Annotated in this window: 103 protein-coding genes, 3 tRNA genes and 1 riboswitch (1 of these 107 only partly in view); of the genes, 49 read left to right on the forward strand and 57 right to left on the reverse strand. The window is 64.4% G+C overall.

Going from position 1 to position 114,417, the window contains the following annotated elements; all coding sequences use genetic code 11:
* Positions 1–177 precede the first annotated feature (177 nt).
* From GB927_RS14895 to GB927_RS14915, 5 genes are all read right to left on the reverse strand, one after another.
* Positions 178–1,347, reverse strand: a complete 1,170-nt coding sequence (locus GB927_RS14895) for a M20 aminoacylase family protein (protein WP_256117910.1) — start codon at positions 1,345–1,347, stop codon at positions 178–180.
* A 1-nt stretch (position 1,348) separates the two neighbouring features.
* Positions 1,349–2,167 carry an ABC transporter permease gene (locus tag GB927_RS14900; RefSeq protein ID WP_256117911.1) on the reverse strand — a complete coding sequence of 273 codons (819 nt, stop codon included), beginning with the start codon at positions 2,165–2,167 and terminating at the stop codon, positions 1,349–1,351.
* Positions 2,167–2,895 carry an ABC transporter permease gene (locus GB927_RS14905; protein ID WP_256117912.1) on the reverse strand — a complete coding sequence of 243 codons (729 nt, stop codon included), beginning with the start codon at positions 2,893–2,895 and terminating at the stop codon, positions 2,167–2,169. The genes GB927_RS14900 and GB927_RS14905 overlap by 1 nt, the downstream gene beginning before the upstream one ends.
* 70 nt (positions 2,896–2,965) lie before the next feature.
* Positions 2,966–3,745 carry a transporter substrate-binding domain-containing protein gene (locus GB927_RS14910; RefSeq protein WP_256117913.1) on the reverse strand — a complete coding sequence of 260 codons (780 nt, stop codon included), beginning with the start codon at positions 3,743–3,745 and terminating at the stop codon, positions 2,966–2,968.
* A gap of 29 nt (positions 3,746–3,774) precedes the next feature.
* Positions 3,775–4,548 carry an ABC transporter ATP-binding protein gene (locus tag GB927_RS14915; RefSeq protein ID WP_256117914.1) on the reverse strand — a complete coding sequence of 258 codons (774 nt, stop codon included), beginning with the start codon at positions 4,546–4,548 and terminating at the stop codon, positions 3,775–3,777.
* A gap of 35 nt (positions 4,549–4,583) precedes the next feature.
* On the opposite strand from GB927_RS14915, the gene GB927_RS14920 reads away from it, so the two are divergent.
* The 6 genes from GB927_RS14920 to GB927_RS14945 all read left to right on the forward strand — a co-directional run bounded on the left by GB927_RS14920 (position 4,584) and on the right by GB927_RS14945 (position 10,214).
* Entirely contained in the window at positions 4,584–4,766 is a 183-nt protein-coding gene (locus GB927_RS14920; RefSeq protein ID WP_256117915.1) for a hypothetical protein, read from the forward strand.
* The gene (locus GB927_RS14925; RefSeq protein WP_256117917.1) at positions 4,763–5,641 is read left to right on the forward strand and encodes a dimethylarginine dimethylaminohydrolase family protein; all 879 of its coding nucleotides are present in this window, start codon (positions 4,763–4,765) and stop codon (positions 5,639–5,641) included. The genes GB927_RS14920 and GB927_RS14925 overlap by 4 nt, the downstream gene beginning before the upstream one ends.
* Before the next feature lie 10 nt (positions 5,642–5,651).
* Complete coding sequence (locus tag GB927_RS14930) at positions 5,652–6,284, forward strand: TetR family transcriptional regulator C-terminal domain-containing protein (protein ID WP_256117918.1); 633 nt, start codon at positions 5,652–5,654, stop codon at positions 6,282–6,284.
* 36 nt (positions 6,285–6,320) lie between these two features.
* Entirely contained in the window at positions 6,321–7,511 is a 1,191-nt protein-coding gene (locus GB927_RS14935) for a pyridoxal phosphate-dependent aminotransferase (protein ID WP_256117919.1), read from the forward strand.
* On the forward strand, positions 7,508–9,115 hold the full coding sequence (locus tag GB927_RS14940; protein WP_256117920.1) for a 5-guanidino-2-oxopentanoate decarboxylase: 1,608 nt from the start codon (positions 7,508–7,510) through the stop codon (positions 9,113–9,115). Before GB927_RS14935 ends, GB927_RS14940 begins: the two co-directional genes overlap by 4 nt.
* A 211-nt stretch (positions 9,116–9,326) precedes the next feature.
* Positions 9,327–10,214 (forward strand): hypothetical protein, encoded by an 888-nt coding sequence (locus GB927_RS14945; protein WP_256117922.1) that lies wholly within the window; start codon positions 9,327–9,329, stop codon positions 10,212–10,214.
* Between the two features lie 48 nt (positions 10,215–10,262).
* On the opposite strand, the gene mscL is transcribed toward GB927_RS14945, so the two are convergent.
* Positions 10,263–10,703, reverse strand: coding sequence for a large conductance mechanosensitive channel protein MscL (gene mscL / locus GB927_RS14950; protein ID WP_160857655.1), 441 nt, complete (start codon positions 10,701–10,703; stop codon positions 10,263–10,265).
* A 186-nt stretch (positions 10,704–10,889) separates the two neighbouring features.
* Here mscL and GB927_RS14955 point away from each other — a divergent pair, with 186 nt between their 5' ends.
* Positions 10,890–14,390 carry a hybrid sensor histidine kinase/response regulator gene (locus tag GB927_RS14955; RefSeq protein ID WP_256117923.1) on the forward strand — a complete coding sequence of 1,167 codons (3,501 nt, stop codon included), beginning with the start codon at positions 10,890–10,892 and terminating at the stop codon, positions 14,388–14,390.
* 2 nt (positions 14,391–14,392) lie between these two features.
* Here the strand turns inward: GB927_RS14955 and GB927_RS14960 are convergent, their stop codons facing one another.
* Together GB927_RS14960 and GB927_RS14965 are read right to left on the reverse strand one after the other, a co-directional pair.
* Positions 14,393–15,046 carry a response regulator gene (locus tag GB927_RS14960; protein WP_256117925.1) on the reverse strand — a complete coding sequence of 218 codons (654 nt, stop codon included), beginning with the start codon at positions 15,044–15,046 and terminating at the stop codon, positions 14,393–14,395.
* Positions 15,047–15,127: 81 nt separating this feature from the next.
* The gene (locus GB927_RS14965) at positions 15,128–15,556 is read right to left on the reverse strand and encodes a hypothetical protein (RefSeq protein WP_256117926.1); all 429 of its coding nucleotides are present in this window, start codon (positions 15,554–15,556) and stop codon (positions 15,128–15,130) included.
* 108 nt (positions 15,557–15,664) lie between these two features.
* Here GB927_RS14965 and GB927_RS14970 point away from each other — a divergent pair, with 108 nt between their 5' ends.
* From GB927_RS14970 to GB927_RS14980, 3 genes are all read left to right on the forward strand, one after another.
* On the forward strand, positions 15,665–16,012 hold the full coding sequence (locus GB927_RS14970) for a DUF952 domain-containing protein (RefSeq protein ID WP_256117927.1): 348 nt from the start codon (positions 15,665–15,667) through the stop codon (positions 16,010–16,012).
* The gene (locus GB927_RS14975) at positions 16,012–17,097 is read left to right on the forward strand and encodes a quinone-dependent dihydroorotate dehydrogenase (protein WP_256117933.1); all 1,086 of its coding nucleotides are present in this window, start codon (positions 16,012–16,014) and stop codon (positions 17,095–17,097) included. Before GB927_RS14970 ends, GB927_RS14975 begins: the two co-directional genes overlap by 1 nt.
* Positions 17,098–17,235: 138 nt before the next feature.
* Positions 17,236–17,538, forward strand: coding sequence for a DUF2934 domain-containing protein (locus tag GB927_RS14980; protein WP_256117935.1), 303 nt, complete (start codon positions 17,236–17,238; stop codon positions 17,536–17,538).
* 114 nt (positions 17,539–17,652) lie between these two features.
* Here the strand turns inward: GB927_RS14980 and GB927_RS14985 are convergent, their stop codons facing one another.
* From GB927_RS14985 to GB927_RS14995, 3 genes are read right to left on the reverse strand one after another with little or no spacing between them, the layout of a single operon-like run.
* Positions 17,653–18,999 (reverse strand): MATE family efflux transporter, encoded by a 1,347-nt coding sequence (locus GB927_RS14985; RefSeq protein WP_256117937.1) that lies wholly within the window; start codon positions 18,997–18,999, stop codon positions 17,653–17,655.
* A gap of 26 nt (positions 19,000–19,025) precedes the next feature.
* Positions 19,026–19,514, reverse strand: a complete 489-nt coding sequence (locus tag GB927_RS14990) for a CAP domain-containing protein (RefSeq protein ID WP_256117940.1) — start codon at positions 19,512–19,514, stop codon at positions 19,026–19,028.
* 2 nt (positions 19,515–19,516) lie between these two features.
* Positions 19,517–19,783, reverse strand: a complete 267-nt coding sequence (locus tag GB927_RS14995) for a DUF6460 domain-containing protein (RefSeq protein WP_256117942.1) — start codon at positions 19,781–19,783, stop codon at positions 19,517–19,519.
* Between the two features lie 147 nt (positions 19,784–19,930).
* On the opposite strand from GB927_RS14995, the gene GB927_RS15000 reads away from it, so the two are divergent.
* From GB927_RS15000 to pdeM, 4 genes are all read left to right on the forward strand, one after another.
* On the forward strand, positions 19,931–20,872 hold the full coding sequence (locus GB927_RS15000; protein WP_256117943.1) for a class I SAM-dependent methyltransferase: 942 nt from the start codon (positions 19,931–19,933) through the stop codon (positions 20,870–20,872).
* Positions 20,873–20,927: 55 nt separating this feature from the next.
* Positions 20,928–21,563: a DUF6198 family protein gene (locus GB927_RS15005; RefSeq protein WP_256117944.1), complete on the forward strand. Its 636-nt coding sequence runs from the start codon at positions 20,928–20,930 to the stop codon at positions 21,561–21,563.
* Between the two features lie 75 nt (positions 21,564–21,638).
* The gene (locus GB927_RS15010) at positions 21,639–24,161 is read left to right on the forward strand and encodes a ligase-associated DNA damage response DEXH box helicase (protein WP_256118347.1); all 2,523 of its coding nucleotides are present in this window, start codon (positions 21,639–21,641) and stop codon (positions 24,159–24,161) included.
* A gap of 14 nt (positions 24,162–24,175) precedes the next feature.
* Complete coding sequence (gene pdeM, locus GB927_RS15015) at positions 24,176–24,901, forward strand: ligase-associated DNA damage response endonuclease PdeM (RefSeq protein ID WP_256117946.1); 726 nt, start codon at positions 24,176–24,178, stop codon at positions 24,899–24,901.
* On the opposite strand, the gene GB927_RS15020 is transcribed toward pdeM, so the two are convergent.
* Together GB927_RS15020 and GB927_RS15025 are read right to left on the reverse strand one after the other, a co-directional pair.
* Complete coding sequence (locus tag GB927_RS15020) at positions 24,898–26,109, reverse strand: PQQ-dependent sugar dehydrogenase (protein ID WP_256117947.1); 1,212 nt, start codon at positions 26,107–26,109, stop codon at positions 24,898–24,900. The genes pdeM and GB927_RS15020 overlap by 4 nt on opposite strands.
* Positions 26,110–26,236: 127 nt before the next feature.
* Positions 26,237–26,791, reverse strand: coding sequence for a dihydrofolate reductase family protein (locus GB927_RS15025; RefSeq protein WP_256117948.1), 555 nt, complete (start codon positions 26,789–26,791; stop codon positions 26,237–26,239).
* Positions 26,792–26,905: 114 nt separating this feature from the next.
* Between GB927_RS15025 and GB927_RS15030 the strand changes: the two genes are divergently transcribed.
* Positions 26,906–27,412, forward strand: coding sequence for a winged helix-turn-helix transcriptional regulator (locus tag GB927_RS15030; protein WP_256117951.1), 507 nt, complete (start codon positions 26,906–26,908; stop codon positions 27,410–27,412).
* On the opposite strand, the gene GB927_RS15035 is transcribed toward GB927_RS15030, so the two are convergent.
* The 3 genes from GB927_RS15035 to GB927_RS15045 form a co-directional block, all read right to left on the reverse strand.
* Positions 27,413–28,207: a TIGR02186 family protein gene (locus GB927_RS15035; RefSeq protein WP_256117952.1), complete on the reverse strand. Its 795-nt coding sequence runs from the start codon at positions 28,205–28,207 to the stop codon at positions 27,413–27,415. It lies immediately after the preceding gene.
* On the reverse strand, positions 28,204–29,130 hold the full coding sequence (locus tag GB927_RS15040; RefSeq protein ID WP_256117953.1) for a sulfite exporter TauE/SafE family protein: 927 nt from the start codon (positions 29,128–29,130) through the stop codon (positions 28,204–28,206). The genes GB927_RS15035 and GB927_RS15040 overlap by 4 nt, the downstream gene beginning before the upstream one ends.
* Positions 29,131–29,563: 433 nt before the next feature.
* Entirely contained in the window at positions 29,564–33,505 is a 3,942-nt protein-coding gene (locus GB927_RS15045; protein WP_256117954.1) for a peptidoglycan-binding protein, read from the reverse strand.
* 482 nt (positions 33,506–33,987) lie between these two features.
* Here GB927_RS15045 and GB927_RS15050 point away from each other — a divergent pair, with 482 nt between their 5' ends.
* The 3 genes from GB927_RS15050 (at position 33,988) to GB927_RS15060 (ending at position 39,297) form a co-directional block, all read left to right on the forward strand.
* A complete protein-coding gene (locus tag GB927_RS15050; protein ID WP_256117955.1) occupies positions 33,988–35,784 on the forward strand; it encodes an acyl-CoA dehydrogenase C-terminal domain-containing protein in 1,797 nt (598 codons plus the stop codon).
* A 66-nt stretch (positions 35,785–35,850) separates the two neighbouring features.
* Positions 35,851–37,059 carry an acetyl-CoA C-acetyltransferase gene (locus tag GB927_RS15055; protein WP_256117956.1) on the forward strand — a complete coding sequence of 403 codons (1,209 nt, stop codon included), beginning with the start codon at positions 35,851–35,853 and terminating at the stop codon, positions 37,057–37,059.
* A 15-nt stretch (positions 37,060–37,074) separates the two neighbouring features.
* Positions 37,075–39,297, forward strand: coding sequence for an FAD-dependent oxidoreductase (locus tag GB927_RS15060; RefSeq protein WP_256117958.1), 2,223 nt, complete (start codon positions 37,075–37,077; stop codon positions 39,295–39,297).
* Between the two features lie 56 nt (positions 39,298–39,353).
* Here the strand turns inward: GB927_RS15060 and GB927_RS15065 are convergent, their stop codons facing one another.
* Complete coding sequence (locus GB927_RS15065; protein WP_256117960.1) at positions 39,354–39,782, reverse strand: VOC family protein; 429 nt, start codon at positions 39,780–39,782, stop codon at positions 39,354–39,356.
* Positions 39,783–39,949: 167 nt separating this feature from the next.
* On the opposite strand from GB927_RS15065, the gene GB927_RS15070 reads away from it, so the two are divergent.
* Positions 39,950–40,126 carry a hypothetical protein gene (locus GB927_RS15070; protein ID WP_256117961.1) on the forward strand — a complete coding sequence of 59 codons (177 nt, stop codon included), beginning with the start codon at positions 39,950–39,952 and terminating at the stop codon, positions 40,124–40,126.
* Positions 40,127–40,193: 67 nt separating this feature from the next.
* Here the strand turns inward: GB927_RS15070 and GB927_RS15075 are convergent, their stop codons facing one another.
* The 4 genes from GB927_RS15075 to GB927_RS15090 form a co-directional block, all read right to left on the reverse strand.
* Positions 40,194–41,249 carry a sensor histidine kinase gene (locus GB927_RS15075; protein ID WP_256117962.1) on the reverse strand — a complete coding sequence of 352 codons (1,056 nt, stop codon included), beginning with the start codon at positions 41,247–41,249 and terminating at the stop codon, positions 40,194–40,196.
* Positions 41,250–41,696 carry a response regulator gene (locus GB927_RS15080; RefSeq protein ID WP_069060116.1) on the reverse strand — a complete coding sequence of 149 codons (447 nt, stop codon included), beginning with the start codon at positions 41,694–41,696 and terminating at the stop codon, positions 41,250–41,252.
* Positions 41,693–43,189 (reverse strand): sensor histidine kinase, encoded by a 1,497-nt coding sequence (locus GB927_RS15085; protein ID WP_256117963.1) that lies wholly within the window; start codon positions 43,187–43,189, stop codon positions 41,693–41,695. Before GB927_RS15085 ends, GB927_RS15080 begins: the two co-directional genes overlap by 4 nt.
* Positions 43,190–43,306: 117 nt before the next feature.
* Positions 43,307–44,188 (reverse strand): DMT family transporter, encoded by an 882-nt coding sequence (locus GB927_RS15090; RefSeq protein WP_256117965.1) that lies wholly within the window; start codon positions 44,186–44,188, stop codon positions 43,307–43,309.
* A gap of 198 nt (positions 44,189–44,386) precedes the next feature.
* On the opposite strand from GB927_RS15090, the gene GB927_RS15095 reads away from it, so the two are divergent.
* Complete coding sequence (locus GB927_RS15095; protein ID WP_256117967.1) at positions 44,387–45,292, forward strand: DMT family transporter; 906 nt, start codon at positions 44,387–44,389, stop codon at positions 45,290–45,292.
* Between the two features lie 94 nt (positions 45,293–45,386).
* A complete protein-coding gene (locus GB927_RS15100) occupies positions 45,387–46,049 on the forward strand; it encodes a S24 family peptidase (RefSeq protein WP_256117968.1) in 663 nt (220 codons plus the stop codon).
* A gap of 11 nt (positions 46,050–46,060) precedes the next feature.
* Here the strand turns inward: GB927_RS15100 and GB927_RS15105 are convergent, their stop codons facing one another.
* Positions 46,061–46,942, reverse strand: a complete 882-nt coding sequence (locus GB927_RS15105; RefSeq protein WP_256118348.1) for a transporter substrate-binding domain-containing protein — start codon at positions 46,940–46,942, stop codon at positions 46,061–46,063.
* Between the two features lie 56 nt (positions 46,943–46,998).
* Here GB927_RS15105 and GB927_RS15110 point away from each other — a divergent pair, with 56 nt between their 5' ends.
* Positions 46,999–48,930 carry a glycosyltransferase family 2 protein gene (locus tag GB927_RS15110; protein WP_256117969.1) on the forward strand — a complete coding sequence of 644 codons (1,932 nt, stop codon included), beginning with the start codon at positions 46,999–47,001 and terminating at the stop codon, positions 48,928–48,930.
* A 12-nt stretch (positions 48,931–48,942) separates the two neighbouring features.
* Here GB927_RS15110 and GB927_RS15115 read toward each other — a convergent pair whose 3' ends face one another.
* From GB927_RS15115 to GB927_RS15135, 5 genes are all read right to left on the reverse strand, one after another.
* Complete coding sequence (locus GB927_RS15115) at positions 48,943–50,958, reverse strand: beta-galactosidase (RefSeq protein WP_439614936.1); 2,016 nt, start codon at positions 50,956–50,958, stop codon at positions 48,943–48,945.
* Positions 50,959–51,024: 66 nt separating this feature from the next.
* Positions 51,025–51,672, reverse strand: coding sequence for an SDR family oxidoreductase (locus tag GB927_RS15120; RefSeq protein ID WP_369431671.1), 648 nt, complete (start codon positions 51,670–51,672; stop codon positions 51,025–51,027).
* 10 nt (positions 51,673–51,682) lie between these two features.
* Complete coding sequence (locus GB927_RS15125; RefSeq protein WP_256117972.1) at positions 51,683–53,338, reverse strand: amino acid ABC transporter permease; 1,656 nt, start codon at positions 53,336–53,338, stop codon at positions 51,683–51,685.
* Positions 53,339–53,404: 66 nt separating this feature from the next.
* The gene (locus GB927_RS15130) at positions 53,405–54,151 is read right to left on the reverse strand and encodes a transporter substrate-binding domain-containing protein (RefSeq protein ID WP_256117974.1); all 747 of its coding nucleotides are present in this window, start codon (positions 54,149–54,151) and stop codon (positions 53,405–53,407) included.
* A gap of 238 nt (positions 54,152–54,389) precedes the next feature.
* Positions 54,390–54,463: transfer RNA gene (locus GB927_RS15135), tRNA-Gly, on the reverse strand.
* Positions 54,464–54,586: 123 nt separating this feature from the next.
* Between GB927_RS15135 and GB927_RS34285 the strand changes: the two genes are divergently transcribed.
* A complete protein-coding gene (locus GB927_RS34285) occupies positions 54,587–56,056 on the forward strand; it encodes an MJ1477/TM1410 family putative glycoside hydrolase (RefSeq protein WP_305111553.1) in 1,470 nt (489 codons plus the stop codon).
* Positions 56,057–56,061: 5 nt separating this feature from the next.
* Here the strand turns inward: GB927_RS34285 and GB927_RS15150 are convergent, their stop codons facing one another.
* Positions 56,062–57,093 (reverse strand): LacI family DNA-binding transcriptional regulator, encoded by a 1,032-nt coding sequence (locus tag GB927_RS15150; protein ID WP_256117975.1) that lies wholly within the window; start codon positions 57,091–57,093, stop codon positions 56,062–56,064.
* Between the two features lie 104 nt (positions 57,094–57,197).
* Entirely contained in the window at positions 57,198–58,307 is a 1,110-nt protein-coding gene (locus tag GB927_RS15155) for a 2'-deoxycytidine 5'-triphosphate deaminase (RefSeq protein WP_256118350.1), read from the reverse strand.
* Between the two features lie 78 nt (positions 58,308–58,385).
* A riboswitch (SAM riboswitch) is annotated at positions 58,386–58,464 on the forward strand.
* Between the two features lie 43 nt (positions 58,465–58,507).
* Between GB927_RS15155 and GB927_RS15160 the strand changes: the two genes are divergently transcribed.
* Positions 58,508–59,692: an O-succinylhomoserine sulfhydrylase gene (locus GB927_RS15160; RefSeq protein ID WP_256117976.1), complete on the forward strand. Its 1,185-nt coding sequence runs from the start codon at positions 58,508–58,510 to the stop codon at positions 59,690–59,692.
* A 126-nt stretch (positions 59,693–59,818) separates the two neighbouring features.
* Positions 59,819–60,211, forward strand: a complete 393-nt coding sequence (gene apaG, locus GB927_RS15165; RefSeq protein WP_256117977.1) for a Co2+/Mg2+ efflux facilitator ApaG/CorD — start codon at positions 59,819–59,821, stop codon at positions 60,209–60,211.
* A 14-nt stretch (positions 60,212–60,225) separates the two neighbouring features.
* Here the strand turns inward: apaG and GB927_RS15170 are convergent, their stop codons facing one another.
* From GB927_RS15170 to GB927_RS15180, 3 genes are all read right to left on the reverse strand, one after another.
* Entirely contained in the window at positions 60,226–61,218 is a 993-nt protein-coding gene (locus tag GB927_RS15170) for an Hsp33 family molecular chaperone (RefSeq protein WP_256117978.1), read from the reverse strand.
* A gap of 196 nt (positions 61,219–61,414) precedes the next feature.
* On the reverse strand, positions 61,415–62,326 hold the full coding sequence (argF, locus tag GB927_RS15175; protein WP_256117979.1) for an ornithine carbamoyltransferase: 912 nt from the start codon (positions 62,324–62,326) through the stop codon (positions 61,415–61,417).
* Positions 62,327–62,403: 77 nt separating this feature from the next.
* Entirely contained in the window at positions 62,404–63,594 is a 1,191-nt protein-coding gene (locus GB927_RS15180) for an aspartate aminotransferase family protein (protein WP_256117980.1), read from the reverse strand.
* A 424-nt stretch (positions 63,595–64,018) separates the two neighbouring features.
* On the opposite strand from GB927_RS15180, the gene GB927_RS15185 reads away from it, so the two are divergent.
* On the forward strand, positions 64,019–64,558 hold the full coding sequence (locus GB927_RS15185; RefSeq protein ID WP_256117982.1) for a GcrA family cell cycle regulator: 540 nt from the start codon (positions 64,019–64,021) through the stop codon (positions 64,556–64,558).
* Between the two features lie 134 nt (positions 64,559–64,692).
* Here the strand turns inward: GB927_RS15185 and phoB are convergent, their stop codons facing one another.
* From phoB to phoR, 7 genes are all read right to left on the reverse strand, one after another.
* The gene (phoB, locus tag GB927_RS15190) at positions 64,693–65,376 is read right to left on the reverse strand and encodes a phosphate regulon transcriptional regulator PhoB (RefSeq protein ID WP_256117983.1); all 684 of its coding nucleotides are present in this window, start codon (positions 65,374–65,376) and stop codon (positions 64,693–64,695) included.
* 14 nt (positions 65,377–65,390) lie between these two features.
* On the reverse strand, positions 65,391–66,119 hold the full coding sequence (gene phoU / locus GB927_RS15195) for a phosphate signaling complex protein PhoU (protein ID WP_256117985.1): 729 nt from the start codon (positions 66,117–66,119) through the stop codon (positions 65,391–65,393).
* 50 nt (positions 66,120–66,169) lie between these two features.
* Positions 66,170–66,985 (reverse strand): phosphate ABC transporter ATP-binding protein PstB, encoded by an 816-nt coding sequence (pstB, locus tag GB927_RS15200; protein ID WP_256117986.1) that lies wholly within the window; start codon positions 66,983–66,985, stop codon positions 66,170–66,172.
* Positions 66,986–66,998: 13 nt separating this feature from the next.
* Positions 66,999–68,327 (reverse strand): phosphate ABC transporter permease PstA, encoded by a 1,329-nt coding sequence (gene pstA, locus GB927_RS15205; RefSeq protein ID WP_256117987.1) that lies wholly within the window; start codon positions 68,325–68,327, stop codon positions 66,999–67,001.
* The gene (pstC, locus tag GB927_RS15210; protein WP_256117988.1) at positions 68,324–69,808 is read right to left on the reverse strand and encodes a phosphate ABC transporter permease subunit PstC; all 1,485 of its coding nucleotides are present in this window, start codon (positions 69,806–69,808) and stop codon (positions 68,324–68,326) included. Before pstC ends, pstA begins: the two co-directional genes overlap by 4 nt.
* 143 nt (positions 69,809–69,951) lie before the next feature.
* On the reverse strand, positions 69,952–70,986 hold the full coding sequence (locus tag GB927_RS15215; RefSeq protein WP_256117989.1) for a substrate-binding domain-containing protein: 1,035 nt from the start codon (positions 70,984–70,986) through the stop codon (positions 69,952–69,954).
* Positions 70,987–71,175: 189 nt separating this feature from the next.
* Positions 71,176–72,471 (reverse strand): phosphate regulon sensor histidine kinase PhoR, encoded by a 1,296-nt coding sequence (gene phoR / locus GB927_RS15220; protein ID WP_256117990.1) that lies wholly within the window; start codon positions 72,469–72,471, stop codon positions 71,176–71,178.
* Between the two features lie 145 nt (positions 72,472–72,616).
* Here phoR and ppk2 point away from each other — a divergent pair, with 145 nt between their 5' ends.
* Positions 72,617–73,498, forward strand: coding sequence for a polyphosphate kinase 2 (gene ppk2, locus GB927_RS15225; protein WP_256117991.1), 882 nt, complete (start codon positions 72,617–72,619; stop codon positions 73,496–73,498).
* 3 nt (positions 73,499–73,501) lie between these two features.
* Here the strand turns inward: ppk2 and GB927_RS15230 are convergent, their stop codons facing one another.
* A complete protein-coding gene (locus GB927_RS15230; protein ID WP_256117992.1) occupies positions 73,502–74,647 on the reverse strand; it encodes a cytochrome P450 family protein in 1,146 nt (381 codons plus the stop codon).
* Between the two features lie 339 nt (positions 74,648–74,986).
* On the opposite strand from GB927_RS15230, the gene GB927_RS15235 reads away from it, so the two are divergent.
* Both GB927_RS15235 and GB927_RS15240 read left to right on the forward strand, forming a co-directional pair.
* Positions 74,987–75,949, forward strand: coding sequence for an NAD(P)H-dependent flavin oxidoreductase (locus GB927_RS15235; protein WP_256117993.1), 963 nt, complete (start codon positions 74,987–74,989; stop codon positions 75,947–75,949).
* A gap of 125 nt (positions 75,950–76,074) precedes the next feature.
* Positions 76,075–76,150, forward strand: a tRNA-Thr gene (locus tag GB927_RS15240).
* Between the two features lie 55 nt (positions 76,151–76,205).
* Here GB927_RS15240 and GB927_RS15245 read toward each other — a convergent pair.
* Entirely contained in the window at positions 76,206–77,387 is a 1,182-nt protein-coding gene (locus GB927_RS15245; protein ID WP_256117995.1) for a DUF3095 domain-containing protein, read from the reverse strand.
* Between the two features lie 240 nt (positions 77,388–77,627).
* Between GB927_RS15245 and GB927_RS15250 the strand changes: the two genes are divergently transcribed.
* The gene (locus GB927_RS15250; protein ID WP_256118000.1) at positions 77,628–78,824 is read left to right on the forward strand and encodes an acyltransferase family protein; all 1,197 of its coding nucleotides are present in this window, start codon (positions 77,628–77,630) and stop codon (positions 78,822–78,824) included.
* A 75-nt stretch (positions 78,825–78,899) separates the two neighbouring features.
* On the opposite strand, the gene GB927_RS15255 is transcribed toward GB927_RS15250, so the two are convergent.
* A complete protein-coding gene (locus GB927_RS15255) occupies positions 78,900–79,136 on the reverse strand; it encodes a DUF4189 domain-containing protein (RefSeq protein WP_256118001.1) in 237 nt (78 codons plus the stop codon).
* Positions 79,137–79,252: 116 nt separating this feature from the next.
* On the reverse strand, positions 79,253–80,374 hold the full coding sequence (locus GB927_RS15260) for an AI-2E family transporter (RefSeq protein WP_256118351.1): 1,122 nt from the start codon (positions 80,372–80,374) through the stop codon (positions 79,253–79,255).
* 382 nt (positions 80,375–80,756) lie between these two features.
* Between GB927_RS15260 and GB927_RS15265 the strand changes: the two genes are divergently transcribed.
* Entirely contained in the window at positions 80,757–82,457 is a 1,701-nt protein-coding gene (locus GB927_RS15265; RefSeq protein ID WP_256118002.1) for a long-chain fatty acid--CoA ligase, read from the forward strand.
* Positions 82,458–82,574: 117 nt separating this feature from the next.
* Positions 82,575–84,200 (forward strand): glucose-6-phosphate isomerase, encoded by a 1,626-nt coding sequence (gene pgi / locus GB927_RS15270; protein ID WP_256118003.1) that lies wholly within the window; start codon positions 82,575–82,577, stop codon positions 84,198–84,200.
* Positions 84,201–84,206: 6 nt separating this feature from the next.
* Here the strand turns inward: pgi and GB927_RS15275 are convergent, their stop codons facing one another.
* From GB927_RS15275 to GB927_RS15290, 4 genes are all read right to left on the reverse strand, one after another.
* A complete protein-coding gene (locus GB927_RS15275; protein WP_256118004.1) occupies positions 84,207–85,295 on the reverse strand; it encodes a glycosyltransferase family 4 protein in 1,089 nt (362 codons plus the stop codon).
* Between the two features lie 197 nt (positions 85,296–85,492).
* Positions 85,493–86,422 (reverse strand): carbohydrate kinase family protein, encoded by a 930-nt coding sequence (locus tag GB927_RS15280; protein WP_256118005.1) that lies wholly within the window; start codon positions 86,420–86,422, stop codon positions 85,493–85,495.
* A gap of 77 nt (positions 86,423–86,499) precedes the next feature.
* On the reverse strand, positions 86,500–87,198 hold the full coding sequence (locus tag GB927_RS15285; RefSeq protein ID WP_256118006.1) for an orotate phosphoribosyltransferase: 699 nt from the start codon (positions 87,196–87,198) through the stop codon (positions 86,500–86,502).
* Positions 87,199–87,331: 133 nt separating this feature from the next.
* Positions 87,332–87,775 carry a DoxX family protein gene (locus tag GB927_RS15290; protein WP_369431658.1) on the reverse strand — a complete coding sequence of 148 codons (444 nt, stop codon included), beginning with the start codon at positions 87,773–87,775 and terminating at the stop codon, positions 87,332–87,334.
* A gap of 201 nt (positions 87,776–87,976) precedes the next feature.
* On the opposite strand from GB927_RS15290, the gene GB927_RS15295 reads away from it, so the two are divergent.
* The 3 genes from GB927_RS15295 to GB927_RS15305 all read left to right on the forward strand — a co-directional run bounded on the left by GB927_RS15295 (position 87,977) and on the right by GB927_RS15305 (position 90,839).
* Positions 87,977–88,165, forward strand: a complete 189-nt coding sequence (locus tag GB927_RS15295; protein ID WP_256118012.1) for a hypothetical protein — start codon at positions 87,977–87,979, stop codon at positions 88,163–88,165.
* 120 nt (positions 88,166–88,285) lie between these two features.
* A complete protein-coding gene (locus GB927_RS15300; protein ID WP_256118013.1) occupies positions 88,286–88,990 on the forward strand; it encodes a Crp/Fnr family transcriptional regulator in 705 nt (234 codons plus the stop codon).
* Positions 88,991–88,997: 7 nt separating this feature from the next.
* A complete protein-coding gene (locus GB927_RS15305) occupies positions 88,998–90,839 on the forward strand; it encodes a CHASE2 domain-containing protein (RefSeq protein WP_439655504.1) in 1,842 nt (613 codons plus the stop codon).
* Here GB927_RS15305 and GB927_RS15310 read toward each other — a convergent pair.
* Entirely contained in the window at positions 90,836–91,474 is a 639-nt protein-coding gene (locus GB927_RS15310; protein ID WP_256118015.1) for a FecR family protein, read from the reverse strand. The two genes, GB927_RS15305 and GB927_RS15310, sit on opposite strands and share 4 nt — an antisense overlap.
* A 190-nt stretch (positions 91,475–91,664) precedes the next feature.
* On the opposite strand from GB927_RS15310, the gene GB927_RS15315 reads away from it, so the two are divergent.
* Positions 91,665–92,699, forward strand: a complete 1,035-nt coding sequence (locus tag GB927_RS15315) for a tetratricopeptide repeat protein (protein ID WP_256118017.1) — start codon at positions 91,665–91,667, stop codon at positions 92,697–92,699.
* A 57-nt stretch (positions 92,700–92,756) separates the two neighbouring features.
* Here GB927_RS15315 and GB927_RS15320 read toward each other — a convergent pair whose 3' ends face one another.
* Positions 92,757–93,791, reverse strand: a complete 1,035-nt coding sequence (locus GB927_RS15320; RefSeq protein ID WP_256118018.1) for a proline racemase family protein — start codon at positions 93,789–93,791, stop codon at positions 92,757–92,759.
* A 134-nt stretch (positions 93,792–93,925) separates the two neighbouring features.
* Between GB927_RS15320 and spdA the strand changes: the two genes are divergently transcribed.
* Together spdA and GB927_RS15330 are read left to right on the forward strand one after the other, a co-directional pair.
* The gene (spdA, locus tag GB927_RS15325; protein ID WP_256118019.1) at positions 93,926–94,732 is read left to right on the forward strand and encodes a 2', 3'cyclic nucleotide phosphodiesterase SpdA; all 807 of its coding nucleotides are present in this window, start codon (positions 93,926–93,928) and stop codon (positions 94,730–94,732) included.
* A gap of 125 nt (positions 94,733–94,857) precedes the next feature.
* Positions 94,858–95,493 carry a DUF1236 domain-containing protein gene (locus tag GB927_RS15330; protein ID WP_256118020.1) on the forward strand — a complete coding sequence of 212 codons (636 nt, stop codon included), beginning with the start codon at positions 94,858–94,860 and terminating at the stop codon, positions 95,491–95,493.
* A gap of 57 nt (positions 95,494–95,550) precedes the next feature.
* Here the strand turns inward: GB927_RS15330 and GB927_RS15335 are convergent, their stop codons facing one another.
* A complete protein-coding gene (locus GB927_RS15335) occupies positions 95,551–96,798 on the reverse strand; it encodes an alpha/beta hydrolase (RefSeq protein WP_256118021.1) in 1,248 nt (415 codons plus the stop codon).
* A 164-nt stretch (positions 96,799–96,962) separates the two neighbouring features.
* Complete coding sequence (locus GB927_RS15340) at positions 96,963–97,685, reverse strand: FadR/GntR family transcriptional regulator (RefSeq protein ID WP_256118353.1); 723 nt, start codon at positions 97,683–97,685, stop codon at positions 96,963–96,965.
* A gap of 235 nt (positions 97,686–97,920) precedes the next feature.
* Between GB927_RS15340 and GB927_RS15345 the strand changes: the two genes are divergently transcribed.
* Entirely contained in the window at positions 97,921–98,652 is a 732-nt protein-coding gene (locus GB927_RS15345) for an FkbM family methyltransferase (protein WP_256118022.1), read from the forward strand.
* A 167-nt stretch (positions 98,653–98,819) separates the two neighbouring features.
* Here GB927_RS15345 and GB927_RS15350 read toward each other — a convergent pair.
* From GB927_RS15350 to GB927_RS15360, 3 genes are all read right to left on the reverse strand, one after another.
* Positions 98,820–98,896 (reverse strand) — tRNA-Arg (locus GB927_RS15350).
* 135 nt (positions 98,897–99,031) lie between these two features.
* A complete protein-coding gene (locus GB927_RS15355; RefSeq protein WP_256118023.1) occupies positions 99,032–100,501 on the reverse strand; it encodes a sensor histidine kinase in 1,470 nt (489 codons plus the stop codon).
* 205 nt (positions 100,502–100,706) lie between these two features.
* Entirely contained in the window at positions 100,707–102,713 is a 2,007-nt protein-coding gene (locus tag GB927_RS15360) for a methyl-accepting chemotaxis protein (RefSeq protein ID WP_256118024.1), read from the reverse strand.
* Positions 102,714–103,139: 426 nt separating this feature from the next.
* Between GB927_RS15360 and rpmH the strand changes: the two genes are divergently transcribed.
* The 5 genes from rpmH (at position 103,140) to yihA (ending at position 107,302) form a co-directional block, all read left to right on the forward strand.
* On the forward strand, positions 103,140–103,277 hold the full coding sequence (rpmH, locus tag GB927_RS15365; protein WP_083242913.1) for a 50S ribosomal protein L34: 138 nt from the start codon (positions 103,140–103,142) through the stop codon (positions 103,275–103,277).
* A 33-nt stretch (positions 103,278–103,310) separates the two neighbouring features.
* Positions 103,311–103,703 carry a ribonuclease P protein component gene (gene rnpA / locus GB927_RS15370; protein WP_256118027.1) on the forward strand — a complete coding sequence of 131 codons (393 nt, stop codon included), beginning with the start codon at positions 103,311–103,313 and terminating at the stop codon, positions 103,701–103,703.
* Positions 103,703–105,520, forward strand: a complete 1,818-nt coding sequence (yidC, locus tag GB927_RS15375) for a membrane protein insertase YidC (protein ID WP_256118029.1) — start codon at positions 103,703–103,705, stop codon at positions 105,518–105,520. Before rnpA ends, yidC begins: the two co-directional genes overlap by 1 nt.
* A gap of 165 nt (positions 105,521–105,685) precedes the next feature.
* Positions 105,686–106,597: a DMT family transporter gene (locus GB927_RS15380; protein ID WP_256118031.1), complete on the forward strand. Its 912-nt coding sequence runs from the start codon at positions 105,686–105,688 to the stop codon at positions 106,595–106,597.
* Between the two features lie 51 nt (positions 106,598–106,648).
* Positions 106,649–107,302 (forward strand): ribosome biogenesis GTP-binding protein YihA/YsxC, encoded by a 654-nt coding sequence (yihA, locus tag GB927_RS15385; RefSeq protein WP_256118033.1) that lies wholly within the window; start codon positions 106,649–106,651, stop codon positions 107,300–107,302.
* 58 nt (positions 107,303–107,360) lie between these two features.
* Here the strand turns inward: yihA and GB927_RS15390 are convergent, their stop codons facing one another.
* A complete protein-coding gene (locus tag GB927_RS15390) occupies positions 107,361–108,095 on the reverse strand; it encodes an anti-sigma factor (RefSeq protein ID WP_256118035.1) in 735 nt (244 codons plus the stop codon).
* A 266-nt stretch (positions 108,096–108,361) separates the two neighbouring features.
* On the opposite strand from GB927_RS15390, the gene argB reads away from it, so the two are divergent.
* Positions 108,362–109,249: an acetylglutamate kinase gene (gene argB / locus GB927_RS15395; protein ID WP_256118036.1), complete on the forward strand. Its 888-nt coding sequence runs from the start codon at positions 108,362–108,364 to the stop codon at positions 109,247–109,249.
* Here the strand turns inward: argB and GB927_RS15400 are convergent, their stop codons facing one another.
* Positions 109,250–110,152 carry a DMT family transporter gene (locus GB927_RS15400; protein ID WP_256118037.1) on the reverse strand — a complete coding sequence of 301 codons (903 nt, stop codon included), beginning with the start codon at positions 110,150–110,152 and terminating at the stop codon, positions 109,250–109,252. It lies immediately after the preceding gene.
* Between the two features lie 102 nt (positions 110,153–110,254).
* On the opposite strand from GB927_RS15400, the gene GB927_RS15405 reads away from it, so the two are divergent.
* Positions 110,255–110,950 carry a pyrimidine 5'-nucleotidase gene (locus tag GB927_RS15405; RefSeq protein WP_256118038.1) on the forward strand — a complete coding sequence of 232 codons (696 nt, stop codon included), beginning with the start codon at positions 110,255–110,257 and terminating at the stop codon, positions 110,948–110,950.
* Between the two features lie 190 nt (positions 110,951–111,140).
* Entirely contained in the window at positions 111,141–112,091 is a 951-nt protein-coding gene (locus GB927_RS15410; protein ID WP_256118039.1) for an EF-hand domain-containing protein, read from the forward strand.
* A gap of 188 nt (positions 112,092–112,279) precedes the next feature.
* Here the strand turns inward: GB927_RS15410 and GB927_RS15415 are convergent, their stop codons facing one another.
* On the reverse strand, positions 112,280–113,179 hold the full coding sequence (locus GB927_RS15415) for an LOG family protein (protein ID WP_256118040.1): 900 nt from the start codon (positions 113,177–113,179) through the stop codon (positions 112,280–112,282).
* A 175-nt stretch (positions 113,180–113,354) separates the two neighbouring features.
* On the opposite strand from GB927_RS15415, the gene dapD reads away from it, so the two are divergent.
* Together dapD and GB927_RS15425 are read left to right on the forward strand one after the other, a co-directional pair.
* Positions 113,355–114,212 carry a 2,3,4,5-tetrahydropyridine-2,6-dicarboxylate N-succinyltransferase gene (dapD, locus tag GB927_RS15420; protein ID WP_256118041.1) on the forward strand — a complete coding sequence of 286 codons (858 nt, stop codon included), beginning with the start codon at positions 113,355–113,357 and terminating at the stop codon, positions 114,210–114,212.
* A 3-nt stretch (positions 114,213–114,215) separates the two neighbouring features.
* A protein-coding gene (locus tag GB927_RS15425; RefSeq protein WP_256118043.1) for a DUF805 domain-containing protein crosses the window boundary here: on the forward strand, positions 114,216–114,417 show its 5' portion. The gene runs 185 nt beyond the window's last position; 202 of the gene's 387 nt are visible here — the first part of the coding sequence; it begins with the start codon at positions 114,216–114,218; its stop codon lies beyond the right edge, outside the window.

Raw genomic sequence — 114,417 nt, forward strand, 5'->3', positions numbered from 1 at the left:
GCGCCGGGGGGGCGCCCGCTTGCGCGGTAAAAGTGTACAAGAGAGACGCATTGTTAAAGATTTATGACGGTAAAAATCCGCTAAGCTGATTTCAAGGGTTTCACGAATGTGTGAAGCCCGAAAAATCGGCGAAAAAACTCGCTCCCGCGCGTCCCAATTGTGGCAGGATTGTGTCGATCAGCCAGCCCGAAGGTAGTGTTCGGCAAGCTCCGTCCAGAATGCGGCGCCGATGGGCAGCAGGTCGTCGTTGAAATTGTAACCGGGGTGATGGAGCGACTTGTCGTTCTCGCCGCCCTTGCCGCCGAGGAAGAAATAGGTGCCCGGCCGTTCCTTCAGCATGTAGGCGAAATCTTCGCTGCCCATGAAGGGCCGCTCCAGGTCGACGACCTTGTCGGCGCCGGCAAAGCGGGTGGCGAGTTGGCGCACCAGGTCCGTCTCGGCCGTGTGGTTGACCGTCGCATCGTAGAAGCGCTGGTAATCCACCGTCGCCGTCATGCCGTAGCTTTCGGCCTGGCGCTCGGCGATGAGGCGGATGCGGCGCTCCAGCTCGTCGCGCACCGCGGGATCGAAGGAGCGGATGCCGACGACAATTTCGGCGCGGCTCGGGATGATGTTGCTGGCGGAGCCCGAATGGAAGGAGCCGACCGTCACCACCGTCGGATCGAGCGGATGGATGTTGCGCGAGACAATGGTCTGGAGCGCCATGACGATGGAGGCACCGCCGACGATCGGGTCCAGCGTCTCCTGCGGCTCCGCGCCGTGGCCGCCCACGCCATTCACAGTGATGCGCGCCTCGTCGACCGCCGCCATGATTGGGCCGTCGCGCAGCGCGAACTGGCCGAAGGGCAGGCCCGGCTCGTTATGCAGTGCGAAGACGGCGTCGCAGGGGAATTTGTCGAACAGCCCCTCCTCCACCATGATCTTGGCGCCACCGAAATTCTCTTCGGCCGGCTGAAAGATCAGGTGTACCGTGCCGTCGAAATTGCGCCGCTCGGCGATCGCCTTCGCAGCCCCCAGCAGCATGGTCGTGTGCCCGTCGTGGCCGCAGGCGTGCATCTTGCCCGGCGTCTTGCTGGCATAGGGAAGGCCGGTCTCCTCGAAGATCGGCAGGGCATCGATATCGGCGCGGATGCCGATCGACTTGCGGCTGGTGCCGTTTACCAGCGTCGCGACCAGGCCGGTCTTGGCGAAACCGCGCGTGACCTTGTAGCCGTAGCTTTCCAGATGGCGCGCGATGACATCGGAGGTGCGCACCTCCTCCAGGCCCAGTTCCGGGTGCTCGTGCAGGTCGCGGCGGATCGCCACCATTTCGGGCATGGAATTTTGCAGCGTCGTATGGATCGTCATTTCAGGCACCACGTGTGGGGATTTTGCTCTCGAAGTAGCGGAAGCCGACCACCAGGATGGCGGTCAGGCAGAGATAGATGAGCGCCAGCAGCAGCAGCGGCTCATAGGTCAAATAGGTCTTCTGCCGCACCTGGGAGATGATGGCGTAGACATCGATGACGGTGATCGTCGCGACGAGCGGCGTCGCCTTCAGTTGCAGCACGGTCTCGCCGGTTAACGTCGGCAGGGCGCGATGCACGGCGCGCGGCAGCCAGATACGGCGGAAGACGGTGAAGGGGCTCATGCCATAGGCGCGCGCTGCCTCTAGCTCGCCCGAAGGCACACCGGCAAAGGCGCCGCGCATAACCTCGCCCTCATAGGCAGCGAAGGAGAGGGTCAACGCCACCACGCCATAGGGCCAGGATTCACGCAAATAGGGCCAGAGGAAGGAATTACGGATTTCCGGGAACTGCGGAAAGAGCGAACCGAGCCCATAATAGAGCAGCCAAAGCTGGAGGAGAAGCGGCGTGCCTCGGATCACCGTGCAGAAGACCTGCGCCAGCATTTTCAGCGGCCACGGCCCCGTCACCTGTACAAGGCCGATCGGCACGGCCAGGAGAAAGCCGAGAATCGAGGTGCTGGCGAGCATTATCAGCGTCATACCAACACCGTCGGCAAGACGATCAGAATATTCCGGCACCCAGTCCCAGCGCATGAACCAGACGATGCAGAAGACAACGGCGGCAGCGATCGCCATCAGCACGATGCGATGCGGCTTGAAGATGCTTTTCTTCGTCGGCAGGTCTGTCAATGCGAGGGCGGTGATGGTCGGGTCGCTCATCAGGCGGCCCTCGCCATGCCGCGTCGGTAGTGCCGCTCGATGAAGCCGATCAGCACATTGGAGACCAGCGTGATCATCAGGTAGAGCACGCCGGCCGCGCAGAAGAACAGCAGGTAGGCCTTGGTGCTGCCCGCCGCCTGGCGGGTGACCAGCGTCAGCTCGCTGAAGCCGACCACCGCGAGAAGGGCCGTGTCCTTGGTGGCGATCAGCCAGAGATTGGAGAGGCCGGGAATGGCATGCGGCAGCATGGCCGGCAGCGTGATGCGGCGCATGACCTGGAACGGCGACATGCCGTAAGCGCGCGCCGCCTCCATCTGCCCCGCCGGCACCGCCTTGATCGCGCCGCGCAGAACCTCGGTGGAATAGGCGCCCTGCACGACGCCGATGACGAAGATGCCAGCCGCAAGGCCGCTGATATCGACAGGGCCGAAGCCGACGAGCGCCGAGAGCTGATTCAGCACGTCCGTGCCGGCATAATAGAGAATGAGGATCAGCACGAGCTCCGGCACCGCGCGCACCAGCGTGGTGTAGACCTCCAAGAGGTCCTTGGTGACCGGGCCGCCATAGAGCTTGCCCATGGCGCCGCCGGTGCCGAGGATCAGGCCGAGCGCATAACCACCGACGGCAATCTGGAGGGACTGCCAGAGCCCCGCCAGCATCACCCCGCCCCAGCCGGGCGGCTCAAGCGCAAGCAGGCTCCAGTTGATCAGCGATCCGGCATCGGCCATGGGGTCTCGTGTCCATTCGAGGAGAAAGGCCGGCGGCAAGTGCCGCCGGCATCAGGGACAGGGCAGACTATCAGCCGCCGTAGACGTCGAAGTCGAAATACTTCTTCGAGAAGGTGTCATAAGTGCCGTTGGCGCGGATCGCCTTGATGGCAGCGTTGATCTTGTCCTTCAGTTCCGTTTCGCCCTTGCGAAGGCCGACGCCGACGCCCAGCCCGAGGATTTCCGGATCGTCCTTCACCGTGCCCTTCATGTCGCAGCAGGCGCCCTGCTCGGTCTTCAGGAAGTCGGTAAGCGCAATGGAATCGGCCTGCACCGCATCGATGCGACCGGCGGCGAGGTCGTTGTTGGCCTCATCCTGCGTCTGGTATTCCTTGACCGTGGCACCCGCCTCGCCGAAATATTTGTTCGCATAGACCTGGTGGATGGTCGCAACCTGCACGCCGAGCGTCTTGCCGGCGAGGCCTTCCGGCGTCGCCTCGAACTTCACGTCCTTGGCGCCGATGATGCCCGGAGGCGAGTTGTAATATTTGTCGGAGAAGTCGATCGTCTGCAGGCGTTCCGCCGTGATCGACATGGAGCCGATGATCATGTCGATCTTGTTGGTGGTCAGCGCCGGGATGATGCCGTCCCAGGCGACCGGCGTGATGACGCAGTCGAGCTTCGCTTCGGCGCAGATCGCCTTCATGAAGTCCACTTCCCAGCCCTGCCAGTTGCCGGAAGCGTCCGGCGAGGTGAAGGGCGGATAGGGCTCGGCGGCAAAACCGACGCGGACCTGCTGGGCAGCCGCGCCCGAAATGGCCGCAAGGCCGATCGCGGCAGCAAGGGCGATTGTCTTCAAGGCACTCTTCATGATTTTCCCTCTGTTGGTTTTTTTGGTTCTCAATGGATGGAGCTGATGAATTTCTTCAGCCGCTCCGATTTCGGCGATCCGAACAGTTCGTCCGGCGGGCCTTGTTCCTCGATGACCCCATTCGCCAGGAAGACGACGTGGCTCGCGACGTTGCGCGCGAACTTCATCTCGTGGGTGACGAGGATCATCGTGCGCTTCTCCTTGGCGAGGTCGCCGATGACGGAGAGCACCTCGCCCACCAGTTCGGGATCGAGCGCGGATGTCGGTTCGTCGAAGAGCATGACATGGGGCTGGATGGCGAGTGCGCGCGCGATGGCGGCGCGCTGCTGCTGGCCGCCGGAGAGGAAGGCGGGATAGGCGTCGCGCTTCTCATAGAGCCCGACGCGGCGCAGCAGCGCCTCGGCGCGGCTGATCGCCTCGTCCTTCTTGACGCCCAGCACATGCACGGGCGCCTCGATGACGTTTTCGAGGATGGTCATGTGCTGCCAGAGATTGAAGCTCTGGAACACCATGCCGAGGCGGGAGCGCAGGCGCTGCACCTGCTTGCGGTCGGATGGCGTCATGCCGCCATGGCCGTCCTTCTTCATGGCGATCGTCTCGCCATGGATCGTCACCGATCCGGCGCTCGGCAGCTCCAGCATGTTGATACAGCGCAGGAAGGTGGACTTGCCGGAACCCGAACCGCCGATGATGGCGATGACATCGCCCTCATGCGCGGTGAGTGATACGCCCTTGAGAACTTCAAGCGGCCCGAAGCGCTTGTGCAGGTCCCTGACCGCGATAGCCTCGGCGCGTTCCGTCATCGTGGAGAGGTCTCCAGCGCACGGAAAATCGATGCATGGATCATGCCAAACTTCCCCTGTTTTTCAGCGTTCCCGCGGGCATCTTCGGCCCGTCGTGGCGTCTTGTGGAAAGCATCGTGGCACTTGTTAAGAAATTATTCAAGCGTATAATAGGTCAAACGCTGACTTTTCTGGCAGCGCCCACCCATGATCAAATTTCCAGCAGGAGCATTGAATGACCGCCTACGGTTCGCAGGAAATGTCGGCCCCCCTGATGCGCGTTCTGATGCGCCGCCCCGGCGAGAGCCTGAAGGGGGCCGACGCCGCCAAGTGGCATTACGGCCCGACCTTCGACGGCGCACGCGCCGTGCACCAGTACAAGGCCTTCGCCGAGCTGGTCGAAAAATCCGGCACCGAGATCATCTGGCTGGAGGACGAGGGCGATGGTCTTGCCGACGCCATGTTCACCCATGACCCGTCGCTGATGTCCGACCATGGCGCCATCCTGCTGCGCATGGGCAAGCCGCTGCGTGTCGCCGAGACCGCCCTGCATGAAAAGGCCTATGCCGAGCGCCAGATCCCGATCCTGGGCCGCATCCACGGCGAAGGCACCGTCGAGGGCGGCGACTGCATCTGGCTCGACGCCAAGACGCTGGTCATCGGCCGCGGCGTGCGCACCAACCAGGAAGGCATCGACCAGATTTCCTCCCTCCTCGCGCCGCACGGCATCACCGTGCTCGCCTATGACCTGCCGCTCTGGCATGGCGAGGAGGCCTGCCTGCACCTGATGAGCGTGATGAGCCCGCTTGCCGAGGACCTGGCGCTCGTCTTCGCGCCGCTGCTGCCGGCGGCCTTCTACCAGCTGCTCAAGAAGCGCGGCATCCGCCTCATCGAAGCGCCGGCCGACGAATTCCACGCCAGCAACGGCCTGTCGCTCAACGTCCTGCCGACCAAGCCGTACGAGGTCATCATGGTGGAAGGCTTCCCGGCCACCAAGGCGGCGATGGAAGCGGCCGGCTGCACCGTCGAGACCTTCGAGGCGGATGCGCTGTGCATCGCCTGCGAGGGCGGCCCGACCTGCCTGACGCGGCCGGTGCTGCGCCGCGCGGCTTAACGGAGGAAAAATGGCCCGCCGGACCTTTCATCGCGCCCCAGAAGCCGAACGCCGCCACGACCTGATCGAGGCGACGCTCGACTGCATTGCCGAATACGGCCTTGAGGGTGCGACGGTCCGGCAGATCGCCATCAAGGCGGGGGTGACGGCGGGCCTCATCCGGCACTATTTCCAGTCGAAGGAGCATATCCTTCAGGAGGCCTATCGCATCGTCATCGGCCGGCTCACCGAAAAGGCCGAGCGGGTGACGGGCGATCCGGAAACGCGGCTGCGTGACTTCATCGTCATCAACCTGACGGAGCCGGTCGCCAACAGCCGCAGCCTCTCGCTCTGGGCTTCGTTCATCAGCCGGGTCAGCGTCGATCCCGAACTCGCCGCCATCCACCGCGAAGGCTATCTGAGCTTTCGCAACGCGCTGGAAAGCCTGCTTGCCGATTTCCTGACGGAGCGCGGCCAGGATGCCTCGCCGGAGCGCTGCCGGACGCTGGCCATCGCCATCAACGGCCTGCTCGACGGACTGTGGCTGGAGGGCTGCCTCGCCGGCGAACTTTTCGGCGAGAGCGAACTGGTCGAAATCGCGCTCAACTCGATCGAAACGCTGCTGGGACTACGCCTGAGGCCGGTCGACGCGACGAGCGCCTGAACCTAAACGACATCAATTGAAATGCGGAGAACGGCCATGCGCTATGCATCCATCACAGATCGGCTTCAGAATCTCGGCTCGGAAAAATGGGCCATCCATGCCGAAGCGCGGCGCATGAAGGCCGAGGGCAAGCCGATCATCGAGCTCACCATCGGCGAGCCGGACGTGCCGCCGGATCCGATGCTGCTGGCCGAGGCCGTGCGCGCCATGCATGCCGGCCGCTACCGCTACTCCAACGGCCGCGGCGAGCCCTCCATCGTCGATGCGCTGGTGCGCAAGTACAGCAAGCGCCGCAACGACGTCACGACCGCCAACGTGCTGTGTTTCCCCGGCACTCAGACCGCCCTCTTCGCCGTCATGCTCGGCCTCGTGGAAGCGGGCGATGCCGTGCTCGTCGGCGACCCGCTCTATGCGACCTATGAAGGCGTCATCCGCTCGACGGGGGCGGAGCGCATCGCCGTGCCGCTGCGCCCGGAAAACGGTTTCCACATGAAGGCGGCCGATCTCGAAGCGGCGATTACGCCGCAATGCCGCGTGCTGCTGCTCAACACGCCGCACAACCCGACCGGCGCGGTGCTGAGCGCTGACGAGATCGCCGAAATCGGCGCGGTCTGCCGCAAGCATGACCTGTGGATCGTCTGTGACGAAGTCTACGAACAGCTCGTGTTCGGCGCGACCTTCGCCTCGCCCTTCGACAATCCGGACCTTGCCGAGCGCACCATCGTCGTCTCCTCCATCTCCAAGTCGCATGCCGCCCCGGGCTTTCGCAGCGGCTGGGCGATCGGGCCTGCGGATTTCTGCACGCGCCTGCTGTCGGTTTCGGAGACGATGCTGTTCGGCGGCCAGCCCTTCATCGCCGACATGACGGCCTATGCGCTCGACAACCCGATCGCCACCGCCGCCACGATGCGCGAGACCTATAAGGCACGCGCCGCCCGCTTCGTCGCCGCCCTTTCGCGTGCGCCCGGCCTCGTGCCGCTGCCGCCGGAGGCCGGGATGTTCATCGTCGTCGACGTTGCCGAAACCGGCATGAGCGGCGAGGATTTCGCCTGGGCGCTGCTCCGCGAAGAACTGGTCGCCGTGATGCCGGGTTCGTCCTTCGGCGACGAGGCGGAGGACTATATCCGCCTCAGTTTGACCGTACCCGATGCCCATATCGACGAGGCCTGCCGGCGCATCACCGCGCTTGCCGCCCGATCCGCAAGCCCCAAGGAGCGCCGCGCATGACCACGAAAACCGTAGGCGAAGTTCTCGTCGACCTGCTGGAGGCCAATGGCGTCGACGTCGTGTTCGGCATTCCGGGCGTGCACACGGTCGAGCTCTATCGCGGCCTCGCCGCCTCGAAGATCCGCCACATCACGCCGCGCCACGAACAGGGCGCCGGCTTCATGGCGGACGGTTATGCGCGTGTCTCCGGCAAGCCGGGCGTCGCTTTGGTCATCACCGGCCCCGGCCTCACCAACACCATCACGGCGATGGCGCAGGCGCGCCAGGATTCCGTGCCGATGCTGGTCATCTCCGGCGTCAACCGGCGCGATTCGCTCGGCCATGGCCGCGGCCTCCTGCATGAACTGCCGGACCAGCAGGGCATGATGAAGACGCTGGCGCTCTATTCGCACACGCTGCTCAATCCCGCCGACCTGCCGCTCGTCGTCGAGCGCGCCTTTGCCGTGCTGCTCTCCGGCCGTCCCGGCCCGGTGCATATCGAAATCCCGACCGACGTGATGGCCAAGCCCATCGAGACCGGCAGTTTCCCCCGTGCCGTCGCGACCCGTCCGCGTGCCGATGCGGAAACCCTGCAGCGCGCGGCGATCCTCTGCACCAATGCGACGCGGCCCGTGATCCTTGCCGGCGGCGGCGCGGTGACGGCGGAAGACGAAATCCGCGAGCTTGCGGAGCGCATCGGCGCCCCGGTCGTCACCACGGTCAATGCCCGCGGCATGCTCGCCGGCAATGCGCTCTGCGTGCCGGCAAGTCCGAGCCTCAAGGCCGTGCGCCGGCTGCTTGCCGATGCCGACCTCGTCGTCGCCTTCGGCACGGAATTCGGCCCGACCGACTACGACATCAACGTCGACGGTGGTTTTCCGCGGTTGAAAACGCTGATCCGCATCGATATCGACGCCGCGCAGCTTGCCCGCACACCGCAATCGGGCCTGTCGATCTTCTCCAGCGCCAAGACGGCGGCGGCCGGCATGCTCGGCTTCCTCGAAGGCCACAAGCCGATCGGCAACGGCGCTTCGCGCGCCGAAACCGCGCGCAAGAACGCCTGGAAGGAACTGACGCCGAAGATGCAGGTGGAAGTCGGCGTTATCGACGCGGTCTACCGTGCGCTGCCGAAGGCGATCATCGTCGGGGATTCCACCCAGGCCGTCTATGCCGGCAACTACTATTGCGATGCGCCGCGCGCGCGTAGCTGGTTCAATGCGGCGACCGGTTATGGCGCACTCGGTTACGCCCCGCCGGCGGCGATCGGCGCCGCCCTTGCCGAGCCGGATGCGCCGATCGTCTGCCTTGTTGGCGATGGCGGCCTGCAGTTCTCGCTGTCGGAAATCGGCTCGGCGGCGGATGCGGAGGCGCGCGTGATCTTCCTCGTCTGGAACAATGACGGCTACCAGGAGATCGAGAACTACATGGTGGATGCCGGCATCACGCCGGAAGGCGTAAAGCCCTCCGCGCCGGATTTCATCGCCATCGGCACCGCCTATGGCGTGCCCTCCGAACGGCTCGCGGACGTGCGCGACCTGCCGGCGGCGCTGGAGCGGGCGGGTTCGCGCAACGGCCCGAGCCTCATCGAAATCCACCAGACGAAGACGGCCGGCGCGACAGCGTGATTCGCAGGCACGGCACGCCGGGCGACAAAAAGGCATCGACCGGGGCGGGTGATCCCGTTCCGGCAAAGCCTGAAATCTCCGGGGTTTCGGTCGGGCAGACGCCTCGTTCAGCCGCCTTGCTTTGCAAAACCGTCGTTTATTTGTCATGGATGACCGCGCTGTTTGCCGCCCACCCGCGTCGACGGCTATGGGCAACGGGCTCGGGCAAAGGTTGACGGACCAGCAGAAACTTCCACGACCGGTCTATCAAAGGGTGCCGCCCGGTGCGCGGCCGCCCGCGCCGTCTTTTGTCCAGAAGGTGCTCGACTGGGTGCCGATGCGCGATTTCCTGGCGGCCCAGGCGGGCTTCACCGGACGGTTCAACCGCGCGGTGAGGCGGCTCGATCGCGAGGGCGGCCCGGCCATCCCGGCCGCGCAAAGCCACTTCCATTTCGGCGAACAGCTGGTCATCCCCGTCGCCGCAAAGAGCCTGACGACGCGGCTTCGCGACAATATTTCCGATCGCGAACGACTGCGCTGGATCGGCACGCATTTCCTCGACGGCAGCGACTGGAGCCGGATCGTCGAACCGCTGGAAAACTCCTCCTCGCACGCGGAGATCCTGGAGCTCATCAATACGCGGCAGGATTTTCGCGAGGGCAAGCGCTATCGCGGCTATGCAAAACGCATCCATGACGGCGCCGTCGTCAAGCGCAACCGCATCGTGATCGACACGATCGACAAGCTCGACAACTATTTCGAATATTACTTGGCACTGATCGCCGACATCGAGACGAACGGCATCGTGCCGCATTCCGATCTCGGCCTGCTCGGCCAGACCGGCCGGCGCCACCGCTGGACGCGCACGCTCTGGCAGGACCTCGCCGAACGCGACATCGGCGTGGCGGTCGATGCGGAAGGCCGTCTCGTCCGCCATACCAACGGCAAGCACCGCATGGCGGCGGCGCTGGCGCTCGGCATCGAGCGCATCCCGGTGGAAATCCGCCTCGTGCATGCCGGCTGGCTCCGGCAGCAGGCCGACCTGCTCGGGCTTTCCCCGGCCGATGCCCTGCTCGCGACGCTCGAACAGGCCCGCGCGACGGGCTGGCCCGCAATGTAAAAAGGCCCGGCGAACCGGGCCTTCCATTCGCACTATAGGGGCGAAACCTCAGACGGCCGGGCGGCTCTTCAGGAGGTCGCGGATTTCGGTAAGAAGCAGCACGTCTTCCGGCGGCGGCGCGGGCTCGGCAGCACCGGCGGCCTTTTCCTTCTCCAGCGATGCGCGCATGCGGTTCACGCCCTTGATCATCAGGAAGATGATCCAGGCGAGGATCAGGAAGTTGATGAGGACGGTGATGAAGCTGCCATAGGCGAAGACGGCGCCCTGCTCGCGGGCGGCGGCGAGCGACGTTGCCGTCACATTGCCGGAGAGCGCGATGAAGTAGTTGGAAAAGTCGAAACCACCCCCGGTCAAAGCACCGACGATCGGCATGACGAGGTCGTTGACGATGGATTCGACGATCTTGTTGAAGGCTGCACCAATGATGACACCCACGGCGAGGTCCATAACATTGCCGCGGGCGATGAACGCCTTGAACTCATTGAGCATGCGGGTCTCCTTTTGCTGCGACGCAAGGGCAACCTAGTGTAGTTTTTCACGGGAGGAAACTGGGGCCTGTCAATATCTAGGGGTTTACACACCGTCCATGTCCACCCCCAACCTTAGACGCAATTTCCTTCCCGGCGTCTTTGGCCTATTCTGCGCCAAGAAGGCCGAAGGACTGCGGGAGGAAGCATGCCGGGCTCGCTGATATTCGCCTTGGCGCTCGCCTATCTGCTGCTGCTCTTCGCGGTCGCAAGTTACGGAGATCGCAAGGCCAAGCACTCCGGCCGAGCATCCAAGGGCCGGCCGCTGGTCTATGCGCTGAGCCTCGCGATCTACTGCACCTCCTGGACCTATTTCGGCGGCGTCGGCCTCGCCACCACGCACGGCCTGGAATTCGCCGGCATCTATATCGGCCCGATCCTGATGTTCACGCTCGGCATGCCGCTGGTGCGCCGCATCGTGACGCTGGCGAAATCCGAGCGCCTCACCTCGATCGCCGACTTCGTCGCCGCCCGCTACGGCAAGAACCCCGGCGTCGCCGCCGTCGTCGCGCTGATCTCGCTGATCGGCTACATTCCCTATATCGCGCTCCAGCTGAAGGCGGTTTCGAGCTCCGTCTCGGCCATGGTCGATACGACAGGCTTCGGAATCGCGTCCTCGGGCGGCCTCGTCGACCTGCCGCTGGTCGTGACGCTCTTCCTCGCCTGTTTCGCCATCGTCTTCGGCACGCGGCATACGGACGCCACCGAGCACCAGGACGGCCTGATCCTCGCCATCTCTATGGAATCGCTGGTGAAGCTCGTCGCCATCGCCTCGATCGGCATCTACGTCATCTATTTCATGTTCGATGGGCCGGGCGACCTCTGGCAACAGGCATCGCAAAACGAACGCGTCATGCAGTCGCTGAGCTACGAGACGCCGGTCGCGCGCTGGATCCTGCTGATCGTGCTGTCGGCCTTCGCCATCGTCATGCTGCCGCGCCAGTTCCACGTCACCGTGGTGGAGAACCGCACGGCCGGCGAATTGCGCATGGCGGGCATCCTCTTCCCGCTCTATCTCGTCGCGATCAACCTCTTCGTCCTGCCGGTGGCGATCGGCGGCGTTTTGACCTTCAACGGCACGGGCGACGGCGACCTCTATGTGCTGACGCTGCCCATCGCGCTCGACCAGCCGGTGCTGACACTGGTGGCCTTCATCGGCGGCTTTTCCGCCGCCACCGCCATGGTCATCGTCGCCTCGGTGGCGCTCTCCATCATGGTATCGAACGACATCGTCATCCCGGTGGTGCTGCGCCGCAACCTCATCGGCGGCGTCGAGCAGCAGGACGACCTGTCGCGCATGCTGCTGCGCATCCGGAGGCTCGCGATCTTCTTCGTGCTGCTGCTCGGCTACGCCTATTACCGCGCCGCCACCGCCAATGCCGGCCTCGCCTCGATGGGCCTGCTCGCCTTTGCCGCCATATCGCAGGTGGCGCCGACGCTCCTCGGCGGCCTGTTCTGGCGCAATGCCAATGCGCGCGGCGCCATGGCCGGCATGATTTCCGGCCTCGTCGTCTGGGCCTACCTGCTGTTCCTGCCGAGCATCGGCGTCGCGGACAATGCCTATGTCGCCGAAACGGTGCTTGGCTTCCTCTTCCCCGGCTCCACTATCTTCACCGGCGACAATGCCGATCCGCTGGTCAACGCGACGCTGGTCGCGATGATGGTCAATATCGGTGCCTATGTGGTCGGCTCGCTGACGCGCAATCCGACCTCGCTGGAGCGGCTCCAGGCCGCCACCTTCATCCCCTCCAAGCCCCGCCTCGAACGCGCCTTCCGCGGCCGCCGCACCAAGGTGACGGTGAAGGACCTCAAGACGACGATCGCCAAATATCTCGGCGAGGAGCGCATGCAGCGCTCGTTCCACACCTATGAGCGCCAGGTCGGCCGGTGGCTGGAGGACAATGCGCCGGCGGACGCCGCGATCGTGCATTTCTCCGAGCAGCTGCTCGGCAGCGCCATCGGCTCGTCTTCCGCGCGCCTCGTGCTGTCCCTCGTGCTCCAGCGCATCGACGACACGCCGACGGATACCGACTGGCTGCTCGACCAGGCGAGCGAGGCGCTGCAATATAACCAGGACATGCTGCAGACCGCGCTCGGCCAGATGGACCAGGGCATCGCCGTCTTCGACAGCGCCGGCAACCTCACCGTCTGGAACCGCCGCTTCCGCCAGTTGCTCGACCTGCCGGAATATGTCGGCCAGGTCGGCTTTCCGCTGGCCGATATCGTCGACATCCTCGTGGAGCGCGGCGATATCGCGGAGGCCGACCGCGAGGCGGCGGTGACGCGCACCATGATCTATGACGAACCCTTCGCGCTGGTGCTTTCGGGCGGCGAGCGCATCATCGAAGTGCGCACCAACGCCATGCCGGAAAAGGGCTTCGTCTCCACCTATACCGACATCACCGACCGGGTGGCGGCCGACCGCGCGCTGAAACAGGTCAACGAGACGCTGGAACAGCGCGTCGTTCAGCGCACGGCCGAACTGACCCGCGTCAATACAGAGCTTGCGGAAGCCCGCGCCGCCGCGGAAGAAGCGAATATCAGCAAGACGCGCTTCTTCGCCGCCGCCGGTCACGACATCCTCCAGCCGCTCAATGCTGCGCGCCTCTATTCCTCCTCCCTCGTCGAGCGGCTCGGCGAGACGGAAAACCGGGAGATGATCCACAACATCGATTCCTCGCTGGAATCGGTGGAGGCCATCCTGGGCGCGGTGCTCGACATTTCACGCCTCGATACCGGCGCCATGAAGCCGCGCGTGCAGACGGTTCCCCTCAAGGACCTGCTCAGGCGCATCGAGACCGATTTTGCACCGATGGCGCGCGCGAAGAACCTGAAGTTCACTGTGCTCTCCTCCTCGCTCGCCATCCGCACGGACCCGAACCTGCTCCGACGCGTCGTGCAGAACCTCGTTTCGAACGCCATCAAATACACCAACTCCGGCAAGGTGCTGGTCGGCGTGCGGCGCAAGGGCGGACAGGCCATTCTCCAGGTGCTCGATTCCGGCATCGGCATTCCTGCCTCGAAATTCCGCACGGTGTTCAAGGAGTTCGCCCGCCTCGACGAGGGCGCGCGCACGGCACCGGGCCTCGGCCTCGGCCTTTCCATCGTCGACCGCATCTCGCGCGTGCTGTCCCACCCGGTCGAGCTGCAATCGACGCCGGGGCGCGGCACCAGCTTCAAGGTGCGGGTACCCGTCGATGCCGCCGCAAGCCGCCCTGTCGCCGACAAGCCGGCGATCGTGCCGGCGAGCGACGAGCCGCTGCGAGGCCTGCGCGTGCTCTGCATCGACAACGAGCCGAAGATCCTCGACGGCATGCGCCTGCTGCTCTCCGGCTGGGGCTGCGCGGTGACGCTGGCCGAATCGGTGGCGGCGGTCGAGGCGCTGGTGGCAGCCGGGCCGCCCGCCATCGACGCCGTCATTGCGGACTATCACCTCGACGATGGTACGGGGATTGCCGCGATTGCCACGCTGCGGCGCGCGGCCGGGCGCGAAGTGCCGGCGCTGCTGGTGACGGCTGATCGCACGCCGGATGTGCGCGCCGAAGCGGAACGCGACAATATCCTCGTGCAGAACAAGCCCGTGCGCCCCGCCTCCATGCGGGCCTGGCTGACGCAGTTTTCCGCGCTGGAGCGCGCGGCCGCCGAATAGGGTTAGGCCGCCGCCTGCGCGCTGCCGATCTTGCCGAGCTGGATGACGGCCTGGGTGCGGCTGTCGACGTTGAGCTTCAACAGGATCGCCGAGACATGTGCCTTGATGGTCGCCTCGGAGACGCCCAGCTCATAGGCGATCTGCTTGTTGAGCAGGCCTTCGGCGAGCATGGCGAGCACGCGCGACTGCTGCGGCGTGAGCGTGCGCAGGCGCGCGATGAGATCGGCCACCTCACTGTCCTGCTCCGGCCCGCGCACATAACCGCCCGGCGTGTAGATATTGCCGTCGAGCACCGAGCCGATGCCCTCGCGGATATCCTCGATGGAGGCGGATTTGGAGATGAAGCCGGAGGCGCCGAGATCGAGCGCGCGGCGGATCGTCGCCGGATCGTCGCTTGCCGAGACCACCACGACGGGCAGGCTCTGGAATTCGGCGCGAAGCGAGATGAGGCCGGAAAGGCCGCTGACGCCGGGCATGGCGAGGTCGAGCAGCAGCAGGTCGGCATTCGGATTGGCCGTGGCGGCCTGTCGTGCCGCCTCGAAATCGCCCGCCTCGACGATATCCGGATTGCCCGCCATTCCGGTGAGCGCCTGTTTCAAGGCGCCGCGGAACAGCGGATGGTCATCCGCGATGATGATCGTGAGTGCCGATGCCATGCGCTCCCTCCCCAGAGTACAAAGACCAGTATGGACCTCGCGACGGATGCGGCACGGTCTTCGCCGGCTAAGGATGCTCCGTCAGGTCTTTTCGGGGATCGCGTCCGTCCCGGGGGCGGTTTCCTCCTCGCCGTCCTCCAGGTTTTTCACGATGCCCATGAACCTTTGCATCATCTTTTCCATGATGCTCATGGTCCGGTCAATCTCTTCATCCGTGGGTAGTGACGGTTTTACGGCCGTTTGCCCGGTTGCGCCGCCTTTTTCCAACGCTTCGACGCGCTTGGTCAGGAGGTCCAGTTCCTTCTCGAAGGCCGCGCGCTCATCGGCCGCCATGCGGCAGACGATCTGGCCGTCCTGCTCCCGGCACAGCGAAACCTCGCCCGACACCGTGTCGAGGCGCACGAAGCCGCTGTCGGTCTTGTCCATGCGATAGCGGCCTTCGCCTTCCGCCTGGGCGGAGCCCGCCAGGAGGACGGCGACGAAGACGAGGGGCAGAGAGCGAATTCGCATGCAAAATCCTCCAAGGACCGGTTCCCGGGCGTGTCGCCGGTGGACATTCGCCGTTCTTTGCGGCAAGCGCTACCGTTGAGAACGGCAGGCAAGGGAGAAACGGGCGAGATGGCCAAAACAATCTACAAGATCGTTCCGGCAAGTCTGTGGCAAAAAGCAAAGGAAGCCGGGATTTTCGAGGGCGCCGCGATCGACCTCACCGACGGCTTCATTCATTTCTCCACCAGCGCCCAGGCAATCGAGACCGCCGCCCGCCATTTCGCCGGCCAGAGCGATCTCCTGCTGGTCGCCGTCGATGGTGATGCGCTCGGCGAAAAGCTGGTCTATGAGCCCTCGCGCGGCGGCGATCTCTTCCCCCATCTCTACGCCGCCCTGCCGCTTGCCGCCGTGCTTTGGGAAAGGCCCCTGCCGCTCGGCCCCGATGGCGCCCACCAGTTTCCGGAGATGAATGCGTGATGTCGCTGCTTTCGACGCTCGGCCGCAAGGGCCTCTTCCTGTTCGATCCCGAAACCGCGCACGGCATGTCGATCGCCGCGCTGAAGACCGGCATTGTGCCGGCCTGCCCCGCGAAGGCCGATCCGCGTCTCGCGCAGACCATCGCCGGCCTCACCTTCCCCAACCCGCTCGGCATGGCCGCCGGCTACGACAAGAACGCCGACGTGCCGGAAGCGCTGCTGCGCCTCGGCTTCGGCTTCACGGAGATCGGCACGGTGACGCCGCGCGCGCAGGAGGGCAACCCGAAGCCGCGCATCTTCCGCCTCGTCGAGGACGACGCCGTCATCAACCGCCTCGGTTTCAACAATGCCGGCCATGCCGCCGCGCTGGAACGCCTGAAGACCTGCCGGCGAGATGCGCTGATCGGCGTCAATATCGGCGCAAACAAGGACAGCGCCGACCGGGTCGCGGACTATGTGGCGGGCATCCGCACCTTCTACGACGTCGCGCGCTACTTCACCGCCAACATCTCCTCGCCCAACACGCCGGGCCTGCGCGATCTCCAGGCGAAGGACAGTCTGCACGCATTGCTCTCCGCCGTGCTTGCCGCCCGCGCGGAGGAAGCGGCGCGCAGCGGCCGGCAGGTGCCGGTCTTCCTGAAGATCGCGCCGGATTTGACGGAAGAGGGTCTCGACGACATCGCCGAGGTGGCGCTCGCGCATCCGCTCGACGGCCTCATCGTCTCCAACACGACGCTGTCGCGCGAAGGCCTGCGCGATACGCGCCAGGCCGGCGAGGCGGGCGGGCTTTCCGGCAAGCCGCTCTTCGAGAAATCGACCACCGTGCTCGCCAAGATGCGCCGGCGCGTCGGCGAAAACCTGCCGCTCATCGGCGTCGGCGGCGTCTCCTCGGCGGAGACGGCGGCGGAGAAGATTCGCGCCGGCGCAAACCTCGTCCAGCTCTATTCCTGCATGGTCTATGCCGGCCCGGGGCTGGCCGGCGAGATCATCGGCGGGCTCTCGCGCATTTGTGATCGCGAGCAGATCGCCTCGATTTCCGCGCTTCGCGATACGCGGCTTGCGCACTGGGCCGACCGGTCCCTCTGAGCGGCACGACGGAACCAAACTCGCCCGGCAGGGTTTCTCTCTTGCGGGTGGAGTGCGCGGCAGAAGCCGATAACGATCGACGGTAGCCTGCACCGATCCCGCCCAATAACGGCCAAAAAGGCAGGAAGGGACAAGACCATGGACGATCACAACGAAAGGATCCGGCAAAGGGCCCACGAAATTTGGGAAGAAGAAGGTCGCCCGGAAGGCCGCGAATATTCGCACTGGCTGCGTGCCCGGGCGGACGTGAACGAGGCTGAGACCTCAGGGGCGGAGCGGGCCAGCAAGGCCGATATCGCGCAGAGCACGCTTCCTCCCGGCACCGTGCCGGAAAATCCCACGGCGGAAAATCCCGACCGCATCGTGCGGCTGACGCCGGTGCCCGCGAAAAAGCCGCTTGATGTTCGGGACATCGACACCCAGCTCGACCAGCCATTCTGACCATCGAGCGCCCGGGCCGGGGTTGCGCTCCGGCCCGACGAGCCTGAGCATTTCCAGCCGAAGCGGCATCGCTTCGGCGTCGGATAATGCGGCAAGACAAAAACCGGAAATGCTTCAGGCGAATTGCCGCCCGGCCAGCACGGGCAGCCGCAAGGCCAGGAAAATCCCGCGAAATGCGAGAAACAGATTGAGCGACAGCCAGAGGCCGTGATTGCCGAAGAGCGGCACGAAGACGGCCAGCGCCAATAGATAACCGGCAAAGGCCGCCAGCATCATGTTGCGCATGGCCGACGACCAGGTGGCGCCGATGAACACCCCGTCCATCTGGAAGGCGAGCGCGCCGGTGATCGCCGTCAGCGCCGCCCATGGCAGGTAGGCTGCCGCCTCCGCCCGCACGCTTTCCGTCGTGGTGAGCAGGCCGATCACATCCGCCCCGAAGGCGAGGAACAGCGCCGTCGTAAAGGCGCCAAGCCCGAAGGACCAGAGCATGGTGAGCTTCACCGCGCGGTCGAAGGCCGGCCGGAAATTCGCGCCGAAGGCGCGGCCGACGAGCTGTTCGGCCGCATTGGCGATGCCATCGAGATAATAGCCGGCGACGAGGAAGATGTTCATCAGCACCGCATTGGCGGCGAGCACGAGCGGGCCGAACGAGGAGCCGATGCGCGTCATGATGGCGAAGGCGCCGATCAGCACGAAGGTGCGGATCATGATGTCGCGGTTGAGCGAGAAGAGCGCTTTCAGCCGCGTGCGCGCGAAGATTTCCGCGCGCGTCGGCCGGTTCGCCCGGTCGAAGCGCGAGACGACGATGAGGAGGCCGGCCACCATGCCGATGGTTTCACCGGCGAAGGTGGCCCAGGCGATGCCGGCAATGCCCCAGCCAAGCCCGAGGCCCAGCGTGATCGACAGCACGATGTTGATGCCGTTGATGATCGCCTGCAGCAGCAGCCCCGTCGTGCCCTGCCCGCGGCCGAGCACGAAGCCGAGCAGCGCATAATTGGCGAGCGCCATGGGGGCGGAGAGCACGCGGATCGTGAAATAGGTCGTGGTCACCGCGGCAACACCCGGGCCGGGCGCCATCAGGAAGAGGCCGGCGGAGAGCAGCAGCGGCGACAGCAGCGCGATCGCCAGCCCGCAACAGAGCGCGATGGTCAGCGAGCGCCAGTAGACCGCCTGCTCCTCGCGCCGGTCGCCGCGGCCGAAGGCCTGCGCAACGAGCCCCGTCGTGGAGGCGCGCAAAAAGTTGAAGCTGCCGAGCAGGAGATCGAAAATCACCGCGCCGACGGCCATTCCTGCCAGCGCGTCCGCGGAACCCAGCCGGCCGGCCACGGCCGTGCCGGTAAGCCCGATCAGCGGCGTCGTCAGGAAGCCGAGCGTCATGGGAATGGCGATCGCCAGCACGAGCCGGTGCGTCACCTCGAAGGGACCGGCCTCGCCGTTTTCGCCTGCTGCCGTCGCATTCATGGTCCCGCCCCGCCCTAGGCTTCAGTTCAGCTCGACAGCACCATGGCCCAATAGGGCCGGTTGCCGGTTGCGGGATTGGAGACGACCGCGACGCCGAGGCCGCGATAGCCGGCACCCAGCATGTTTTCGAGATGTTTCGGCGAGCGATACCAGGCGTCGAACGCGTCCGCGGCGCTATCCTGCCCGGCAGCGATGTTTTCCGCCGCCGGCAGGGCGACTTCCATACCCTTCATGCGCTTCAGGAAATTCGCGCCGAAGCCGATATTGTGCTCCATCTTGCCGGCGGCGGCCATGCGGCTTGCCTGGTCCATTGCCGCGCGGCTCGCCGCCTTGTCGATGGCGAGCGTCGGCAGGCCGCGATCACTGCGCAGCTTGTTGATCAGCGCGAGCGAGGGCGGCGTCTGGTCGCTGCCGGTGCCGGCGGATGGCGTCAGCACGCTGGTGGTGGAACAGCCCGCGGCCAGTGCTGCGACGGCGGCCGCGGAAGCGGCAAGAAGGGTGCGTCGGGAAACCATGGTCAGCGGCGATAGCTCAACATGCGGATGAGGATGAAGACCGGCACGACGATGACGGCGCCGAGCAGCAGGTAGTCACCGATGCGGCCGAGCGCCTTGAAGCCGGTGTTCCACAGGTCGACCACGAAATCGCGGGCGGCGAAGAGGATGTCGTCCGGGTAGAGCCCGAAGACCGACATCAGGAAGCCCACGGCCACCGACAGGATCAGGAGCTTGATAAACACGCGCAGCGGTGTGTCGCCGAGAAACCCGTTCACGCCATTGGACATGGGCTGATTCTCCAAAAATTCGTTCGCTTTCAGATAAGCTGTCACCGGTCCCGCGGCAAGCAAGCGGCTTCCCAACGAGAATTCGCTTGCCTTTTGCCGCGGCCCTGCCATGTAGCTCCGCCAGTTTCCCCGTTTCCACAGGCCCCGATGACGAGCCCGCATTTCTCCTCCGGCGACCTCATCGCCGACCGTCGCGCCGATTATGCCCGCATGTTCGCGGAATCGGGCGAGTTCGCGGAGGCGCAGGAACTCATGGAACAGGCGCTCGAGCAGGTGCCGATGTGGGCCGCCGGCTGGTTCCGGCTCGCCGAATATGCGGAAAAATCAGGCCGGAAGGAGGCGGCGACGGCAGCGCTCGAAAAAGTCGTCGCCCTCGACCCCACCGACATTTTTGGCGCCGGCCTGAAACTCGCCGTGCTCGGCGCCGCGACCGCGCCCGCGGCTCCGCCAAGCCCCTATGTCGCGCGCCTCTTCGACGACTATGCCGACCGCTTCGATACGGCGCTTGTCGAGCGGCTGGAATACACTGTGCCGCGCACGCTCGCCCGGCTCGTGCTTCAGCATGCGGGCGAGGACGCGCATTTCGGCCTCGTCTGCGATATCGGCTGCGGCACCGGCCTGTTCGGCGTGGAAATCCGCGGCCAGACCGGCCGGCTGGAAGGGTTCGACCTTTCCGCCGGCATGCTGGCCAAGGCGGCGGAAAAGGCGGTCTACGACCATCTCGCGCAGGCCGACCTGTCGCGGCCGGCGGAGACTAGCGGCCTGTTTACCGATGCGCCGGAGGGCCGCGCCGATCTCGTCAGCGCCGCGGATGTGCTGATGTATCTCGGCGATCTCGCCGAGGTGTTTCCAAGCGCCGCGCAACTTGCGAAGCCCGGCGGCCTCTTCGCCTTTTCGGTGGAGAATGGCGGCGAGGGGGATGCGCCGCTGCTGCGCCCGTCGCTGCGGTATGCCCATCCGGAAGCCTTCATCCGCCGGCGGATGGCGGAGAGCGGCTTCGATCTCATCGCCCTCGAAAGGAGCGTGATCCGGCAGGATGCCGGCCAGCCGGTGCATGGCCTGCTCTTCCTGGCGCGCCGGCAGGCATAGGCTTGCGCCGGCAGCGCTGCGCTATACAACAGCAAAAGACCATCGGAGATCAGGCATGGACGTGGACAAACGGCGTTTCGGCTTCTGGAACCCCACCCCTACCCGCCATACGCCGCTGGAAGATGCGCAGGGCCTGTTTGCGAGCAGCATGATCGCCGCCCTCGGCCTCGCGCTGATGAGCAGCGCCGGGCTGGTGGCCAGCGGCACCGCCGGCGTCGCCTTCATCCTGCACTACCTCACCGGCTACAGCTTCGGCCTGTTCTACACCGTCGTGAACATCCCCTTCTACGTGCTGGCGCTCAAACGCCTTGGCTGGGCTTTCACGATCAAGACCATCATCGCGGTCTCGCTCACCTCTTTGATCACCGAGCTGCAACCGCATTTCGTGCGCATCGAGAGCATCGATCCGATGTGGACGGCGGTGCTGGCCGGCATATTGCTCGGCTTCGGCCTGCTCGGGCTCTACCGCCACCGCGCCAGCCTCGGCGGCGTCGGCGTGCTGGCGGTCTATCTGCAGGAGCGCTTCGGCATCCGCGCCGGCCTCGTGCAGCTCGCCTTCGATCTCGTGGTGCTGGTCGCGGCCTTTCTGGTTGCACCGCCCTTCATCGTGCTCTGCTCGGTCGTCGGCGCCGTGGTGCTCAACCTGTTCCTCACCGTCAACCACCGCGCCGACCGCTATATTGCCATGTGATCCGATTTTTCGCGGGGCGCGGCTTCACATTCGATGGGCCGTCACTAGCTTAAAAGCGTGAACAGCTTCGATTCTATCTCTGGCGAAACCGCCGCCGGCCTTGCCCTGCTGCCAAAACCCTTCGCCGACTGGTTCGCGGCCAAGGGCTGGCAGCCACGCGCGCACCAGATGGAACTGCTCGCCCGCGCCACGGCCGGCGAAAGCCTGCTTCTCATCGCGCCGACCGGTGCCGGCAAGACGCTTGCTGGTTTTCTTCCCGCGCTGACCGATCTCACGCGGCGCGGGAAAATCCCGCCCGGCTCCGCCTTCACCGGCATCCACACGCTCTACATCTCGCCCTTGAAGGCGCTCGCCGTCGATATCGAGCGCAACCTGATGAAGCCGGTTTCCGAGATGGGCCTGCCGATTTTGGTCGAGACGCGCACCGGCGACACGCCGCAGGCCAAGCGCCAGCGCCAGCGGTTGAACCCGCCCGACATCCTGCTGACCACGCCCGAGCAGGTGGCGCTGCTGATCGCCAATGGCGAGGCGGAGCGCTTCTTCAAGGACCTGAAATACGTGATCTTCGACGAGCTGCATTCGCTCGTCACCTCCAAACGCGGCCACCTGCTGTCGCTCGGCCTCGCGCGGCTGCGGCGGCTGGCGCCGGGGCTTCGCACCATCGGACTTTCGGCCACCGTCGCCGAGCCGATGGACCTGCGCCGCTGGCTGGTCGAGCAGGCATCGGAGCAGCAAAACCATGCCGGCCTCGTCACGGCACCGGGCGGGGCGAAGCCGATCATCACCATCCTGAAGAGCGAGGAGCGGGTGCCGTGGTCCGGCCATTCGGCGAAATATGCCATGCCGGAGGTCTACGAGGCGATCAAGGCGCACCAGACGTCGCTGCTCTTCGTCAACACGCGCAGCCAGGCGGAAATCCTCTTCCAGGCGCTCTGGAACATCAACGAGGACACGCTGCCCATCGCGCTGCATCATGGCTCGCTCGATGTCGGCCAGCGCCGCCGGGTGGAGGCCGCGATGGCGGAGAACCGGCTGCGCGCCGTCGTCGCCACCTCGACGCTCGATCTCGGCATCGACTGGGGCGACGTCGATCTCGTCATCCATGTCGGCGCGCCGAAGGGCGCCTCGCGGCTGGCGCAGCGCATCGGCCGCGCCAACCATCGCATGGACGAGCCGAGCCGCGCCATCCTGGTGCCCGCCAACCGCTTCGAGGTGATGGAATGCCAGGCGGCCCTCGACGCCAATTATCTCGGCGCGCAGGATACGCCGCCGGTGGGGCAAGGCGCGCTCGACGTGCTCGCCCAGCATGTGCTCGGCATGGCCTGCGCCGGGCCCTTCGACGAGGACGCGCTGTTTGCCGAAGTCACCTCCGCCTCGCCCTATACCGAGCTGCCGCGGGAAAAATTCGGCCGCATCGTGCAGTTCGTCGCGACCGGCGGGTATGCGCTGAAGACCTATGAGCGGTATGCCCGCATACGCAAGACGGCGGACGGGCTGTGGCGCGTCTCCAACCCTGGGGTCGCCCAGCAATATCGCCTGAACCTCGGCACGATCGTCGAAATGCCGATGCTGAACGTTCGCATGGTCAAGCGTGGCGCAAAGGGCGTGGTCGGCCGTGGCGGCGCGTCGCTCGGCAAGGTGGAAGAGTATTTTCTGGAGATGCTGGCGCCCGGCGACACCTTCCTGTTCTCCGGCAAGGTGCTGCGCTTCGAGGGCATCCGCGAGAACGAATGTCTCGTCTCCCAGGCCTTCTCGCTCGATGCGAAGGTGCCCGCCTATGCGGGCGGGAAATTCCCGCTCTCCACCTATCTCGCCGACCAGGTGCGCAGCATGCTGGACGATCCGCAGCGCTGGGGCGCGCTTCCGGACCAGGTGCGCGACTGGCTGGCGCTGCAACGGGACGTCTCCACCCTGCCGAAGCGCGACGAGCTGTTGATCGAGACCTTTCCGCGCGGCAGCCGGCATTACATGGTCGCCTATCCCTTCGAGGGACGGCTGGCGCACCAGACGCTCGGCATGCTGCTCACCCGCCGGCTGGAGCGCGCCGGCCGGCGACCGCTCGGCTTCGTCGCCACCGACTATTCGCTCGCCATCTGGGCGCTCGACGATCTCGGCTATACGTTTGCCGTCGAACGGCCGTCGCTTTCAAGCCTGTTCGACGAGGACATGCTGGGCGACGATCTGGAGGCCTGGCTCGATGAAAGCTTCATGCTGAAGCGCACCTTCCGCAATTGCGCCGTGATTGCCGGCCTTATCGAGCAGCGCCATCCGGGCAAGGAAAAGACCGGCCGGCAGGTCACCGTTTCCGCCGACCTGATCTACGACGTCTTGAGAAGCCACGAGCCGGATCACATCCTGCTGGAAGCGACCCGCAACGATGCCGCGGCGGGGCTTTTGGATATTCAGCGATTGGGCGATATGCTGGTGCGAATCAAGGGCCACATCACCCACCGCCGGCTCGACCGCATTTCGCCGCTCGCCGTGCCGATCATGCTGGAAATCGGCAAGGAACTGGTGGCGGGCGAGGCGCAGGATTCACTGCTGGCGGAAGCGGCGGAGGACCTGATCGCCGAGGCGATGGGCGAGACACAGATTTAAGGGTTCAAGACGGCATGCAGAGGCTCGCTCTGGCATCGATGGAGATACAGGATTTCGGTGCCGTCTCGGCCCGCACCGTCGTTGCCGGCGTCGAGGCGGTGTGCGATCCGCTCGGCGCGCTTTACCTGCCGGAAACCCGCCTGCTCGTCGTCTCCGACCTGCATCTCGAAAAAGGCGCCGCCTTTGCTCGCCGCGGCATGCTGCTGCCGCCCTACGATACGCTGGCGACGCTGAAGGTGCTGGAAGCCGTGATCACCCGGCACGATCCGGCGATTGTCGTCAGCCTCGGCGACAATTTTCACGATCGCGTCGGTTCCGCCCACCTGCCGGAGATGTTCCGCACGAAGATAACGGAGCTCGCGCGCGGGCGCGACTGGATCTGGATCAACGGCAACCATGATCCGGACGGCACCGTGGACCTGCCCGGCCAATCGGCCGACGAACTGCATTATGCCGGCCTCGCCTTCCGCCACGAGCCGTCGCTGCTTTCGCCGGCCGGCGAGATCGCCGGGCACCTGCATCCGGCCGCCACCGTCATTCGCCGCGAGAAGGCGGTGCGCCGCCCCTGTTTTGCGACCGATGGCAAGCGCATGCTGATGCCCGCCTTCGGCATCATGACCGGCGGTCTCGATCTCCGCCACAAGGCGATGACCGGCCTCTTCGACCGGCCAAGCCTCGTCGCCCACATGCTCGGCCGCGACCGCATCTATTCGGTGCGTTTTGCCAACCTGATCGGCTAGCTCGCCTTCACCAGCCGGATGATCGTCGATTCGCCGCCGCGCTGCTCGGTGATGGCAAAGACCGTGCCGTCGGGTCCGACCTTGACGTCGCGGATGCGGGCGTCGAGGGCCACGCGCTCCTCGTTGCGCACCCTGTCGCCATCCATATGCAGCACGACGAGACCCTGGCTGACGAGGCCTCCGATGAGGAATGCGCCCTTCCATTCCGGAATGGCATCGCCATTGTAGAAGGCCATGCCGGAGGGGCCGATCACCGGGTCCCAGTAATAGACGGGCTGCTCGGTGCCTTGCAGCGTGGTGATGCCCTCGCCGACCGGGCCGCCGCTATATTCGATGCCGTAGGTCACCTTCGGCCAGCCGTAGTTCTTGCCTGCTTCCGGGCGATTCAGCTCGTCGCCGCCCTTCGGCCCGTGCTCGACGGTCCAGAGCCGGCCCTGGCTATCCAGCGCGGCGGATTGCAGGTTGCGGTGGCCGTAGCTCCAGATTTCCGGCAGCGCGCCGTCCGTGCCGACGAAGGGATTGTCGGCGAGCGCCTTGCCGTCCGCATCGATGCGGAAAACCTTGCCGAACCCCTTGTCGAGATCCTGCGCGCCGACGCGGGTCTCGCGGTCCGAGCGCTCGCCCACCGTCACATAAAGCTGGCCTTCCGGCCCGAAGGCGAGCCGCGAGCCAAAATGCTTGTCGCCGTCATAGGTCGGCATCTGCTGGAAGATGACCTTGACGTCCTTCAGCGCGAGCTTGCCGTCCTCCTCCGTCAGCTCAGCCGCGGCGACCGACGTGCCGTTGCCGCCGTCGCGCGGTTCGGAGAAGGAGAAGTAGATGCGGTTGGAGCTTTCGAAATCCGGCGCCAGCGCCACATCGAGCAGACCGCCCTGCCCTTCCGACATCACCGCCGGCACGCCCTCGATCGGCGGGCTCGCCTCACCGTTCTCCTGCGAGACCACATGCATGGCGCCTTCCTTCGTCGTCACCAGGATGCGGCCGTCCGGCAGGAACTCCATCGCCCAGAGCTGCGGCAGGCCTTCCGCCACGACATCGACACTGATCTGCGGCACCGCGGCGGGAAGGGCTGCGCGGGTCTGGTTTTCGAAGGCCGGGGTCTGGTCCGGCGCGTTGGCCTCCTCGGTCTCCGCCGTCTGGGCGAAGGCCGGGGCGGAAAGGAGGGTTACGGCGAGCATGGTTCCGGCAAGAAGAGAGGTCGTTCGCATGGCTGTTTCCCTTGGGTTCGATCGCAACGAGACGGCGGATCGCGCATCCGCAATCCGCCCTTAACGTCCGAAGGGGTCGGCACCATGATTTGTTTCAACACATCTCTTCAAGAAATGGTTATCGGTCTCAAGCCGCGGCCGGCGCATAGCGCGTCAGGATCGCGCCGTTGGAAAGCGTCTTGGCCTCGATCAGGTCGAAATCGCGCCGCGCACCGTCCTTGAAGAACGGCGTGCCCTTGCCGAGCTGCACCGGCACGATCGCCAGCATAACCTCGTCGACGAGCCCGGCTTTCAGGAGCGAATTCACCAGGTCGGCGCTGCCGAAGATGTAGATCGTCTTGTCGAGCGCCTGCTTGCGCTGGGTGATCTCGCCGACGATGTCGGCCGTCACCTCGGTGTTGTTCCAGTCGGAGGCCGTGATGGTGCGCGAGGCGACGAGCTTCGGCAGCGCGTTCATATAGTTTTTCACCTCGGCCTCGCCCTCCGCCGTCGTCCAGTAGGCCTTCATGCCCTCATAGGTCACGCGGCCGAAGACGAGCAGGCCGGCGCTCTCGCCGAATTCGCTGCTGAGCTTTTCCAGTTCCGGCCCCCAGGCCCTGTTGTGGAAGTCGAGGTCCCATTTCTTCTCGCCCTCGAAGAAGCCGTCGAGCGTTACGAGATTCCAGACGATTACCTTTGCCATCTTTCCGTCCTCCCTTGCGGCATGAGCCGCGTGAAACTTAACCGGTTGCGATTTGCAACTGGTTGATGGATAGCGAAACTGATTGTACTATGCAAGCAGTTTTTGGAGAATCGCATGAAAGATGCCCGCCGCTCGGGTTGCCCGATCAACCTGACGCTCGAAATCCTGGGCGACCGCTGGAGCCTGATTGTGCTGCGCGACATGATGTTCGGCAACCGCCGCCACTTTCGCGAGTTGCTGACGAAATCCGACGAAGGCATCGCCTCCAACATCCTGGCGGACCGGCTGCGCCGGCTGGTCGAGGAAGGCCTGATCAGCAAGGCGGACGATCCGAGCCACAAGCAGAAATCGCTCTACAGCCTGACGGAGATGGGCATCGCGCTGGTGCCGGTCTTCGCCATGATGGGCGCTTGGGGCCGGCGCTTCCTGCCGGTGACGGAAGAACTGTCGATCCGGGCCGAACTGCTGGAAGACGGCGGTCCTGCGCTTTGGGACGACTTCATGGAGGAACTGCGCGCCATCCATCTTGGGGCACCACGCCCGGCCCGCTCGGTGTTCGGCGAGTTGCAGGCCGCCTATGAGGCGACCGTGGCACGGCGGCTGACCGCAGCCGCCTGCTGATCAATCCTTGCGGAAGACGACGCTTGCAAGCCAGCCCGTGATGAGGGCGAGGAAAACGGAGAAGGCACCGTAGGCGAGCGAATTGTTATAGGCGGCATTCGAGATCATCTGCTCGATGCCGGTCTTCATCACGCGCAGCGGCAGCGCCTTTTCGGCGATGAAGACGCCGTCGCGGAAAAGGTGGGCACGCACGACGTGGGTGCCGTTCGGCACGCTTGCCGGCAGCTTCACCGTCGCCTTGAACAGGCTCGCGCTGATGAACTGCACGCCGCCCGGATCACGCTGGTAGAAACCGCCGCTTTCCTTGAGCCTGCGGAAGGCCTCGCGGAACTCGGTGATGTTGCTGCCGTCGCCAAGGAAGCCGACCGGCGAAAGGCGGATATGCTGGATGCCGACGCCCACGCCGTTCAGCATGGCGGGTTCGGCGATCGTCTCGACATCGCGCGTGCTCGACAGCGAATAGGATTCCGGCACGAGCTCGAAGGTCATCGAGCGGCGGTTGACCCAGATGCCGAAGATGCGCTCCTTGATGCGCACCGTGTTGTTGTCCTTCGGCCCTTCCAGCGCCACGACGATATCGTATTTGCGCTGGGTGAGCAGCGCCGGGTCGTAGCCTTCGATGGCGCCGAAGATCGTGAGGTCGGCACCGCGGAAATCCGAGGAGATCGCGATCTCGTCGGTCGAGATGCCGATTTCCAGCTTTTCGGGGAATTCCACCGGCGGGTCTTCCAGCACCTGGGCTGCGGCCGGAAAGGCAAGGCCGAGGGCGAAGAGAAGGGCGAAGAGGGCTCTCATCGATAGACCCCCTCGCTGACGACGGAATAGATATCGGCGGGCGTGGCGACGAGATCGACGGCAAGGCGGGCGCCGACGGCGAGAACCAGCAGCGCCAGCAGGGCGCGCAGCTGTTCGCCGCGCAGCTTCTGGCCGACGCGCACGCCATATTGCGCGCCGATCACGCCCGCCACCATCAGGATGAATGCCAGTACGATATCGACGGAATAGTTCGTCGTCGCCTGCACGATGGTCGTGTAGGCCGTCACGAAGATGATCTGGAACAGCGAAGTGCCGACGACGACGTTTGTCGGGATGCGCAGCAGGTAGATCATGGCCGGCACCATGATGAAGCCGCCGCCGACACCCATGATGGAGGTGAGGATGCCGATGCCGAAGCCGAGGCCTATGACCGGAATGACGCTCAGATAGATCTTCGACTTCTTGAAGCGCATCTTCAGCGGCAGGCGATGCACCCAGCTGTGCTGACCCGGCCGGCGCAGCGAGACGGGCTGGTTGTTCGCCGCGCGGCGCAGCGCCCGGATGCTTTCGAGCAGCATCAGCGTGCCGACGGTGCCGAGCAGGACCACGTAGAGCAGCGAAATGACGAGATCGAGCTGGCCGATGCTGCGCAGGATCGAGAAGACCCATATGCCCGCGGTGGCGCCCGCAAGACCGCCGACCAGCAGCACCGAGCCGAGCTTCACGTCGAGCGTGCCGCGCCTAAAATGCGAGAGCGCACCGGAAATCGAGGAGGCGACGACCTGGTTGGCGCCTGTCGCGACGGCGACGATCGGGGGGATGTTGTAGAAGATCAGGAGCGGCGTGATCAGAAAGCCGCCGCCGACGCCGAACATGCCGGACAGGAAGCCGACGGCCGCACCCATGCCGAGAATGATGAAGATGTTCACCGAGAGCTCTGCGATGGGCAGATAGACAGTCACAACGATACCCCGATCGGCAATATTTTTTCCCGCACGCGCGGATTTATCCAGCAGTCGCTTCACCTGTTCTGCCCGCCGCCGAGTTTCCTCGTCCGGCCAGGCTGCGGATACACGGAAACGCCGCGCCGCGGGAAGGGAGGCCCCCTCCATCGGCCGGTCGCACCTTGCATCACACAAGGATCGGTCACGTTGCCGTCCTCCATGATAAGACGTCTCAGCGACGCGTATCATCTTGGAGCGACACGTAATTTTTCTACTGCATAATTCCTGAAATCAGGGCCGATTTAAGGATGAGACGTGCAGCGCATACAAAATGCCACAGCGACCTTTGCGTATCATTAACGACACGCGGTGCTGTGGCGACTGTCATGCCTGCAGGTATGGTCAAAGCCGGAGAACCAGGTTCTCCGGCGATTAGTAGCCGATTAGCCGATCAGCTCGGCTGCTTGTTGCGCTTCAGCAGTTCCGTCACCAGCGCGTCATCGATCTCGCCGGTTTCCTTCTGGCCAACGGACTTCTGGAAGGCCTTGATGGCGGCGACCGTTTTCTTGCCCATCTCGCCATCCGGCGCGCCGGCCTTGAAGCCGTTGTTGTTGAGGATCGCCTGAATGTTGCGGATCGCCTTCTTCATGTCGACGCTGGCGGTCTTGGTCGGCTTGCCGACCCATTCATCCGGCAGGTCGGCCGAGTTGGTCTTCTCGTCCAGCGGCTGCGGCTTCCACAGTTCCATCTTGGCCTTGGCGCTCGAAAGCTGCTCGGGGCGCATGGCGTTCACCACCTCGTCACGCTTCTGCGCCGCATCGTTGTCGCCGTCGCGGGCGGCGATGGCGAACCACTTGTAGGATTCTTCCAGGTCCTGCTTCACGCCGTTGCCGCGCGCATAGAGGATCGCCAGGTTGAACTGGCTGTCGCGGACGCCGAGCTCGGATGCCTTCTGGAACCACTTTGCGGCACCGTCGAAGTCCGGCTGCGCCGTGCCCATGCCGGTGGCGAGCAGGACGGCGAGGTTGTGCATGGCGCTCGCATTGCCCTTATTGGCCGCGATTTCGTAGAGTTCGCGGGCACGCGCGAGGTCGCGCTCCACGCCCTGGCCCTTTTCATAAAGGTTGGCGAGGCGGTATTCGGCCGGGGCAAAACCGCGGGCGGCGGCAAGTTCGTACCAGCGGGCGGCTTCCGCCAGATCCGTCGCGACGCCGCGGCCTTCCGTGTAGCGCGCGCCGATCTCGAACAGCGCCAGCGCGTCGCCCTCGGTCGCAGCCTTGGAAAGCGAGGCCGGGGTGATGGCTTCCGGAACGACGATCGCCGCCGTCTGGGTCTGGTCTAGCGGCGCGGTCGCGGTGGCGGCCGTCGTGTCCTTTTCTTCAGCAAGCGGCTCGGCTTCCGGCGTCGTCACCGGCTCGAAGCCTGCGGTGGCAGCGTCGTCGGTCGTCGCCGGAGCGGTCAGGGCGTCGGAGCCCGTCGCGGAGGTCTCCGTCGAAGGCGATTCGATGACCAGGTCGTTGTCCGTGCCGGCAAGGCCGCGTTCCTCGGCATCCTCGACGGGAGCGGGATCTGTCAGGGCAGCGTCGCCCGTGGGCTCCGTCACGGCGCTGTCGCCGGTGGACTCCGTTACGGTCTCCTCACCGGCAACCGGTGAGGCGGCGGTGTTCGCCGTCACGGCTTCGCCCGTGCCCGTCACCGTGTCGACCGGCGCGGCTTCGTTCGTGTTGATCGCCGTCTGCTCGACGACGACCGGGGCCTCGTCGCCGGTCACCAGCGTGCTGACCAGCGGATAGGACATGATCACCAGCAGAATGGCGCCGACGGCAAGCAGGATCGGCCGGCGGTGGCGCGACAGCGCGGAGGCGGGCGCATCGCCCTTGGCGACCTTGTCCGACTTCTTGGCCGGGGCAACGCGGGAAATCGTGTCGGCTTCCTCGGCGGCAACCTTTGCGGCGCGGCGGGCGGCGGCGATCTGCGCTGCCACCCGGTCGCCTTCGCCGGCCGTTGCCGTGCGATTGCCCGAGGCCTGGCCGGCGCGCACGCGCTCCAGAATGCGGCGCACGTCCGGCACGCCGGAGCCGGGCTCCAGCAGCTGGTTCGCCTCTTCCGGTGCCAGTTCGTCGGTGGGGTCGATCGAGGGCGTCGGGTCGATCTGGCGGCGCTCGACGACGGGAGCGGCCTCCTTGCGACCCGGCTTGAAGCGGCGCTTCAGGCCGGCCAGCAAGCCAACCTTCTTCTGGGCTTCCGCCGTCTGCTCGACGGCAAGGGCCACGGTCTCTTCCGCGATCGCCTCGACAGGCTCCGGCCGCTCGGGAACCGGAATGGTCTCGACCTCGATCTCGGCGAAGCGGGATTCTTCCTCGCGCGGCTCCGCGACTTCGGCCCTGTGGGTCTCGCCTGCGCCGAAGCCGTCATCGTCAAAAGGGTAGTCGTTACCGTACTGGCTGGAGGCGCGCTCGTTGCCGCGGTCCATGTCCATAGCCATGGCGGGCATTTCGGCGCGCGGCATCGGGCTCTCGCGGCGGCCGAAATTTTCGCGCGGGGCGTCGAGCTGTTCGAGGCGGCCGGCGATCTGCACCAGCGTGTCGTGCAGGGCATCGAAGGTGCGCGCGGTGCGCTCCTCGCTGGAGCGGGTCAGCTCTTCGAGCACGCGCAGGTCGTCGGCAAGGGCGGCGATCGCTTCCATATCGGTCGAGGCGGCCGCAGCCGGGCCGGCATGGCGATAGGCTTCCATCACGGCTTCCGCCGCCTGGCGGGCCGCCTCGACGATATATTCGTCGTTGGTCGCCATGTAGTCTTCGATCGTCGCGAGGCGGTTCTCGACCTCGACGGGCACGGCGGCGGTCGACGGCGTGCTGATCAGCGTGGAGAGATGGGCGATCTGGGCTTCCAGGCCGCGCAGCGCCTCATGGTCGCCGACGGGCGCCGTGCGGGTCGCGTCCAGCCGGTCGGCGATTGCCGAAAGACGGCCCTCGATATGGTTGAAGCGGTCTTCCTGGAACGGGCTGCCGACGGGCGCGTCGAGGCCGTCGATGCGGCGGGCGAGTGCGTCCAGCCGCTCGGCCAGCTCGCCGGTGACGCTGCCCTGGTCGAGCGCGTCGATCTTGCGGGAAATGTCGGAGAGGTAATAGGCGAGCTCTTCGTTGTCCTGGGTCTGGGCGGGTGCGGCCTGCTGGCTCTGCTCCAGCATCAGCGAAAGCTGCTCGATGCGCTCTTCCAGGCGAAGGGCTGCGCGCTCGTTCGACATTTCCTCGATGCGGCTCGCCAGCGCCTCGATGCGCAGGCCGAGGCCCTGCTCCGGCGCCACCGGGGCCGGGCGGCGGGCGATCATGTCGAGCTGGCCGGCGAGATCGGCGATGCGGCCTTCGAGGCGCTGCATCATCGGATTGTCGGTGACGGAGGCCTGCTGCATGCGGCCGGCGGCGGCAATCGCCCGGCTGATCTCGTCGAGGCGCGTATCCAGTCCCTCGAACTGCGAGGTGACGGCGGAGACGAAACGGCCGTCATCCGGCTGGGACTGGCGGGCCAGCATGTCGATGGCGCGGGCGATCGTCTCCAGCTTGCCTTCCAGCGCATGGATGGCCGGCGTGGCGCTGAGGCCGCCGATCTGGGTCTTCAGCTCGTCGAGCCGGTAGGCAAGCGCCACCAGTTCGTCGTCCCGCGTCTGGTCGAAAATGGTCAGCTTCTGCTCGACACCGCTCCAGCGGTCTTCCATGCGGCGCACGGAATCCTCGCGGGCAAGACCGTCGAGCACGGAGCGCAGCTCGTCGAACTCGACGCGCAGCCCGTCGGTCTGGCCGGACTGGCGGCCGAGCTGGTTGATGCCGGTGGAAAGACGCAGCAGCTCTTCGCGCACATCGTCATTGCCATTGCGGCCTTCGGCCACCTGGCGGATGCCGCGGATTTCCGAGCGCAGCGACTGCATCTCGCGCTCCAGCCCGTCGGCGATGTCCTTCTTCAGATCCTGGCGGAGCGAAACGAGCGCCTTGGCGATGTCCTCGACAGACCCTTCCGCGCGCGCCGGTGCGGCGGCAGCGGCATAACCGGCGTTGGAGGTGCCATAGGCGGTGTGCGCCTGCTGGGCGGCGGCATAATGATCGCTGGAAACGGGGCGGCGCTCCATGCGGGGCACGACGCGCTCGCGCGTGCCTTCGATGGCGCGCTGGCGCTGCATGATCTCGGAGACCGGATCGTCGCGCAGGGGAATGTTGCGCGCCGGCTCGTAGCGGGCGGTTTCGCTGCGCGGCGCGAGCCGCTCGTCCGTCCGCCCACGCGCCTCGCGGCCGTTCGCCATCAGGCCCTCAATACGGGCTTCGAGCCCCTCGATGGTGCGATTGAGCGCATCGAGCGAGGATCTTTCGCCGTGACGTTGCGGGTTTCGCGATCCGTTCATCTTTCGCCTCGCTTTGGCGGCCATCCAGCCTGCCGGGAGATACCCTAGAAGGCACTGCCGCCCCGGCTGCGCCCTTTTATTTCCACTCCGGTACGGGCCTTCGCCCGCCGCCGTCAGCCGTCGGAAACAGTATCGTCCCTGTCTATCCCCGGCCTGCCGCCCGGAATGCACAGAGGGAAACGAATTGATTCCCGATCCCACGCCCTCAAGCGCCACAATTCACGAAACGTGGTAAACAAGGGGTTAATCATCGCGGAAATTTTTTAACGATTTGCTCATAGAATGGCGTTCGGGAGGAAAGGCGACCGGTTGCGGCACAGCAGCGGGCGTCGTGGGCGCAGCGTCTCCCCTCCTCTCCCATCCCTCTCCGGCGAAAAATTCCACGCCCTTGCGTTTTGACGTTTACGCAAACGTCAAAGTTTTATAGTATCCCTTGCCAAGGACCGGACTCATGTCCGTGGGATAGGTGAGGAACGCAAAAGATGCCGATCTACAAGGCCCCCGTGAATGACACGCTTTTCATCCTGAACGACGTTCTGGCGCTGGAGCGGTACAACAACCTGCCCGGCTTTGCCGACGCGACGGGGGACATGGTCGAGGCGATTGCCGGCGAGGCCGCGAAGGTGGCGGAAGAGGTGCTGTTCCCGGTCAACCTTTCCGGCGACCAGGAAGGCTGCACGCGCAACGACGACGCGACCGTCAAAACGCCGAAGGGTTTCAAGCAGGCCTACGACCTCTACCGCCAGGGCGGCTGGATCGGCCTTGCGGTTCCGGAAGAATTCGGCGGCCAGGGCCTGCCCTACGTGCTGCACACCGCCGTCGGCGAATATATGTCGTCGGCCAACATGGCGCTCACCATGTATCCCGGCCTGACGCAGGGCGCGATCGCCGCGATCCTCGTGCACGGCTCCGACGAACAGAAGGCCGCCTACCTGCCGAAGATGGTGGAAGGCACCTGGACCGGCACGATGAACCTGACCGAGCCCCATTGCGGCACCGACCTCGGCCTGCTCCGCACCAAGGCCGTGCCGCAGGCCGACGGTTCCTACCGGATTTCCGGCCAGAAGATTTTTATCTCCGCCGGCGACCACGACATGTCAGAGAACATCGTGCACCTCGTGCTCGCCCGCATTGAGGGCGCACCGGAGGGCACCAAGGGCATTTCGCTCTTCATTGTGCCGAAATTCATCCTCAAGGATGACGGCACGCCGGGCACGAAGAACGGCGTTTCCTGCGGCGCGATCGAACACAAGATGGGCATCCACGGCAACGCCACCTGCGTCATGAACTATGACGAGGCGACGGGCTTCCTCATCGGCGCGGAGAACAAGGGGCTCAACGCCATGTTCGTCATGATGAACGAGGCCCGCCTCGGTGTCGGCCTACAGGGCCTGTCGATTGCCGAGATCGCCTACCAGAACGCCGCCAACTATGCCCGCGAGCGCCTGCAGGGCCGCTCGCTCTCCGGCGTGAAGAACCCGAACGGCAAGGCCGATCCGCTCATCGTGCACCCGGACATCCGCCGCACGCTGATGACCATCAAGGCCTGGACCGAGGGCGGCCGCGCCTTCACGCTATGGACGGCGCTGAAGTCCGACATCGCCCACCGCTCGGCAGACGAGAAGGAACGCCAGGCCGCCGACGACATCCTCGGCCTGATGACGCCCATCCTCAAGGGCGTGCTCACCGACAAGGGTTTCGACCACGCCGTCATGGCTCAGCAGGTCTTCGGCGGCCACGGCTATATCGAAGAGCACGGCATGAGCCAGTATGTGCGCGATGCGCGCATCGCCATGATCTACGAGGGCGCCAACGGCATCCAGGCGCTCGACCTCGTCGGCCGCAAGCTCGGCATGAATGGCGGGCGCGCCGTCATGGCGCTCTTTAAGGAAATCGGCGATTTCTGCGAGGAAAACCGCAATGACGAGAAGCTCGCCTTCTTCACCAAGCACCTCAAGAAGGGCTTGAACGACCTCCAGGCCGGAACCATGTGGTTCATGCAGAATGCCATGGCCAAGCCCGACAATGCCGGTGCCGGCTCGACCGACTACATGCACCTCTTCGGCCTCGTCACCGTCGGCTATATGTGGGCGAAGATCGCCAAGGCTGCCGAGGATGGCCTTGCGGCAGGTGCCGGCGAGCGCGCGGACTTCTTGAAGAACAAGCTGATCACCGCAAAGTTCTTCATGGAACGCCTGATGCCGGAAACGGCGCTGCGCAAGACCCGCATCGAGGCCGGCGCCGACACGACGATGGAATTGGCGGCCGAAGCGTTCTAGCCTCGAAGAATCAGGCGACCCATTGCGAGTTTGACGGCGCCCGGCGCCGCTAGGGAGAAGAGACCAATGACCGACGTCTTCATCTACGATCATGTGCGCACGCCGCGCGGGCGGGGCAAGAAGGACGGCTCGCTGCACGAAGTGCCGTCCGTCCGCCTTGCCGCCAAGGTGCTGGAAGCGGTGCGCGACCGCAACGGGCTGGATACCGCCAAGGTTGACGACATCGTCATGGGCTGCGTCGATCCGGTGATGGATGCGGGCTCCGTCATCCCGAAGGCCGCCGCCTTCGAGGCCGGCTATTCGACCAAGGCGCCCGGCATGCAGATCTCGCGCTTCTGCGCCTCCGGCCTCGACGCCGTGAATTTCGGGGCGGCGAAGATTGCGCAGGGTGCGGACGATATCGTCATTGCCGGCGGCGTCGAGAGCATGTCGCGCGTCGGGCTCGGCATGTCGGGCGGCTCCTGGTTCATGGACCCCTCCGTCAACTTCCCGGCCTACTTCATGCCGCAGGGCGTCTCGGCTGATCTCATCGCCACCAAATACGGCTTCTCCCGCGACGACGTCGACGCCTATGCCGTCGAGAGCCAGAAGCGCGCCGCGCATGCCTGGCAGAACGGCTATTTCAAGAATTCCGTCGTGCCGGTGAAGGATATCAACGGCCTGACGATCCTCGCCCATGACGAGCATATGCGCCCCGGGACCGACATGCAGGCGCTCGCCTCGCTCAACCCGTCCTTCCAGATGCCCGGCGAGATGGGCGGCTTCGAAGCCGTCGCCATCCAGGCCCATCCGGAAATCGAAGGCATCACCTACGTGCACCATGCCGGCAATTCCTCCGGCATCGTCGACGGCGCCGCCGCCGTGCTGCTCGGCTCGAAGGAAGGTGGAAACATCCTCGGCAAGAAAGCGCGCGGCCGCATCAAGGCCTTCGCCAATATCGGCTCCGACCCGGCGCTGATGCTGACCGGCCCGGTCGACGTCACGGAAAAGCTGCTCGCCCGCAGCGGCATGCAGCTCGCCAACATCGACCTCTTCGAACTCAACGAAGCCTTCGCCGCCGTGGTGCTGCGCTACATGCAGGCTTTCGACATCCCGCATGACCGGATCAACGTCAACGGCGGCGCGATCGCCATGGGCCACCCGCTCGGCGCCACCGGCGCGATGATCCTCGGCACCGTGCTCGACGAGCTGGAACGCCGCGACCTCAACACCGCCCTCGTCACGCTCTGCATCGGCGCCGGCATGGGCACCGCGACGATCATCGAACGCGTCTGATTTCGGGAGGAAGACATGAGCTACACGAACTTCACCATCGAGACCGACGCCGACGGCATTGCTCTGGTCACCTGGGACATGCCCGACAAGTCGATGAACGTCTTCACCATCGAGGTGATGGACGAGCTGGACAAGATCATCGACCAGGTCGTGGCCGACGGCGCCGTCAAGGGCGTGGTCATCACGTCGGGCAAATCCTCCTTCTCCGGCGGCGCCGACCTTTCCATGATCAAGGCGAGCTTCGACCTGTTGAAGGATGCGCAGGCGAAGGATCCGGCCACCGCCGTCGAAAAACTGTTTGAAGCCACCGGCCGCATGACCTGGCTGTTCCGCAAGCTCGAAACCTGCGGCAAGCCGTGGGTCTCCGCCATCAACGGCACCTGCATGGGCGGCGCCTTCGAGATGTCGCTTGCCTGCCATGGGCGCGTCGCCTCGAACGCCAAGTCGGTCAAGATCGCGCTGCCGGAAGTCAAGGTCGGCATCTTCCCGGGCGCCGGCGGCACCCAGCGCGTACCGCGGCTTGCCAATGCGCAGGACGCGCTCCAGATGATGACGACGGGCTCCTCGCTGACGGCTGCGCGTGCCAAGGCGATGAACCTGCTGCATCAGGTTGTCGAGCCCGACCAGTTGATCCCGGCCGCCAGGCAGATGATCAAGGACGGCCTGAAGCCGGTGCAGCCGTGGGACGAGAAGGGTTTCAAGGTGCCCGGCGGCGGCATCTGGACGCCGGCTTCGGCGCAGCTCTGGCCGGCAGCACCTGCGATCCTGCGCCGCGAGACCGCGGGCAACTATCCGGGTGCGCTCGCCATCCTGAAGTGCGTCTATGAGGGCCTGCAAGTGCCCTTCGAGACGGGGCTGAAGATCGAGCAGCGCTACTTCACCCATATCCTCCAGACGACCGAAGCCTTTTCGATGATCCGGTCGCTGTTCATTTCCATGCAGGAGCTCGGCAAGGGCGCGCGCCGACCGGCGGGCGTGCCGAAGGCGGAGTTCAGGAAGGTCGCCGTCATCGGCGCCGGCTTCATGGGCGCGTCGATCGCCTATGTGACGGCCGCTGCCGGCATTCCGGTCGTGCTGGTCGACCGCGACCAGGAAGCGGCCGACAAGGGCAAGACCGTCTCGGAAGGCCTTGTTGCCGGCGCCGTCGGCAAGGGCCGCATGTCGAAGGAAGACGGCGAGAAGCTGCTTTCCCTCATCACGCCGACTCCGGACTATGCCAACCTCGCCGATGCCGACCTCGCCGATGCCGACCTCGTCATCGAAGCAGTCTTCGAGGACCGCACCGTCAAGAAGGAAGTCACCGAGAAGATCGAGGCCGTGTTGAAGGAGGATGCGATCCTCGCTTCCAACACCTCGACGCTGCCGATCACCGGGCTTGCCAAGAACTCCAAGCGCCCCGACCAGTTTATCGGCATCCACTTCTTCTCGCCGGTCGACAAGATGATGCTGGTGGAAGTCATCCTCGGCAAGGAGACGGGCGACAAGGCGCTTGCAACCGCGCTTGACTATGTCGCGGCCATCAAGAAGACGCCGATCGTCGTCAACGACACGCGCGGCTTCTACGTCAACCGCTGCGTCTTCCGCTACATGGCGGAAGCCTATGACATGCTGATCGAAGGCGTGCCGGCGGCGATGATCGAGAATGCCGCCAAGATGGCCGGCATGCCGGTCGGCCCGCTGTCGCTGAACGACGAAGTGGCCGTCGATCTCTCCTACAAGGTCTTCAAGGCCGCCATCGCCGATCTCGGCGAGAAGGCTGTCGATCCGCGCCACCTGGACCTCGTGACGAAGCTGGTGGAGGGCGAAGGCCGCCTCGGCCGCAAGGCCGGCAAGGGCTTTTACGACTACCCGCCGAAGCCCGCCAAGAAGAAGCTGTGGCCGGGCCTGAAGGCGCTCTACCCGCAGCAGAAGGCGGACGATGTGGACGTGAAGGTGCTGGAGGAGCGCCTGCTCGTTACTATCGCGTTGGAAGCGGCGCGCACCATGGAAGAAGGCATCGTCACCGATCCGCGCGAGGCCGATGTCGGCTCCATCCTCGGCTTCGGCTTTGCGCCCTATACCGGCGGCACGCTGTCCTATATCGACGGCATGAGTGTCAAAACCTTCGTCGCGCTCTGCGAAAAGCTCGCCGCCAGCTACGGCAGCCACTTCCAGCCGACACCGCTGCTGAAGGACATGGCCGCCAAGGGCGAGACCTTCTACAGCCGTTTCGCACCGCAGGAGAAGAAGGCGGCCTGAGCCGCCTTCCCCTTTCATGACACTGGACTGACCGCTCGAAGCAGAAGCAGCGCGCCCTAGAAGGTGATCTTAATCGAAGGTGCGCTGCGCTTCGCCTCGCCGTGGTACACGGCCTCGATGTTGTTGCCGTCGGGATCGATGAGGAAGGCGGCGTAATAGCCGGGGTGATAGGGCCGCAGGCCGGGGGTGCCATTGTCCTTGCCGCCGGCGTCGAGGCCGGCCTGGTGGAAGGCCTCGACCATGGCGTTGTCGGCCGCCTGGAAGGCGACGTGGTGGCGGCCGGTCAGCTTGCCCGCTGCCGCCTCGCTGTCGATGCTGGAGACGACGAACTCGTCCACCCAGAAAAAATCCTCTCCGACACCGCCGATCGGAATTTTCAGCGCATCGAAGATTGCTTCGTAGAACCGGCGGCTTGCCGACAGGTCGCGCACCACGAGCTGGATATGGTCGATGAGGCGACCGCGATAGAGTTCCTGCGTTTCCATGCCTGAAGCTCCCTTGACGATGAAAGCCTTCTAGCTAGGTCGCAGGCGCAAACCGTCAACGGCGAAAGCCTGTTCCATCCGGAACAGCGGGCGGCGGGGCAATGTGGGAAAGTCTGATCACTGGATGAGAGAGGCTCATCCCCAACCAGAGATCAGGAGAAACCCCCATGCGCAAGATCATCGTTTCCGCCACCGTCGCCCTCGTCGCCGCTGTTTCCTTCGCAGCCCCGTCGCAGGCCGGCTACTACAGCTACGGCTACAAGCCGCATTGCTTCGTCAAGAAGATCCATTCCTACGACTACTACGGCAACCTGATCGTCAAGAAGATCAAGATCTGCAAATAAGCGCCCCCCGCTGACCTCCCCGAAGGCCCGGATGTTCCCCTGCATCCGGGTCTTTTGCCGTCCGGGATCACGCCGGGCGCGGGGCCTCGGCCATCTGCACCAGCAGCTCTGCGCGCGTGCCGACCGGGCGGGTGGCATAAGCGAGCTTGGCGCCGAGGCTGGAAGCCATGGCGCCGATGATCTTGGAACCAAGGCCGGTGCCGCGCACCGGGCCTTCGCCGCGCCAGCCGATGCCGTCGTCCTCGACGAAGAGCAGCGCATTTTCCGGATCGAGGCGGGTGAAACCGACGCGCACCTCGCCGCCCGTTTCGCCATAGGCATATTTGAAGGCGTTGGTGACGAGCTCCGTGACGATGACGCCGAGCGAGACGGCGCGGTCGGTTGGCACGTGCAGCGGCTCCAGCATGCGGTTGAGTCGGACATTGCGGCCCTGGCCCTGCATGGACGTGTCGAGCTCGGACAGCAGCGTCGAAAGGTAGGCGCCCATATCGACATGGCGCACGTCTTCCGACGTGTAGAGCCGGCGATGGATGCCGGCGATGGCGGTGATGCGGGCCTGCGTCTCGGAAAGAGCCTGCCTGACGGCCTCGTCGGAGGCGCTCGACATCTGTAGCCGGATAAGGGCTGCGGCGAGTGCCAGCGAATTGCCGACGCGGTGATTGACCTCGGCGAGTAGAACCTCAGCGCGCTCCTTGGCGAGCCGGATCTCCAGCTCGGCCTTCAGTTTCGCCCGCTTCAGCTCGGCATTTTCCAGCGCCTGGCCCAGTGCATTGGCCAGCAGCGGGATGAAATCGTCGCCGACCGATTTGATGACATAGTCCGCCGCACCGGCCTTCAGCGCCTCAACGGCGACCTGGGCGTCGCTCGAACCCGTCACATAGACGACCGGCACCGCGCCCGGCGCATTGGCGAACTCCTTTAGGAAGGACAGGCCTGTGCCGGCTTTCAGGAAGTGATCGAGCACGACGGCATCGATATCGCCTTCGGCAAGCAGCTCGCGGCCGCGCTCCAGGTCCTCCGCATGCAGCACTGTATAACCGATACGACCGAGCGCCCGCTCGGCAAGCCGCGCGAGGATCGGGTCGTCGTCGATATAGAGGATGCGGACAGGACCTTCCTTCATTTACTGCGTCTCGGGGATCTGGATGACGGAGAAGAACAGGCCGAGCTGGCGGATCGCATGCGCGAAGCTCTCATATTCGACCGGCTTGGTAATGTAGACATTGGCGCCGAGATCGTAGCAGCGCTGGATTTCCCGCTCGTCGTCCGTCGTCGTGAGGATGACGACCGGCAGGCGCTTGGTGTGGGTGTTCGTCTTGATCTTCTGGAGGATGTCGATGCCCGACATGTCCGGCAGGTTGAGGTCGAGCAGGATCAGCAGGAACCGGCCGGCGCTGGCGAGACCCGAGCGATCCTTGCCGAGCACGAAATCGAGCGCTTCCGTGCCGTTCGTGAAGGGCACGACCTCGTTGTGCACGCCGGCGCGGCGAATGTTCTTCTCGATGAGGCGCGCATGGCCCTCGTCGTCCTCGATCATGACGATGGTGACTTCCTTGCCCAATCCGTTCATGCCTGCATACTCCTGACTACTTTGCTGAGATCGGGCGGCAGACGCAGCACGAAGGTGGCCCCCTGCCCGAGTTCCGATCGGATGACGATATCACCGCCAAGATTGCGCATCAGTGAACGCACATGCGCAAGGCCAATGCCTTCGCCGGGTTTGTCCTGGGTGCCGGAGCGGCGGAACAGCTCGAAGACCCGCTCGTGGTCTTCCGGCGCGATGCCGCGGCCGTTGTCGGTGAATTCGATGACGAAGCCGGCGCGGCCGCCATTGCGCGCGCTGACGGAAACGCGCAGCGGCCGGCCGGGCGACTGGTACTTGATGGCGTTGTCGAACAGGTTGCCGAACACCTGCTCCAGCGACAGCCGGTCTGAAATGACGGTCGGCAGATTGCCGTCGATGGTAACTTCGCCGTCGGATTCGCTGACCTGGTGGTTGACCGCGGCAGCGCCCCCTTCGACGAGGGCCTTCAGGTCCACCCGCTCGATCCGCAGTTCCCGCCGGCCGTCGCGCGAGATCTTCAGGATGGCGTTGATCAACCCGTCCATCTTCTTGGTGGAGGAACGGATGAAGCCAATCGCTTCCGGCAGGTCTTCGGAGGCCGCCCGGCGGGCTTCGAGGATGTCGGCCTCGCTCGGCGCCTTGCCGTCGGCGAGCACGTAGTTCTGGATGGAGGACAGCGAAGCCTGGAGCTCGCTGGTGAAACCCATGATGTTGACGAGCGGGGCGCGCAGGTCGTGCGTGACGATATAGGCGAAGCGTTGGACTTCCTGGTTGGCGCGGATCAGTTCTTCCGTACGCTCGTCGACACGCCTTTCCAGCGTGGCGTTCAGCGTCTCCACTTCACGCCGAGCAACGACGATGTCGCGGGTATATTGCGCAACGACCGTGGCCGCGCCCCCCATGACGCCGATGATGGCGATGGCACCGATGATCGTCGTCCACCGCAGCGCACCGGCCGACCACAGCATATCGACCACGCCCTCCTGAAGGCGGCGGTCGGCATCGTCCATGATATTGCCGAGCTGGTCGCGGAGCTGGTCCATCAGGATGCGGCCGCGATCCGTCTTGACCTGGGCTACGGCATCCGACGACCGACCTTCCTGGATGGCCGTCACCGTATCGGCAAGCTCGCCGAGCTTGTCGGCGATGAGGCGATCGATTGTGGGAATGCGTGCAGCATATTCGGGGAAACGCGCAGCCTTTTCCGCCAACGACTTCTGCCGCTCGGAAACGGCTTTCAGCGCATCGTCATAGGGTGCGCGAAAACCCGCTTCCCCCGTGATGACGAAGCCGCGCTGGCCGGTTTCGGCGTCCTTGAGGGTGGACAGAAGGTCGGCGGCGGCGCTGCGCGTCGCGCGGATCTCGATCAGTTCGGCAAAATAGGCCTGCACCTTGCTGCCGAGCAAAAGCGACGTGCCCACGATGCCGAGCAAAGCAATCATGCCTGCGATGAGCAGGATAATCGTCGAGCGCACGAATGCGGCGTTCGATATCGGCATTCCACCCCCCGGTTAGAGCCGTCCACAGGACGGCGACAATATCGTTATAGGGCCTGCATGCAACTGACTGGCGCCAAGTACAAGGGGAATCTTTTGGTTGTTTCGCGACTTAACAGCTCAAACACGTTCCCGGAAACGTCCGGCGAAGCGTTCGCTGGCAATGATGATCATGCCGGCCGAAATGATCAGCGCGGCGCCGGCGAAAACGTTCGAGCCGGGCACGTCGCTCCAGATGAGATAACCGAGCACAAAGGCCCAGACGAGCGAGGAATATTCGAAGGGGGCGAGTACCGAGACGGGCGCCCGTCGCATGCCCTCGAACATCGCGAACTGGCCGATGCCGGCTACCACGCCGGTTCCCGCCATCAGCGCAATATCGGTCGCCGAGATCGACTGCCAGACGAAGGGCATGGCGAGGGCCGTGTAGAACACGAAGAAGCCGCTCGATATGGTCATCTGCACCGGCGTGCGCTCGTGCAGCGCTGTTTTGCGCAGCAGGACCGTCGCGATCGCCCAGAAGATGGCGGCCTGCAAGGCGAGATACACGGGCAGCGACAGCTCGAGCCCCTTGACCGCCACGCCGCAGGCAATGACCACGCCGACAAAGCCGGTCGCCACCGCAAGCCAGCGATAGCCCGGCACCTTCTCGCCGAGGATCGGCACCGAGAGGATCGTCATGACGATCGGCGAGGCATAGTAGAGCGTCGTCAGCTCGGCGAGCCCGAGGTCGCGCGCGGCGGTGTAGTAGGAAAGCCAGGCGGCAAGGAGCAGCAGGTTGCGCAAAAAGAGTGGCTTCAGCACCGGCGAATAGCGCGCGCTGCGCAGAAGCGGGCGACCGCCCCAGGCAAGACAGAGCGAGAAGATCGTTACGCTGCGCACGAAAAGGATCTGCCAAACCGGCAGCGCCGCGACGAGCCATTTGACCGACGCATCCTGCACAGAAAACAGGAAATAGGCGAAGGACGTCAGCAAAATGCCGGAAGTGACGGTCTTGTGCACGGGATGGACCTCGAAAACGCGACGAAGCCGCGCAATCCTTGATAGCGCGCAGTTCGTTGCAGCGAAAGTGGCTGAAAATCACGGGTTGAAGGAAATTTTTCCCACCCTGCCACGCACCTCCCGCGACCCGCCGCGAAAAGTCCGCCGGGCGCCAAATTTCAGCGTGCAAGCGGGGCGTGACGGGTATATGCGCGGGACATGGACTCCAAACGACTCGGCTATGTCTTCACCCTGCTCGCCATCCTGATTTTCAGCCTGCAGGACTCCATCTCGAAACATCTCGGCAGCGTCTATCCGCCGGTCTTCATCGCCATGATACGCTTCTGGGCGTTCGCGGCCTTCGCCATCGTGCTCGGCGCGCGCAGCCCGGGCGGGCTACGGGCGGCAGCGGCGACGAAACGGCCGGTTTTGCAGATCATGCGCGGCGCCATCCTCGCGTTCCAGATCGTCGTCACCATCACCGCCTTTACGACCGTCGGCCTCGCCCGCTCGCAGGCAATCCTGGCTTCCGGGCCGATCTTCGTGGCACTGCTCTCGATGCCGCTGCTCGGCGAGCGCGTCGGCTGGCGGCGCTGGACGGCGATCGGCGTCGGCCTTTGCGGCGTGCTGATCATCGTCAATCCGGGCGGCGTCGCCTTCGACCTCACCGTGCTGCTGCCACTCCTCTCGGCGCTGATGTTCGCGATCTATGTCATCGCGACCCGCCTCGCCAGCCGCGAAGACAGCGCTTCGACAAGCTTCTTCTATATCGGCGTCGCAGGTGCCGTGGCGATCTCGCTGATCGGCCCGTTCTACTGGACCAATCTCGCTCCCGTCGACTGGATCTGGATGGGCATCGTCTGCATCACCGGCATGTCGAGCCACTATTTCCTGATCCGCGCCTACGACCTGCTCGATGCTGCGGCCGTGCAGCCGCTCACCTATCTCCAGGTCGTGCTGGCGGCGATCGTCGGCGTCACCGTCTTCGGAGAGACGCTGAACCTCAACATGGTCGTCGGCTCGGCCATCGTGGTGGGTGCGGGCATCTTCACCATCTGGCGCGAAAGCGTGGTGGCGCGGCGGCGGGCGGCCGAAAAATCGTCCGGAAATGAAACAGGAAAATAATCCTTTTTTCTTTACTCGGAAAACGTCCTTCGCTATGCTTCCGGGTAATCGGACCGGCGCGTGCCGGTCCGCCGCCTTGGCAGGGTTTCTCAGCATGTTCTCCCACGACCGGATCTGGGCGGCAATCGACGCCCTCGCCGAGCGCAACCGGCTCTCCCCGTCCGGCCTTGCCCGCCGCGCCGGGCTCGACCCCACGTCCTTCAACAAATCAAAGCGACAGGGTGTGGACGGCCGCCAGCGCTGGCCCTCGACGGAATCGATCGCCAAGGTGCTCGACGCGACCGGCGCCTCGATCGACGAGTTCTTCACGATCTCAGACGTCACGCGCGATATCGCGCTGCCGCAGGGCGCCTTTCCGCCACAGACGGGCACCATCCCGCTGCTCGGCTTCGCGCAGGCGGGCGCCGGCGGCTTTTTCGACGATGGCGGCTTTCCCGCCGGCCAGGGCTGGGACGTGGTCGAATTCCCCGCCGGGCCGGAACGCAAGGCCGGCGTCTATGCGCTGGAGGTGCAGGGCGACAGCATGATGCCGCTCTACCGCGACGGTGACGTGCTGATCGTCGAGCCCGGCGCGCAGGTGCGCCGCGGCGACCGCGTCGTAGTGAAGACCCGCGAAGGCGAGGTCATGGCCAAGGTGCTGCACCGCCAGAGCCCGCGCACGATCGAGCTCGTCTCGCTCAATCCCGAGCACCCAAACCGCAATTTCGACATGGACGAGGTAGACTGGATCGCCCGCATCATCTGGGCGAGCCAATAGGACGCCGGTCCTTACCCACCGTAGAGATTGACCGGGAAATAGCGCAGGTAAATCTCCTGCAGGCGGCCGTTGCGCGACAGCGCCAGAAGCGCGTGGTCGATGGCGCCGGCGATCGCCGTATCCTCCTTGCGGAACATGATCGTCAGGCCTTCGCCGAGAAACTGCTCCGAAACATAAGGCCCGTCGAACAGGCGGCAGCAGCCGGCGGATTCCGTTCCGTTCGTCCAGAAGGCAAGCTGCATGCCGTCGCCGAAGACCGCGTCGACCTTGCCTTCCTTAAGGCTTGCGAGCAGGGCCGTGCGATCGGGAAAGACTTCCGCTTTCAGGCGCGGGAAAAACGCCTTCAGCATCGCCTCGTGTGCGCTGGCCGCAACGACCCCAACACGCTTGCCATCGAGGGCCGCCGCGGTCTCGCCTGCGGGCGGCGCCTTCTTCGTCACGGCGAAGCGGGCCGGTAGGCGCATGAAGGGGCGTGAGAAGAGAAAGCGCTTGCGCAGATCGGCGGTGACGGCAACACCCGCGGCGACCGCCTCGCCATTGCCGTCAACCAGCGCTTTTTCGAGCTCCGGGAAGGTCACCGCCTGGATCTGGCACTTCTCCGTCAGCGCCAATTCCCGACAGATCTCGCGCACCAGATCGACATGAAATCCGGCGAGCTTGCCGGTCTGGTCGATGAAATTGAACGGCGGAAAATCGACCGTGGTCAGGAACCGCAGGCGCACGATGCCCGAGAGATCCGGCCGCGCGATGCGCTCGCGCGTATCGAACAGGATAGGCAGATCGACCGCCGAGCGCTCCTGCGCCGCAGCGGCCCGCGGCATCATCACCGCCATCACCAGGCAAAGCGCAAAAAACCCATAGATTTTGAGAGGTGAAATTTCGCTATGTCTCATTACAATCAACTTAGGGTTAAAAAAGGGTAGCACCGATAAACGGGAGCGATAGCTGCATGCGACTGGCAGAATATCCTGACGATATCGCTTTCGCCACCGCAATCGGCATCCTGCCGAGGCCATGCGGCCCACCCTGCGAGGAACACATCCCACCGCGCCTGATGACGGAAGCCCGGTTCTTCCGTCGGCTCGGCCTGTCGAAGACGCTGATCTCGACCATGCTGGTGCGCGCCAGCCAGCACGGAACGACGCTGGAATCGGAACTGCTGGCGAGCGGTGCAGTGTCGGAAGAGATCTATTACGAGGCGCTTGCCGAAATCCTGCATCTTCCCTTTCTCACCCGTATCGACCCGACCCAGCTCGAAGACCTTCCCGGCGTGGATACGCAGCTCGTCGAGCCCACCGTTGTGCGGCTTCGCCATCCTACCCGCGCGCCAACGACGGCGATCGTTCCGAGCGCCGAGCGGCTGGGCTATCTCACCGAGCGGCTTGCCCATGCGCCGGCCCTGCGCACGATGATGGCCGCGACCACGCCCTCGGCCTTGCGGGCCGCCCTCTGGCAGGCTGGCTGCAACCGGCGGGTGCGCGACACGGTGGACCAGCTTTTTGCCACGATGCCGGAGGCAAGCGCCCGCATCACGCTCTGGGGGCGGCAAGGGTTTTACACCGGCATCGTGTTGGCGCTCCTGCTCTCGCTCGCCACAGCTGCGCCCAAGCTCGCCCTGATCCTCCTGCACATCGTGACGACCCTGCTTTTCTTCGCCACCTTCCTGGTCCGTCTCGTGGCGCTTGTCGCCAAAAAGCGGGAGGCAGGACGAGCTCTGGCCCGTCCCCCTGCCCGACCGCGCCCGGTCTATTCCGTCTTCGTCGCGCTCTACCGGGAGGCGGCGGTCATGCCGCAGCTCATCGAGACCCTGAACAAGATCGAATGGCCGGTCGCCTGCCTCGACATCAAGCTGATCTGCGAGGCCGACGACCAGGAGACGCTCGACGCGCTGGCAGCCATACCGCTCGGCCGGCAATATGAAGTGGTCGCGGTGCCGCCCGGCCGGCCGCGCACCAAGCCCAAGGCGCTCTCCTATGCGCTGGGTGCCGCGCGCGGCGAATATCTGGTGATCTACGACGCGGAGGATCGGATCGATCCCCTCCAGCTTGAAGAAGCCTGGCGCACCTTCGAGAGCGGCCCCCTGGACATCGTCTGTCTGCAAGCGCCGCTCGTCATCACCAATGTGCGGGAGAGCTGGCTGAGCGCCCTCTTCGCGCTCGAATATGCCGGACTGTTCCGGGTGCTGCTGCCGCGGCTTGCCGCCGCCCGCCTGCCCATGCCGCTCGGCGGCACGTCCAACCATTTTCGCACGCGCGTGCTTCAGCAAGTGGGCGGTTGGGATCCCTACAATGTCACCGAGGATGCCGACCTGGGGCTGCGGCTCTACCGGCTCGGCTATCGCTGCGGCACGATCACCCGGCCGACCTATGAAGAGGCGCCGAGCGGGCGGGACGCCTGGCTTGGCCAGCGCACGCGCTGGTTCAAGGGCTGGCTGCAAACCTGGCTGGTGCTGATGCGGCGCCCTTCGCGGCTGATGCAGGAGATGGGCCTCTGGCCGAGCTTCGTCTTTCAGGTGCTGATCGGCGGGCTCATCCTCTCCTCACTCGCCCATCCACTCATCATCGCCTATATCGGCGTGATCACCTGGTCGCTGTTCTTCAAATCCGCCTATACGGTCGGGCCATTCGAGCTCACCATGTTCACCATCGACATGGTCAACATCTTCGGCAGCTACGCTGTCTTCGTCGCCCTCGGGCGAGGTGGAATGACGCCCGGCGAGCAGGCCGCCCTGGGCTGGCGCTGGGTGCTGACGCCGGTGTACTGGCTGTTCCTGTCATTTGCCGCCTGGCGCGCGGTCAAGGAACTCTGCAACGATCCGTTCTTCTGGAACAAGACGACTCACCGCCCGGCGCAGACGGTGACCGAGGCGGAAGCCGGATAAACGGTTCGGCCGTCACCCTTCCATCCAGATTGCCACATCCACCGGCGCAAGCTCCCTTGTGCCGACAAAGAAGGTCGCGTCCGTAAAGGCCGGCACGCTGGCCGCGCTGCTGCCGTAGTTGAAGGCGAAATGCAGCTTGCCGCGGCGGGCGAGCCTGAGGTCGCCGAGGTCGGGCAAGTTTTTCACGTCGGCCCAACCGAGCGTATCGCCCATCAGCTTCGACAGGAATTCGCCACGCGGCAACGTCCCGACATACCGCGCGCGCTCATTGCCGATAACCGCCGGCGAGCCCGGGCGATGTTCGCCCTCGAAGATCGCCAGCACCGGCTCTGTCGTGCGGATGCGTTCGCGCCAGCCGGTCACCGGATAGCTGGTATTGCCATAAAGCACCTGCTCGCTGTGGAAGTCCGGCAGGGATTCCACGCGCGTTACGCGGAAATCCAGCAATGCGGCCAGCGGGCCGGGCGGAAGATCCGCGGGGATGTGCATGTCGCGCGTCTTGCTGCCGCTGCGCGGGCCGAGCAGCGCCTTGGCGCCGGAGGCCTTTAGCCGGGCAATGAAATTGGCATCGGGAATGACGAGATCGGGCGCCAGCACCAGCTTGTAGTCGGAGAGATCGGAATGCTGACCGATGAAATCGACATCCACACCGAGGCGGGCGACGGCAGAATACCAGTCGAGCGCGATGGAAGAGGCAGCGTAACCGCGTCCCTGCGGCAGGGCTCGAGTGGCAAAGCGGGACTCGTAATCGAGCATGATGGCGACCGAGGCCTTTTCCCGCACCTCTCCCTTCGGCAGCCGCGCCATTTCCTCGGCAACCTGCGCCACCTCCAGATAACCCTGGTCCACCTCGCTGTTCGGCAACAGCAGCCCGGCATGGAATTGCTCTTGTGCGAAGGGCGCCTGGCGCCAGCGGAAATAGGAGACCATGTCGACGCCGTGCGCATAGGCGAGCCAGGTCCACAGCCGCACCATGCCATCAGCCGGCGACTGGTTGTAGGACGCCCAGTTGACTGGGCCCGGCTGCTGCTCCATCACCCAGACCCGACCGCTGCCAACCGCACGGTAGAGATCGTGATTGAAGGCTGTCTGGTCCGGATCGCCGACGCGCAGATAACGGGCCTTTTCCTCGGCGCTGAGCCGCCCATTGATGAGCCCGCCCATCGGATAGACATCCCAGGAGGCGATATCGATATCCTCGCCAACCTTGTAGTGATCGAAGTCGGTATTCTGCGACATGAAATTATGCGTTACTGGGCGTCCGGGCGAGTGCTTCCGGATGAGATCGGCCTGTGCCTTGTTGAAGCTCTTCACCTGGTCGGAGGAGAAGCGGAAATAATCGACCAGATGGGTTGGGCTCGGCTCCTCAACGAGATTGTTGGGCAGGTCCACCTCATCGAAGGCGTTGTACCGCATGCTCCAGAACGCGGCGCCCCAGGCGCGGTTCATCTCCTCGATCGTGCCGTAGCGGGCAGCAAGCCATTCGCGGAAGGCCCGCAGCGCCTCGTCCGAATAGCTATGGATCGTGTCGTGGTCGCCGTATTCGTTGTCCGTCTGCCAGGCGTGCACGAAGGGGTTTTCGCCGTAACGGCGGACCATCGCCTCGGTGATGCGGGCGGCCTCCACACGGTAGCGCCGGCTGGAGAAACAATAGTGCCGGCGCGCGCCGAACTTGCGCACCACGCCGCGTTCATCAACGGGCAGGATATCCGGGTAACGATCGACCAGCCATTTCGGCGGGGCCGCCGTCGGCGTGCCGAGAATGACCTTGAGCCCCGCGCAGCCCAACACCTCGATCGCCTCGTCCATCCATTCCCATTGGAAGGCGCCGGATTGCGGCTCGATATGCGACCACGCGAACTCGCCGATGCGCACCCAGGCAAGGCCCAGTTCCACCATGCGGCGCGCGTCCTCGTCCCATTTCTCGCGCGGCCACTGCTCCGGATAATAGCAGACGCCAAGCTCGAGCATGCTGGCGTCCTGCCGGCTGGTGTCGAAGCGGTTCTGTTTGGGGAGCGGCTTATGCACGGGTCTGTCCTTCATTCTTCACGGCGCCGGAGAACCGGGCGCCGCTTTCGTCACGATTCAATCTGGTCACCAAAGCACCGGTCCGCCGTCATAGGCCCGGAAACTGCCGGTATCGGCCATCGTCGTTCCGTCGATCAGCACCTTCAGGCCCGCCGCACTTTCGGCAACGTCGATCGCGGCCTCCGACCCGCCCATATCCGTGCGCACCCAGCCGGGATGCAGCGCGATGACGGCGATGCCGTCGCTGCGGAAATCCTGCGCGAGCTTGACCGTCGCCATGTTCAGCGCCGCCTTCGAGCAGCGGTAGGCGTAGTCGCCGTCCTCGTCGTCGATCGTGCCCTCGGCCAGCGAGCCGGCGCGGCTACTGATATTGACCAGCACCGGCCGCGGCGTCGCGCGCAGATTGGAGCGAAGCGCGCGGGCGACCAGCAGCGGCGCCAGCGCATTGATCCGCATCGCCTCCAGGAAATCGCCCGTTTCCAGCGTGTCGAGGCCGCCGGTATCGCCGCGGACCGCGGCATTGTTGATGACGACGTCGATCGGCTCGCCCTTCAGCGTCTCGCCGAGCGCCGCGATCGAGGCGGCGTCCGCGACATCGAGCGGCAAGGCGTCGGTCGTCCCCTGCCGCGTGCAGGCGATCACGCGAAAGCCCACCGCCGCATAGAGATCGGCAAGCGCCCGGCCGAGACCGCGGGAGGCACCGGTGACGAGCACCGTGCCGGCGTCACCGGTGCTTGACGTCATATTTCTTCTCGATGAGGCTGATGAGGCTGGCGGCCGCGAGCGTCAGCAGGATGTAGAGGATCGCCGCCGAATTATAGGGCGCGAAGGGCAGGAAGCTCGCCGACTGGAACTCGCGCATGCGCTGCGTGATGTCGCGGATCGACAGAATGGAGAGCAGCGACGTGTCCTTCAGGATGGCGATCAGCTCGTTGCCGAGCGGCGGAATGACGATGCGGAAGGCCTGCGGCAGGATGATCAGCCGCGCCGTCTGCCAGCGGTTGAGCCCGATGCTGGCCGCCGCCTCCACCTGGCCGGCCGGAATGGCATTGATGCCCGAGCGAAAAATCTCGGCGAGATAGGCGGAATACGCGATCGCCATGGCGACGATGCCGCGCACGAGGTTCGGCGGGTCGAAGACACCCGCCGTCGCATCTTTCAGCGCGCCGGACAGCGGCAGGCCGACATAGAGCACGATGACCAGCATGGGGATGCCGCGGATCGTGTCGACGATGAATTCCGAGCCGATCGACAGCGGATGGCGGCGATGCAGGACGCCGCCAAGCGTCAGGAGGCCGGTCACGATGGCCAGCACGGCAAACGTGATGCCGGCCGCACGATCGCGGTCGTTCAGCGCCTCGACCTCCCAGAGGCGCGGCCAATCGGCCGGCACCGCGGCGGCGGGCAGCAGCGCGCCGCTGACGTCTTCCTTTTTGCCGACGGCCTCGATCGCCTGCGCCGGGCTGACGAAGGTGCGCACCGGCGTCTCCGTCGTCGGCCCGCCTTCGTACTGGCCGAAGCGCACCGCGCCGATCAGGCCGGACGGCGTGTTGGTGACAATGCCGATCTTGCCCTCCAGCGTGCCGGCAAGCACGTAGCCGTCGCGCGGCTGCAGCAGGAACCAGGCGGAAAGCGCCGCCAGCGCGAGCGTCATCGCAGCGAAGAAGACGAGGCTTTGCCGCGTATACCGCAGCTTCAACAAGCCGACCCAGACGAGGCCCAGAATGGCCGCGAGGATATAGGCGGCGATCGCCGCGCGGATGGTCGTCGCGAGCCCGGAGGCGAAAGCGAGATGGGCGAAAAGGAAGACGAAGACGAGCCCGGCGCCGTTGACGAGGCCGACGATCCAGGCCCCCGCCCGGCGCGCAAGACTCTCGGACGGGACCGGCGCGCGGCTGCCGGCGAAGGTGAGGCCAAAGCCGGCGAGGAGCAGCACCGCATAAGCCGGCCAGAGCCAGGCTTCCACACCGCGCAGCCAGAGGTCAGCGGCTTCAGTTAGCTGGCGCGGTGTCGCGCCCTTGACGACGAGATCGGACTTGAAGGAATCGACGCCGTTCGCGACGACCGAAACGATGAAGGGATGGACGAGATCGCCCGCGAGGATGGCCGCCGTCGCGAGCAGGCTCACGAGGCCAGCGGCAATGGTCAGGCGCGGCCGCGCCACCTTTCCCCGCGATAGGACGAGCACGGCAAAGCCAGCGGAAAAGGCGATCGCCAGCACCAGGAAACCCGGCACGAAGGCGCCCGAGCCGAGCTCGACACCCAGAATGGCGCGCAACGACCGCTGGTAATCCGGCGACGAGGCGAACAGGTAGACGATGAAGGGGAGCGCGGCGAGGATTACCAGATTGCTGGGCCTCACGCTTCTGACGAACGACATTCCCGCCTCCGGCGTCACGATCGGGGAAAAACCGGGAGTGCGCGCCGCGCGCTCCCGGCGACAGCCTTACTTGAGGCCCCAGTATTTGGCGACGATCTGGTCGAGCGTGCCATCGTCCTTAATTGCCGTCAGGCCCTCGTTGAAGGCCGCGACATTCTCGTCGCCCTTGCGGAAGACGAGGCCGAGCGGATCGGATTCGAGATCCTTGATGGAGGCGACGAGTTCGCCGGCGAATTCGCGCTCATAGGCAGCAGCGTTGGCGCCATTAATCACCACGCCGTCGACGTCCTTGTTCTTGAGCGCGATGATGGCGGCGCTGAAGCTGTCATAGGCGACGACGTTTTCCTTGCCGACGACACCTTCCGCCACCTCCGCATCCGTCGTGTTGGCCTGGGCGGAGAGTTTCTTGCCCTCGGCCTTGAACATGTCGAGCGTCATGCCCTGATCTTCGGCGCGCGTCAGCACGGCCTGGCTGTTGATGATGTAGGGCTCGGAGAAGTCCATCGCCTTCTTGCGCTCATCCGTGATCGAGACGCCGGACGCGACGAGGTCGAAACTGCCCTGGTCGAGGGCCGCGAAAATGCCGTCCCAGCCGGTCGTCACGAATTCGGCCTGGCAGTTGATCTTGGCGCAGATGGCGTTGACCACGTCGACATCGAAGCCCACGATCTGGCCGGAGGCCGGGTCGATGCTTTCCATCGGCGGCGACGTGGTATCGGAGCCGACCTTCAGCAGCTTGCCACCGAGATCGGCCGCCTGCGCGCTGCCTACAGCAAAGACGGCGAGCGCGATTGTCACAACGAATTTCCTCATCTCTTCCTCCTCAACCGTCGGCGACCGCCACTCCCGGCAAGCGCTCGACAACTTTTTTGCGCACGGCAGATCGTGCGGCTTTCTCATCCTGGCAGAAACGGTAACAAGGAATATAAACGTTTTCAATAGCAAATATAAACGTTTTTATTTTGCGTAATGTGCATCTTGCCAGCATGCGTCACGCGCGGTTGTGCAGCCGGTGAAGGAGGAAAAATATGGGGAAGCGGTGTCGGGCGGCTGGAGCGGGTAGCGGGAATCGAACCCGCGCGTTCAGCTTGGGAAGCTGACAGGCTACCATTACATCATACCCGCAAGGCAGCGCGACGGCGCAGTCATTCAACAGTTCGCCCGGCGTGTCAAGCGCGCGACATGCCCGGTGGCCTATACTAGATTGGCGTCCGGATTTCATCGATTCGTTCGGAGCCAAAACAACCTATGATCCAGTTCACCACCTCCACCGGGACGGTCTCGGTCAAAAATTGGGGCTACGAACTGCAAGGCCTGAATGGCAATGCGCTTGATCCGGCCCTGCTCGCCTCGGCCACCCATGACCTGCTGGTGATCGACGCCTCGCGGGACGGAACCGATGCCGGTCGGTTTTCGCAAGACGAGATCACGCGCATGAAGGATGGCATGGGCGGCCGCACCGTCGTCGTCTCCTATACCTCGATCGGCGAAGCCTCGGACTTCCGCGACTATTGGGACAAGGACTGGACGACCACCGGCACGGCGACGGGACGATTGACCGGCGAAGCGCCGGACTGGCTGGGACCGGTCAATCCCGACTGGCCGGAGAGCCGGAAGGTCCGCTACTGGGATTCCGACTGGCAGAAGAACATCTTCAACGACCAGAAGACCGGCGAAGTGGATGCCATCGTCAAGGCAGGTTTTGACGCGGCCTATCTCGATATCGTCGATGGCTATTATTTCTGGGGCGCGGAGGTTTCCGCGAAGGACAAGCAGGTGGGCGACCCGGCAAACGTCAAGCAGGCGGCGCAGCGCATGGTCGATTTCATCGTGGACCTGACCGCACATGCGCGCGAAAGCAATCCGGATTTCTTCGTGATCCCGCAGAACGGCGCATGGATCCTCGACGATCTCGGCTCCGACACCGCGCGCAAAAAAGCCTATCTCGATGCCATCGGCGGCATTGCGGTGGAAGACCTCTACTTTCGCGGCGATGCGGACGAGAACAATCCGCTCCGCCCGGACGAGGAGACCATCGCCACTCTGAAGCGGGATTTTCTGGACAAGGGCATACCGGTCTTCGTCGTCGACTACATCAACGGCAGCAAGCGGGTCGCCGACTTCAACAAGATGGTGCTGGAAGACGGTTTCATCCCCTTCGCCTCGCCGGACCGGGATCTCGACCGGCTGGTCGGCACCCATGACGGCGATCCGGCCTATATAACACCTTCGGCTAAGGCCGATGTGCTGCGCGGCTCGAAGCTTGCGGACACCATCCATGCGCTGGCCGGCAATGACAGGATCGACGGCCGAGCCGGCAACGACTGGCTCTATGGCGGCGCGGGCAAGGATACGCTCACGGGTGGCGCAGGCGCCGACAGGCTGAAGGGTGGTGCCGGCGCCGATACCTTCGTCTTCAAGTCCATCAAGGATTCGACCTTAGCTGCCACTGGGCGCGATACGGTCGGCGATTTTTCGGCAAAGGACGGCGACAGGATCGACCTGAAGGTTATCGACGCGAGCACGAAATCCACAGGCGACCAGGCCTTCGCCTTCATCGGCACCCAGGCCTTCCACAAAAAGGCGGGCGAGTTGCGTTATGAGACCAAGGCTGGCGATACATATGTGTTTGGCGACGTGAACGGCGATGGCAAGGCTGATTTTTCCATCCAATTCGACGCTGCCATCACGTTCACGAAGAGCGATTTCATTCTTTAGCCGGCTTAAATTTTCACCAACCGGTCGTCCGACCGCTCGATCAGCTTCGGCATGATGAGCGTCTGCAGCGCTTCCGGCGGCTCGCCTTCCATGCGGCGCAGGATATAGCTGCCGAGCATCTCGCTCGGCTCATGGATCGGCAGGAAATAGGTGGTGATCGGCGGGGCGAAATACTGGCTGACGTTCAGGTCGTCCGTCGCGTTGATGACCGCGTCGCGCCCATGCATCAGCCCGCGGGCATGGAAACCGGAAAAGGCACCGAGCGCCGAGGCCTCGTTGGCGCAGATATAGGCGGTTGGCGGGTCGGAAAGCTCGGACATGGTCAGCACGTTTTGCCGGCCGAAGGCGGGCGTCAGGGGACCGTGCGCGACCAGTGCCGGATCGAAGGCGAGGCCCGCCGTTTCGAGTGCCCGGCAATAGGCCTCGAGCCGGGTGATCGCATAGGTCAGCTCCGCCATCGGGTTGACCAGCGCGATGCGGCAGTGGCCGCGTTCGGCAAGCCGCGCCACGGAATGGCGGATCATCTGCTCGTTGTCGGCATCGACATGGGCATGCGGCGCATTGTGGATCGTCGTGCCGTAGGTGACGAAGGGAAAATCCGCCGCCTGCATGATGCGCACGCGCGGGTCGTCGGCCCGCGTGCCGGAGACGATGATGCCGTCCGCCTTCTTCAACGAGACGATCTGCCGGATGGTAGCCAGGCTCTCCTCGAAATTGCGCACGGCGTAAAGCGAGACGCGATAGGGGCTTTCCTCCAGCGCCCAGGAGATGCCGCTCAAGAGCTGGGCGTATTCGACGCCTTCCCATTCGTTCTGCTTGGGGCCGGGCGCCGTCATGATGGCGGCGACCTGGTAGGTTTTTCCGGTGCGAAGCTGCACGCCATGCATATTGAGCTGGTAGCCGACGCGCTCGGCGGCGGCGACGACGATGGCGCGGGTTTCCGGCCGCACCTGCGGGCTGTCGTTCAGCGCCTTCGATACGGTGGCGATCGAAAGGCCCGTTTCCTGCGCGATGGTCTTGATCGTCGGTCGCTGCATCGCGTCTCGGCTCGGGCGTCCAGCCTTCATTAAACGTCTGCATGACAACAAAAACGTTTAACTTCATTTGTAAAGCGGAAAATTCCGAGGCGGAAGGCCGCCCGTCACCCCGCGCGAAAATGCTTGGAGAGTTTCAGGCCCTGCGCCTGGTAGTTGGAGCCGAGGCCGGTGCCGTAGAGGCCTTCGGGGGCGTCGAGCATGTGCTCGTAGATGAGGCGGCCGACGATCTGGCCGTGTTCGAGGATGAAGGGCACCTCGTGGCTGCGCACCTCCAGCACCGCGCGGCTGCCGGAGCCGCCGGCGGGCGCGTGGCCGAAGCCGGGGTCGAAGAAGCCGGCATAGTGCACGCGGAATTCGCCGACGAGCGGGTCGAAGGGCGTCATCTCCGCGGCGTAGAGCGGCGGGACGTGCACGGCTTCGCGCGAGACAAGGATGTAGAATTCGTCGGGGTCGAGGATCAGCTCGTTGCGGCCGCGGCTGAACAGCGGCTCCCAGAAATCGAAGATATCGTGCTGGTTCTTGCGGTCGACATCGACGACGGAGGTGTGGTGCTTGCCACGATAGCCGATGAGGCCTTCCGGGCCGGTGCCCTTGAGGTCGATCGACAGCGCGATGCCGCCGCCGGAGACGTTCGGCGTGTCGCTCGCCACCAGCGTATCCGTGTTGTGCAGGGCGACAAGCTCGCTTTCGCCGAGCAGGGCATTGCCCTTGCGGAAGCGGATCTGCGACAGCCGCGAGCCGCGGCGCACGACGATGGGGAAGGTGCGCGGCGAGATTTCGAGATAGAGCGGGCCGGAATAGCCGGCCGGGATCTTGTCGAATTCCTGCGCGCGATCGGTGATGACGCGGGTGAAGATGTCGAGGCGGCCGGTGGAGCTTTTCGGGTTGGCGGAGGCCGCGAGTTCGGCCGGCAGGTCGAGGCTTTCCATCAGCGGCACGATATAGACGCAGCCGGTTTCCAGCACCGCGCCGACGGAGAGGTCGATCACGTGCAGTTGCAGCCGGTCGAGCTTGTCGGCGACGAGATGGGACGGCCCCGGCAGGAAGCTTGCGCGCACACGGAAGGCGCGTGCGCCGAGGCGCAGGTCGAGGCTTGCCGGCTGGATCTGGTCGTCGTCGAGCGGGGCCTCGCTTTTCAGCCGGCCGCCGTCGAACAAGCCACGAATGGCGTTGTCCGCCAGAATACCTGTGCTACGCACCGCAGAGCCACCCATCATCATAAAGTCCCGTCAGAAGGCCGCACAAAACCAAATGCCGGCAATTGACGCAAGCGCGGGCGCGCAGTATTAGCAAAGTTATCCCGTGGTGATTTGGCCGGCCGGCTTGCAGCCACGTAAAACAAGTAGCTAAAAAGGCCGGGTTCAAAACCGGCCTGCTTTTGCGGCCGGTTTTTTTGTTTGAAGGCAACGATCACATGAGCAAGTCCTGGCGCCCGGCCACCCAACTCGTTCACGGCGGAACCACCCGCTCCCAGCACGGCGAAACAGCGGAAGCGATCTTCCTCACGCAAGGTTTCGTCTACGACACCTCGGCTGCGGCCGAAGCCCGTTTCAAGGGCGAGACGGACGGCTTCATCTACGCCCGTTACGGCAGCCCCACCAACGACATGTTCGAAAAACGCATGTGCCTGCTCGAAGGTGCCGAGGATGCGCGCGCGACAGCCTCCGGCATGGCGGCCGTGACGGCCGCGATCCTTTGCCAGCTGAAGGCCGGCGACCATATCGTTGCCGCCCGTGCGCTGTTCGGTTCCTGCCGCTGGGTGGTCGAGACGCTCGCGCCGAAATACGGCATCGAATGCACGCTGATCGACGGCCGCGACCTCGCCAACTGGGAAAAGGCGATCCAGAAGAACACCAAGGTCTTCTTCCTCGAAAGCCCGACCAACCCGACGCTGGAAGTCATCGACATCGCGGGCGTGGCGAAGCTCGCCAACCAGATCGGCGCCAAGGTCGTCGTCGACAACGTGTTCGCGACACCGCTCTTCCAGAAGCCGTTGGAACTCGGCGCGCATGTCGTCGTCTATTCCGCCACCAAGCATATCGACGGCCAGGGCCGCTGCCTCGGCGGTGTGGTGCTGTCGGACAAGGCGTGGATCGACGAGAACCTGCACGACTATTTCCGCCACACCGGCCCGGCCATGTCGCCGTTCAATGCCTGGACGCTGCTGAAGGGCATCGAGACGCTGCCGCTCCGCGTCAAGCAGCAGACGGAGAATGCCAGCCGCATCGCCGATTTCCTCGCCGACAGCAACAAGGTCGCCCAGGTCATCTATCCGGGCCGCAAGGACCATCCGCAGGCCGACATCATCGCCAAGCAGATGACGGGCGGCTCGACGCTGGTCTGCTTCGAGCTGAAGGGCGGCAAGGAAGCGGCTTTCGCGCTGCAGGATGCGCTGGAGGTGATCAAGATCTCCAACAATCTCGGCGATGCGAAGAGCCTGATCACCCATCCGGCGACGACCACGCACAAGAACCTGACGGACGAGGCACGCGCCGAACTCGGCATTTCCGCCGGCACGGTGCGCCTGTCGGCCGGCATCGAGGACAGCGAAGACCTGATCGAGGACTTTTCGCGCGCCCTTGCGAAGATCAATGCCTGATCCTCGACATCGCGAAACGGACAAATGCGGAAGCACCGGCCGAAGCGGCCGGTGCTTTCTTTGCTTATCCTTGACGAAACCATATTCCTGTAGAATAGCAGGAGCTAATCAGTTCAAGGCTTGCCCATGTATCGTGCGCTTACCCGCGACATCGAAGTGACCGTAGAGCCGTACTACCTGGCCGATCAGTCCGATCCCGACGACAGCCGCTATGTCTGGGGTTACCGGGTGGTCATCGCGAACCATTCCGATGTCGTCGTCAGGCTGATGACGCGCTACTGGCACATCACCGACCAGAATGGCCAAGTGGACGAGGTCAACGGTCCGGGCGTCATCGGCGAGCAGCCGGTGCTGCGCCCCGGTGATACCTATGAATATTCTTCCGGCTGCCCGCTCGAAACGCCGTCCGGCATCATGTTCGGCCGTTACCGCATGGAAGCGGAGAACGGCGAAGCCTTCGACGTCGCCATCCCCGCCTTCTCGCTGGATACACCTGGGCAGCCGCGCGTTCTGAACTGAGGACGCGCGCTCTTTTACTGCGGCAAAACTTCCGCCGCCTCGAAGCGGTAGGTGGTCGAGCAGAATTCGCAGGTGAGCTCAATCTCACCCTTGTCGTCCGTCGTGTGGGCGATCTCCTCGGCGCTCAGCGCCGCGAGCACGCCCTTCAGCTTCTCGCGCGAACAGGAGCAGCGGTCCAAGACCTGCTGCGGCGGGTAGACGCGCACGCCGCGCTCGTGGAAGAGCCGGAACAGCAGCCGTTCGGTGCCGACATTGGGGTCCGTCAGTTCGTCGGCGTCGATCGTCTCGACCATCGCCTTGGCTTCCGCCCAGTTGTCGTCGTCGGCGATCTTGTGGCCGGCCTCGTCGCCGTCGCCGCCCGGAAGATCGGGCTGGCGCATGCGCTCCGGCGCCTGCGGCAGGAACTGCGCGACCATGCCGCCGGCCCGCCAGCGGTGACGCACCTTGCCGTCTTGATCGCGATCGAACAGTTCGGCGACACCCAGGCGCACCTTGGTCGGGATCTGTTCCGACTGGCGGAAATAGACGCCGGCGATCTCTTCCAGCGTGTCACCGTCAAGCGGCACGATGCCCTGGTAGCGCTGGGTATGGGCGCCCTGGTCGATGGTGAAGGCGAGGATGCCTTTGCCGAGCAGTTCGTGCGGCTCGGTCCGGCCCTCGGCAATCGCGGCGTCGAGCGCTTCCTGGTCGAAGCGGGCATAGGCGCGCACATTCTCCGGCGCAGAGAAATCGGCGACCAACAGGTCGACGGGGCCGTCGCCCTTGGTCTGGACGATCAGCTTGCCCTCGAACTTCAGCGAGGTGCCGAGCAGCACGGTGAGCGCAATCGCCTCGGCAAGCAGCCGCGCGACGGGGGCCGGATAGTTGTGACGGCCCAGAATGCCGTCGAGCATAGGGCCGAGCTGGACCGCGCGGCCACGCACGTCGAGGCCCTCCACCTGGAACGGCACGACATGATCGTCGCCGGCATAACCGGGCTCTCCGAGTTTCAGGGCATTCTCAGCCATCATCATCCTGCTCCTTGCACGCCGGGAAGCCGCCGGGCCAGAGGCCCCGCTTCGGTCAGACCGGCGTTCTACCGTGATTTCGCGCTCCTGCCGCCCGATAATTCCATAGAGAGCGGGCATGCGCCAGAGAGAGCGCCTTCCAGCGCTCCGTGATGGCCCCTAGATCGTGCCGCGCACGGCGTTTTTCAAGATGGCGTCAGACGGCGCCGAGGCACCAGGCAAGGATCGATTTCTGCGCATGCAGGCGGTTTTCCGCCTCGTCGAAGACCACCGACTGCGGGCCGTCGATCACCTCGTCGGTGACCTCCTCGCCGCGATGCGCCGGCAGGCAATGCATGAAGAGCGCATTCTCGTTCGCCCGCGCCATCAGCTGCTTGTTCACCTGGTAGGGCTGGAAGATGTTGTGGCCGCGGGCGCGGTGTTCCTGGTTCATCGAGACCCAGGTGTCGGTAACGATGAGGTCGACGCCCTCGACGATGGCGTCCGGATCGTGGCCGAGCAGGATGTTGCCGCCATTGTCGCGCGCCCAGTTCAGGATCTTGTCGTCCGGTTCGGAGCCCATCGGCACGGCCATCTTCATCGTGTAGCCGAAGCGGGCCGAACCTTCGACGAAAGAATGCAGCACATTGTTGCCGTCGCCCGTCCAGGCGAAGGTCTTGCCCTTCGTCGAGCCGCGATGCTCCTCGAAGGTCATGATGTCGGCCATGATCTGGCAGGGATGCGTCAGGTCCGTCAGCGCATTGATGACCGGCACGGTGGCGTGTTCGGCAAGCTCCAGCAGGCGGGCATGGTCGGTCGTGCGGATCATGATGGCATCGACATAGCGCGAGAGCACCTTGGCGGTATCGCCGATCGTCTCGGCGCGGCCGAGCTGCATTTCCGTACCCGACAGGAACAGCGTCTCGCCGCCGAGCTGGCGCATGCCGACGTCGAAGGAGACGCGGGTTCGGGTGGAGGGCTTCTCGAAGATCATGGCGAGCATCTTGCCGGCGAGCGGCTTTGCCTCCGTGCCGGCCTTGCTGGCGGCCTTGCGCGTGTGCGCATCGTCCATGATGACGCGGAGATCGCTTTCCGAAACGGCGGAAAGGTCGAGAAAATGCTTGGCCATGATGTGTCCTGTCTGTCCGGTCCTTTGATGCTGCCGCGACCTTTGCGCGTCACGAGTGACGCGCGTCGCGGCAGTGCTCAGGCAGCCTTGGCGGCGCTGAGCTTTTCGGCAGCCCGCTCGATGCGCGCAAGCCCCTCGCGCGCCTCCTCGGCGGTCACCGTCAGCGGCGGCAGCAGCCGCAGCACGTTATCGCCCGCCGGCACGGCGAGCAGTTTTTCCGCACGCACGGCCTTGAGCAGTTCGGCGGTCGGAATCCTTGCCTTGATGCCGAGCATCAGGCCCTCGCCGCGGATATCCTCGATGATCTCGGGGAAGCGGTCCTTCAATGCCGCCAGACCCTGGCGGAAGACGAGCGCCACGTCGCGCACATGGTTGAGGAAGCCCTCTTCCAGCACGACGTCGAGCACCGCATTGCCGACCGCCATGGCGAGCGGGTTGCCGCCATAGGTGGAGCCGTGCGTGCCGGCGACCATGCCGGCGGCCGCCTCGTTCGTGGCAAGGCAAGCGCCGAGCGGAAACCCGCCGCCGATGCCCTTGGCGACCGCCATGATATCCGGCGTGACGCCCGACCATTCATGGGCGAACAGGCGCCCGGTGCGGCCGACGCCGGACTGTACTTCGTCGAGGACCAGCAGCAGGCCGTATTCATCGCAGAGCTGGCGCAGCTCCTGCATGAACTCCTTCGGCACCGGGCGGATGCCGCCCTCGCCCTGCACCGGCTCGATCAGGATCGCGGCCGTCTCCTCGGTGATCGCGTCCTTGACGGCGGTGATGTCGCCGAAGGGGACCTGGAGGAAACCGGGGGCCTTGGGGCCGAAGCCTTCGAGGTACTTTTCCTGGCCGCCGGCGGCGATCGTCGCGAGCGTGCGGCCGTGGAAGGCGCCTTCAAAGGTGATGATGTGGAACTTGCCGGGATGGCCCTTGGCGAAATGATAGCGGCGCGCCGTCTTGATCGCGCATTCCAGCGCCTCAGCACCGGAATTGGTGAAGAACACCTTGTCGGCGAAGGTCGCTTCCGTCAGGCGCCGACCGAGGCTTTCCTGGCCCGGAACCTCATAGAGGTTCGACAGGTGCCAGACCTTGTCGGCCTGATCCTTCAGCGCGGCGACGAGGTGCGGATGCGCATGGCCCAGCGAATTGACGGCGACGCCGGCGGCGAAGTCGAGATATCGCTCGCCATCCTCGGCGATCAGCCAGACGCCCTCCCCGCGCGTGAACCGGAGCGGTGCACGCATATAGGTTTCATAGAGCGGCGCGGCATCGGCCATGGCGCGGATCCTCCGAAAAAGAGATGCGGAAAAACGTGAACGCGGCTTGACTTTTCCAGGCTCCAGAAAAATCAAAAGCCGCCTTTCGGCGGCATGCGGCACTATCGGCATTTCAGGCCGGGATGTCAACAAATCGCACCCCGAAATAGTGCTGAACCTCCCGCAAGGTAAGGATTCACGCCACGCGCGGAAGGTGTCGCTATCGAGTCACACCCGGCCAGCAAGTTGGGGAAAACTCGGAAATCGATTCGCCCGGATTCCTACGACTCTTGTCACAGAGTCCCCCAAACTCTAGGTTAAAGACCAATTACTAGACTGCATGCGGCGGAACTAGTCACCAAAAGAGTTAGGGCGCTCAAATTCCGGACCCGTCCGGAACGCGATGAGGGATTCCCGCATTGCGAGCGCCGAGCGGAGACGAGAGATGAACTGGACAGACGAGCGGGTCGAGAAACTCAAGAAGCTCTGGAGCGAGGGCCTGAGCGCGAGCCAGATCGCGGCACAGCTCGGCGGCGTCAGCCGCAACGCGGTCATCGGCAAGGTGCACCGGCTGAACCTTCCGGGCCGCGCCAAGGCCGGCGGCACGCAGAGCGCGTCGCGTCCCAAGCGCCCGGTGCCGGCAGCCCCGCGCCCCGCGACAACCTTCCAGGCCCGCGCCGTGACCGCCCGCTCCGTCGTGCGCCCGGCCGGCAACACCATTACCAAGGAAGAGGTCGAGACGGATTTCGAGACGCAGCGCGAGCAGCTTCCGGTTCCGTCCAACGGCAACAGCGTGGTCGTGCCCATGTCGCGCCGGCTCGAGCTGACGCAGCTCACCGAGCGCACCTGCAAATGGCCGATCGGCGACCCGCTGAACGACGACTTCCACTTCTGCGGCAACGAGTCCCCGGACAACTCGCCCTACTGCACCTACCACCAGCGCCTCGCCTACCAGCCCTCGGCCGAGCGCCGCCGGATGCGGTGATCCTTTCCACGACAGCACATGCGATGCGGACCCGAAAGGGTCCGTTTTCGTTTGCGGTGCAGGGCCGGACCACACTCCAAAACGCAAACAGGCCCCGAAGGGCCCATTTTCGTCCTTGGGAGGAAAGGGGTCGCTCAGGCTTCCAGCGAATAGCCTGCGCCGCGGACCGTGCGGATGACGTCCTGCATGTTGGCGAAGTTGAGCGCCTTGCGCAGGCGCCCGACATGCACGTCGACCGTGCGTTCGTCGACATAGATGTCGTGGCCCCAGACGCCATCGAGAAGCTGCGAGCGCGAGAAGACGCGGCCGGGCGAGGTCATCAGGAATTCCAGCAGGCGGAATTCCGTCGGGCCGAGGCGGACTTCGCGGGTGCGGCGATGCACGCGGTGCGTCTCGCGGTCGAGCTCGATGTCGCCGCAGCGCAGCACCGTCGAGACGACTTCCGGGCGGGCCCGGCGCAGCATGGCGCGCACGCGGGCGACGAGCTCGGGCGTCGAGAACGGCTTGACGACATAGTCGTCGGCGCCGGTGGCGAGCCCGCGCACGCGCTCGCTCTCTTCGCCGCGTGCCGTGAGCATGATGATCGGCAGGCGTTCGGTCTCCGGCCGCTGGCGCAGCCGCCGGCACAGTTCGATGCCCGAAACGCCCGGCAGCATCCAGTCGAGGATGAGGAGGTCCGGCATGCGCTCCTGCAAGCGCACTTCGGCCTCGTCACCGGAGAGGATCGTATCGACCTCGAAGCCTTCGGCTTCGAGGTTGTAGCGCAGGAGGACGCTCAACGCCTCCTCGTCTTCTACGACGGCGATTCTGGGCACCATGGAGGCAAAACTCCTTACTCGGAGGCTTCAGTGACGTCGGCAGTGACCACTGACGTCGAGGTGTCGTCCTTCGGGCGTTCGCCTTCGGGCTGCGAGCCGGTCGCCATGTAGTAGATGGTTTCCGCGATGTTCGTCGCATGGTCGCCGATGCGCTCGATGTTCTTGGCGCAGAACAGGAGGTGGGTGCATGGCGTGATGTTGCGCGGATCTTCCATCATGTAGGTGAGGAGTTCGCGGAACAGCGAGGTGTAGATCGCGTCGATCTCGTCGTCGCGCTCGCGGATCGCCTTGGCCTTTTCCACCGAGCGGGTGGCGTAGACGTCGAGCACTTCCTTGAGCTGGATCAGCGTCAGTTCGGCGAGATGCTCCAGGCCGCGGGTGAGCTTGCGGGGCATGCCCGAGCTCTGCACGGCGATGACGCGCTTGGCAGTGTTCTTGCCGAGGTCGCCGACGCGCTCCAGTTCGGCCGCGATGCGGATCGCGCCCATGATTTCGCGCAGGTCCGCCGCCACGGGCTGGCGCTTGGCGATCGTGACGATCGCCTTGTCGTTGATCTGGCGCTCGGCGGTGTCGAGGATGACGTCTTCCGAGATCACCTTCTGCGCCAGCGCACCATCGGTGGTGACGAGCGCGCGGACGGAATCCGCCACCATCTGCTCGGCCGTGCCACCCATTTCGGAGATGCGGCGGGAGAGGTACTTCAGTTCTTCGTCATAAATCGAGACAATATGGGTCGATGACATGGTTGTGTCCTTAATGCGCTCGGATTTTCAGGGGTTCGGCGACGATGGCGTCAGCCGAAGCGGCCCATGATGTAGTCCTGCGTGCGCTGGTCATCCGGGTTGGTGAACATCTTGTCGGTGTCGTTCTCCTCGACGAGGTTGCCGAGGTGGAACATGGCGGTGCGCTGCGAAACGCGGGCCGCCTGCTGCATCGAGTGCGTCACGATGACGATCGTGAAGTTGGCGCGCAGCTCGTGGATCAGTTCCTCGACCTTTGCGGTCGCGATCGGGTCGAGCGCCGAGCAGGGTTCGTCCATCAGGATGACTTCCGGGCTGACGGCGACGGCGCGGGCGATGCACAGGCGCTGCTGCTGGCCGCCGGAAAGGCCGGTGCCGCCTTCCAGCAGACGGTCCTTCACCTCGTTCCACAGGCCGGCCTTCTGCAGGCTCGACTCGACGATGGCATCCATGTCGGCCTTCGCCTTGGCAAGGCCGTGGATGCGCGGGCCGTAGGCAACGTTCTCGTAGATCGACTTCGGGAACGGGTTCGGCTTCTGGAAGACCATGCCGACGCGGGCGCGCAGTTCGACGACGTCGATGTTCGGATCGTAGATATCGTCCGTGTCGAGCGTGATGCGGCCGGTGACGCGGCAGCCTTCGATCGTGTCGTTCATGCGGTTCAGCGTGCGCAGGAACGTCGACTTGCCGCAACCCGACGGGCCGATGAGCGCCGTCACGGTGTTCTGGCGGACGTTGAGGTTCACGTCATAGAGGGCACGCTTGTCGCCGTAATAGACCGAAACGTCCTTGCCGATCATCTTGTAGGAAATGTCGTTCATTTTCTTGTCCAGCGCTTTCTCGACTGCTGCTTCTGACATCATGTTCATCTGTTTGGTCCTTCTACCAACGCCGCTCGAAGCGGCGGCGCAACAGGATGGCGCCAACATTCATGAGGATGAGGAAGACGAGGAGGAGGATGATAGCACCCGAAGTGCGCTCCACGAAGGCGCGCTCCGCCTCATTCGCCCACATGTAGATCTGCACCGGCAGCGCCGTTGCGGGTTCGAGCGGCGTCGACGGAATATCGGCGACGAAGGCAACCATGCCGATGAGCAGCAGCGGCGCGGTTTCGCCGAGCGCGTGGGCGAGACCGATGATGGTGCCCGTCAGGATGCCCGGCATGGCGAGCGGCAGGACGTGGTGGAACACGGTCTGCATCTTCGAGGCGCCGAGGCCGAGCGCTGCCGAGCGGATGGACGGCGGCACGGCCTTCAGCGCCGAACGGGTCGCGATGATGATCGTCGGCAGTGTCATGAGGGTCAGCACCAGGCCACCGACGAGGGAGGCCGAGCGCGGGAAGCCCGCAAAGTTGACGAAGACGGCGAGACCGAGCAGACCGTAGACGATCGACGGCACCGCGGCGAGGTTGTTGATGTTGACCTCGATGAGGTCGGTGAAGCGGTTCTTCGGTGCGAACTCTTCGAGATAGATCGAGGCCGCGACGCCGATGGGCAGCGCAAGCACAAGCACGATTAGCATCATGTAGAGCGAGCCGACGGCAGCGACGGCCACGCCGGCGGCTTCCGGACGGCTCGATGCGCCGTTCAGGAAGATGCCGGTGTTGAAGTGCTTGGAAAGCGCGCCGCTTTCGGCAAGCTGGTTCATCCAGCCGATCTGCTTGTCGGAGATCTTGCGGTTGTTCTCGGGGACGGCCAGATCGATCTGGCCCTTGAAGGCGGAATCGAGGTCGCCGTGCGCAAGGAAGGTCACGGTCTGTGTGGTGCCGATGATCGACGGATTGGCGGTCACGAGATCGCGCAGCTGGGTGCGGACGCTGTCCGAGATCATGCCGTTGACCGCGCGAAGGCCCGCACGGTCGTCTTCGCCGACGCCAAGCACCTTGGCGAGCGCATTGCGGGCGACGACCGGATAGTTGGCCGATACCAGCTTCTGCGGGTTGGTGGCCCGCTCGTTGTCCTTGTCGATGATCTGCTCGGAGAACTCGACCGGAATGGTGATCATCGACTGCTGGAATGCGGTGTAGCCCTTGGAGACGACCGAAAACAGCAGCAGGAACAGGAAGATCAGACCGAAGGCAATCGCGGCCATGCCGTAGAGGCGGAAGCGGCGTTCGGCGGCATAGCGGCCACGCAGGCCGATATCGCGGCGTTCGGGCTTGGAGGCAGCACCTAGGGCGGCCGTAGTAGGGCTCGTGGAGACCTGGCTCATTCGTACTGCTCCCGGTATTTGCGCACGATGTAAAGGGCGTAGATGTTGAGGCAAAGCGTGATGAAGAACAGCGTGATGCCCAGCGCGAATGCCACCAGCGTCTGAGGCGAGGTGAATTCAAGGTCGCCCGTCAGCTGGCTGACGATCTTGACGGTCACGGTCGTCATCGGCTCGAAGGGGTTGAGCTGGATGCGGGCGGCAACCCCGGCGGCCAGGACCACGATCATCGTTTCACCGACGGCGCGCGAGGCGGTCATCAGCAGGGCGCCGACGATGCCCGGCAGTGCGGCCGGCAGGATGACACGCTTGATCGTTTCCGAGCGGGTGGCGCCCAGGCCGAGCGAGCCGTCGCGCATGGCCCGCGGAACGGCGGTGATGATGTCGTCCGACAGCGAGGAGACGTAGGGGATCAGCATGATGCCCATGACGAAGCCGGCCGTCAGAACGCTCTGCGCCTGGATGAAGTTGGAATAATCGCCGGTGACGAGGCCGTTGAGCTGCTCGGAAAGGTCGCGCAGGAACGGACCGACGGTCACGAGGGCGAAGAAGCCGTAGACGATGGTCGGGATGCCGGCCAGCACTTCAAGCAGCGGCTTTGCAACCGAGCGGACGTGACGCGACGCGTATTCCGACATGTAGATCGCGGCGAAGAGCCCGACAGGCACGGCCACCAGCATGGCGACGAGGCCGATATAGAGCGTACCGGCGAGCAGCGGGATCAGGCCGAACTGGCCGGAAGAGTCCGTCGAGCCGGCAGCGGCAAAACGCGGATCCCAGACCGTGCCGAAGAAGAACTCCCAGGCAGGCACCCTGTTGAAGAAGTGGATGGCTTCCGTTGCCATGGAGGCGACGATGCCGACCGTCGTCAGGATAGCGATCGACGAGGCGGCGATGAGGCCGACCAGCATGACGCCTTCGACGCGGTTGCGGGCGCGGAACCGCGGCGCAATGGCGCGGTAGGAGAAAAACGCGCCGACGGCCGCGGCCAGGACGACGAGGATCGACAGGAAGGTGCTGCTCGCCCGCGACATGCGGCTGAGATCATCGGCGGACTTCAGCATGTAGGGCGCCGGATCGGCGGCAAGCGGCACGCCCTTGGTGGCGAGCAGGCTGCGGGCGGTGGTGCCGTCCTTGAACAGCGCCTCGCGTTCTTCCGCAGAGAGCATCGCCATGCCGCGGGCAATGGCGCCGATCATGTTGTAGCCGAGGTTCTGCTCGGCCTGCGACGTCGCCTTCACCTCTTCAGGGAAGCCCGCGCGAACGGTCGAACTGATGTAAATCGGGCTGGCGACAATCCAGACCAGCAGCACGACAATTGCCGGAAGCATGGCCCATATCGCAACGAAAGAGCCGTAGTATCCTGGCCGCGAATGCAGGTTGGAAAGCCTGCCGCCGGCAAGCGCATTGGCGCGCCAGCTACCGACCATATAGCCCGCCACGCCGATGACGGCGACGACGAGCAAGAGAAGGGAAATACTCATTTAGGAAATTCTCCCGGCGAGATCATCTGCGCTGTCATTTTGTGTTTCGCAAAGCTGCTGACGGGCTTTGCTGGAAGTGCCCCCGGGCGCGCAAACCGCTCAGAAGGGGCGGCCGGCGCGAAGAACGCGCCGGCCAGAGACAATTACATGATCTTGCCGTCTACGAAGGCCTTACGGATTTCTTCGCGCTCTGCATCGGGAGCAGCGACGAGGCCGTATTCAACCAGCGGGGAGTCCGGGCCGATCATGTCTTCGCTCGTGAAGAACTCGACATATTCCTTCAGGCCCGGGATAACGCCGAGATGCGCCTTCTTGACGTAGAAGAACAGCGGGCGCGAAACCGGGTATTCGCCGGAAGCGATCGTTTCGGTCGACGGAACGATGCCGCTGATGGTGGCGACCTTCAGCTTGTCGGCGTTGTTTTCGTAGAAGGAAAGGCCGAACACGCCGATACCGGACTTGTTGGCAGCGATGCGAGCGAGCGTTTCGGTGTAGTCACCGTCGATGTCGACAGCCAGACCGTCCTTACGAACGGCTACGCACTTGGAAAGCTGTTCCTTGGCGTCGGCGATAGCAGCCTTGATGACGTCCTGCGCGCCAGAGTCCTTGCAGCCGTGAGCGAGGATCTTCTCTTCGAAGACTTCGCGCGTGCCGTGCTTGGAGCCCGGGATGTAGGCGGCGATTTCGGCGTCCGGCAGGTCCTTGTTGACTTCCGACCACTTCTTGTAGGGGTTGGCAACCAGCTTGCCGTCGACGACGACTTCAGCGGCGAGCGCCTGGTAGAGGTCCTTCGGCTCGAGCTTCAGGTCGGCATTGCCGGCGTCGGTTGCGAAGACGATGCCGTCGTAGCCGATCTTGACTTCCTGGATTTCCGTGACGCCAGCGGTCTTGCAGGCTTCGATTTCGTCAGCCTTCATCGCACGCGATGCATTGGCGATGTCGATGCTGTCCGGGCCGACGCCCTTGCAGAATTCCTTCAGACCACCGCCCGTGCCGCCGGATTCGACGATCGGGGTCTTGAAGTCGGGGAAGGTCTCGCCGAACGTCTCGGCAACGATCTTGGCATAGGGAAGGACGGTGGAGGAGCCTGCGATCTGGACCTGGTCGCGCGCAACGGCAACGCCTGCGAATGCGGCGGAAGCGACAAGCGCCGCGAGGGTGAGCTTAAGAGATTTCATCTGGGTTCTCCCGAAGAGGACATATGTGGGAAGCGCAGGTTTCGCGCTCTCTGCCGTTGACCGGCGGCTCTTCTCTAAACCCCGATCGCCCTCCCTTTTATGTCAGTTTGACGAAACATTTGTGACATGCCAAACACCTGAAATTGCTTCGCTATTTTAAACGATGCGACGAAGGCGTAATTCTTTGTGTCAAAACTTCACGGTAAACACCGTGCCCTTGCCCACCTCGGACTTCACGACGAGGCGTGCGCGGTGGCGGGTCAGGATGTGCTTGACGATGGCGAGCCCCAGGCCTGTGCCTTTCTTGGAACGGCTGGCTTCGACGTTAACCCGATAGAAACGTTCGGTAATCCGCGGCACGTGTTCCGGAGGTATGCCGGGGCCGTAGTCGGTGACGCTAAGTTCGACCGGCACCTCGCCCCCGCCGGTGAGCGAAACGTCCACCCGCTTGCCCTCCTGGCCATATTTGCAGGCATTCTCGATGAGGTTCTCGAAAACCTCGACGAGTTCGTCCCGGTCGCCCGGCACGATGACGGGATGTTTCGGCAGATCGAGCACGACCTCGATGCCGAGATCGCTGGCGAGCGGCTGCAGGCTATCGCGCACATGGCCGAGCAGCGGCACAAGATCGACCGTCTGGTCCGGCGTGAGATTGGAGCGCAGTTCGAGGCGGGAGAGCGACAGCAGGTCGTCGACGAGGCGACTCATGCGCGTCGCCTGCTCGTGCATGATGCCCAGGAAGCGCTCATGCGCCTTGACGTCGTTCTTGGCGGGTCCCTGGAGGGTCTCGATGAAGCCGCGCAGCGACGCCAGCGGCGTGCGCAGCTCATGGCTGGCATTGGCGATGAAGTCGGAGCGCATGCGGTCGATGCGGCGGGCCTGCGAGACGTCGCGGAAGGTCAAGAGCCACAGCGGCTCGCTAGTGCGGTCGGCGAGCGGGGCGATGCGAACGACATAGACGGTCTCGGAGGGCAACCGCTCGGCATGTTCGGTCTCGCGCGGCTGGCCGCTGGCGATCGCGTCGCGCACCATGTCGAGGATTCCGGGCGCGCGGATACGGCCGGCAAGGTCGCTGTTGCGGGGGATCGCGCCAAAAATCGCCTCGGCGGCGCGGTTCTGGAGCTTGACGGTTTCGCGCCCGGACAGAAGCACGGCCGGCGCATCGAGCGCGCCGAGCACGGCGGCAATGGCGGAGAGGTCCTCTGCCGGCGCAACGGGCGGGGCAGCGGCCGGCACGGGCACGGCGACCGCGGCCATGGCGCGGATGGCGGTATCCGCCATGCGACGCTCGGTGCGCAGCAGGCCGGCGATGACGAGCAGCAGCACGGCAAAGGAAACCCAGCCGAGATGCATGCCGGCAAGCCACATGACGAAGCCGACAAAAACAGCCGAGGCAATGAGAACGCGTTCGCCCCACAGTTGTATTGCCAGCCAGCCGAGGACCGTCCGCTGATCTGCCACCGCCACCCATTCCCTTGCAAGCATCGTATCCTCCGCACCTCCATCGATTCTCCATGGATAGCGCGGCTTCATGACATGTTTTTCACGGCGCGCTTGAATTCGCAATCCGGTTGTGGCCACCTCTTGGTGTAGCGGCCTTGGCCGTGGGCAATTTCTGAAGGAGTGCACGATGGCGCAAGAAGCCGAAAGCCGGGCTGTTGAGCTGGATATCGACGACAAGAAGCGGGTGTTCGACATCGACGATCCCAAGCTTCCAGACTGGATCGATAAAAAGGCTTTCAGCTCCGACGACTATCCCTATGACAAGAAATTCGACGGCGACGAGTATGAGGAGACGCTCGAAGCGTTGCAGGTCGAGCTCGTCAAGGTGCAGTTCTGGCAGCAGAAGACCGGCAAGCGCATCATGGCCGTCTATGAGGGGCGCGACGCCGCCGGCAAGGGCGGCGCGATCCATGCCACCATGTCCAACATGAATCCGCGCTCCGCCCGCATCGTCGCACTCACCAAGCCGACCGAGACCGAGCGCGGCCAGTGGTATTTCCAGCGTTATGTCGCGACGTTCCCAACGGCCGGCGAATTCGTGCTGTTCGACCGCTCCTGGTACAACCGCGCCGGCGTCGAGCCGGTCATGGGCTTCTGCACGCCGGAACAGTATGAGAAGTTCCTGAAGGAGACGCCGCGCTTCGAGAAGATGATCACCTCGGAGGGCATCCATCTCTTCAAATTCTGGCTGAACATCGGCCGCGAGATGCAATTGAAGCGCTTCCACGACCGCCGGCACGATCCGCTGAAGATCTGGAAGCTCTCGCCGATGGATATCGCCGCGCTCAACAAGTGGGACGATTATACGGACAAGCGTGACCGCATGCTGAAGGCGACCCATACGGACCATGCGCCGTGGACCGTGATCCGCGCCAACGACAAGCGCCGCGCCCGCATCAACCTGATCCGCCACATCCTCAAGACGCTCGACTATGAGGGCAAGGACAAGAAGGCGATCGGCGAGATCGACGACAAGATCGTCGGATCGGGCCCCGGCTTCGTCAAGTAAGGCTCATTCACCCGGCAGGATGCGGACGGCATAGAGATTGACGCTCGCATCTGCGCCGGTGATATCGCTGTTGACCAGGAGATGACCCGGCTCGCTCGGCGAGAGCGAGCCCTCGAATTCCACCTGGAACAGGATATCGGTGCGCTCCGAGATCGTGAAACGATGGCGGCCGCAGCCGCCCATCGAGCCGAAATCGCATTCGACGGAAACCTGCACCGGCTTACCGCTGACCGACTGCACGGTGAGCGCCACCGTCGAGGTCTTGCCGCCCATTTCGCCGAGAACGTCCGGTGCTACCTCGACCAGCACTGCGCCATCGCGATCCGGATTGGTGGAGGTGATGCGCACGGCGGGTCCTTCGTTCGTGCTCACCGCTTCGAAACGGCCTGCGCTCCCCGCAGAAAGCTTTGCCGTATCGGCCGGCGCGAAGACCGCGCGCCAATCGGCAGAGAAGCGGCTCTGCGTGTCCAGCGCCTTCTTGAGCGGGTCTTCGCCCGAAAAATCTTCGCCGGAGACGGTCGCCGGCGGGTTGGAACCGTCGCCATCCTGGAGGGCGTCGAGCAGCCCGCTCGTTTGTACCCACCAGGCAAGCGCGCCAAAGGCTGCGATCAGCGTCGCGACGACCAGCAGGAAGGAAAACAGCCGCCCGCGGCGCCGGCGCGCCTTGGCGACGCGCTCCGGCCGGAAATCCGAAGCCTGGCTCGCTGCCGCCGCGCCGGCTGCGGATGTGGTGGCCTTGCTGCTCTTGGCAAAACCGTCCGCGCGCTCCGGCCGCATGGCGCCGAGATCACTTGCGCCGGCCGGCTGGCGTTCTTCCGCACGCGGCTCGGCGTCGATCGTCGGCTCGGGCCGCACATCGCGTTCGGCGCGCAGCACCGGCTCCGGCCGCGTTTCCACCACGGGCTCGACGCGAACCTCATGGGCTGCGACGGCGTGCAGTTCGGCGCGTTCCTCGGCCTCGATCTGGTGAATGGTCGCTTCCAGCCGGTGGCGCTGGGTGGCGATCGTCTCGGGATCGTTGATCTCCTGCTTGCGCAGGCCCGCTTCCAGCGCATTGCGCGCCGACTGGTAGATGCGCGCCCGAACTTCGGCATTGGCGCGTTCGGAACGCGCCAGCGCGTTTCTGATTGCCGTTTCCAGTCCGCTCACATCCGACCCTTCTACGGGAGCCGCCAAAGGCTGCGGCCATGACACATCTGTGGAAAGAGCTCCACTTTCCGGCTTTCGTTCGTTTTTGCGTAACGTTTGCGGGGAATTTGCGCAAGCCTTCCGACAGAAACTGCTGATGCTTCACCGGGGATAAGCGCCGCGCGGGAGCCTTCGCGGTGCCGGACTGCGCGGCCCGGAAGAAGAGAACAAGCCCGGCCCGATAGTCCCTCGTCTCCCCGCTCCACAGCCCTCAGCCCGTCACCACCCCTTTTCAGAGCGGATTCTCGCTGTTATGGTTTTGACGTTTTCGTAAACGTCAAATCAGACAGGACTTCCGCCATGGCCCTGCCCGCGATCCTCAAGGACAAGCTGCGCCTGCCCGTCGTCGGCGCGCCGCTCTTCATCGTCTCGCACCCCGCGCTGACCCTTGCACAATGCAAGGCCGGTGTCATCGGCGCCTTCCCGGCGCTTAATGCGCGCCCGGAATCCCAGCTCGACGAATGGCTGGCGGAAATCACCGAGGGCCTCGCCGCGCATGACGCGAAGAACCCCGACCGCCCCGCAGCGCCCTTCGCCGTCAACCAGATCGTGCACCGCTCCAACACGCGGCTGGAGCACGACCTGATGATGTGCGTGAAATACAAGGTGCCGGTGGTGATCTCCTCGCTCGGCGCCGTGCCGGAGGTGAATGCGGCGATCCATTCCTATGGCGGCATCGTGCTGCACGACGTGGTCAACAACCGCCACGCCAATTCGGCAATCCGCAAGGGTGCCGACGGCCTCATCGCCGTTGCCGCCGGCGCCGGCGGCCATGCCGGCCCGCTCTCGCCCTTCGCGCTGATCCAGGAGATCCGCGAATGGTTCGACGGCCCCCTGCTGCTTTCCGGCGCCATCGCCACCGGCGGCGCGATCCTCGCCGCCCAGGCGATGGGCGCCGACATGGCCTATATCGGCTCCCCCTTCATCGCCACGACCGAGGCGCGCGCCAGCGACGCCTACAAGCAGACGATCGTCGACAGCGCCGCCGCCGACATCGTCTATTCCAACTATTTCACCGGCATCCACGGCAACTACCTGAAACCCTCCATCCTCGCCGCCGGCCTCGACCCCGACCACCTGCCCGAAGCCGACCCATCAAAGATGGACTTCGAGAAAGCCACGACCGGCGCAAAGGCCTGGAAGGACATCTGGGGCTGCGGCCAGGGTATCGGCGCAATCAAGGCCGTTACCCCCGTCGAGGACCTCGTCGCCCGGCTGGAGCGCGAATACCGGGCCGCAAAGGGTCGCCTCTGCGCGCCCTGAACCGGCAATAGCGCTGCAATGCACAAGGAAAAATGCGGAAGTTGAAACTCCCCGCTTGAAATCTCCTCCCATTGCGGTTATCAGCGCACCCATTCCGGTCCCGATACACTTCGGGACCCGGCTAGGCCGCTTTAGCTCAGTTGGTAGAGCACGTCATTCGTAATGACGGGGTCACGTGTTCGAGTCACGTAAGCGGCACCATTCACTTTCAACTGGTTAGTTTCGATCCAAGCCTTCTCTCGCCGGGCATGCGGCCTCACGCTTGCGTGCCTGCCTCAAGCGTGGTGGCGGAGATCTGTTTCTTCAGGCGGGTGGCGGCCATGGCGTAGCCGCCGGCGGCGCCGTCGATGAAGTGCATGTGGTCGCGCTTCAGCGCCGTCGGCACGATGCAGGTCATCAGCGCCGAATCCTGTCGGTGAAGACCGAAGCGGCAGATGCCAGCGCTTGCGGCTTGCTCAAGCCGTGTCTCGATCTCGCGAAGCCTTTTCGGATCGATGTCTATGGTCATTTTCAGGCCGTCGTCGAACTTGCGGAAATCTGCGTTGCGGGCGACATCCTGCCGGTAGACCCGCGCATCGAAACCGCCAAGCTTCATGCCGAAACGATAGAGCGCGACCGTCAGAAAATATTGCCCCAGAATGAACAGCCGGTGCGAAAAGCGCTTGTCCTTCGGCGCAGTTTTCGTTTCCGCCGACAGGCCGGCCATCGAAAGCCCGATCTGCGGCCCCTCCTGCGCGACGGGATGGCCCTCCCGCTCCTCGCCGGCGGCGAGCGCGACGATATCGACGATCAGCGTCTGAAACGGCTCCAGGTTGCCGGGTGCGACGGGGACTGCGATGATCGAGACGATGTCGCCGTGGCGGGACCGGATCGGGTTCCAGCGGCAGGACAGGCCGGTCAAGTCTGGACGGGCGCCGGGCGGGGCTGGCGGAACGGCGAAGAGGCCTTCCTTCATGCGCGCTTCGGCCCAGCTCGACCCACCGCCGGCAAACATCGCGTAGGAGAGATCCGGTGTGACCTGAAATCGGGCGATGCCGACTTCCCGGCCGGCTGCGTTGATATCGGCCACGGGAACGAGTGCGGCGCGCAGCGTCAGCTTCAGTTCCTCGCTTACCCAGGCCTGCACCGCCGAAAGCGCGTCGTGCGCCTTCTCCACCCCCGATGGCGGCACGGCGACCACGGCGCCATCGCCACCGAAGACGAAGGGAAGGTCGCTGTTGCCCAGCGCATTCAGGATGGCCGAGATGACGCTGGCGCCGGCCATGTTGACCGCCTTGTAGCGGCCGGCCTCGATCGTGCCGGTGGAATCGACGATATCGGCCGTCGCCAAGGCCCAGTCGGCCGGCAAAGCCCGGTAGTTCCGGCTATCGGCAACGCCGGCGAAATCGACGAAAACGGGAAGCGTGCTGAAAAATGTTTCGCTGGACAGACTGGTCATGCTTTGAGGCTACCATATTCGCGCATGGCAGGCGACGGCTCGTGTCTTCGAGAATCGTGCCGAGGCAGTCACGAGCTTCCCCTTTCGACGTAGGCATTTGGAGTGCTACCGACAATGGCCACAGGCAGGTGTACCATCGATGGAAGCGCACCCAATTGAGCGGATCGATCCCCTCCCAATGCTCAAGTATGCGGCACTTTTTGCTTCGCTAGCCTGTTTCGCCTGGAGAGGGTTTGACACATGCCAAGACATGGGGTTGCCGGGCTGACAGAGGATGGAGGCCGCATAGATGCGCTGGATGGACTGCGTGGCCTCGCGATACTGCTGGTCATGATATTCCATCTCACGCTCGTCTACCCATTTGGAGCGGCGGAGAAGTCCATTTTATATATGGCCGGAGGGATCGGATGGATCGGGGTAGACCTGTTTTTCGTCCTGTCCGGCTTCCTGATCACCGGTATTCTGATCGACACCAAGGATAACAGGAATTTCTTCAGCAACTTTTTCGCACGTCGTACCTTGCGGATATTCCCGCTCTATTACGCCACGCTAATCGTTGTCTTCCTGGTCATGCCGGCGGCAGGATACTTCAACACGCCGGAACTGAATTTTATCCGAGAGCATCAGGTGTTTTCCTGGACCTACATGACGAACTGGGGTTTCGTCGCTGCAGGCGGCGCCCGCTTTTTCAACGTCGAGTGGTTGACGCTGATACACTTCTGGTCTCTCGCCATCGAAGAGCAGTTCTATCTTATCTGGCCCTTTGCGGTCTATTTTCTCAACCGCAGAAAATTTGTCGGACTGTGCATCCTGCTGATGGCCGGCGCCGTTTGTGGGCGGCTTGCGGTGGCGGCGTTCGGGATCCCGCAGGGCGCGGCCTACACGCTCACGCCCTTCCGCATTGACACTTTGGTCACCGGTGCGCTCATCGCTGTGGCCGTGAGAGACCGGACAGCGAAACAGCGTGTTTTTGCGGCGGCCCCATGGGCGGCGGCGATAGCGGCGACGTTGGTTCTTTTGGTCTTCATGCTGCGCGACGGGGTATGGTTCGCCGACCGCTGGATGCACACGCTGGGCTTTTCGGTTCTTGCCATCGGCTGGGGCGGTCTATTGGTTATGTGCCTCCCAGACTATCGAGGCGGGAGCATGGGACTGCTGTTCAAACCCCATTGGCTGCGCTTTTTCGGAAAATACAGCTACGGCCTCTACGTCCTTCACCCCTTCGTGCTGGCACATTTTTCTCCGGCCCCCTTTGCGCGGCTTGGAATGCCGGAGCCGATTGCGGCCTGCCTCTACATCACGTGCGGCATTATCGCATTCGTCATTCCGGCCTGGCTTTCCTGGCACCTTCTCGAAAAACATTTCCTGAAACTGAAACGCTTCTTCGCAAGTGCGCCCGACACGGCCAGCCCGAAGAGAAACCTGGTGAGAACGTAGCGATCGAGAGTCGGCCCCGCTTTCCGCGAACAGCATCAGGTGCGGAAGCCCGCCCATGGGGCGGGCTCCTCTTGCTTATTCGCTTTCGTCGCATTCGGTGATTTCGCAGACGGATTCTTCCGTCGTGCGGTTGGCGCATTCGGTCAGTGCCTTTTCCCGGGCAGACCCTTCGTTGTCGTAGCTGTAGCTGTAGCCGTAGCTGCCCTCTTCGGAGACTGCGATGCAGCCCCAGGCGAGCGCCGATGTGGTGGATGTGGCGAAAACGGTCGCCAGGACGAGGGCGGCGAGCCCTGTCCGCTGAACGGATGTCATGTTTTAGTCCCCCAAGAAACTGCGCAAGACGCGCAAGCGGAGACTATGGTTGCGGCCGCGAAATTTGCAAGCGGATGCAGGGGTTTCGCGCGCGCAATCTGCTCTATGTAGCCGGCTCAGCCGACATTGCGCTCCTGCTCGATGCGCGTGGCGGCCTCGGTGGTCGGGTCGAGGATGATCGGCGACGGCGGCGCTTCGGCGGCGTCCACTTCGCGGATCCATTCGCGCCAGATGGCGACGAGGAGCGCCATGAGGACCGGGCCGATGAAGAGGCCGAGGAAACCCATGGTCTTCACGCCGCCGATGAGGCCGAAGAAGGTGGGCAGGAAAGGCAGCTTGATCGGACCGCCGACAAGGCGGGGGCGCAGCGTTTTGTCGACGATGAAAAGCTCCACCGAGCCCCAGATGAAGAGCGCGAGGCCGGCAACGGGCGAGCCGCTGGAGACCAGGTAGACAGAGACAAGCGTGAAGGAGAGCGGCGCGCCGCCGGGGAAGAGGGCCATGATGCCGGTGATCACGCCGAGCGTGACGGCGGACGGCACGCCGGCGATCCAGTAGGCGACGCCGAGCACGATGCCTTCGCCTATAGCGATGAGCGTCATGCCGGTGACAGTGGAGCTGATCGTCGCCGGCACGATGCGCGAAATGCGCTCCCAGCGCATCGGCAGGATGCGCTCGCCCAGGCGATCGACCTGGCCGGCGAAGGATTGGCCGTCGCGATAGATGAAGAACAGCGCGATCAACATGAAGAGCATGGCGAGTAGCAGGCCGAAGGCCTTGCCGCCGGCGGCGAGCGCCACCCTGTAGATATTGCCGATATTGGCGCCGCTGACGATCTGCGTCAGTTCGCCGATCGCGCCCGGATGATCGAGGAAACGCGTCCATTGCATGTCCAGCCAACCGCCGATGACCGGCAGCGCGCGGATCCAGTCCGGTGTCACCGCACCGGTGCGGTTCGTCTCCACCGCCCAGCCGATCCAGTCGCGGATCTCGTGGAAGGCATAGGTCGAGGCGATCATGATCGGCCCGACGATGAAGGCGAGGATCAGCAGGATGGCGATGGAGGCGGCGAGCGTCCGGTTGCCGCCCACCTGCGCGAGCAGGCGCGCATAGAGCGGCCAGCTGGCAAAAGCGATGACGAGGGCGGCCAGCACCGGCACGACGAAGCCATGGAAGAAATAGATGCCGGCGAAGACGATGAGGACGAGGAGCCAGCGCGCCGCCGAGATCGGGGATATGAGCGCGACGCTGCTCGGGCGCGCCGCGCCGAGAAACCGGGGCTCACTTTTGCGATGTTCCGAATGCAGCAAACTCGTCCACTCCCATGAGGCCGGCAAGCGGCCGGACCATCTAGATAAGGTCTACTAGAAGAATGTTAAACATATACGCGGTTTTTAGGGCCGGGGCGCGATGAGACGCCGCAGTCCGCCGCAATTACCCGCCTTGTAAAAAAGCTGTGTGACGTTGCGCCGACTGATTGTTGACGTTTACGTCAATGTAAGCTAGCGATAGCCCTTGATGGCGCCCGCCAAAAGCATCATCTTGTCCGCATCGGATGGTTGGAGGAACCTTCGGTGCCGGCGGGACGGATGATGCCCGCGCGCAAGAGGAGGAGCATGCATGTCGGCCACAGTCCAGGACACTTCCACGCAACCGACCGGCCGTTTCTGGCTTGCTTCCTATCCGGAGGGCATGGCGGGCGAGATCGCGCCGCTCGGCCATGCGTCGATCGGTGCCCTCGTCGAAAGCTGCTGCGCCCGTTATGCCGATCGCCCCGCTTTCACCAGCATGGGCAAGACGCTGAGCTTCAAGGATTTCGAAGCGGCGTCGGCAAAGATCGCCGTCTGGCTGCAGGCGCAGGGCCTGGAAAAGGGCGACCGCGTGGCGGTCATGATGCCGAACATCCTGCAGAACCCGGTAATCATCTTCGGCATCCTGCGCGCCGGCCTCGTCGTGGTCAACGTCAACCCGCTCTACACGCCGCGCGAACTGGAACACCAGCTGAAGGATGCGGGCGCCAAGGCGCTGTTCGTGCTGGAGAATTTCGCGAGCACGGTGGCGCAGGTCGTTTCGCGCACGGCGGTGAAGCACGTGGTCGTCACCACGATGGGCGACATGCTGGGGCTCAAGGGACTGATCGTCAATTTCGTCGTGCGCCGGGTGAAGAAACTGGTGCCGGCCTGGTCGCTGCCGGGGCATATTCCCTTCACGCAGGCCATGGCGGAGGGTGCGCGCGGCGCGCTGAAGCCGGTCAGCGTTGCGCCAGGTGACACGGCCTTCCTGCAATATACCGGCGGCACGACGGGCATTTCCAAGGGCGCGACGCTGACCCATTCCAACCTGCTTTCCAACATGGAGCAGATCAAGCTGTGGATCGAGCCGACCTTCCGGGTGAAGGCGCGGCCGGACCAGCTCGTCTTCATCTGCGCGCTGCCGCTCTACCATATTTTCGCGTTGACGGTGAACGGGCTGATGGGCATCGCGCTCGGCGGCCATAACGTGCTGATCGCCAATCCGCGCGACATCCCGGCCTTCGTCAAAGAACTGGCGAAGTATCGCGTCCACATCTTCCCGGGCCTCAACACGCTGTTCAACGCGCTGATGAACAATCCGGATTTTTCCAAGCTCGACCTCTCCGAGCTGGTGCTGACGCTCGGCGGCGGCATGGCGGTGCAGCGGCCGGTCGCCGAACGCTGGCAGGCGATGACGGGATGCGCCATCACAGAGGGCTACGGGCTTTCGGAAACCTCGCCGGTCGCCACCGCCAACCGTTTCGACAAGCCGGAATTCACCGGCACGATCGGCCTGCCGCTGCCCTCGACGGATATCGAGATCCGCGACGACGACGGCAACACGCTGGCGCTCGGCGGGATCGGCGAGATCTGCATCCGCGGCCCGCAGGTCATGGCCGGCTACTGGCAGCGGCCGGACGAAACGGCGAAGGTGATGACGCCGGACGGTTTCTTCCGTTCCGGCGATATCGGCTTCATGTCGGCGGACGGGTTCACCAAGATCGTCGACCGCAAGAAGGACATGATCCTGGTTTCCGGCTTCAACGTATTCCCGAACGAGGTGGAGGAAGTGGCGATGTCGCTGGCCGGCATCCTCGAATGCGCGGCGATCGGCGTGCCGGACGAACATTCCGGCGAGGCGGTGAAACTCTTCGTGGTGCGCCGCAACCCGGCGCTGACGGAGGCAGACGTCAAGGCGCATTGCGCGGCCAACCTCACCAACTACAAGCGGCCGCGCTTCATCGAGTTCCGCACCGAACTGCCGAAATCCAACGTCGGCAAGATTCTCCGCAAGGACCTTCGCGGCTAAACGGCGACGCGGGTTAAATCGATTTAGTTTTTTCGGGCAAGCCGCGTTTTCGGTCTTGATTTGCGCATGCCAAAGCGACTAGCTAACCGGCATCGTCCAAAGCCAAGGAAGACGCCGATGAACGCGCTTGTCGAAAAGCTGAAATCCATCGTTCGCGATACCAACGCCACAGACATAAGGGCCGCCTTTGCCGCCGATCCTGAGCGGTTCTCCCGCTTCAACGCCAAACTCGGCGACTTCCTCTTCGACTATTCGAAATGCGCGGTGAACGACGCCGTGCTCGACGGGCTGGAGGCGCTCGCCAAGAATGCCGGCGTCGAGACGAAGCGCGACGCGATGTTTGCCGGCGCGATCATCAACATCACGGAAGAGCGCGCGGTGCTGCACACGGCGCTGCGCAACCGTTCCAACACGCCCGTGCTCGTCGAGGGCAAGGACGTGATGCCGGATGTGAACGGCGTGCTCGACGCCATGGGCGCATTTGCAGACGGCATCCGTTCGGGTGCCCTGAAGGGTGCCACCGGCAAGAAGATCACCGACGTCGTCAATATCGGCATCGGCGGCTCGGACCTCGGCCCCGTCATGGCGACCTTGGCGCTTGCCCCCTTCCATGACGGCCCGCGGCTGCATTTCGTCTCCAACATCGATGGCGCGCATATCGCCGATACGCTGAAGCTGCTTCAGGCCGAGACGACGCTCGTCATCGTCGCCTCGAAGACGTTCACGACGATCGAGACGATGACCAATGCGGCGACGGCGCGCAAATTCATCGCCGATGCGCTGGGCGACGCCGCCGTCGGCAGCCATTTCTGCGCGGTCTCCACGGCGCTCGACAAGGTTTCCGCCTTCGGCATCGACCAAACACGCGTCTTCGGCTTCTGGGACTGGGTCGGCGGGCGCTATTCGATCTGGTCGGCGATCGGCCTGCCGCTGATGATCGCGATCGGCAAGGAAAATTTTGCCGAATTCCTGGCCGGCGGCCATGCCGTCGACAATCATTTCCGCGAGGCGCCGTTCCGCGAAAACATCCCGATGCTGCTCGGCCTCATTGGCTACTATCATCGCAACGTGCTCGGTTATCCGTCGCGCGCCATCCTGCCCTATGACCAGCGCCTGTCGCGTTTCCCCGCCTATCTCCAGCAGCTCGACATGGAATCGAACGGCAAGTCGGTAACGATGGATTCGACGCCGGTCGAGGGCCAGACCGGCCCGGTCGTCTGGGGCGAGCCCGGCACCAATGGCCAGCACGCCTTCTACCAGCTCATCCACCAGGGCACGACGGTCATTCCGGCCGAGTTCATGATCGCGGCGAACGGCCACGAGAAGGACCTGCGTCACCAGCACCAGCTCCTCATCGCCAATTGCCTGGCGCAGTCGGAAGCCCTGATGAAGGGCCGCACGCTGGACGAGGCCAGGGCGCAGCTCACCTCCAAGGGCATGGACGAGGCGAAGGCGGACAAGATCGCGCCGCACCGCGTGTTTTCCGGCAACCGCCCGTCGATCACCATGGTCTATGACAGCCTGACGCCCTTTGCACTCGGCCGGCTGATCGCGCTCTACGAGCACCGCGTCTTCGTGGAAGGCGCGCTGTTCAACATTAACTCGTTCGACCAGTGGGGCGTGGAGCTCGGCAAGGAGCTGGCGACGGGCCTGCTGCCGGTCGTCGAGGGCAAGGAAAGCGCGGAAGGCCACGATTCATCGACGGCCGGTCTCGTTGCCGCCCTGCTGAAGGCCGCGAGCTAACGCTCGTCAGGAGCGAAGGCTGAGACGGCGTGCCGCGAAAGCACCGCGCGGCACGCGGGTGAGGTTTCCGAGGAATTCGCGCGCGCAGGCGCTCCAGCTATAGGTCATGGCGCGGCCGCGGGCGACGTCCTTGGGGATGTCGAGCGCCGCAAGTGCGGCTTCCCGCAGGTTCTCCGACAGCGCGCCGCCTTCGCCGAGAACGTCCTTCGGGGCAGTGACCGGGAAGGCCGCGACGGGGACGCCGCTCGCCAGCGCTTCCAGCATGACATTGCCGAACGTATCCGTGCGGCTCGGGAAGACGAAGACGTCGGCCGAGGCGTAGACGCTCGCCAAGTCCTCGCCGGTCTTGCGGCCGAGGAAATGCACGTCCGGATAACGCTGGCGCAACATGGCGAGATCCGGCCCATCGCCGACGACGACCTTGCTGCCGGGCAGGTCGAGGCTCAAAAAGGCCGGCAGGTTCTTTTCTACGGCGACGCGGCCGACATTCAGGAAGATCGGGCGCGGCATGCCGAGATCGCGGCGTTTTGCCGGATCGAACAGTTTGGTATCGACGCCGCGCGACCAGCGCTTGATGCGCACGAAGCCGCGCGCCGCCATCTCCGCACCCAGCGACTTGGTCGCCACCATCATGCCGTCGCCGGCATTGTGGAAGCGGCGCAGCCACCAGTAGCTGACGCTTTCCGGAATGGGCAGGCGGGCGCTGATGAATTCGGGAAAGCGCGTGTGATAGGCCGTGGTGAAGGGCAGTCGGCGCTCGAGGCAGGCGCTGCGTGCCGCCATGCCGAGCGGGCCTTCCGTGGCGATGTGGATATAGTCCGGCGCGATCTTCTCGATCTCGGCCAGCACGCGGCGCTTCGAGGTGATGGCGAGCCGGATTTCCGGATAGGACGGCAGCGGCACCGTGGTGAATTCCTGCGGCGTCAGGAAGACGACGTCGATGCCCTCCTCCGCCATCGAGCGGGCGAGCTCTTCGAGCGTGTGCACGACGCCGTTCAATTGCGGGCGCCAGGCATCGGTGACGACAAGAATGGTGGGAGCCCGGCCATTCGACCGGGCGGCGGCAAGCGAATCTGGGGCGGTGTGGTCGAGCATGGCCCCTTTGACCATGCTGCGATGACAGGCGAATGAAAGGGCACTTTCAGCCTGTTTTCGCCACCTTGCCCCACCCTCTGTCGTCATCCTCGGGCTTGACCCGAGGATCCATGCGGCACGCGCGGCGCTTGTGGCGTGGATGCTCGGGTCAAGCCCGAGCATGACGGAGGAGAGGTTGCGGCCTGTGTCCTGCCGGCTCAGGCGAGCCCGATTTCCTTTGCCCAGGGCGGGTTTGCGCCGGCGCGCGAGACGGTGACGGCGGCGGCCTTGGCGCCGAGCGCCAGCACCTTGGCGATCTGGTCCTGGTCGAGCTTCGCCACCTGTTCCTTGGTCAGCAGGTTCTGCATCTTCAGCGAGGCGAGCACGCCGGCATCGAACGTATCGCCGGCGCCGACCGTGTCGACCACGCTGACGCGCTCGCTCGGCACCGTGACCTTATGGTTTACGGTATAGCCGACGGCACCTTCCGCACCACGCGTCACGACGACGAGCTTTGCGCCGTGGTGCAGCCAGTGGCGGGCGAGCGCCTCCTCGTCGCCTTCGAGCCCGAACCAGGCGAGGTCCTCGTCGGAGAACTTCACGATGTCGGACATCGCCGCCATACGGCGGATGCGGGCCATATGGGCATCCTTGTCCTTGATGAAGCCGGGTCGGATGTTCGGGTCGAGCGAGATGACGCGCTTGTCGTGTTCGCGCGCCAGAAGCGCCTCGTAGGTCGAGCCGCAGGGCTCGGGGATCAGGCTGATCGCGCCGAAATGCAGCGCCTCGCAATCGTCGCCGAGGGCGGGAAGCTCGGCCTCGGTGATCATGCGGCCGGCGGTGCCCTCGTCGTAGAAGGCGTAGGTCGCGTGGCCGTCGACGAGCTTGACGAAGGCGACGGTGGTCGGGCGCGACAGCGTTGCACAATAGCTGTAGTCAACGCCGCTTTCCTTCAGCGTGCCGCGCAGGATATCGCCCATCATGTCGTCGGAAAGGCCGGTGAAGAAGCCCGTCGGCACGCCGAGGCGGCCGAGCGCAATCGCCGTGTTGAAGATCGCCCCGCCGGCATAGGGGGCGTAGGCATCCTCGCCGAGCGTCGACGTGCGCGGCAGCATGTCGATCAGCGCTTCACCACAACACAGGATCATCAGACTTCCTCCAATCGAACTTTCAATCGATTTAAACGATCATGGCGGAAAGCGCCAGAGCCTTTTAGCGAGCGCCTTTAAGACGTCGGCAGCTCCGCGACGCCGCCATGGGCGGCCGACCAGACGAGCGGCGCATCGAAGAAGGCGGCGACGGAGGCGAGCGTCGCGTCGTCGAAGAGCTTCTCCTCGCGCGCGACCGCCAGCACGTCGCGCCAGGTGCCGATATGGTGCAGCTTGACGCCGCCATTGGCATATCGGGCTTCCGCTTCCTGGAAGATGCCGTAGTAGAACAGTGCCATGCCGTGATCCACCACGCCGCCGGCCGCGCGGATCGCGTCGATGAAGGTGAACATCGAACCGCCAACGGTGACGAGGTCCTCGATGACGAGCACGCGGGCACCCTCCGGCATCACGCCTTCGATCTGCGCGTTGCGACCATGGCCCTTCGGCTTCTTGCGCACGTAGACCATCGGCAGGCCAAGACGGTCTGCCAGCAGCGCGGCAAAGGGAATGCCCGCCGTCTCGCCGCCGGCGATCACGTCGAAGCGCTCGAAGCCGGCATCGCGGGTGATGGTGGCGGCGGCGAAATCCATGATGGCCGAGCGGATGCGCGGATAGGAAAGCAGCTTGCGGCAATCCATGTAGACCGGGGAGGCCATGCCGGAGGCGAGCTTATAGGGTTCTTCCGGGCGGAAATGCACCGCCTTGATCTCCCACAGCATGCGGGCCATCAGCCCCGCCATCACGTTTTTGTCCGGAAAGGAATTGGAAAACATCGGCATCTCCCCACATGGCTGTCTTACCGTGCGCATAGCAGCAAGAGACGCGGCTTTCCAGCATGCCTGACACGAAAAACCCTCCCCGGAGGCCGGGGAGGGTTTTTCTGGAGGATCAGAGTATCGCGAATGCTTAGGCGGCGACGGTCTTGCCGGCAGAAGAGCGGGCGTCCAGCGAATAGGCGCCGGGGCCGAAGGCGGCGAGCACGAGGAAGCCACCGGCGATCGTGATGTTCTTCCACATCATCAGGCCGTTGAAGAGGGTAAGCAGGCCGTTTGCGCCTTCCGGAAAGTCCGGAACGTTGATCGCGCCGCTGTGGAACACGAGAGCTGTGAACACGCTGAAGGCGGCAAGAAGGTAAGCGGCGATGCGCGTCTGGAAGCCGACGAGCACGAAGAGGCCAGCGACGACTTCGAAGAGACCGGCGAGGTAGGCAAGCGCGGTCGCGGCCGGCAGGCCGGCACCGGCGATCATGCCGGCGGTGCCCGACGGATCGATGAGCTTCGGATAACCGGCAGTGATGAACATGAGGGCGAGAAGAATGCGTCCGACGAGGACGACGACGTTCTGTTGCATGGAAAGCTCCTGAGGCTTTGGTTGTTTGCGTTGGCAGAGAGATATCAGTTTTCCGTCGTCAAACTAGACGGGCGATCGGGATACAGATCGTTCGCTTTTTGTGAACGACGCCTTGTTCCCGCCGGAACAGAACCCTCGCCCCAGCCGTGCAACAAACGAGACACGACACCCCACCTCAGAAATCTCCAGCCGGAGCCCCCCATGCGCCACTATCTGCTCGCCCTCGCGCTCGCCGCCGCCTCACTTGCTTTCACCGCGCCCGGCCATGCCGGCACGGCCTATGCGGACGGCTATTACGGCCACTACCAGCAGACCTGCATCACCAAGCGCATCCGCACTGAAGGCGCCTATGGCAAGACCGTCACCAAACGCGTGCGCATCTGCCAGTAGAAGACGGGACCGCCCCGGAACTCTCCGTTCTTTTCTGTTGCATGCGCCCCGCGGCTGGGCGAAGATTTGAGCCGAGCGGCGCGTCTTCGTTTCGTCAGCGGCGGTCGGGGGAAACCGGATATGAACGAGATCAACAAAAGCGGCGCGTTCTGGCGTTCCTTCCCGATTTTCGAGGGCTTTGGCAAGGATACGATCGGCGAGATCGCGGCCATCGCCTCCTTGCGCAAATGGACGGCCGGCACGGTGATCTTCCAGCGCGGCGACGAGGGCACCTACCTCATTGCGCTCGTTTCCGGCCGCATCAAGCTTTCGCTCATCACGCCGCAGGGCAAGGAACTGTCGCTGCGCCAGCTCGAAGCCGGCTCGGTGCTCGGCGAAATGGCGATCCTCGACGGCCAGCCGCGCTCTGCCGATGCCACCGCCGTCGTCGCGACCGAAGGCTATGTCATCTCCAAGCGCGATTTCCTGGAAGTCCTCACCCGCAACCCGACGGCGGCCCAGGCAATCATCCACTATCTCTGCACCAAGCTGCGCGAGACGACGGAGCAGCTCGAAACCATCGCGCTCTACGATCTCGAAGCCCGCGTTGCGCGCTTCTTCCTCGCGACGCTGCGCAACATCCATGGCGAGGACCTGCCGGAGAGCGCCAATCTCCAGCTTTCGCTCAGCCAGACGGAGATCGCCAGCATCGTCGGCGCCAGCCGGCCGAAGATCAACCGGTCGATCCTCGCGCTTCAGGAGGCGGGCGCCATCCGCCGCAACGAGGGCATCATCCATTGCCATATCGGCCGGTTGCAAACCATCGCCGAGCCGGATGACGACTAGGGGCATGATCGCCAAGAGATACAGACCGCTTGCCGCCGGCCTCGTGGCGAGCCTCGCCGGCGCGCTGGCGCTGTTTTTACTTGGCGAGACGGCGCTGGAGCGGCAGCGCGAATTCTATTTCGATGCGCTGACCCAGACGGTCCCGGTGGAGACGAGCGACCGGATCGTCGTCGTCGACATCGACCGCAAGGCCTTCCAGAGCGCGCCGGAAAAGGACTGGACGCGCACGCAGACGGCGACGCTGATCGAGCGGCTGGCCGCCGCCAAGCCGACGGCGATCGCCTTCGATTTCGTCTTCAGCACCGATTGTGCGGCCGACGAGCCTGCCAATGCGGCCTTGGCAGGTGCCATCGGCAAGACGCCGACCATATTGGGTTTCCTCATCGGCGAGACGCTGGACGGCGCGCCGCATCCGGTTCCGGCGCTTGCCTTGCAGCGGCCGGTCGATGTGCCCGAACTCTGGTTCATCGACGGCACGGAAAGCTCCTGCCCCTTCCTGCAAGACAAGGCCGCCGCCGCCGCGGCATCCTTCCTGGTCGGCGACGAGGATGCGGTGGTGCGCCGCGTGCAGGCCTATGCGATCGTCGGAAATGCGGCCTATCCCGCACTCGGCGTCGAGGCGGCGCGGCTGGCGGCGGGCGCGCGCACGCCGGTGCTGGGCGGCACGCCGGCCTGGTTGCGCCACGATTCGCGCATCATGCGGCTCGACGAGGACGGCAGCCTGCGCTTCGTCGCGAGCAGCGCCGGCACCATTGGCGCGCGCACCTTTTCTGCGGCGGATATCGTGGCGGGCCGGGTGCCGGCGGAGAAGATCGCCGGCAAGGTCGTGCTGATCGGCAGCAGCCTGCCCAATCTCGGCGGGCTGCGCACCAGCGCCTCCATGCCGCTCGAACCCTCCGTGCAGATCCATGCGGATGTGGCGAACGCCATCCTGACCGACCATATCCCGATGCGCGATGCCGGCCTCATACCGATCGAGGCGGGCTTCGCCTTTGTCGCCGGCGCGGCGGTGGCGCTGGCGGCGGCGCGGTTGCGCCCGCTCTGGGCGGCACTTGCCGGTCTCGCGCTGGTCGGCATCGTCTTCGGCGCGTCGGTCCTGCTCTATATGCGAACGGCGCTGCTCTCCGATGCCGTCGGGGTCACGCTGATCGTCGCGACGGCGGCGCTCGTCACCGGCCTCCTGCAATTCACCCATGTGCGCCGGGCCGAAGCGACGGCGCGCCTGCGCTTTGCGCAATACCTGCCGCAGTCGGTGGTCTCGCGCTACATCGACAATCCGGACCTCGGCCGCGTGGCCGGCGAGGAGCGGCAGGTGACGGCTTTGTTCACGGATATCGAGGGCTTTTCCACGCTTGCCCAGAAGATCGGCCCGCACGACCTCGTCAGATTGCTCGACATCTATTTTTCCGAGGTGAACGCGCTGGTGGCGCGCCATGGCGGCATGGTGGACAAGGTGGTGGGCGATGCCGTGCATGCGCTGTTCAACGCGCCGGACGATCTCGACCGCCACGTCGACAAGGCGCTCGCCTGCGCCGATGAAATCCGCACGCTGACGGAAGAGATGCGCCGCCGTCCGACCTTCCTCGACCGGGACTTCGGCCGCACGCGCATCGGCGTCGAGACGGGCATGGCGGTGCTGGGGGAAGTCGGCATCGGCGGCAAGCTCGACTATACCGCGCATGGCGATGCGGTGAACCTTGCCGCACGGCTACAGGATGCGAACAAGTTCCTGGGCACGCAGATCTGCGTTGGCCCGAACGCAGCCGGCGAGACCAGCCGGCCGCTGCGCCCCATCGGCAGCCACGAAATCCGTGGCTTCGGCACGATGGAACTCTTCACCCTGGATTAACGGATGCCGGCGCTCGCATAGGCCTCGCGGATGCGAGCCTCGCCCCATTGCGTGATCTCGCCGGGTGCTGCCCCTACCGAGGCGATCTCGACGCCCTGGCCGGGCGCGACCTGACGCGTGACGCCGCCGCCCGAAACCTCCACGAGGCCATGTTCGACGAAGACCGCGAAGGCGCCGCGGCTGGGGCCTGCAAAGAATTTCGTGCCGCGCACGCCGATCATGCCGAAGGCGGTGCGCACGGTGAGGTCGATCTTCGCGAGGCCTTCCGGACGGTCGAAGACCATCTGGCCGGTGCCGAGCTCGATGACGCCGCCCTGCCCGGCGATGAAAGTGTCGATCAGCAGTTCCGTCTCGCTGCCGAGCAGCAGGCTCGTGTCGTCGCCGAGTTCGAGTGAGGCAAAGCTCTCCTTACCGGTCTTCACGAAATCATGGTCCATCAGGCTCGCGCCGGCCTTCAGGCCTTCGAGGCGCTCCGCCTGCTTGCGGGTGACCTCGCCGGTGATCTGTACAGCCTTGCCGATGATCGCATTGGCCTGCGTGGCGCGGACGCCGATGCTGGTGAGCGCAAGTGCTGCGCCGGCGATGAAGAACCGGCGGCTGAGGGTGACCGGAGAGAAAGCGTTGAGCGTTCGCATGACATGCCTTTCGCGCGAGCACAAACCCGACGGATGGAATTGAACCAATACAGGCCGACGCGTCAATCGCGTTTGCCGCCTGACCTGCAAACCTTATGCGCCGCCCTGCCCCTCTCCCACTGTTCCCGCGGAAACAGCCTTGTTTCGCCGGTCCACTAAGGTGCGGTCATCCAACGAAGGGAGACGGATCATGATTTCGCGATCCACAGGAGTAAAGACGGCTGGCCGCGCCCTTTTCTTCGCGGTGCTGCTTTCCGGCGCCGCAGGCAGCGTCCAGGCCAACACGCTTTCGATCGAAGCCCGCTGCGATGCCAGCGCCGGCAGCCGCTACGACATGACCCGCAACACGGCCTTCGCGCCGGTTGCGCTGGAAGATATCGAGATCGGCGCGGCCCTTTCCGCCTGCCGCGAGGCCTATAATGCCGGCGGCGGTGCCCGCATGGCCTTCCAGCTCGCTCGCGCCCTGGAGCGCGCCGGCCAGGACCTCGAAGCTATGAAGCTCTATGCCGAAGCGTCGGCGCTCGGTCACACCGTTGCGATGGTGAACTACGGCGCCATGCTCGGAAAACGCGGCGATCCCGCCGCCGAATTCAGCCACTACAAGAAGGCCGCGGAACTGGGCGACATGCTCGGCGCCTACAATCTCGGCGTCGCCTATCGCGACGGCATCGGCACGGAGATCAACGGCGCGGAAGCGGCCCGCTGGTTCGACAAGGCGGCGGCGGCCGGCGACGAGACGGCGGCCTTCAATCTCGGCGTGCTGCTCGACGATGGCAGCCTCGTCACCGAGGACAATGCCCGAGCGGCGGCCTTCTACCGGCTGGCCGTCGAGGGCGGCAGCGTCGATGCGATGATCAATCTCGGCCTCATGCTGGAATCCGGCGAAGGCGTTTCGCAGGATCTTTCCGCCGCTGCCGGCTACTTCAAGCAGGCGGCCGACCGTGGCGACAGCTACGGCAAGCTGAAATTCGGACTGATGCAGCAGAGCGGCACCGGCATCGTGAAGAATGTCGAGCAAGCGGTAAACAGCCTCGTCGCCGCCTTCGAGATGCGCGACGTCGATCTCGAAGTGATCCTGCGCGACGCGCCGGAGAGGCTCAGCGCCGATGCCCGCCTCGCCATCAAGCAGGTGCTGGCCCAGCGCAAGCTGATCGCCGGCGCCGAGAATGCCGAGATCGACCCGATCACGCTCGGCGCGATCGAAAAGCACTACGCCGAGAAATAAGCACCTCTTTGCGCAATTCCGGACGCAAAACCGCTGCACACTTTTGCTGGAATTGCTTTAGCCGATCTCGCCCGCCTGCGGACCCCAGGTGTCCGTCATCGCAAAGCCGTTGGCGAGCGGGTCGGTCGGGTCGAGCGCGATCTGGTGCAGGCCGAAGGTCCAGCCGCGGCCGGTGATGGTCGGGATGATCGCCTTGCGGCCGGCAACCTCGGTTTCCGCTGCAAGCCCCACCTCGAACTCGGACCCGATGATCGAGCGCGAGCGGAACGTATCGCCCACTTTCGCAAGACCACGGGCGTGCAGCGTCGCGAGGTTGGCGGAGTTGCCGGTGCCGCAGGGCGAGCGGTCGACGCGGCCGGGCCACATGGTGGTGGCGGTGCGCACCAGGCCGTCCGGGTCGCGATCGCGGAACATCACATAGGCGATGCCGCTGATTTCCGGAATTTCCGGATGCACGACCTTCATCGACTTGTTGATCAGGTCCTTCAGCGCCATGCCAGCATCGACGAGCGCACGGGCGTTCGCCTTCTCGATCTTCGTGCCGACCTGGTCGACATCAACCAGCGCATAGAAAATGCCGCCATAGGAAATGTCGAAGCGCACACGGCCCCAGTGCGGCGTGTCGATCTCGACATCCAGCGCCTCGACGAAGGACGGCACCATGGTGAGCTTGACCTTCTCGCAGCGCCCGTCGCGGCAGGTCGCCGTCGCCTTGACGAGGCCCGCGGCGGTATCGAGGATCACCACCGTCTCCGGCTCCTTCATCTCGACGATGCCGGATTCGAGCAGCGCCGTGGTGACGCAGATGGAGTTTGAGCCGGACGAGGCGTGCGCCTGGTCGGCCTGCAGGATGATGAAGCCGGCATCGGCCTCCGGGCGCTTGGCCGGCACTAGCAGGTTGACCGAACCGGTCGCAGCCGCCCGCGGCTCCAGGCAGAGGAAGCGGCGCAGGCTGTCATCGACCGTGTTGATATGGTTGAGCTGCTCGGCGATCGTGTTGCCGGGGATTTTCGGCACGCCGCCGATCGCCACCTTGCCGATCTCGCCTTCGCAATGAACGTCCAGCAACTGGATCGTGCGCTTCCATCTCATGTCGTCTCGCTCCGTCTTTGCCGGTCCGCCGGCAGTGTCGACTCTCTGATATATCAGATCGTCATCTGTTCCAACTGCTTTTCATGCGACAGCATTGCGCGCTACGAAATAGCGCCCGCAACGAGATCCTTTTCATGACCAAGCTCATTGTTTTCACCGACCTGCACATGGTGCCCGAGGGCACGACGATCATCGGCCTCGACCCTTACCAGCGGCTGCTCGCCGGTATAGAGCATGTCAACCGATACCATGCCGATGCCGACCGGGTCATCTTCACCGGCGACCTGACGCACCGCGCCGACACGATGTCCTACGAGCGGCTGCGCGAACTCATCTCCCTGCTCGTGCCGCCCGCCGCCATCACCATCGGCAACCATGATTATCGCGAGCGTTTCCTGGAAACCTTCACCCATGTCGCGCCGGACGAAAACGGCTTCGTGCAGCAGGCGATCGACTTTGACGACTGCCGCGTCGTGCTGCTCGACACGCTGTTCGCCCCGCCCTACGACTATCCGATGAGCCATGCCGGCTATCTCTGCGAAACGCGCCTCGCCTGGCTCGACCGCACGCTTTCAAGCGCCGGCGGCCGGCCGGTGCTCCTCTTCATGCACCACCCGCCGCACAAGACGGGCTTTACCGGCATGGACGCGATCCGGCTCGGCAACGAGGACGCCTTCTACGAACTTGTGCTGAAACACGGCAATGTCCGCCACATCTTCGCCGGCCATGTGCATCGCACGATCGGCGGCTCGCATCGCGGCATTTCCTTCTCGATCTTCAAGAGCCCGGTGCACCAGCAGCCGATGCCCTTCGACGCGCCGAACGCCTCGCTCTCGGTGGACGAGCCGGCCGCCTATGGCATCGTCGTGGTGACGGAAGAGGGTTTGCAGGTGCACCACGAGGATTACGAGATCGCGCGGCGCGATTCCGAGATTGCCTGAGGGCGCCGGTTAACGCGCGTTACACAACGTGAGACGTCCCGGCGCGGCCCTTGGGGAACCGCGCAGGGCCTATGCCGTTGTCTCCGCCGAAGGGGTGGGAAACCCAACTTTCGAAGGAGAAAGACATGCGCAAGATTCTCATGGCCGGTGCCGCCCTGGCACTCATCGGCGCCACGGTCGCCCATGCGGACGACGGCGACAAGGAAGTTCTCGGCGGTGCCGCCGGCGGCGCTGCGGGTGCTGCCGTCGGTGCCGTCGTCGGCGGCCCGGTCGGCGCCATCGTCGGCGGTGTGGCGGGTGTCGCGATCGGCGCGGAAGCCGCCGTTCCGGATGATGCCCGCGTCTATGTGATGGAAAACCCGACGCCGCCGGTAGTGCTGCAAGGCCAGGTCACCGCCGATACGCGCTTCGACAACACCGTGACGCTGACGCCGATCCCGGATCACCCGGACCTCGCCTATGTCTATGTCGACAACCGTCCGGTGATCGTGCGCACCGACAGCCGCCAGGTCGTCTATGCGCCTGAGGTCGAGACGACGGCGAGCATTTCGAGCGACATTCCGGAAACCACCATCACCTATGTCGAGCGCCATCCGCTCGATCCCGTCCTGCTGGAAGGCCCGGTCGAGGCCGGCGTCGTGATCCCTGAAACCGTGCAGATCGTCGAAGTGCCGGAAAACCCGAACTACGGCTACATCTATGTCGACGAGCGCCCTGTTCTCGTCGACCGCGGCACCCGTGAGGTCATCTGGGTCCGCTGACCCTTGCGGGATGAGTGGAGGGCGGCCCTTACGGGGGCCGCCTTTTCCATGCGCGGGTTACTGGCCGGTCGCGGTGACCGCCGTGTTCTCGACCGAACTGCCGAAGCGCAGCCATTGATCGTTGTAGTTCTTTCGCGTCACCGGATCGAAGACCGCAATTGGCGTCGAGACCGCGATGCTGGCCGCACTGCCGACCGTCTGCGCCGTGCCGAGCGCCACGGCGCCTAGCCGGTCGCCGATGCCGACCTCGGAATCGGTGACGGTCTGGCCGGCGATCAGGCGATTGCCGATGAGCTGCACGACCTCCGGGCTTTCGGCGAATTTGCCGTGGTTCAGGCTGTCGCCGGATTTCAGCGCCGTCAGGTCGAGCACCGTGATGCCCTGCTTTTCCAGCATGGAGCGATAGGGCTCCTGTGAAGGGTCGATCTGGCCGAGGCGGTCGACATTGCCGGAAATGCGGCGCGACAGGGTCAGCGCCCGGTCGTCCCGCGAGACGAACAGTGTGAAGTTCGGCCGGTCATTGCCGATCGCACGCAGCTGCTGGCCGAAGACGTCGACGTCGAGATCGGGTGACGCAAGGATGACCTGCTGGATCTTCTTCGGCACGCGCCCGTCGCGGATCGCCATCTGGCGCAGCGTCTCCACCGCAAGCCAAGTGCCCATGGAATGAGCCATGATCGTGATTTCACCCACCTGGGGCGAGTTCACGGCGGCACGCAGCAACTCCTCCAAAGCATCGCGCGAATAGTTGGTGCTTTCCTTGTCATAGGAATAATCGAAGATGCTGGCGCGCGATGGCCAGGTGAAGATGATCGGTGCCGCATCGGTCTTCGAATCGTGCACGATCTGCGCGAAACGGTAAACGGCATCCTCATAACGATTGTTGAAGCCGTGCACGAAGATGAGCACGCGCCGGCTCTTCGGCAGGTTCGCACCGAGCCAGGCCTTGCCGGCCTTGGCGCTGTCGATCGGCGTCACGCTGACGGTGGTAAAATCCTTCAGTGGATCGGCGGGCAGTTTTTCCGGCCATTGCACCTGGCCGACCTTGCGCTTGTCATCCGCCGGAATGGAGATCGTAATCTCGCGCATCTGGAGATCGGAACCGCGCTCGCCGGAAAACAGCACGCCCGGCTGTTTCGACGGCGCGCGTGTGGTGGCGACGAGCAGGTCGACCTTCGAGACCCCCGCCGGCGGCTCGCCGCCCGGCAGCAGCACGCCTTCCGGCCGTCCGGCACAACCCGCCAGCGCCAGCAGCCCGGCCATGATCACGCGACGCAATACGCGCGGCCTTTCGCGGTTCGTCATGCCCCGCTTCCTTCCGCTTTCCAGGTTTCGCCGGTGCGGCCTCAACCATTCGCCCCTGCTTAGCGGAGCGGCGGGCGGTTTTGAAGCGAAGCGATGCGGCGGCAGCCTTGCGCGCGGCATGAGCAAGGCAGGCCGTGGCATATCGGTCACGGCCGGCGACCTTTTCAGGCCTCTGGCGCCCCCAAAGCCCCCATCATCCGGCCCCGGCCGACGCGGATGACGTTTTCCATGGCGCGCCGCGCACCGTCCTCGTCGCGACGGCGGATTTCCTCCACGATGCGCATGTGGCTGGCCGCGACATCGCCGATCTTGCCGCGATCGGCGGCCGGCGAACTCAGCTTGAAGACGCCGGCCAGCGCCGCCTCGATGAGGCTACCGATGGTGCGCATGAAGGGATTGCGCGAGGCCTCCATGACGGCGAGATGGAAGCGCAGGTCGGCGAGCGCCAGGCTTTCCGGCGTGTGATCCGGATCGCCCATGGCGACGGCGAGCAGCATCATCTGGTTGATATCCGCCTCCACTGCGTGGCGGGCGGCCAGCGCTGCGGCATGCGGCTCGAAACCGAGGCGGATGTCGCTCAAGTGGATGAGGAAACCGTCATCCACGCCCACGGCGAAATGCCAGGTGAGGATGTCGCCGTCGAACAGGTTCCACTCGGCCTTCGGCATCACCCGCGTGCCGATGCGCGCCCGCGGCACGATAAGCCCCTTGGCGGCCAGCGTCTTCATCGCCTCGCGCAACACCGTACGCGACACGCCGAAGCGCGCCTCCAGCTCCGCATCACCCGGCAGCGTCGCCCCGACCGCGAATTCGCCGGAAACGATCGCCTTGCCGAGCGCATCGACAACCTGCGAATGGCTGGAATGCGCCGCCGCACCGTTCATCATGGTTTCGAGCAGGCCCTTTTTGCGCACGGCTCCGCCCTCTTCGATGAAGGAAACTCCTCAGCAGTCCGGATAAAACATCATATTATATTACTATTGTAAATCGCCAAATTTGATCCCGTCCGCTTTCCGCCCTTGCGACAGACAAGCCTCAGGTAAGTCGGCGCCCGTAAGGAGGAGTGAAAGATTGCCGTCGCCTTGAGCGCTACGGGAACTCGCCAGGACAAAGGAACCATGCATGCTCAAGACCGTACGGCACGTCTTCCAGAACCCGTTCATCGCCAACGAATGCAATACGTTCGGCATCAATCCCGCACCGATCCCGACGAACATCTACGAGACCTACGGGCAATGTAACGAGGACTTCATCGTCGAATCGGTTCTGCGCGCGCAGATGCGCCGCGCCGGGCGTTCGATGGACTCGATCCGCTACATCGAGATCGGCGCCAACCACCCGTTCCAGACGAGCGCGACCTACCTACTCTACAAGCTCTACGGCGCCACGGGCGTGCTGGTGGAGGCGATCCCGTCGCTCGCCGAAACGCTGCAAAAGGCGCGCCCCAACGACACCGTTGTGAACTGCGCCATCAGCGTCTCGCACGAAAAAACGATCAAGCTGCACATCCACGAAAAGAACGAGCTGTCCTCCATTTCGACGGACCACATCTCGATGTTCCAGAATTTCGGCGGCACCGACAATATCGTCGAGTCGATCGAATGCGAGAACATGCACATCAACGACTTCCTGAAGAAGCACTACGGCACCCATTGCGACTATCTCTCGGTGGATGTGGAGGGCCTCGACGCCGCCGTGCTATCGGAAATGGACCACGTCTTCCAGCCCACCATCATCCAGTGCGAACACGAGGGCCGCTTCGAGGAATTCGTGCAGATCCTCAAGCCCCGCGGCTACGGCTTCCTCGCCCACACGGACGTGAACTCGATCTTCATCAAGACCACGGTGATCTGACGCTCAACGCGACCAGCAATCGCGGGAGAGAACTGAGAAGGGTCCGGATTCGGACCCTTTTTTCTTTTCTGAGTACCGTCAAGACGCTGACCAAGATCAACGTCGCTAGCATCCGGTGATTTTGGTGGGAAGGATCTAAGACCAGATTATTCGATCTGGAAAAGAAATGGCGCACCCGAAGAGATTCGAACTCCTGACCCCCAGATTCGTAGTCTGGTGCTCTATCCAGCTGAGCTACGGGTGCGCTGGCAACAAGGCGTCTACTGCCCGGCTGCGAGGCGGTTCCTAAAGGGATCGCCGGCTTATTGCAAGCGGATTTCTGAGAAAAGATGTACTTTTTTCATCGTGCCGTCACATGCCGCCTTCAACGCCCGGGCGATCAGGCCCGGTGGCGGAAGGCGTCGAGGGGGACGGGGCGGTCGGGCAGCTCGATGCGGAAGAGGGTGCCGGGCGTCGCCTTTTCCACAAGCGCGATCGTGCCGCCGTGGGCGAGCACCAGTTCGCGGGCGATCGCAAGACCAAGGCCGGTGCCGCCGGAGCGCACGGAACCGCGGAAGGCGGCGAAGAGGTTGTCGCGCGCCTTGGCGGGCATGCCGGGGCCGTTGTCGTCGATGGCGATCGACACCACGCTGCCGGTGCGAAGCCCCGTGACGAGCACGGTGCGGCGGTCGGCGGCGGTATCCTGCGCCAGAGCCTCCACCGCGTTGCGGCAGAGATTGTGGATGACGCGGAAGAGCTGCTCGCTATCCGCATCGACCTGGAGGCCGGGCTCGACCTGGAGCACGAATTCGATATCCCCGCGCGCATCGATCGCCAGCACCTCGGAGACCTCCTGCACCAGCGGGCGCAGCGCCACGAAGCGGCGGCGCGGCTCCGGCTCGCGCATGCGGCCGTAGGAAAGCACCTCGTTGGTATAGCCCACCGCCCGGTCGATGCTGCGCAAGAGTTTTGGCGCGACGCGTTTCACCACCGGATCGTCGACATCCGACAGGCGGTCGGACATCAGCTGGGCGGAGGAGAGGATGTTGCGCATGTCGTGGTTGATCTTCGACACGGCGAGGCCGAGGTCGGCGAGGTTCTTCTGTTCCTTCAGCGTGCGTTGCAGCGTCTGCTGCATGGCGGCCAAGTGAATGCCGGCCACCGCGATCTCGTCGCGCCCGCCGGAGGGTTTCAGCACGCGGGCGGGGTTGGAGGGGTCGGCGGCGAATTCCTGGATGTTCGCCGTCATGCGGCGCATCGGGCGGATCAGCAGGCGGTTGAGCGCGAAGAAGATCGGGCTGGCCGTGACCAGCGAGATGATCATCGACAGGATGAAGACGTTGCGCGCATAGCCGAGCATGGCGCGGCGCAGCGCGCGTTCGTCAAGCAGGAGTTCGATGCGCGTGCTCGATTCGCCGACGGGGCCATAGACGCGGATGACACGGTCGCCGCCGAAGATCAGCGTGTCGAAGGCGTCGTAGACGGCGGTGAGTGTCGAGACGTCGGAGAGGTCGTATTCCGCATCGATGCTCGGCGGCATCTCGACGGCGGCGACCATGCGCGAGGCGTCCTGCTTCTTGAGGATGATCGCCTTGGCGCCGGTCGCCATCAGCGTCTCCTGCTGCACGGCGCGCGGCAGCTCCTGGTCCGGCAGGCCTTCGATGACGACGCTGGCGGCTGCCGCCGTGTTCAGGCGGTCGCGCAGCCATTGCAGGCGCATATTGGCGACCGAGGGCACGAAGATCAGCACTTCGGCAATCATGACGAAGACGGCGGTGAGGAGGAGCAGCCTGCCCGAAAGCCCGGACAGGAAGCCGACCGCCGGCACCGGCGTCTCGGTCAAGGACGGCGTCCCGTCTCTGTCCACCATGACTCAACTCCTGGACACGCCGCAGAACGGCAAACGGCGTCGCCATCCGAGGATCGACGACGCATTTTCGGCATCAGCCAATAGCCAATCATAGGAGATTACGGCAATTTTTCCAACGCCGTTGCAGACCGCAACAAAAAGCGCGGCGATCCAACGACCGCCGCGCCTGCGTTCTACGGATCCTGCCAGGGAATCCGGCTATCGATCAGAATTCTTCCCAGTTCTCCTGGGCGACGGCCGCCGTTGCGGTGGCGCGGCTGCCGCCGAAGGCGCGGGTGACGTTGCCGATCATGCGGCGGGCCGGTGATTCGACCGGGCGGGTATCGGCCCGTACCGGCGCCATGCGCTGTACGGTGTCGCCGGTGCGGAAGCGCGCCATGAGATCGGCCAGGCTGTCGGCCTCGCTTTTCAGCTTGTGCGTGGCTGCGGAGGTTTCCTCCACCATCGCAGCATTGTGCTGGGTGACCTGGTCCATCTGGTTGATGGCGGTGCTGATTTCCTGCAGGCCCGTCGCTTGCTCGCGGGCGGCGGTGGCGATCGCGTGGATGCGGTCGTTGATGGTGACGACGCGGGTTTCGATGTCCGAAAGCGCCAAACCGGTTTCCTGCACATATTTCACGCCGACGGCCACTTCGCTGCCGGACTTGGTGATGAGGCCCTTGATGTCCTTCGCGGCGCTTGCGGCGCGCTGCGCCAGTTCGCGCACTTCCTGCGCGACGACGGCAAAACCCTTGCCGGCCTCTCCGGCGCGGGCGGCCTCGACACCGGCGTTGAGTGCCAGCAGATTGGTCTGGAAGGCGATCTCGTCGATGACCGAGATGATCTGGCTGATCTCGTTCGAGGCCTGCTCGATGCGGCTCATTGCACCGATGGCGTTGCGCACGATATCGCCGGACTGTTTTGCGCTCTGCGTCGCTTCGCCGACCATGCTGGTCGCCTCGTTCGCCCGCTCCGTCGAATTCTTGACGGCGGCGGTGATCTCTTCCAGCGCAGCGGAGGTTTCTTCAAGGGCCGCGGCCTGCTGCTCGGTGCGCTTGGAGAGGTCGTCGGAAGCGGTGCGCAGTTCGCCGGAATTGGCATTGATCGCATCCGTCGAGGCGCGCACCTCGCGCATGGTGCGCTGGAGGGTCGCGAAGGTGGCGTTGACGTTCTGCTGCAATTCGGCGAAGGCGCCGCGGAAGGAGCCGTCCATTGTCTGCGTCAGGTCGCCTTCGGCCAGCGCGCCGATGACGCGACGGGTTTCGGCAATGCCCTTCTCGACGCCGGCAACGAGCTCGTTGACGCTGCGGGCGAAGCGGTTGAGGTCTTCGTTCTGGTAGTCCTTGCCTATGCGCGAGGAGAAGTCGCCGGCGGCGGCGGCATGCACGACGGTGGCGATGGACGACTGGAGGTCGGCGCTCTTTTCGCGCAGCACCTGCTCCTGGGCGTTGAGATCACGCACGGTGATGGCGTTCTGGCGGAAGATCGCGACGGCGCCGGCCATTTCGCCGATCTCGTCCTTGCGGCCGGCATAGGGCACTTCCGTGTCCAGGTCGCCGCCGGCAAGACGGTTCATCGTGTGCGTGACGTTCTGGATCGGGCGGCTCAGTTCGTTGGTCGCGATGTAGAAGGCCGCACCGCCGCCGATGAGCAAGCCGGCGCCGACCGTGCCGAGCACCAGCGTCAGCATGAGGGTCTCGAAGGCGGCGATTTCGGCCTTGATCGCGGTCAGGTTCTCGTTGTCCGTCTGGACGACGGCGTCGATTTCCTTCTGGAAGGCCTTGCGGTTGGCGCGGTTGAGCTCGTTGTTGCCCTGCTCGTTGGCGGCGGCGATGGAGACCGTGGTGCCGAGGCGGGCGGTTTCCGTGCGGAAGGTGCGGAATTCGGCGGAGCGTGCCACGACGGCGTCGAAGGCGGGCTTCTGCTCGGCCGGCACGATCGGCTGCCATTCCTTCAGCGTCTCGTCGATGCCATTCAATTCCTTGGCGATGCCTTCGGCGAATTTCTGCGCGCCTTCCATATCCTTGGAGGCGTAGATGCCGCGGGCTTCCATCACCACGGCGGTGACCTGGCGGTTCAGGTGCTCGCCGAGGAAGGCGCGGTCGGCGGCGTTCTCATACTGGTGGAGCTTCTCGCTGAACTCCGAGACCACATGCACGGCGATACCGCCGATGCAGACGGAGATGAGGCCCATCACGCCCACGATGAGGTAAATCTTGCCGCGTATCTTCACGTCGAACTCCAAAAGGCACGGATACAGGATCGACAAAACGGCACGCCCGCTCTGTCCGTGGATATGAACGGTAAACGCTAAAGGTTAATTAGATTTTGAGGGAACCCGCTCAAACGGGAGGCGAGTGAATTTCCGCTAATATTCTGAAGTACGGAATTTCCCAAGAAAATCAGGCGATTTTCCTTACGTAAGGTGAGGCAAACATGACGATCTGCACGTTGCGCTCAACCGCAGGTGGCCGGCGTTTTAACGATTGTGACAGTTAAGGCCGTGGTCCGCCGGCAATTGACTTTCCACCGGCTTTGCCCTTATAAGCCGCGCACGTCTGGAAACTGCCTTCCCGCGAGGGCCGGGCTGTGCCGGACTTTGAACGCTGCTTGCGTTAACGCAAACCCAAGAAGGGCCGCACACCGCGGTATTAAATAAATGACCAAGCGTACCTACCAACCCTCCAAGCTTGTTCGCAAGCGTCGTCACGGCTTCCGTGCCCGCATGGCTACCAAGGGCGGCCGCAAGGTTCTGTCCGCACGCCGTGCACGCGGCCGCGCAAGCCTCTCGGCCTAAGGCCGTGAATGCCCGGAACCGAGGCGACGGGCAATGACGAAAACTGTTAGACAATCTGCTGTCGGACGGCTGAAAAGCCGTCCGCAGTTTCTTTTTGTGCGCGAGGGAGAGAAGCGCAGGGGATCGCTGTTCCTTCTCGAAGTGCGCGACCGGCAGATGCCGGACGAACAGCCCCGCGTCGGCTTTACCGTTACCAAGAAACACGGCAATGCCGTGGAACGCAATCGCATGCGGCGGCGCCTGAAAGAGGTGGTGCGGCTATCCGCCGGGTTTGCAATGGAGCCCGGACACGACTATGTGGTTGTCGCCAGACGGGACGTGTTGCACGCGCCGTTCAAAACCCTTGTGGCCGGTCTCAAGGAGAGGATCGCGACAAGGCAGAAACAGAAGCAGCAGCAGCGCCCTGCTGCTCCCGGGAAAGAGTGATGGAAAACAACCGCAATTATTTCGTGGCGATCGCGCTGTCCGTGCTGATCCTCGTTGCCTGGCAGTTCCTCTATGTGAACCCGAAGCTTGAAAAGGACCGCGCCGCGCTCGAAGCGCAGCAGGCCCAGAGCGGGCAGACGACGACCGCCGGCGGCACGACCACGACGGGTACGGGCACGGCGACTGGAACGGGCACGGCGACGAGCGGCGCGCTGCCGGGCGGTGCCGCGACGGCCACCACGACCGAGACGCGCGAGGCAGCCCTTGCCAAGTCCGCCCGCGTCGAAATCGACACGCCTTCGCTTTCCGGCTCCATCGCGCTCACCGGTTCCCGCTTCGACGACCTGAAGCTCAAGGGCTTCCACCAGACCGTCGACAAGTCGAGCCCGATCATCACCCTGCTCAGCCCGGCCGAAGCCGAACACGGCTACTTCGCCGAAATCGGCTATGTCGGCAGCGAGACGACCGGCCAGGTCCCCGGCCCGCAGACCGTCTGGACGCAGGACGGCACCGGCAAGCTGACGCAGACCACCCCGGTCAAGCTGACCTATACCAACGACAAGAACATCACCTTCACCCGCACGATCTCGGTCGACGAACATTACATGTTCACGATCGCCGACAGCATCGAGAACCGCACGGAAGCGGCGATCGCGCTCTCGCCCTACGGCCGCTCGACGCGCTTCTTCAAGCCGACCGAACCCTCCGTCTACGTGCTGCACGAAGGCTTCATCGGCGTGCTCGGCAATCTCGGCCTGCATGAGGTGAAGTACACCACGACCGAGGAAGACACGACGGTCGCACCCGGCAAGGCGACCGGCGGCTGGCTCGGCATCACCGACAAATATTGGGCGACGGCCATCGTGCCGCCGCAGGCGATGCCCTACGAGACGCGCTTCTCCTACTTCAAGGACGGCCGCCCGCGCTACCAGGCGGATTACCGCCAGGACGACATTTCCATTGCACCCGGCCAGACGATCGAGGTGAAGAACCTGTTCTTCGGCGGCGCCAAGGAAGTGCCGATCATCGACCAGTACGAGACCTCCTATTCGATCCCGCAGTTCGACCTGATGATCGACTGGGGCTGGTTCTGGTTCTTCACCAAGCCGATGTTCCAGCTGATGGACTTCTTCTTCCGCTACTTCGGCAATTTCGGCATCGCAATCCTGATCACCACGATCGTCGTCAAGGGCCTGTTCTTCCCGCTTGCCAACAAGCAGTACGCTTCCATGGCGAACATGAAGAAGATGCAGCCGAAGATGGAGGAGCTGAAGGCCAAGCACGGCGACGACCGCATGGCGCTGCAGCAGGCGACGATGCAGCTCTACAAGGAAGAGAAGATCAACCCGCTTGCGGGCTGCTGGCCGATCCTCCTGCAGATCCCGGTCTTCTTCGCGCTCTACAAGGTCATCTACGTCACGATCGAGATGCGGCATGCGCCGTTCTTCGGCTGGATCCAGGACCTTTCCGCGCCCGATCCGACGTCGCTGTTCAACCTGTTCGGCCTGCTGCCCTACGACGTGCCGCACTTCCTGATGATCGGCGTCTGGCCCATCATCATGGGCATCACGATGTTCCTGCAGATGCGCATGAACCCGACGCCGCCGGATCCGACCCAGGCGATGATCTTCACCTGGATGCCGCTGATCTTCACCTTCATGCTGGCGACCTTCCCGGCCGGCCTCGTGATCTACTGGGCCTGGAACAACACACTCTCGATCATTCAGCAGGCGATCATCATGAAGCGCCAGGGCGTGAAGATCGAGCTCTTCGACAATCTCAAGGGATTGTTCGGGAAAAAAGCCGGATCACCCTGACGGCCCTTCCGACGTAACATCAGAAACCCCGGCCTCGCGCCGGGGTTTTCTTTTGCCGTTTTTTTATGCACGGCCCGCTTGCGACATCGCCTCGTCGCTGGCATGGAAGCGCCGCAGGCGCGGCTTCTGGCATGCTTGCGACAATCCCCAACCTGCGAGCGCCCCATGTCCGCCTCATCGCTTCCGCTCACCCCCACCGTTCCGGACAGCCGGGGGCAGGGGTATGGCGCCGCCCTGGTGCTCGGCTCCGCCGTCGTGTGGAGCTTTGGCGGCACGCTGGCGCGGTTTCTCACCATCGAGGACGGCTGGATCGTCGTCTTCTGGCGCTCGCTCTTCGCCGCCCTCTTCCTGCTCGGCTTCATGCTGGTGCGCGACGGACCGCGCGGCACGGTGCAGCTTTTCAAGGGCATGGGCCTTGCCGGCGTCGCCGTCGGCGTCTGTTTCGCCGTCGCCTCCACCGCCTTCATCCTGGCGCTCGCCTATACGACCGTCGCCAACGTCGTGCTGATCCAGGCCGGCGTGCCGCTGATCGCGGCGCTGATGGCCTGGCTGCTCTTTCGCGAGCGGATTGCCGTCCACACCTGGATCGCGATTGCCGCCGTGATCGGCGGCGTCGCCATCATGGTGTCGGAATCGCTCGGCGGCAGCGTTTCGATGATGGGCGACGCGCTCGCCATCCTCATCGCCTTCGCCTTTGCCACGGCGACCATCATCACCCGCCGCTTCGCCCATGTGCGCATGACGCCCGCCGTCTTCCTCGGCACGGTCATTGCCTGCCTCACGGCGGCAAGCCAGGCCTCCGGCTTTGCCGTGACGGCAAGCGAACTCGGCATCCTCATCGTCTTCGGCGCGCTCAATTTCGGCCTCGGCCTCGCACTCTTCGTCACCGGCGCGCGCCTCATCCCGTCCGCCCTTGCCGCCTTGTTGGGCACGGCCGAGACCGTTCTCGGCCCCCTCTGGGTGGCCGTCATCCATGGCGAAATCCCTGGTCTCAGGACGGTCATCGGCGGCGTGATCGTGCTTGCGGCGCTGCTGTGTTATCTCGGCGTGGAGCTCTGGCGCCAGCGCCGCGCTTGACTTTCGCGGCCAAAACCCGGAAGCGGGGGGCTGACAACAAAGGCGAGATTTATGACCGAGACGACATCCCCGGACGACAAGCCGCTGTTCGGCAGGCCGTGGATCTTCATCCGCGGCGTGCCGGCCATGAAGTTCCTGCCGCCGGAAGGCCCGGCCGAGGTCGCCTTTGCCGGGCGGTCGAATGTCGGGAAATCGTCGCTGATCAACGCGCTCGTCGGCCACAAGGGCCTGGCGCGCACCTCGAACACGCCCGGCCGCACGCAGGAACTCAACTATTTCGTTCCGGACGGCTTTTCGGGGGCGGAAGGCGACCTGCCGCCGATGGCGCTCGTCGACATGCCCGGCTACGGCTATGCACAGGCACCGAAGGAACAGGTCGACAACTGGACCAAGCTCGTCTTCGATTACCTGCGCGGACGCTCGACGCTGAAGCGCGTCTATGTGCTGATCGACAGCCGCCACGGCGTGAAGCCGAATGACGAGGAGGTCTTCGCGCTGCTCGACAAGGCCGCCGTCTCCTACCAGCTCGTGCTGACCAAGACCGACAAGATCAAGGATGCCGGCGTGCCGCGCCTCGTCGAGGAAACGCTGCTGAAGATCAAGAAGCGCCCGGCCGCCTATCCGGAGGTGCTGGCCACCTCATCGGAAAAAGGCCGCGGGCTCGACAGCCTGCGCAGCGCCATCATCACCGCCATCCAGCGCTAGGTTTTTGTTTTGCCGCATTATCCGACGCCGAAGCGATGCCGCTTCGGCTGAAATTGCTTTAGTCGAAACGCGCTGCACCCGAAGCGATGACCGGGCCGGTGACGCTGCCGGTCTGCGAGCCGCCGAAAGGCTCGACGCTGACGGCAAGCTGGGCGCCCTGCACGAGGCGCGTGCGCATTTCCGCCGGCACGGCGAGCTCGCCCTCGCCCGTCTGCGGCAGCACGCCGAGCGAGACCGGTGCCCTGCCCTCCTGCGTCAGCCAAAGTTCCAGCGACTTTTCCTTCTCCTTGCCGCCGGCGACGGGGGTGACGCGGATCGCACCGCTCGTATCGTCGTAGCGCGCCACCAGATTGACCGCGGCCCCCTCGCCCGTGAGATCCGCGACCAGCCGGCCGCCGCTCATCGGGCGCGGCGCGAGCAGCGCGCTCATCGAAAAGGCGAGCCCCGCGGTTACGGCAAAGGAGGCCAGGGCGAAGGCCCGCCAGAAGGCGAGCGAACCCCAGCAGCCGCCGGCGACCTTGCCGGAAAACGCGGCGTCGCGCATATCCGCGCCGAGCAGGCGCTGTTCCATCGGGGAACGGGCGCGCGGCGGCAGGTGCAGCGCCTCGTAGTCGTCGTTGAAGGTGGAGAGGTTTTCTTCCCAGCGGTTGACCATGGCGGCGAACTGGCGATCCTTCGCCAGCCGCGCCTCGACCTTGCGGCGGTCTTCGGCGGAAAGCACCCCGAGCACATATTCGCCGGCGATCACCTCGTCGCGGCGGGGGTCTCTCATATCTTTGTCAGGCGCCGTCATCGGCTCATGCACTCTCTCGATTTCGACCGGTTTCCGTCAGGCGCGGCCCTCGTCTTGCCTATATAAGCATGCAGGCGCGGTTTTGCTCATGAAACGAACGAGCAGCGCATCATATTCCCCATCGGCTTTCGTTGCCACCGATCCGGCATTGCGAGACGCCATCCTTTCTTCTTTTTCTCCCCCTTGGCCGCATTGTGGCCGACGGATCATTCCATCGTCACAAAACATGCGTTAAACAGGCGCCCACCCATTCCCACGAGGCCGCCATGTCCCTATCCGAAAGCGAAACCCAAGCCCGCCTTCTCGCGCAAGCCCTGCCCTACATGCAGCGCTACGAGAACAAGACCATCGTGGTGAAATATGGCGGCCACGCCATGGGCAATGCGGAACTCGGCAAGGCTTTTGCGAGCGATGTGGCGCTGCTCAAGCAATCCGGCGTCAACCCGATCGTCGTGCATGGCGGCGGCCCGCAGATCGGCGCCATGCTGACCAAGATGGGCATCGAATCGAAATTCGAAGGGGGCCTGCGCGTCACCGACCAGAAGACGGTCGAGATCGTCGAGATGGTGCTTGCCGGCTCGATCAACAAGGAGATCGTCGCGCTCATCAACCAGACGGGCGAATGGGCGATCGGCCTTTGCGGCAAGGACGGCAACATGGTCTTCGCCGAAAAGGCCAAGAAGACCGTCATCGACCCGGACAGCAATATCGAGCGCATCCTCGATCTCGGCTTCGTCGGCGAAGTGGTGGAAGTCGACCGCACGCTGATCGACTTGCTGGCAAAATCCGAGATGATCCCGGTCATCGCCCCGGTCGCGCCCGGCCGCGACGGCCACACCTACAACATCAACGCCGACACCTTTGCCGGTGCCATCGCCGGGGCGCTGAACGCCACGCGCCTGCTGTTCCTCACCGACGTGCCGGGCGTGCTCGACAAGAACGGCCAGCTCATCAAGGAGCTTTCAGTCGCCCAGGCCCGCGAACTTATCAAGGACGGCACGATTTCCGGCGGCATGATCCCCAAGGTCGAGACCTGCATCGACGCCATCAAGGCGGGCGTTCAGGGCGTCGTCATCCTCAACGGCAAGACCGCCCATTCGGTGCTGCTCGAAATCTTCACCGAGCACGGCGCCGGCACGCTGATCGTGCCCTGATTACCAGAACAGAAGCCCGAGGATGCCGCAGACAATCAGCAGGCATCCCACCACTTCCGTGCGGTTCACCCGCTCGTGGAAGAGGAAATAAGAGGCCATGAAGGTGAAGACCAGCTCGATCTGGCCGAGCGCACGCACATAGGCGACCTGCTGGAGGCTCATCGCGGTGAACCAGCAGGCCGAGCCCAGCACGCCGGCAATGCCGACCAGCGCGGAGGAGCGCCAGCTTCTCAAGACCTGCACGATCTCGTTCTTGTCCTTCCACAGCATCCAGACCAGCATGAAAGCGGTCTGGAAGGTCGTGACGCAGGCGAGCGTGACGGCCGCATTCATGATCGGACCCGGCCCATCAAGCGAAAGCGACGCGCTGCGATAGGCAACTGCGGACACGCCGAAGATGGCGCCGGACGCGATGCCGATGAGCGCGGTGCGGCTGCTCAGGGCCGCAAATGTATTGCGCCAGGAGAGCGGCGCGCGGGCGACCGAAATCAGCATCACGCCGATGACGCCGACCACGATGGCGATGACGGCGCCGAAGGTGATGCGCTCGCCGAGCAGCACGAAGCCGAAGATCGCTGCCTGCACCGGCTCCGTCTTGGAATAGGCCGTGCCGACGGCGAAATTCCTGAGCGAGAACAGGTAGACCAGCAGCATGGTGGCGAAGATCTGCGCGAGGCCGCCGATCACCGCCCAGAATGCGAAGGTCCAGTTGAGCACCGGGAAGGCGAAACCGACGATCCAGTGCAGCACCACCACATAGAGGATCGCCAGAGGAAAGCCATAGCCAAAGCGCACGAAGCTCGCGCCGCGCGTGCCGAGCTTGCCCTGAAGGTGCTTTTGCAGGGCCGAGCGCAGGTTTTGCAGGAAGGCGGCGGCGATGGTGATGGGGATCCAGAGTTCCATGCCCTGCCGCTAGCATGCGGGCCGGGCCAAATCCATCACCCGCTCCGTCCGCCACGGAAAATTCCGTTTCCCTCGGCTGTGGCCCGTGTCATAAGACGGCCCATGACCGACCTTCCGAGCAAAGCCGACTTCGCCCATGTGCGTGACTGGGTCTTCGACCTGGACAACACGCTCTATCCGCATCACGTCGATCTCTTCGCCCAGATCGACAAGAACATGACGGCTTACGTCTCGGCGCTGCTCGGGCTTTCGCGCGAAGACGCGCGGGCCTTGCAGAAGCAATATTATTTCGAGCACGGCACGACGCTGCAGGGCCTGATGCTGCATCATGGCGTCGACCCGACGGACTTCCTCGAAAAGGCGCATGCCATCAACTATGAGGTCCTGGCGCCCGACGTCGACCTCGGCGAGGCGATCAAGGCCCTGCCGGGCCGCAAGTTCATCTTTACCAATGGCAGCGTAAAACATGCCGAGATGGCGGCGCGCGCGCTCGGTATCTTCGACCATTTCGACGACGTCTTCGACATCGTCGCGGCGGAATATGTGCCGAAGCCGGCGGGTGCGACCTATGACAAGTTCATGGCGCTGCACCGGGTGGACACGACCCATGCCGTGATGTTCGAGGACCTGCCGCGCAACCTGCTGGTGCCCAAGACGCTCGGCATGAAGACCGTGCTCTTGACGCCGCGCGACGAGCATCACGAGTTCGCCGATGCCTGGGAAAAGCGCTCGGACGCGGACCAGCACATCGACTACATGACCTCGGACCTGACGGGTTTTCTCAAGGCGCTGCTCTAAATTTTTTTGCCGCATTATCCGACGCCGAAGCGATGCCGCTTCGGCTAGAAATGCTCTAGCCCGCCACATTCCGGACACGGAAAAAACCCTTATTCGTCAAAAGGTTGAATTACCAATTTGTAACTGGCGCAAGCCGGCGTTCTCCCTATCCTGCCATCAGGGACGATGATGGATGGACAAGGAAACGACCATGACTGGAAAAGAACTTCTCCTCGGCGCCGTTGCGGCCGGACTTCTTCTTTCGGGCGCCACCGCCCCCGCTTTCGCCGCCAAGGGCGAAGGCAAACATGGCCAGCGCGGCGCTGCCATGATCGAGCGCCTCGACGGCAACAAGGACGGCAAGGTCTCGCTCGACGAATTCAAGACGAACGTTTCGGCGACCTTCAAAACCTTCGATGCCGACGGTAATGGCCAGGTAACGAAGGACGAGATCAAGGCCCGTCGCGATGCCTTCCGGCAGGCCCGCAAGGCCGTCCGCGATGCGGCCGGTGCCGACAAGGACAAGGCGATCGAGGCGCTGCGCGCCGCTGGCCCGATCATGCTGCCGGGTGCCGGCCGCATGATCGACCGCGCTGATACCGACAAGAACGGCACGCTCTCCGAAGCGGAGGTTCTTGCTTCCGCGCAAACGATCTTCGAACGCCGCGACCGCAACAAGGATGGCGCCCTCGACATGGCCGATGCCGGCCAGCACAAGGGCAAGGGCCATCACGGCAAGAACCGCGAGGATCGTGCCGAGCGCATGCTGAAGCGCCTCGACGCCAACAGCGACGGCAAGCTCTCCCAGGACGAAATGCTGGCGCGCGCCTCGCAGACCTTCGAACGCTTCGACGCGGACAAGAACGGCGAGGTGACGAAGGCCGAGGTCGATGCGAAGCGTGAGGCCTTCCGCGACGCCCGCAAGGCATTCCGCGAGGTCAAGACGACCGATAGCGAAGCCCGGCAGGAAGCCCGCAAGGCTCTGCGCGACGCGCGCATGGACCGCATGGGCAGCCGCATGTTCGAGCGCGCCGATGCGGACAAGAACGGCACGCTGACCAAGGCGGAAATGGAAACCGCCGCGGCCACCCTGTTCAAGCAGCGCGACGCCAATGGCGACGGTTTCATCACCGCCGACGAAATGGGCAGGCGCGGCAAATAATCAGCACGACCAACTCAAAACGCCCCGGTTGATTGCCGGGGCGTTTTTTTTTGCAGGCCGTCCCTCCCCACCACGTCATCCTCGGGCTTGACCCGAGGATCTATCGGCGTCTGTGGCGTGGATGCTCGGGTCAAGCCCGAGCATGACGGAGGAGAGGTGGCAGTCCGACCAAGGCCGGTTCGTCTGTCTCAGCTGTGCGCGGCAGCGACGGCAACGTTCTCGGCTTCCAGCTTCTCGTAGAAATCCACGATGATGTTCCAGGCCTCGTCGGCCGTCTCGACGAACTGCATCAGCTCTACATCACCAGGCGCGATCGTGCCGAAGGCAGCGAGCGCGTCGAAATCGATGATCTTGTGCCAGAATTCCTTGCCGAACAGGATGAGCGGCACCAGCGCCATGCGCCCTGTCTGCATCAGCGTCACCGTCTCGAACAGCTCGTCGAGCGTGCCGAAGCCGCCCGGAAACACCGTGACCGCCTTGGCGCGTAGCAGGAAATGCATCTTGCGGATCGCGAAATAGTGGAAGTTGAAGCTGAGCTCCGGCGTCACATAGGGATTCGGCGCCTGCTCGTGCGGCAGCACGATGTTGAGGCCGATCGAGGGTGCGCCGACATCGGCCGCGCCGCGATTGCCCGCCTCCATGACGCCCGGCCCGCCGCCGGTGACGACGACATATTCCTTGTAGTCCAGCTCGGCCGAGCGCTCGGAACACATGCGGGCGAATTTCCGCGCTTCCTCATAATAGACCGAGGCGGCTTCGAGATTGGCGCGCTGGATCTCGTTGCGGGCCGCCCAGGCATCCTGGCCGGGGGCCGGAATGCGCGCGCCGCCGAACATCACGACGGTCGACTTGATGCCGCGCTCGGCGAGCATCATCTCGACCTTCAGCAATTCCAGCTGGAGGCGCACGGGGCGCAGCTCTTCCCGGCAGAGGAAATCGTCGTCGACATAGGCCAGGCGGTAAGCGGGGTTTGCCGATTGCGGCGTCTGCGGCACGACGGAGGCGCGGTGCTTGTCCTGCGCGCTGTCGGCCAACGGATCCCAGACGCCGTCCTTGCGGCGCAGGTTCTTCTTCTTCAGTTTTGCCATGTCACTTTCCTGCTTTTCCGTCCTACGGGATTACCATTTCGCCCGTGCGACAGTATCTGCCGGAAAGGGGCTTCATCTTTCCCGGCACTTGCTCTAGAGCATTTTTTAGATTGATGAAATCAACCTTCCGGCATCCCGACCATCGAAAATAAGCGTCGAAGTTTAAGGAATTCCGATGAGCACGTCCAACCTGTCCGCCCTTTCCGCAACCATCGACCGCGCCTTCGAGGAACGGGACGGCATTTCCACCGGCACGCGCGGCGAAATCCGCGATGCGGTGGAGACCGCGCTGAACCTGCTCGACACCGGCAAGGTGCGCGTCGCCGAGCGCGGCGAGGACGGCAACTGGACGGTCAACCAGTGGCTCAAGAAGGCCGTGCTGCTCTCCTTCCGCCTCAACCCGATGGAAATCGTCAAGGGCGGCCCGGGCGAATCCTCCTGGTGGGACAAGGTGCCCTCCAAGTTCGACGGCTGGAGCGTCAACGAATTCGAGAAGGCCGGCTTCCGTGCCGTGCCGAACTGCGTCGTGCGCCGCTCGGCCTATATCGCGCCGAACGCCATCCTGATGCCCTCCTTCGTCAACCTCGGCGCCTATGTCGGCGAGGGCACGATGGTCGATACTTGGGCGACGGTCGGCTCCTGCGCGCAGATCGGCAAGCATGTGCACCTGTCCGGCGGCGTCGGCATCGGCGGCGTGCTGGAGCCGATGCAGGCGGGTCCCACGATCATCGAGGACAATTGCTTCATCGGTGCCCGCTCGGAAGTCGTCGAAGGCTGCATCGTGCGCGAGGGCTCCGTGCTCGGCATGGGCGTCTTCATCGGCAAGTCGACCAAGATCGTCGACCGCGCGACGGGCGAAGTGACCTACGGCGAAGTGCCGCCCTATTCCGTCGTCGTCGCCGGCTCCATGCCGTCGGACAAGACCATGCCGAACGGCCTGCCGGCCCCCGGCCTCTACTGCGCCGTCATCGTCAAGCGCGTCGATGCGCAGACCCGCTCGAAGACCGGCATCAACGAACTTCTGAGGGACTGAGCCATGGCAGCCGTCGAGGAGCAGAGGCCGAGCCTCGCCTGGCTCTTCTTCGGCTGGTCCGGCCGGGTGAGCCGGGCGCCCTTCGCGCTCGGCTGGGCCTTCTGGCTCATGCTGCTTTCGGCTTCGCTCGCCCGCATCATCATCGTGCCGAAGGAGGACCCGTCCTTCCTCCTCTGGTCCTTCGTCTTCATCGGCACGGCGATCG

The sequence above is a fragment of the Shinella lacus genome, from assembly GCF_010994755.1.
In the GTDB taxonomy this organism is placed as follows: domain Bacteria; phylum Pseudomonadota; class Alphaproteobacteria; order Rhizobiales; family Rhizobiaceae; genus Shinella; species Shinella lacus.

Coding starts and splice junctions, on each gene's coding strand:
- GB927_RS14895 (WP_256117910.1), bottom strand. CDS start 1,347: ATGACGATCCATACGACGCTGCAAAATTCCATGCCCGAAATGGTGGCG.
- mscL (WP_160857655.1), bottom strand. CDS start 10,703: ATGCTCAATGAGTTCAAGGCGTTCATCGCCCGCGGCAATGTTATGGAC.
- pstA (WP_256117987.1), bottom strand. CDS start 68,327: ATGAGCCAGGTCTCCACGAGCCCTACTACGGCCGCCCTAGGTGCTGCC.
- GB927_RS15100 (WP_256117968.1), top strand. CDS start 45,387: ATGTTCTCCCACGACCGGATCTGGGCGGCAATCGACGCCCTCGCCGAG.
- GB927_RS15125 (WP_256117972.1), bottom strand. CDS start 53,338: ATGTCGTTCGTCAGAAGCGTGAGGCCCAGCAATCTGGTAATCCTCGCC.
- GB927_RS15160 (WP_256117976.1), top strand. CDS start 58,508: ATGAGCAAGTCCTGGCGCCCGGCCACCCAACTCGTTCACGGCGGAACC.
- GB927_RS15235 (WP_256117993.1), top strand. CDS start 74,987: ATGGCCCTGCCCGCGATCCTCAAGGACAAGCTGCGCCTGCCCGTCGTC.
- GB927_RS15105 (WP_256118348.1), bottom strand. CDS start 46,942: ATGAGACATAGCGAAATTTCACCTCTCAAAATCTATGGGTTTTTTGCG.
- GB927_RS34285 (WP_305111553.1), top strand. CDS start 54,587: ATGATCCAGTTCACCACCTCCACCGGGACGGTCTCGGTCAAAAATTGG.
- GB927_RS14940 (WP_256117920.1), top strand. CDS start 7,508: ATGACCACGAAAACCGTAGGCGAAGTTCTCGTCGACCTGCTGGAGGCC.
- GB927_RS14965 (WP_256117926.1), bottom strand. CDS start 15,556: ATGCGAATTCGCTCTCTGCCCCTCGTCTTCGTCGCCGTCCTCCTGGCG.
- GB927_RS15050 (WP_256117955.1), top strand. CDS start 33,988: ATGCCGATCTACAAGGCCCCCGTGAATGACACGCTTTTCATCCTGAAC.
- GB927_RS14930 (WP_256117918.1), top strand. CDS start 5,652: ATGGCCCGCCGGACCTTTCATCGCGCCCCAGAAGCCGAACGCCGCCAC.
- GB927_RS15340 (WP_256118353.1), bottom strand. CDS start 97,685: ATGATGAACGGTGCGGCGGCGCATTCCAGCCATTCGCAGGTTGTCGAT.
- GB927_RS14955 (WP_256117923.1), top strand. CDS start 10,890: ATGCCGGGCTCGCTGATATTCGCCTTGGCGCTCGCCTATCTGCTGCTG.
- apaG (WP_256117977.1), top strand. CDS start 59,819: ATGTATCGTGCGCTTACCCGCGACATCGAAGTGACCGTAGAGCCGTAC.
- rpmH (WP_083242913.1), top strand. CDS start 103,140: ATGACCAAGCGTACCTACCAACCCTCCAAGCTTGTTCGCAAGCGTCGT.
- GB927_RS15080 (WP_069060116.1), bottom strand. CDS start 41,696: ATGAACGGATTGGGCAAGGAAGTCACCATCGTCATGATCGAGGACGAC.
- GB927_RS15065 (WP_256117960.1), bottom strand. CDS start 39,782: ATGGAAACGCAGGAACTCTATCGCGGTCGCCTCATCGACCATATCCAG.
- GB927_RS15390 (WP_256118035.1), bottom strand. CDS start 108,095: ATGACGGCGCCTGACAAAGATATGAGAGACCCCCGCCGCGACGAGGTG.
- GB927_RS15070 (WP_256117961.1), top strand. CDS start 39,950: ATGCGCAAGATCATCGTTTCCGCCACCGTCGCCCTCGTCGCCGCTGTT.
- GB927_RS15000 (WP_256117943.1), top strand. CDS start 19,931: ATGACGAGCCCGCATTTCTCCTCCGGCGACCTCATCGCCGACCGTCGC.
- spdA (WP_256118019.1), top strand. CDS start 93,926: ATGACCAAGCTCATTGTTTTCACCGACCTGCACATGGTGCCCGAGGGC.
- GB927_RS15355 (WP_256118023.1), bottom strand. CDS start 100,501: ATGGTGGACAGAGACGGGACGCCGTCCTTGACCGAGACGCCGGTGCCG.
- GB927_RS15055 (WP_256117956.1), top strand. CDS start 35,851: ATGACCGACGTCTTCATCTACGATCATGTGCGCACGCCGCGCGGGCGG.
- pstB (WP_256117986.1), bottom strand. CDS start 66,985: ATGAACATGATGTCAGAAGCAGCAGTCGAGAAAGCGCTGGACAAGAAA.
- pgi (WP_256118003.1), top strand. CDS start 82,575: ATGAACGCGCTTGTCGAAAAGCTGAAATCCATCGTTCGCGATACCAAC.
- GB927_RS15245 (WP_256117995.1), bottom strand. CDS start 77,387: ATGACCAGTCTGTCCAGCGAAACATTTTTCAGCACGCTTCCCGTTTTC.
- GB927_RS15320 (WP_256118018.1), bottom strand. CDS start 93,791: ATGAGATGGAAGCGCACGATCCAGTTGCTGGACGTTCATTGCGAAGGC.
- GB927_RS15180 (WP_256117980.1), bottom strand. CDS start 63,594: ATGGCCGATGCCGCGCCGCTCTATGAAACCTATATGCGTGCACCGCTC.
- GB927_RS15290 (WP_369431658.1), bottom strand. CDS start 87,775: ATGCAACAGAACGTCGTCGTCCTCGTCGGACGCATTCTTCTCGCCCTC.
- GB927_RS15155 (WP_256118350.1), bottom strand. CDS start 58,307: ATGGGTGGCTCTGCGGTGCGTAGCACAGGTATTCTGGCGGACAACGCC.
- GB927_RS15315 (WP_256118017.1), top strand. CDS start 91,665: ATGATTTCGCGATCCACAGGAGTAAAGACGGCTGGCCGCGCCCTTTTC.
- pstC (WP_256117988.1), bottom strand. CDS start 69,808: ATGAGTATTTCCCTTCTCTTGCTCGTCGTCGCCGTCATCGGCGTGGCG.
- GB927_RS15415 (WP_256118040.1), bottom strand. CDS start 113,179: ATGGCAAAACTGAAGAAGAAGAACCTGCGCCGCAAGGACGGCGTCTGG.
- GB927_RS15025 (WP_256117948.1), bottom strand. CDS start 26,791: ATGGCAAAGGTAATCGTCTGGAATCTCGTAACGCTCGACGGCTTCTTC.
- yihA (WP_256118033.1), top strand. CDS start 106,649: ATGACCGAGACGACATCCCCGGACGACAAGCCGCTGTTCGGCAGGCCG.
- yidC (WP_256118029.1), top strand. CDS start 103,703: ATGGAAAACAACCGCAATTATTTCGTGGCGATCGCGCTGTCCGTGCTG.
- argF (WP_256117979.1), bottom strand. CDS start 62,326: ATGGCCAAGCATTTTCTCGACCTTTCCGCCGTTTCGGAAAGCGATCTC.
- phoU (WP_256117985.1), bottom strand. CDS start 66,119: ATGTCATCGACCCATATTGTCTCGATTTATGACGAAGAACTGAAGTAC.
- GB927_RS14925 (WP_256117917.1), top strand. CDS start 4,763: ATGACCGCCTACGGTTCGCAGGAAATGTCGGCCCCCCTGATGCGCGTT.
- GB927_RS15310 (WP_256118015.1), bottom strand. CDS start 91,474: ATGCGAACGCTCAACGCTTTCTCTCCGGTCACCCTCAGCCGCCGGTTC.
- GB927_RS14900 (WP_256117911.1), bottom strand. CDS start 2,167: ATGAGCGACCCGACCATCACCGCCCTCGCATTGACAGACCTGCCGACG.
- GB927_RS14905 (WP_256117912.1), bottom strand. CDS start 2,895: ATGGCCGATGCCGGATCGCTGATCAACTGGAGCCTGCTTGCGCTTGAG.
- dapD (WP_256118041.1), top strand. CDS start 113,355: ATGAGCACGTCCAACCTGTCCGCCCTTTCCGCAACCATCGACCGCGCC.
- GB927_RS15345 (WP_256118022.1), top strand. CDS start 97,921: ATGCTCAAGACCGTACGGCACGTCTTCCAGAACCCGTTCATCGCCAAC.
- ppk2 (WP_256117991.1), top strand. CDS start 72,617: ATGGCGCAAGAAGCCGAAAGCCGGGCTGTTGAGCTGGATATCGACGAC.
- GB927_RS15405 (WP_256118038.1), top strand. CDS start 110,255: ATGACCGACCTTCCGAGCAAAGCCGACTTCGCCCATGTGCGTGACTGG.
- GB927_RS14980 (WP_256117935.1), top strand. CDS start 17,236: ATGGACGATCACAACGAAAGGATCCGGCAAAGGGCCCACGAAATTTGG.
- GB927_RS15400 (WP_256118037.1), bottom strand. CDS start 110,152: ATGGAACTCTGGATCCCCATCACCATCGCCGCCGCCTTCCTGCAAAAC.
- GB927_RS15265 (WP_256118002.1), top strand. CDS start 80,757: ATGTCGGCCACAGTCCAGGACACTTCCACGCAACCGACCGGCCGTTTC.
- GB927_RS15110 (WP_256117969.1), top strand. CDS start 46,999: ATGCGACTGGCAGAATATCCTGACGATATCGCTTTCGCCACCGCAATC.
- GB927_RS14960 (WP_256117925.1), bottom strand. CDS start 15,046: ATGGCATCGGCACTCACGATCATCATCGCGGATGACCATCCGCTGTTC.
- GB927_RS15030 (WP_256117951.1), top strand. CDS start 26,906: ATGAAAGATGCCCGCCGCTCGGGTTGCCCGATCAACCTGACGCTCGAA.
- GB927_RS15335 (WP_256118021.1), bottom strand. CDS start 96,798: ATGACGAACCGCGAAAGGCCGCGCGTATTGCGTCGCGTGATCATGGCC.
- GB927_RS14990 (WP_256117940.1), bottom strand. CDS start 19,514: ATGGTTTCCCGACGCACCCTTCTTGCCGCTTCCGCGGCCGCCGTCGCA.
- GB927_RS15280 (WP_256118005.1), bottom strand. CDS start 86,422: ATGATCCTGTGTTGTGGTGAAGCGCTGATCGACATGCTGCCGCGCACG.
- GB927_RS15295 (WP_256118012.1), top strand. CDS start 87,977: ATGCGCCACTATCTGCTCGCCCTCGCGCTCGCCGCCGCCTCACTTGCT.
- GB927_RS15095 (WP_256117967.1), top strand. CDS start 44,387: ATGGACTCCAAACGACTCGGCTATGTCTTCACCCTGCTCGCCATCCTG.
- GB927_RS15150 (WP_256117975.1), bottom strand. CDS start 57,093: ATGCAGCGACCGACGATCAAGACCATCGCGCAGGAAACGGGCCTTTCG.
- pdeM (WP_256117946.1), top strand. CDS start 24,176: ATGCAGAGGCTCGCTCTGGCATCGATGGAGATACAGGATTTCGGTGCC.
- argB (WP_256118036.1), top strand. CDS start 108,362: ATGTCCCTATCCGAAAGCGAAACCCAAGCCCGCCTTCTCGCGCAAGCC.
- GB927_RS14975 (WP_256117933.1), top strand. CDS start 16,012: ATGTCGCTGCTTTCGACGCTCGGCCGCAAGGGCCTCTTCCTGTTCGAT.
- GB927_RS15300 (WP_256118013.1), top strand. CDS start 88,286: ATGAACGAGATCAACAAAAGCGGCGCGTTCTGGCGTTCCTTCCCGATT.
- phoR (WP_256117990.1), bottom strand. CDS start 72,471: ATGCTTGCAAGGGAATGGGTGGCGGTGGCAGATCAGCGGACGGTCCTC.
- GB927_RS14970 (WP_256117927.1), top strand. CDS start 15,665: ATGGCCAAAACAATCTACAAGATCGTTCCGGCAAGTCTGTGGCAAAAA.
- GB927_RS14995 (WP_256117942.1), bottom strand. CDS start 19,783: ATGTCCAATGGCGTGAACGGGTTTCTCGGCGACACACCGCTGCGCGTG.
- GB927_RS14915 (WP_256117914.1), bottom strand. CDS start 4,548: ATGACGGAACGCGCCGAGGCTATCGCGGTCAGGGACCTGCACAAGCGC.
- GB927_RS15045 (WP_256117954.1), bottom strand. CDS start 33,505: ATGAACGGATCGCGAAACCCGCAACGTCACGGCGAAAGATCCTCGCTC.
- GB927_RS14985 (WP_256117937.1), bottom strand. CDS start 18,999: ATGAATGCGACGGCAGCAGGCGAAAACGGCGAGGCCGGTCCCTTCGAG.
- GB927_RS15005 (WP_256117944.1), top strand. CDS start 20,928: ATGGACGTGGACAAACGGCGTTTCGGCTTCTGGAACCCCACCCCTACC.
- rnpA (WP_256118027.1), top strand. CDS start 103,311: ATGACGAAAACTGTTAGACAATCTGCTGTCGGACGGCTGAAAAGCCGT.
- GB927_RS15250 (WP_256118000.1), top strand. CDS start 77,628: ATGCCAAGACATGGGGTTGCCGGGCTGACAGAGGATGGAGGCCGCATA.
- GB927_RS15020 (WP_256117947.1), bottom strand. CDS start 26,109: ATGCGAACGACCTCTCTTCTTGCCGGAACCATGCTCGCCGTAACCCTC.
- GB927_RS15060 (WP_256117958.1), top strand. CDS start 37,075: ATGAGCTACACGAACTTCACCATCGAGACCGACGCCGACGGCATTGCT.
- GB927_RS15275 (WP_256118004.1), bottom strand. CDS start 85,295: ATGCTCGACCACACCGCCCCAGATTCGCTTGCCGCCGCCCGGTCGAAT.
- GB927_RS15170 (WP_256117978.1), bottom strand. CDS start 61,218: ATGGCTGAGAATGCCCTGAAACTCGGAGAGCCCGGTTATGCCGGCGAC.
- GB927_RS14935 (WP_256117919.1), top strand. CDS start 6,321: ATGCGCTATGCATCCATCACAGATCGGCTTCAGAATCTCGGCTCGGAA.
- GB927_RS15185 (WP_256117982.1), top strand. CDS start 64,019: ATGAACTGGACAGACGAGCGGGTCGAGAAACTCAAGAAGCTCTGGAGC.
- GB927_RS15215 (WP_256117989.1), bottom strand. CDS start 70,986: ATGAAATCTCTTAAGCTCACCCTCGCGGCGCTTGTCGCTTCCGCCGCA.
- GB927_RS15075 (WP_256117962.1), bottom strand. CDS start 41,249: ATGAAGGAAGGTCCTGTCCGCATCCTCTATATCGACGACGACCCGATC.
- GB927_RS15380 (WP_256118031.1), top strand. CDS start 105,686: ATGTCCGCCTCATCGCTTCCGCTCACCCCCACCGTTCCGGACAGCCGG.
- GB927_RS15130 (WP_256117974.1), bottom strand. CDS start 54,151: ATGAGGAAATTCGTTGTGACAATCGCGCTCGCCGTCTTTGCTGTAGGC.
- GB927_RS14920 (WP_256117915.1), top strand. CDS start 4,584: ATGGATCATGCCAAACTTCCCCTGTTTTTCAGCGTTCCCGCGGGCATC.
- GB927_RS15255 (WP_256118001.1), bottom strand. CDS start 79,136: ATGACATCCGTTCAGCGGACAGGGCTCGCCGCCCTCGTCCTGGCGACC.
- GB927_RS15285 (WP_256118006.1), bottom strand. CDS start 87,198: ATGTTTTCCAATTCCTTTCCGGACAAAAACGTGATGGCGGGGCTGATG.
- GB927_RS15330 (WP_256118020.1), top strand. CDS start 94,858: ATGCGCAAGATTCTCATGGCCGGTGCCGCCCTGGCACTCATCGGCGCC.
- GB927_RS15410 (WP_256118039.1), top strand. CDS start 111,141: ATGACTGGAAAAGAACTTCTCCTCGGCGCCGTTGCGGCCGGACTTCTT.
- GB927_RS14910 (WP_256117913.1), bottom strand. CDS start 3,745: ATGAAGAGTGCCTTGAAGACAATCGCCCTTGCTGCCGCGATCGGCCTT.
- GB927_RS15035 (WP_256117952.1), bottom strand. CDS start 28,207: ATGAGAGCCCTCTTCGCCCTTCTCTTCGCCCTCGGCCTTGCCTTTCCG.
- phoB (WP_256117983.1), bottom strand. CDS start 65,376: ATGGTGCCCAGAATCGCCGTCGTAGAAGACGAGGAGGCGTTGAGCGTC.
- GB927_RS15085 (WP_256117963.1), bottom strand. CDS start 43,189: ATGCCGATATCGAACGCCGCATTCGTGCGCTCGACGATTATCCTGCTC.